The sequence below is a fragment of the Shewanella sp. 10N.286.48.B5 genome (assembly GCF_002874355.2).
GTDB lineage: Bacteria > Pseudomonadota > Gammaproteobacteria > Enterobacterales > Shewanellaceae > Shewanella.
Map to the genome: position 1 here is coordinate 1,384,116 of NZ_MCVG02000001.1, position 115,343 is coordinate 1,499,458.

Sequence of the window (115,343 nt, forward strand, 5' to 3'; positions counted from 1 at the left end):
AGATACGCCTTACTACCACTGTTGTTCGCGTGTGGTACGTAAGGCCTTTTTGTGTGGTTTTGATGCAAGCTCGGGTGATAACTATGAGCATCGCCGTGAGTGGGTTGATTCGCGGATTCTTAAATTGGCGACCATTTTTGCTATTGATATTTGTGCTTATGCAGTGATGAGCAATCATTTACATGTGGTGCTTAAAGTCGATGCTGATAAAGCGAAGCTTTGGACAGATAAAGAGGTACTGATTCAGTGGCATAAAGGCTTTAAAGGCACATTGCTGACGAATAAGTTTGTAAAAGGTGAAGCACTCAATGAATTTGAGTTACAGGCAGTGAATGACTGTATCATTCAATATCGCCAACGCTTGACTGATATCAGTTGGTTTATGCGTTCACTGTGTGAACCTATTGCCCGAATGGTCAATAAAGAAGATAACTGCACTGGTCGATTTTGGGAAGGGCGCTTTAAATCTCAAGCATTACTTGATGACGCAGCAGTTCTCGCTTGTATGGGCTATGTTGATTTGAATCCAATTCGCGCGCAAATGGCTGCAACCCCTGATAGCTCCGATTACACCAGCATTCAGCGCCGAATCAACTCAGCTATGCAAGGTGAACAACCCTCGGCGTTACTGCCTTTTGTGGGCAATGAACGTTTGGATATGCCTAATGGACTAATGTTTAACGTTAAAGATTACATCGTGCTGGTTGAAGATACAGGGCGGATTATTCGTGATGACAAACGCGGCGCCATAAGCGCGAGTAGTCAAGACATTCTCAATAGATTGAATATTCCTGCTGAAAACTGGTTAAAAATCACCACTGAGTTTGGCGCTTTATTCAAAGGCGCAGTAGGGGCTTTGCCTGCCTTAACAGAATATTGTGAGCATCTAGAGCGGAAACGGCGACAAGGTGCTTCAAACTGTCAACGTTGGTTGAGTGCTTAAACATTAAATATTCACATTCCTTTTCAGTCATCTACCTGATTAGTCATCAAGTTTTTGCGTGCCTGCATTTTGACAAATAGCGAGCAACAACGAGTAGTAACAGTAATTCACGCCATTTACGAGTTCATTCATTGGAATTAAAATAGCAAATAGCCATAAAAGGTTATCGCAATCCAACTAAAAGTCGTTAAGTTACTCTTTAATAATGGGTGGCAATATAAGTTCGCGGCATCATCTTACTGACTCCATTGGCCGATTCTCCTCAAGTGTTGGATTTCTTAGATAAATCAGAAACGCCCTATGTTCGAGTTGCACCGGATAAAGAGTTAGAACGCGCACCTTATATCGGCATTAATGAATACTGTGCGACATTTGAAATGACCACATCGCTCATTGAGTTGGGCCATAAACGAATTGGTTTTGTACGTGGTGATTCTCAGCAAAAGAGCAGTCAGCTGCGTTTTAAAGGCTATATGGACGCACTTAGATCCGCTCAAATTGACTTGGACTCGGCAATCATCCTTGATGGTGACTATACCTATGATTCGGGTTTGGCCGCTGCAGAGATCATGTTAGCTCTTAAAGATAAACCGACAGCTATTGTGGCTTCAAATGATGATATGGCTGCAGGTGTTATTGCCGTTGCTCAGCGAAGAGGCATCGACGTGCCCGAGCAGCTATCTGTTACCGGGTTTGATGACTCACTCATTGCGCGATTGGTTTACCCTAAACTTACCACTGTAAGACAGCCTCTTGCGGCAATTACCGAAAAAGCGATTACTATTTTGATTGAGCCACCCTTGGCGTATTCGAAACTCAAGAAGACTCATTCTCGTTATATTTTGGACTACGCTTTAATCGATAGAGACAGTGTGAAAGCCCCGAATGAAGACAACAAGAATTGGGCTGCTGGTTAGTCGTATTTAGATGAGTTGTATTGGTCACTCACAAATGGTTTATTTATTTGTGAGTGCCGAAGCGGATAACAAGCGTTTATTGTCTGGGCAGTTATCTTTGTGATTTTTTTCAGCTGTCAGTTTCAAGGCGTAGTTTTGTGACTGATCGAAAGTTGACACACATAACGGTGTGGCAATCGCGATAGAAAAAACCGAAGTGATACACAATAGTCCTCCCATCATACAAGTCACCCGATGCCATGACTTAAGACGGCAGCTAACCATTAGCCTTTGAATTCGTTGTACATTCAATTTTCTACTGTGTTTTATATTTAATAACGTTAGCCGGTGATCATTTTGAGTTTTCGCATGGTTAATTAAAATACCTGCTAAACCAATGACATAACTTCGGTCGGGTAATTCAAGATCACACTGTTCATCGCAGCTTAGTTCTAATTCAAGCTTACATTGTCGGATACAATATTGAACAATGGGATTCCACCAAAATATACGCTGCACGGCGGCAAGCCACCACATCCATAGATGGTCATTTTGTTGTATGTGTTGAAGTTCATGCAATAACACTAACTTCAGCTTATCAGGGCAGGTTATCGCACTATCTATCCAAATTTTTGGTTTAAAAAAGCCGGTAATAGCACCTGGAGAAGAAAAGTCACCTACACGAATTTCAACATTTTTAGGGTTGTTGTAAACAACATTTACGTCACTATCAATGGTCTTAGAATTAACAATTCGTGATTGGTGAAAACGGCGAGACTGGACAACATCTAATAAGAACCACAACGCGCCAACAATTGTAATCAAAGCGGTAGCAACAAGAGCGTCACTAAAAGTAAGAGACGTCAGCTTTTGTATGTAATATTCAAACGTGATTAACACATAATCTAAACTATACACTTCTATCGTTAATAGCCTGCTGTTTTCAATGTCGACATTCGTTAATGCGCTTTTAAACAGGCTATACAAAGCAGACCAAGGCACAAACCAACTCGTAAGCGAAATCATATATAAATAGAATTTCAGCCTAGCTGGTGCATTTACTAATATGGCAACGGTAAAAAAACAGCTCAAAAATATTACGATATTAGTAATTAAATAACTGGCCATATTAATCTCTTTTCTTTTTCTCAGACTCTATTTGAGAAAGTAATTGTTTAATATGTTCAATATCATCTGTTTCCAATTCTTCATCTACTAACAATTGGGTGATGAGATTCTTGGGGTTTCCTTTAAACAAATACCTAATGAGATCTGGTACTAGTTTTTGCGATACAGTGCTTTTTTCAATAGCAGGTTGGTACAGTATTGTTCTACCAACCTGTTTAAAGCGCAGCAGCGCGCCCTTAGCTTCTAACCGGTCAATAATGGTTTTAACTGTGCCATATGCGGCTGTGCGGTTTACTTGAACTAATTCATGGATCTCTGGTGCAGATCTCGGATCCGCATCCCAGAAATGTTGCATTACTTCTAATTCAAAATCGCTAAGTTTCATTACGCTTATCTAATTATACTTTTGCTAACATTTAACAATAAGAGTGGTTCTATGTCAACAAATGTAGAGATTGAGTTTACCTATTGAGGAGCGCTATATCTGATAATGATGTTATCAGTGTCTATACGAAAATAGCCCAACCTATAAATCATAGATTGAGCCATTACATCGTTCTTTATAATTAAGCTAAAGAGTCATCATTTAACGTTCTGCATCTTTTATGCGAGTTACTTTTTGGTCCAGTAATCTACGACTAATGCATCGGCTAAGAGTGGTCCTACTTTTCCGACCAAATCCATATGCGCTTTATGGAAAAGGTAGATTTCTCGACCATGTGCGTCATCAAACGTTAAGGTGAAGATGTAGTCTAAGCCCTTTGTATTACCTTCAGTACTGTCATTGACTCCCCATTCTAGCGTCGTAATTTCAGGTATTTCATTCTTAAGGTTTTCAAAGCTTGATAAAGCCTCATTAACTGCCTTTTGGCTCGTTCCATCTTTAAACTTAAGCGCGACGATATGTCTTAAAAGCTTACCTTTGGTATCGGCTAGTTCAGGTGCTACTTTGTAAGCAACAAGCTGCTTTAAACCAAACCTGAACGAGCCTGCAATAAGAAACGGTTGATCATCGATTTGATGTGCACGTAAACCATAATAAATATTAAACCCGGTTTCTAAATAGTTGCTTGGACTAATGATGCCATCTTTATTCAATTTAAGAAGTTGAATGCTTTTGTCATCTCTTGTACCCACTGCTAGCAACGCTTCGTCGTTTGTTACCGAAACAACTTCAATTCTCGTTTGGCCTTGCAGCTTGGTCGCAGCATCGCTTTTAAAAACCGAATGAGGCACCAAGGCACCTTGTTGATCTACCTTGAAAATACTTACCGCGTCACCGTGATAGAAAAAATCTTGGTTCTTGATAAAGTCTTTTCTCTTGTAATATTTGTGGTGCCTATGACCAACAATGACATAGTGGTTATCACCTAGCGTAACGCCCGTAACTGGGTAGGTACCTGTTAGGAATCTGTCAGTTCTGTTGTCGCCAATATTGTTAATATTTTCAAACGTACCATCTTCATTAATTAGAAAACTGCTTATACCGTTATCTTGAAAACCACCTGTGTACAAATAGGTTTTTCCATCGATTTGATGGGTGTACATACCAATGATGCCGTCTGTGAATATTTCACTATTGTCTTCAATTGATTGGACGTGACTTAGCTTGCCATCATTATGAATTTTGAAGCCACTTAAACCTGGTGTTTCTTCTAATCCACCTACGTATAAGTAGGATGCGTTGGTCATATGGACGACCTGCAAAGTAATCGCGGTGCCAAGGTACGTGTCATCGGTATCTTCAACTAAAGCAACTCGCTCAAGGGATCCATTATTTAGAATCTCAAAGGTTTCAATCGCGTTACCATGCTTGTTTGCAACAAATAGAAAGTCGGAACCATTAATGTTGTCAGCAACCATGCCTCTTGCAGGCCCTTCATTTTTATAAAGTTCATGGTTACTAATTGACGTTAGCTTGCCGTCTTTGTTTAAGCTATAAACATCGATATTTCCAAAACCACCAGCGTAGACGTAATGAGTACCGTTCTTTTCATAACTCGTTACTGTAACGGTATTTTTAGCTGTTACGCCCTTAAAGTCTGTCCTGTAAAGCGTGAGATCATCAGTCGCTTGTGCAGAACACATGTTCGATAAAAGCAAGCCTGCTACTGATAAAATGACCACACAGATTAAGGCGTAGTTCTTCATAAATTTCATAATATAAACCATGTCTATTGTTGTATTAATTAGCTATCGATTTAGCGCCAGCTGTCGCAATTTCTCGGTCTTGCTCAATGGTTCCACCACTTACCCCGATAGCACCAATGATCTTTCCATCTTTATTTTTAATGGGTAAGCCACCAGGAAAAGTGACGAGTCCGCCGTTAGAGTGTTCAATGTTGTAAATAATGCCACCTGGTTGGGTTAACTCGCCTAATTTGCCAGTATCAATATTAAAATATCTTGCCGTTTTCGCTTTCTTGATAGCGACATCGATACTCCCTAAGTAAGATTCATCCATACGGATAAACGCTTTCAAGTTAGCACCAGAATCCACCACAGCGATATTGACGAGTACATTTGATGCTTCTGCGTTCTTCTTTGCTGCGAGCACGGCACTTAAGGCTTCATCATGGCTAATGTCGTTATATTCTTCGGCATTCAATACATTCGATAACGACGCCAATGCCAGTGATATGGCAACTATTTTTACTTTCCTAACTACGTTCATAAATCCCTCTTTCAGTCTCTTAATAATAAATCGGAGCAAACAATCTTGTAAATATTTAACAATAACCAAAAGGGTATGTCAACAAATGTAGAGATACATAAACAAATGTGGTGATGAGAAATGCGAATTAGTGCTATTTGGGGCTATGTATTCGGGGGTTCGTTTTCTTCAGATTGGACTCATATTAATTCGGTTGATTACAATGCTGAAACTCAGCAGATATTAGTCAGTGTGCATAATTTCAATGAGTACTGGATTATTAATCATGACGAGTTAAATCAAGGAATCGTCTCTCGAGTCGGCAATCCTGCGGCTAATTAATATGGCCACCCAATCTATTTGGCTAAATATTCAACATTGAACTAGGCTTTAACTACCCCTTTAAAACAGTATTTGAAGATGGCCAGACCAAGACAAACCCTTGTGAGTTTAGAAGATACGCCTTACTACCACTGTTGTTCGCGTGTGGTACGTAAGGCCTTTTTGTGTGGTTTTGATGCAAGCTCGGGTGATAACTATGAGCATCGCCGTGAGTGGGTTGATTCGCGGATTCTTAAATTGGCGACCATTTTTGCTATTGATATTTGTGCTTATGCAGTGATGAGCAATCATTTACATGTGGTGCTTAAAGTCGATGCTGATAAAGCGAAGCTTTGGACAGATAAAGAGGTACTGATTCAGTGGCATAAAGGCTTTAAAGGCACATTGCTGACGAATAAGTTTGTAAAAGGTGAAGCACTCAATGAATTTGAGTTACAGGCAGTGAATGACTGTATCATTCAATATCGCCAACGCTTGACTGATATCAGTTGGTTTATGCGTTCACTGTGTGAACCTATTGCCCGAATGGTCAATAAAGAAGATAACTGCACTGGTCGATTTTGGGAAGGGCGCTTTAAATCCCAAGCATTATTAGATGAAGCTGCAGTACTTGCGTGTATGACCTATGTGGACTTAAACCCTATCCGCGCCAAGATGGCTACAACACCTGAAACATCAGATTACACCAGTATTCAACGACGCATAAATTCAGCTATGAAAGGTGAGCAACCAAAAGAGTTACTGCCATTTGTAGGAAATGAACGTTTAGACATGCCTAATGGACTGATGTTTAGTGTTAAAGATTACATCGTGCTGGTTGAAGATACAGGGCGGATTATTCGTGATGACAAACGCGGCGCCATAAGCGCGAGTAGTCAAGACATTCTCAATAGATTGAATATTCCTGCTGAAAACTGGTTAAAAATCACCACTGAGTTTGGCGCTTTATTCAAAGGCGCAGTAGGGGCTTTGCCTGCCTTAACAGAATATTGTGAGCATCTAGAGCGGAAACGGCGACAAGGTGCTTCAAACTGTCAACGTTGGTTGAGTGCTTAAACATTAAATATTCACATTCCTTTTCAGTCATCTACCTGATTAGTCATCAAGTTTTTGCGTGCCTGCATTTTGACAAATAGCGAGCAACAACGAGTAGTAACAGTAATTCACGCCATTTACGAGTTCATTCATTGGAATTAAAATAGCAAATAGCCATAAAAGGTTATCGCAATCCAACTAAAAGTCGTTAAGTTACTCTTTAATAATGGGTGGCAATATAAGTTTTTTTAAGACTGTTGTGACCGAGCAGGCTTTGCACTGAGCGCAAATCTAACCCTTGCTCTAACAAATGAGTGGCGTAGCTGTGGCGTAAATTATGTGGGCTAATGGATTTGTGAATATTACACTCACGAATAACCCGCTTGAGTGCTTTTTGAATGCCGCCTTTATCTATCAAGGAATCAGGCTGGCTATCTTTACCAGGAAATATCAGCCGTGGGTGGCGATGAGTTTGCCAGTAATATCGCAGCGCTAACAAGGTACGTTGTGGCAAGGGAACCAGTCTGTCCTTACCACCTTTAGCGTTACGAATGTGCACCTGCATCATCTGTGAATCGATATCGCCAACCTGTAGTGAAATGGCTTCACCGAGGCGCAACCCCATACTGTATAAGGCGAGAAAACACACTTGATATCGCAGCTTATGGGTAAGGCTAATGACGATTGAAACTTCTGCGGGCGTAAGAATGTCGGGCAGTCTATGGACTTGCGGCGGCTTAACGATATTAAGCCACTCCCAGTGTTGGTTGAGGACATGTCGATAGAAAAACTGCAGCCCATTACGGTCGAGTTTCACGGTGCTCCATGAGTGTGACGCTATCAAACTGGCAAAGTAGCGCTTCAAATCATCAGTTGAAAGGTTATCAGGACAAGCGTCGAAATAAGCACTAATACGCCTAACGGCGCGGCTGTAGGCGTCGATGGTCGCAGGCCGCTTGCCTTGCAGTGTTAAGTTGGTAAGATGTTGTTCATAAAGAAAATCAAAGCGTTGTTGCTCGAGAGTGTTCATAGTGATACTCCTAGATAACTGCCAAGGTAGGCAGGGTCTAGTAAGTATTTAAGATGGGAGAATAAAGGTGAGCTTTTATCTTTTCTGCCGCAGAGCGGCTTCGTTCAACAACCAGGTGCAAGCGTGGTTATCAAGAACAAGTTTTCCGCCTATAGCATCGACATTAAAGAAAAAAGCACAATCTCAAGGTAAATTTGAATTAGCAGGTGGCTTTGCTGACATACCGTTTGATGTTCGAAATATTCGTTGTGAACATATTGATGCGCCAGCATTTGTACGTATTGGTTGGCTACGTTCAGTGGCGAATATTCACCATGGTTTTGCACAAAGTAGTTTTGTTGATGAGTTAGCAGTCGCTGCGGGGGTAGATGCAAAAGACTTTTGGTTCAAGCTATTAGGCGACAATAAAAATGTTGCGTTAAACCGTAGTGGTTTCAAAAATGGTAATTATGGTGCCAGTGCAAAAGATCACCCAATTAATACCGACCGTTATAAAGAGGTCATTGAGTTAGCTTGTCAACGCGCGGGATGGGGTAAGGAAGTACCAAAAGGTGAAGGATTAGGGCTTGCAGTGCATAGGTCTTTTTTATCTTATGTTGCTGTTATTAGTCATGTGAAAGTGCACAATAATCATCTACAAGTAAAAAAAATGTATTGCGTAGCCGATGCGGGTCAGATTGTTAACCTTGACCGAGTAGAAGCACAAATGGAAGGTGCGATGATTTTTGGTATGAGCATTGCGTTAATGAATAACATCAGCATTAAAGATGGCCAAGTGCAACAATCAAATTTTCATGATTATCCTATGACACGAATGGCACAGGCGCCAGAAATTGAGGTCACTATAATAGAGAGTGATGGTTTACCTGGTGGTGTTGGAGAGCCTGGCGTTCCACCTGTCATGGCTAGCATTACCAATGCCGTTTACGCTGCAACAGGTAGGCGGATCAGAGACTTGCCATTAAATAAGCAGTTTAGCGTTTAATAGGGTAAAACTAGTTAGTGATGTACAAATCAGCCATCTATTTAACAATAAGTGGCTGATTTGTTGTTCTACTGGATGAATATGAATATGAATATGTATTTGATTAATCTCTTGCCGTTTTTGAAACCGCTCTGTCTATTTGCTGTTGATATTTTTTAACTAGATCGGGATAGGTATCAGCAAGGTTATTTTTCTCCTGTGGGTCATCTTTTAAGAAGTAAAGCTGAGGCTCTGAAGTAAAACCACCTTCAATATTTTTATTTTCTTTAATCCAACTATGGACATTTTTACTTGGCTTAATATATTTCCACTGCTTGTCTCTAAGTGACAAGGAGTAAGACTCTTCTATTAATGCCGTTCTGCCTTGTTCATTTGCATTAAACCAGGCATCTAGATGGTTTTCACTGTCTATGGCTTCATTGTCTGCTAATGGAGTATTTAATAGTGCAGCAAGCGAAGCATAAATATCTATTTGACTCATTAAACTGTCACTGCGACCAGTACTCACTTTATTGGGGTAATGAAGGATGGTAGGGACTCTTGTGCCGCCTTCGAATGCGCTGTACTTTCCGCCTCGGTATTGGCCTGCGGGCAGATGGTTACCTAATTTTTCAATGGCAAAGTCATCGTAACCATCAGTGAGTACGGGGCCGTTGTCGCTGGTGAAAATAATGATGGTATCATTGATGACACCAGATTTTTCTAGCTGAGCCACTACTTGACCAGTGATCCAATCCATTTGCACAATGGCATCACCTCGAACGCCCATTGTACTTTTACCCTTAAACATTTTGTTAGGTAAGCGTGGTACATGGATATCGTGAAAAGAGAAAAATAGGAAAAATGGCTTATCTTTATTGGTGGCTATAAAGTTGTTGGCTTTATTGGTAAACACCTTATAAAAATCTTCATCGCGCCATTCTGCACTCTTGCCACCAGCCATGTGGCCAATTCGGCTTATGCCATTAATGATGGTGTCATTATGTTGCTTATCTGCTGGTTGTCTACGTAACGAGGGATTGGCATAGCCAGTGGGTCGTTGTCCTATTTTTTCTTGGTAGCTAACGGAAAGTGGATCTTGGCTATCGAGATTAACAACATGATGATTCTCTAGGTATACAGCAGGAACACGATCACCAGTAGCGGGTAATAAATAGCTATAATCAAAGCCAATTTCTAACGGCCCTGGTTTGATTGCTTTATTCCAATCTAATGGCTGTTTACCATCACCTAAGCCTAAATGCCATTTACCTATTACAGCCGTTTCATAACCAGATTTTTTAAATAGCTTTGGTAATGTTGGCTGTTCAGGAGCAACCAGTAAAGCTGCATCGCCTTTCAACACTTTAATCTTTTTACGAAAGGCATGCTCGCCTGTTAATAATGAATACCTAGAGGGTGTGCATGTAGCTGAAGAGCTGTGAGCATCGGTAAAATTAATTCCGCCTTGTGCTAAAGCATCGATATTGGGAGTGTTGACTCCCGTAGCCCCGTTTACACCTATGTCGCCGTATCCTAAATCATCGACATAAAAAATGACTACGTTGGGTTTGGGCTTATCCGTTATTTCTTTATCTGATTTGGTGCATGCACTGAATGTCAATATCAGCGTTGTGGCAGAAATAAGTGGAATCAACTTTTTAAACTTATCTGTCTTCATTTTATTTTCTCTTTGGCAAAATGTTTCCGTGACCTAAAAAGAACCTCAAGCATCAAAACCAGCAGTTCTTCAATAGCGTGTTCGTTCCTTCTGTACTTGATATGTTCTAGTGATAAAAATACTTTGATTATGATTATCTCTCTCTTTGGCTGTATTTTTATATCTAGTTGCTGTATTTTTACATATTAAAATATATTTTCATATGCACATTGATGTTTTTTGCTTATCAATGTATTTATTCAATTAAGGGAACTGTTATGGATGGCCGTTTACGCTATTGCTTAGCGTTAGATTTAAAACAAAATCAAGATTTGATTGAGCAATATATAGCGCACCATAAGCCTGAAAATGCTTGGCCGCAAATCACTCAGAATATGCGTGAACTGGGGATTTTAGACATGGAAATTTACCGAGTAGATAATCGATTATTCATGATTATGGAAACTAAAATAGGTTTTGACCCCAATAAACCACCGTTAACAGCGTTAGGTAAACAGAAAAGTGATGAGTGGGAAGCGCTGATGTGGAAATACCAACAACCACTGAAGAGTGCTGCGCCGGGTGAGAAGTGGGTAAAAATGGATAAAATTTATGATTTAAAAAGTGCGCTAATCTGATTAAATCCAGTTAAAGCACAGAGCGAACTGAATAATTTATAAAGGCTATAACGAACAGGATTAATAAAAGGGAGTAAAAAATTGAATATAGTTAAGCAATTGGGGCTGCTTATGTTGTGCTTGTTAAACACAACAATTGTCATGGCGAGTGAGCACAGCCGATCCGTAGATTTTAACTTTAATTGGAGGTTTACCCTTGTTGAAAATACCGGTTTACCTAAGACAGTACCTTTGGAAGATACTGACTGGCGTGATGTAAGGCTACCCCATGATTGGAGTGTGGAAGCATCGTTTGATGAGTCTCTAGAGGGGGCTACAGGTTATTTACCCGGTGGTGTTGGGATTTATCAAAAGCATTTTAAAACACCTGCTGATCCAAAGCGTTCCAATAGCTATATTTTATTTGACGGCGTTTATAACAACGCGACATTTTGGCTTAATGGTCAGCGTTTAGGACAAAACCCTTATGGGTATTCACCCGTTCATTTCAACTTAACTGATCATCTTAAAACAGATGGTAGCAACAACGTCATTACTGTGCATGTTGATCATTCACGTTATGGTGACAGTCGTTGGTATACCGGCAGTGGTATTTATCGCAATGTGAAACTTATTACCGTTGATAAGTTACACATTCCTATTTGGGGAACATTCATCACCAGCCCCGAGGTGAGTGCACAGCAAGCGACAATTAATATTGAAGTGAATGTTGAAAACGATAACGAAGATAAAAAATCGTTTATGCTTCGTACTCACATTGTTGATAATGTAGGTAATGTCGTTGCGACTACTGTTGATAAGAGTCGTATTTCATCTCATAAAAGCAAGTTAATAGAACAAGAACTAACAGTGAGTAATCCCAAACTCTGGGATATCGACACGCCGAATATGTATCAGGCCATTACTACCATTTTGTTAGGCGAAGAGGTCATTGATAGCTATACCACCCCTTTTGGTATTCGTGAGCTGAAATTTGAACTCAATAAAGGCTTTTATTTAAACGGAAAAGCGACCTTGGTTAAAGGTGTGTCCATACACCATGATGCCGGTTTAGTTGGAGCTGCCGTACCAAAAGATGTTTGGCGACGACGTTTTCAAGCATTAAAAGAGGCTGGGGTAAATGCAGTTCGCACAGCGCATAATCCATTTTCACAGGAATTTTTAGACTTATGTGATGAAATGGGCTTGTTAGTTCAGAATGAGTTTTTTGATGAGTTTGATTATGCTAAAGACAAACGTTTAAACATGAACGAACGTCATGATGATTACATCACTCGTGGCTACGTTGAACATTTTCAAGATTCGGCAAAAAGTGATTTAACACGCACCATGTTGCGAGATAGAAATCATCCAAGTGTTTTTCAATGGAGTATAGGAAATGAAATTGAATGGGCCTATGTCAATTATCGTCACGTAACCGGCTTTTGGAAAGGCACAGAAGATCCAACTAAAATCGAACCTCGATTTTGGAAAGGGACACCGAAATATACTCCAGAGGAGTTGAAACAACGTTATGAAGATTCTGATGAAGGACAATATCGATTAGCTGAAACAGCGAAAAAATTGAATGCATGGGTTAAAGAGTTAGACACTACACGTCCGACGACAGCAAACTTTATCATGCCACAAATTAGCCATATTAGTGGTTATGCTGATGCAGTTGATATTGTTGGCTACAGCTACCGAAATAACATCATTCCTTGGGGACAAACCCATTTCCCAGACAAGCTAATTACTATCAATGAAAACCCTGGTACATGGGATGACTGGAAAAATGTACTAGAACAACCTGGTGTATTTAGTCAATTTATGTGGACCGGCATCGATTACATGGGTGAACGCCACCAAAAGTGGCCACATAAAAGCGGTTGGGGTGACATTTTAGACTTAGCTGGTTTTAAGTTACAAGGCTGGAATTATTTCAAAAGCATCTGGGTAAATGAGCCATTTATCTCTTTAGGTACACTGCCGCTGAAAGATTCTGGTTTTGATGTTGATAAACTATCAGGTTTGGCGACGCCAAGTGGTAACCGAAGCTATCGCTGGCGCGATTCTAATATGCATTGGAATTATCAAATAGACGCACCTATTTTAGTCGAAGTCGCCTCTAATCATTCGATTGTTGAGTTATTTTTAAATGGCGAATCATTGGGTTCTCGCAGTATGTCTGAAGCACCTGATAGGATTTTCCGTTGGGTTGTGCCATATCAGTCAGGCACCTTAACGGCTAAAACCGGATTTGAAGGTCAAGAAATTGAAGCCACAATGGAAACCACTGGTGAGGTTGTTGGTTTCAGCTTAACACCCGATCGCGTTGAATTAACTGCCAACGGTTACGATGTTAGTCATCTTGTAGTGCAATTACATGATAAACAAGGTAGAGCGGTTGTAACTGAAAATGCTCAAGTCACCTTTGAGTTGCAAGGTGATGCTAGATGGTTAGGGGTTGATAATGGTGCACCTGATAATGTTCAAGATTTTCAAAGCCAGTCTATTGTAACCGCTAAAGGACGTACTTTAGCGATGGTTCAAGCTAATATAAAGGCTAATCAGGTTATGATTACAGCTCGTATTAAAGGGCTAAAAGATCAATCAGTGATAATTAACATTACCGATTAATGTTTGCGGATCTGCGTTAAAGGTTTTCTAAATATATTGTTTAGTGAATATTGACTCGGGGCTATAAGTCTAATGGCTTATAGGCCCCTAATATTACCGATACACTGCAATACGGCTTATTTAAATTCAATGCAAAAGCAGTTATTAATGACATCAGTATATTAGTTGATAATATGAGTGAGATTTATAAACTGCAGCATTATTTATTGATTAGTGCATGAATAATAAAGTTAAGTTATTTAACACAAATAAATCGATATTTATTCAATTTTATTAAGCGTTATTAAGTGTTATTTAGCTTCCTCTTTTATGCCTGTTTAAGAAGGGGAATTAGCGTGGTACATTTTTATCTAATAAATAAAGTATCTGTTATATCAGTTTTTTATCAATGGAAATATCATGAATAAAACCACCTCAATTGTTACGCTAATGATGTGCGTGTCTTGTGCTAGTTCAAATGCGACAGCAAGTGCTATTACTGAGACAAATAAAAGTAAACTTAACGCGCTCATTCTTGATGGCCAAAATAATCATACTGTTTGGCCGAAATCTACTGTCATGATGAAACAGTATTTAGAAGACAGTGACCTGTTTACTGTGGATGTTTATCGAACTAAACCCACATGGAAAGGAGAATCAGAGTCGCAATACTACGACCTTCATAGTGATAATAGTCAATTTCATGTAAGCACCCCCGAAAAAGATTTGAGTTTTAATCCTAATTTTAGTAATTACGATGTCGTTATATCAAATTTAGGCTTCAAAGCCGCCTCCTGGAGCAAAGGCACCCAAGATGCATTTGAAACGTATATGGAAAACGGGGGAGGATTTGTCTCGGTTCATGCGGCCGATAACACCTTTCCGCAGTGGTTAGCCTTTAATAAAATGATTGGCCTAGGGGGCTGGGGCGGACGAGATGAATCAAATGGGCCTTATCTTTATTATGATGAAAAGGGAAAATTAATCCGTGAAACTCAAAAAGGCAGTGGTGGCACCCATGGTAAACAACATGAATTACAGATTACCACCCGAGCAGAGCACCCAATTGTAGAGGGTTTACCCGCTGTATGGATGCACACCAAAGACGAGTGTTATGGACGATTGCGAGGGCCTGCAGAAAACATAACCATATTAGCAACCGCTCACTGCACTAAAGACCAAAAAGGAACAGGAAAGCATGAACCTATGCTAATGACGGTTCATTATGGGCAAGGGCGTATTTTCCACACCACACTGGGTCATGGGAGTGCCGCCTTTGAAAGTGTTGGTTTTATAACCACTTTCTTGCGTGGTGTAGAGTGGTCAGCTACAGGTAAAGTAACTCAAACTATCCCCGATGATTTTCCATCGAAAAACCAATCGCAAAAGCGTGTATTCACCCTGAATCAAGACTGAATTCAAAGATGATAAACATCCCTCATTAGTGTAATCAATTTATCTAGGCATGGGGGAGTCACCACTGAGTTTGGTTATTATGTAATGAGTGGTCTTCTAACAGGTTTTAATCAAAATATTTAATCAATAAAAGTATGATATAAAAATAGGTAAGCAAATGAAAAAAATGAAGTTAAATGCCTTATTCGTCGCCATAGGATTTTCGGCTACAGGTTATGCATGGGCTGAGAGTAACGTAACAAAGGTTGAAACCATCAGTGTTTATGGACAATTTAATCCCATCGACAAAAACAGTATGCCTAGTTCAGTGTCTCTTATGAATAAAGCGGATATTGCTTCTATTGTGGGTAACTCCGCGTTAGACGTCTTAGCCCAAGTTCCAGGTATCACCATTAAAAAATCAGGTAATATCCAAGAGATATTCTTGCGGGGCGCCGAGTCAAACTTTGTCATTATTCAGATAGATGGCGTTCAAGTGAACAATCCTTTAGATGCTCGTGGTGGTAGCTTTGATTTATCAACCCTAGGTAAAGACACTATTGCACGTGTAGAAGTGATCAAAGGGGCGCAATCATCAATTTATGGTTCTGATGCCCTTGCTGGCGTCATCAACTTTATTACTTTTGATGAGCAACAAGAGGGTGGCAAGGTGTCTGTTGGTTACCTCAATGATGGGCAAAAATCGGCGACATTTAAAACGGGTTTTGGCGGCTGGAATCTCGCGTTAAACGGTATTGATACCGATGAGCAAGCCGCGGGTGACAGTCAAAGACTGGCAGAGGCTGCCTTACAAGGGAAATTAACATTAACTGATAGCAGTGCTACTCAGCTCAACATACGATTTTCCGACTATCAAAATAGTGCATTTCCAGATCAAAGTGGGGGAGCTGAATTTGCAGAAGATACCACCAAAGAGCGTAAAGAAGGCCAAACCTTGAGTGCGAGTCTTCGCCATCAAATTAACATCAATGAAGACTATCAAATGTCTTTGCAATTAGAACATCTCGCCACAGACGATAGTTTGACGTCGCCGGGTATTGCCCCCTATTTTATGGCGCCTCCAGCGTTTACTGAAAATGATTATACGGTGAGTAAATTCCGTTGGTTAAATGCGGTGTCGGTTGATAATGTGTCAGCAACTGTCGGGATGGATTATAAAGATGAAAACGGTGAAACGTCTGGTTATCTCGAAATGTTTGGGCAACAAGTACCAACCAATTATCGACTATCAAGAACTAATGTAGCCGGCTTTATCGACGCGAAAGTTGATATCGCTGAAGCGAGTCTTTTTCTGGGTGTCCGTTTAGATAAACCTGAAGACAGCGATAATGAAACGACCTGGAAGCTAGGGGTTAATTATCCTATGACTAACAACCTTAGGTTGTTTGCTAACACTGGTGAGTCGTTTAAATTGCCTAGCCTTTATGCTCTGGGTAATAACATGATAGGCAATACTGAACTGCTACCTGAAACGGCCACCAATGTTGACCTAGGTGCCGAGTGGGCAAGTGAGCAAGTCGATATTAGCTTAGCAGTATTTGATTACCACTATAAAAACCTGATTGATTTTGATAGCGAAACGTTTTCCTTAGTCAATCGCGCTTCAGTGAAAACCCAAGGTGCGGAGCTGATTTTATCATCGGATTTAACGTCAAACAGTACCTTAGGTGCGAATGCAACCTATGCCGATGTGCAAGCGGGAGAAGGTGAATTATTATCGGGCAGACCACAGTGGCAGGGCGGCGCTAGTTTACACTTACAATGGACTGATGATTTCTCAGCTTATATTTCAGCGAACTATATCGGTGAATCATCGGCCACCAGTTTACATGGCGGTGACTTCAGTACGGCAATATTATCTTCTTATTATAAAGTTGACCTCAGTGCTAACTGGCAAGTCAACGAAGGGTTTGATATTGATTTTTTCGTGACCAACGCTTTAGACAAAAAATACTATTATGCGATTGGTTTTGCAGGTCCTGAACAGGGTTTAGGCGTTAAGGTAAACTGGCTGGCGTGGTAATGGTAAGATGAATATAATCCCCTAGCTGAACGGCTTCTTGAGCAAGTACAGCTAGGGGAGGTGACAGAGTGTTATTAATGCTAAATCACTTCAATGACATACTCGGCAATGAAATATCAGAGTAACTCATTTAAGGTGTAATATACCTTAGTGACTGAAGGGGAGTCTTTCATACGATTAAGTAAATCATCAAACTCAACCACCACGACTTTGCCTTTGGTTAACGCTAAACTGATATCAACAGACTTATTATCTGGTGATAGTATGACGTTAGTTACTGGTAAGGTTTGAATGTTGTGCTTATCTGAACCGTATTTATTGGTGTATACATAATTATATTCATGCACTTTGAAATGTTCAGCAACCACCGTATTCGGGTCAAGAGGTTCGGTAAATGTTAATCGATAACCGGTATTGGTTAACTTCATATCAAGTAATTCAAATGGCATATCACCGTTCCAGACGACTTTCTCTAAACCAAAAGGTTTACCGCCTTTTGAGTGCCATCCTCTGGCTGTTTGACCTACCCATAATTGACCTAGAGGGTCAAACTTGAGTCGAATATTGCCACTTTGAAAGCCATCAATAAAGTTAATCACAGCGCCTTGATATTTCCCATTCACTTTATCAAGCATCACTCTAAAAATATTAGATTGAGTTTGATCGCCAATAAATATTTGGTCTTCAAACGGTCCAAACTTACCTTTTGTGACATCCCATTCGGGGTTGCCGGGAGAATTAGCCACTTCATTGTGGGGGATCCACACCACGGGTTTTTCTCTGAGTTTATCGAACATATTGAAATTGTTGCGATTATCACGGACTTTATCTAAACCAAAGTCAGGGTGGTCTCTTAGTGGAACGGGGTGGCCGTAAAATTTATCTTGTTCTAGTAAGTGTAATTTTGATGTCTCAACCCAATCGCCTTGGTTGTCGGTAAAAAATACCTCGTCATCCGGACTAATCCCGATCCCTGCTGGAGAGCGTAAACCAGAAGCGAAGGGTATAAATTTGCCTTCAGGGGTCACTTTATACGCCCAACCGCGATATCCTCCACCGCTGTCCATGGCTCCTAAGGCGAGCGCATCAGGTACGCCGTGGCCTAAGTTTAGGGTGCCATAATAATTACCTTTAGCATCTTTGACTGGACCAAAGTTAAATTCATGGTAATTGTCATGAAATTCCCAACCATCAGCTAAACGTATATATTCATCCGCAACGCCGTTATTATCGTAATCAACCAAACGGGTCAATTCAGGCTTATGCGCCACAATAATGCTGCCATCATCATCACACAACAGCCCTGTAGGTTCATGAAAGCCATCAGCGAATTTTGACCAAACATTGCCACTGTATTGCCAAACATCGCCAAATCGTGTCGCGACAAAGACATCTCCTTTAGCATTAATATCTAATCCCGTTGCATGAAATCGAACGTTATCCGGCGTGGCAATGGTTTCAATCGCATACCCTTTGGGTATATACGTTGTTTTAGCCATTGCAGTAACACTGACTAAACTTGTCAATAATAGTGCGCAGGAGATGATAGATTTTTTATGTGTCATTAGTTGTTCTCCGATGCGGATAAAAGCACTTGATAGGATTGTCCTACTTTTGCATTCACTGAAAATAGATTGTCGGTTATTTCACCTTGCTTAGTGCTAAGTTTAAATTTGTCTGATGTGGGTAAACTCATTTGAAGAATACCATTTTGGCCTGATAACAATGTGTAATTAAGCAATAGCGAAGAACGATCTTGAGCAATGGCTTCAACACGATATTGCTGATGGCCTAAGCGATAAGTAAAGGAGGTATTTCCTGAACGATTATATTGAATAAACTCACAGGGTGTTGTATCTGTCACAAGGGGTTTTATTTGTGCTGGCATGTGAAATAACCAGTCCCCACCAATCAAACTGCCGTCTCGACCTCTGCCTTCGATATTAGGACCGACATTTAAAAAATTGCCACTCCATACACCAACAATAGAGCAGGTCTTAGGATTAAAAGCGTAATTGATGTTTAATGGCGTGCCTACAGCTATTGAGGATGTGGGTAATTTGACGATTTTTTTACGTACCACTTCATCTTTAGTGTCTGGGGTAATGTTAAATGTTGCTTGATTTAAATACTGCTTTCCAGACACAGTGATGCCAAAGATTTTTTCTGTTAATTCCCCATTCATAACAAACATTTTGAATCGTTTATCACTGCGTTGTTTCGTGCCAATGGTTGTGTATCTAATCTTTATCTTTTGTTTACCTTGTTTTATAGGCCACGCCCAACGTAGCCAATCTGTCATCGACGGTTCTACGCGTTTCCCATCTATTTCAATCTCGAAAAACTCTTTATGAGTCATTGAAAATATTTGTCCAGCCTTATCCTTAGGGCCATACAAATCGGCTTCAAATTCAATAATATAATCTTTAACTTCAGGTAACGAAAAGTCCATTAGGTTAGTTGCTAAGCTGCCTGATTTTTTAATAGGTAAGTTATCTATGAGCTCAAACGATTGAGGTGAATTACTGTCGATATGGTAGGTTTTATAGGTCAAATTATCTAAACCCTCACGCTGGGAAAGGATGTATTCAACAATACTAGCCAATTGCTGGTCACTATAAATGGCAGCAAAAGCGGGCATGCCTGCTTGTGAAAAACCAGCCTTAATATTAGCCAATATCTGCTCTGGCTTACTGCCGTGTACCCACATTTCGTCTTTGAGGTTAAATCCAGCACCACCTGTTAATTTTTTACCATGGCATGATGCACAGGTTGTTTCAAATAAGGCTTTACCTTCTTGTGTATTTGCCGCTGCTGTGAAGCTCTGAAGCGGTGTCATGAGCAGGCATAAGGCTAAACTCATATTTTTAAATTTTTCGAACCTTAAAAGTGTCAATGCTAACTCCATTAGTCATCTATAGGATGAATATTCTTATTTTTTATTAATATTATGAACATATTACTGAATATCAATAAAACATATCTAAAGAACGCATTTTAGTAAAATTATGCTAGTTCTTTAAAATGACTTCTCTAGTGTGTATCAAAAGTTTGCATCAACCAGAAACTAAAGTGATGTTTTTGGTTGCGCTAGGAATCATGTCTAAGAAATGTTATTTTCTGGTTTATCTTGTCTTCAATCGGTGTTGATGAAGTGGCAAGCTTACTGCGCCTTATGTAAAAAAATAAGCAGGTAAACGCAACGATTAACATGAACGGGAAGATAGATAAGTTACTCAGCACGGTTTGCCCTGCAACTAGTTCAGTCATGTCAGCCCCCAGGTTTTGAGCTTGTGCATCTTGGCGGGCATTATCAATCCAGCGACCAATTACTGGGTTCCACATACTTACGGCAAACATACCGATACCGCCGATCATAGATAACCCTAGCGCGCCAGTTTTTGGCTGATACTCAGCGACACAACCGAGCATGGTTGGCCAAAAGTACATTACACCTAAGGCAAACAAAATAGCCGAAACGTAAACCATAGAACCTTCAGCTTGACTCATTAAATAAATACCAACGAATGAACAAACCGCTGAAGCCAACAAAATACCTGTTGGATTTATTCGGTGAACTAACGCGCCAGCAAAAAATCGACCTACTGCCATAATACCGGTCATCATTGCTAATATCAGCATTGGTGATGCGCCGCTTGCTCCTAAAATACGTTCTATCCACTGTTGAGTACCAAGCTCAACTGTTGCGGATAACGTCATACATAACACTAAAAAGATATACAGAGGTGACAGTAAACTTTTTAAGTTATCTAGGGTGGAGTGTGAACTGCGATCGAATTGTGGGAACTGACTTTTTAAAATCATGAAACCATAAATAACGGTTGGCACTAAAATGGCGCCTACTTGCAGTTGCCATCCCATGTCGGCTTGAGTCATTGTACTTGAAAGCAGTGCACCAATGAAAATACCGCCCGGGAACCACACATGAAAACGGTTAAGCATGGTGGTTTTATTGTCTGGATAGCTTTCGGCGATTAAGGGGTTGCAGCCTGCTTCAACGGAACCATTAGCAAAGCCAATTAAGAAGGTTGATATCAGTAATCCTAAAAAACCTTCAGCGGTAATGGTCAATATTAAACCGAGCAAATGGCAAATAAACGCCAATGCTATCAGCTTTTTAGCGCCCATTGAGTTATACAATACGCCACCTATCATAGTGGCGATGGGAAAACCCAGAAAGGCCATGGCGTTAACCCAGCCTAATTGCTCATCAGACAGGCCATAGCTACTGCCTAATTGGCCTAAAATGCCGGCGCGAATTGCAAAGGTCATTGAGGTGACCGTTAATGCAATACAGCAAAGCACAAATAGGCGATTGGCCTTGGGGACAGTTGGATTCATCATAGACCTCACTTAATCCCAAGAATTTGCTTGTTGAGCTCAACATCAGGCTCGCCGCCAGCAAAATCATCAAAGGCTTTTTCAGTCGGTCTAATCAAATGCTCCTTGATAAATTTAGCCCCTTCTGCTGCGCCATCCTCTGGGTGTTTGATACAGCATTCCCATTCCATAACCGCCCAGCCTTCGAAGCCATACTGGGTTAATTTAGTGAAGATAGACTTAAAATCAATTTGGCCATCGCCAAGTGATCTAAAACGCCCTGGTCTGTCAATCCAACCCTGGTAACCGCCATAAACACCGCTACGACCAGAAGGAACAAACTCTGCATCTTTAACATGAAAGGCTTTGATGCGTTCATGGTAGATATCGATAAAAGCAAGGTAGTCTAATTGCTGTAAAACAAAGTGGCTTGGGTCGTAAAGGATGTTAGCTCTTGGGTGATGGTCAGTTGCTTCAAGAAACAGATCGAAACTGGCTCCGTCATGTAAATCTTCACCTGGATGAAGTTCATAACAGATATCGACACCGACCTCGTCAAACTTATTCAGAATAGGTAACCAGCGTTTAGCCAATTCTTCAAAACCCTGCTCAACCAGCCCTTGAGGACGTTGTGGCCATGGGTAAACCGTTTGCCATAATAATGCACCTGAAAAACTGGCATGTGCCTTTAACCCAAGTTTGGCACTGGCATCTGCGGCAAACATCATTTGCTCAACCGCCCATTCGGTTCTTGCAGATGGGTTTTTGAGCACATTTTCTGGTGCAAAGCCATCGAACATATCATCGTATGCAGGATGTACAGCAACTAATTGCCCTTGTAAATGGGTTGAAAGCTCAGTGATAACTAGGCCAAATTCAGCCGCCTTCGCTGCCACTTCATCACAATATTGCTGACTTTGTGCCGCTTTGGCTAAATCAAAAATTCTTGCATCCCATGTTGGGATTTGAATGCCTTTGAATCCCAATTTTGCTGACCATTCACATATACTTTCAAAGCTATTAAATGGGGCTTCATCCCCAGCAAACTGAGCCAAAAATATGGCAGGTCCTTGTATTTGTTTCACAATGATTATTCCTTATTATTGTTTTTAATTGATAGCAATTTTGTGCCATTTTAGGTCTGATTGACTTGCTTGAACGACATTTTCAATAAATGCCATTCCGCGAACCGCTTCATCGATACCGGGAACATCTGACTTGGTATTTGATGATGAGTCCAGGTTTCTAATTTGTGAGGCAAAGCCTTGATATATATTGGCAAAGGCTTCGAGGTAACCTTCAGGGTGGCCTGCTGGAGTTCTCATGGTTGCAGCGACGGTATTGGAAAAGTTACCCACACCGGAACGAATGAGTTGACTAGGTTGATCGTTAAATTTAAGCCATAAACTATTAGGTTCTTGCTGTACCCATGAGACACTGGCTTTGTCACCATAGATCCGAATATTAAGGTTGTTTTCTTCACCAATTGATATTTGGCTTGCCAGCAATACACCATGAGCACCTTGATCAAATCTCAACAATACCGTGCCATCATCATCAAGTGTGCGTCCTTCAACTACAGAACTGAGTTCAGCGCAAATAGAATCAATATTCTGTCCGGTTATATATTCAGCTAGGTTGGCGGCATGGACGCCTATGTCACCCATACAGCAACTACTACCACTTTTAGCAGGGTCAAGTCGCCAGCTTGCTTGTTTACCGGCTTCGCTATCCTTGTCTGCTAACCAGCCTTGGCTGTATTCAATGACCACTTTAACCACTTTACCTATCTTGCCTTCAGCGATCATTTCCCTGGCCTGTTTGACCATAGGGTAGCCGTTATAAGTATGAGTTAGCCCATATAGTTGACCTGTTTTTTCGACGATTTCTTTGAGTGCTAACGCTTCATTTAGGTTAAGTGTTGCTGGCTTATCGGACAGAACATGAAATCCATGTTCAAGGGCGGCTTTCGCCACAGGAAAATGCATGTGATTTGGCGTAACAATAGCAACAAAGTCCATTCGTTCTGTTGCTGGTAAGGCTGATTCATGTGCTAGCATTTGTTGATAGTTGTCATAACAACGTGTAGCGGGTAAAAAAAGGGCTTGCCCTGATTCAATGCTACGTGCGGCATCCGAGCTAAACGCTCCGCAAACCAATTCTATCTGGCCATCAATTTGTGCAGCGATTCTGTGAACGGCACCAATGAAAGCGTCTTTACCACCACCCACCATGCCCATTTTTATTTTTCTATTATTACCTTGAGTCATGCTATTCGCCTTTTAACTTTGAGTTCACGTTGCTAGATAATTATTAACATCTAAAAAGCTAACACTAAGGCTTAGCTTTGCGATAGTATTTAATCGGTGCGTTATGCAACAAAATCGGCGTTGAGATATTTTTAAATGTGTTGATTTTATTGTGAGATTAATAATAAAAAAGGTTTTAAATGAATGGAATAGGGTTTCTTGAGGCGCTTGGTGTGTCACAAACTATTAGTATTTTTGAATTACTGCCAGATATTCGTTTTTGGATTAAAGACACCCAAAGCCAAATTATCTATGCCAATAAGGTTTACCTTGAGAGTACCCCATTTTTTCATTTAGAGCAGATTCAAGGAAAGACTGACTATGATTTTTTTCCTCATTACTTAGCAAATCAATATATCGTTGATGATATGAAAGTGATGAAGGGGGAGGTGGTCATTGACAGGTTGGAAATGAATATATTAAAAAATGGTGATTTAGCCTGGTTTTCCACCACTAAACGTCCCTTGTTTGATGAAAATAAAATGATTATTGGATCAATGGGTTTTACGCGCAATTTAGCTCATCAATCTCAATTAGATTATGAAGTGCAGCACATCAAAGTACCTGTGGAATATATGCAACAGCATTTCAAATCAGCCATATCCATTCAATCATTAGCGGAGCTGTCACATATCTCGGTAAGTGCTTTGGAACGTCGATTTAAAAAATACTTAGGTAAAACACCTAAACAGTTTTTAAATGAGTTACGCCTTGAAAGGGCAAGACGATACTTGATTGAAACAGACCTGCCTATTGCAGATATTGCACATGAATGTGGCTTCGCTGAACCGAGTTATTTTACAAAGCAATTTAAGGCTTTATTTGGAGAATTACCTTCAACAACTCGTACCATGATTCTGGCCAAGCTATAAGTTTTTTTAGAATTAATAAAACGAGCACTGATAAAATAACGACAAAGGTTTTGATGACTTATAAGAACTCATAAAGATAACGTTTTGCGTGCTCAATCGTTACTTTACCAAAGAGCAATATGTTTTCTTTAAACCATAACGTAATGATTTATTTTACTGATTTAATCATGGTTCTTGAGGGGGCTTTATACATTTTTTAGCGTATTTGAACTGATAAGTAATCATTTATTAAGATGAACACCACTAAAACAATGGCATTGGAATTAAGTCTTAGTTGAAAAATGGTGTTAACCTAGAAGCTGATTATTTAAGCACTTTTTGTAATCAAGAAGCTGTGTAAAATATACCTATACTATTAATTACCTGAATATTCATAGTTCAACGGAATATGGACATTAAAAGAATGCTCTCTGTCGACATCTGCAGCGCAAAATAATACCGCGGGCTTACCGTCTTTTAACCACACTTGAGGCCGTTCTAAATGGTTAACTTTTTGGCGACCAGATTGCCAATTAATGACTAATGGAGATACCAATGGATGTTCAGCTTGTTGCCAATTAAAGCCATCTTCTGAGCGAAATAGTGCTAAAGACTTGCCACTTTGAGTAAAAATTCCTTTCATATCTTTGACGATAGCCAATGGCATTCAGTCACTATTCCGTATGATTGGTCTATAGAAGGACCATTTGACACTAAATACAATGCGCGAAATGGCGGTTTACCCGTATTTGGGGATGGTTGGTACCGTAAAGAGTTTACTTTGCCTAAAAACACGCAAGGTAAGCATGTATCAGTCACTTTCGATGCTGCGATGAACAATTCAAATGTATACATTAATGGCCATTTAGTAGGGCATCGTCCTTTTGGTTACATTGCTTTTGAATATGATTTAACGCCTTATTTAAATTATGACGATAAACCTAATGTCATAACCGTAAGTTTATCTCCGGAAAATTTCTCAGCTCGTTGGTATGCCGGTTCAGGGTTATATCGAAATAGCTGGCTGGATATTAATGATGATATTCATGTGGCCAAATGGGGAACTTTCGTTAGCACGCCTAAAGTCACTCCTACCTATGCGCAAGTTAAACTTGAAACGAAAATTAATAATAAAGGTGAGGCCGCTTCAACTCATGTTCGTCATGTGGTACGAAATTTAGCGGGTGACACCGTGATTGAAACCCCCAATATTATTCACAAGCTAGCAGCTAATTCTCAAAAAACAGTTACACAGCTTTTTGACTTAGCTAATCCAATTTTATGGGATACTGAAAACCCGCATTTATATGAAATTGAGACATTAATTAGCACAAACAATGTCATTGTTGATCGCTATAAAACACCGCTTGGTGTTCGTCATATTGAATTTAAAGCCAACGATGGTTTTTGGTTAAATTGGCGTAGAGTTCAAATTCAAGGCGTATGTCTACACCATGATAATGGTCCATTAGGCGCAGTGGCTAATCACCGAGCGATAGAACGTAAACTACAAATCATGAAAGAACTCAATTCGAACATCACATAACCCTCCATCACCTGAACTTGTCAAACTTGCAGATGAAATGGGGATTTTGCTTCAAGTCGAATCTTTTGATGTTTGGGAAATTGAAAAACGAACAGTAGTTAATGGATATCAAAAAGATTTTGCAGAGTAGCATGAGCAAGATTTACGCGACATGATCCGCCAAAATCGTAATAGCCCATCTATCATCATGTGGAGTACGGGCAATGAAATTATGGAACAAGGTGTTGAAGATGGTTGGAAGGTTGCTAAGACACTCACTGATATTGCTCATGACGAAGATCCTATTAGATTAGCCGCAGCAGGCTTTAATAATCCTAATGGTGCAATTAAGAATAAACTTGCCGATGAGGTTGATATTGTAGGCTTAAATTACAAGCCAACACTCTACGCTAATATTCATAAAGCACATCCTAACTGGATTAAATTAGCGAGCGAAACTTCTTCAGTGACCGATTGTGGAATTAGATCTTCAAATAGCCCGCATTGTAAAAGCGCTTAAAGCCAAGGGAATGTATGACAATACGTTATTGATGATTACATCTGATAACGGGGGGGTATTGTTTAGTCAAGCGAGCGGACACAGAGCTTCGGGTGAGTATAGAGATGGCAAAAAATCAGCTTATGAAGGCGGTCATAGAGTACCATTTATTATTCATTGGCCTGAGATGATTTCTAAAGGCGAGATCGTAAATGAACCGATAATGGCACACGATGTAGTCGCGACCATTGCTGCTGTTACTGGTTTTGAAGCAAATGAAAATCAAATGATGGATTCTATGAATCTTTTACCGCTTTTTGATGGTAAAACTGAGTTAGCCAGCAGAGAGTTTATGCTGCAACAAGGTGGCACTGATTTTCAAGTAGTATTGAGAAAAGAACAATGGAAATTAATTATCAAAACTAACCGAAATCTAACTGATTGGAAGCCTGTTGCACTGTTTGATCTTGATGCTAATAAAGAAGAAAATGAACAAAAAAACTTGATAAATAATAAAGAGTTTAAGATGCTAGCGGAAAACATGTTAGCTCAATATCTCAATATAAGGTCTTCAGGTATTAGAACTACACCTTTGCTTTAACTGAAAGAAGATGACGTCGATGTAGCCCTAAAGCTTGATGTAAAATGTGGTTTTCGTCATTTTTTAAAAAACCTAGCATTATGCTAGTTTTTTTTGTTTACTGATAAGATTCAATATCTGTGCTAAATATGAATACTTAGTTCTCCTATTTAATTCTACTATTTAGTTTGCATTTTCAATGTAGCGTTCAGTCTTTAAGGATTATTCTATGTCAAAAAATGTTGTTATTACCGGTGCAAACCGCGGTATTGGTTTAGCACTAGCAAAACTATTCAAGCAGCAAGGTTATAAAGTGTTTGGATTATGCCGTCATACTTCTGATGAGCTCGACGATTTGGGTATTAACGTGATAACTCAAATTGATGTGGCTACCGATGAGGGGATTCATAATATGAAAACCTCACTTGCTGGTGTGTTAATTGACGTACTGGTGTGCAATGCGGGTATTTTACGTGATGAGCAGTTAGCTCATCTGAACATAGATACGATTCGCCAGCAGTTTGAAGTAAACGCACTGGCTCCGTTGCGTATTGTTGCTGCGCTACAATCACAACTAAATGTTGGTGGTAAAGTTGCGATGATAACCTCAAGAATGGGCTCTATCGAAGATAATACCTCAGGTGGTCGTTATGGTTACCGTATGTCAAAGGCTGCTTTAAATGCTGCATCAATGTCGTTAAGTCATGACTTAGCATCAAAAGAGGTTGCGGTCGGTATATATCACCCAGGTTATGTACAAACAGATATGGTAAATCATGGCGGTGATATATCAGCAACTGAATCAGCTGCGCGTATTGTAGGTTTAATAACGCAACTTGATATGAGTCAAACTGGCGTATTTAAACATTCAAACGGTCAAGTGTTGCCTTGGTAAGATTAAAGGCAAAACGTCAAAACTGATTATTAAAAAGCCCATTGCTGATCACAAGCGATATAAAATATAGCTTGTGAATGCATTATGTGGAAGCTATTAGAAATTCAGCAATGTTGATTAAAATGGCCACACCCATAGCAGCATAGGTATGCTCACTGACACCACAATAAGTTCAAGTAATAAACCCAGTCGCCAATAATCCCCAAAGCGAAACCCACCAGGACCGAGGATCAGGGTATTGTTTTGATGACCTATTGGCGTTAAAAACGCGCATGATGCCCCAATCGCTATGGCCATTAAGAATGTATCAGGGTTAACCCCAAGTTGGGCTGCAGTACTGATCCCGATCGGGCACATGACTGCTGCAGTGGCGACATTATTCATCAAATCAGATAAAAACATGGTCACAATTAACACCAATAATAATGCGCCAATGGCATGGCTCTGGGCAATATTATCCAGTAAAAACTGGGCAATTAAATCTGCGGTGCCAGTTGTGTACATAGCATTAGCAACAGGCAGTAAAGCCGCAAGTAAAACAATCACAGGCCAGTCGATTGAAGTATAAATAGAGCGGATTGGTACTAAGCCAAATAAAGTAAAGGCAAGGGCGCCTGCTACAAATGCTACCGCTGCTGGCAGTATTCCGAACGCTACAGTAATGAGGGTAATTATCATGATCAGTGACGCAGTTAGTGCATGTCCTTTTTTGGGGACGCGAATATCACGCGCCGCCAAAGGTAAGCAGCCGTACTGAGATGCAAAACCTGATACAGATTCAGGATCACCTTGAAGTAATAATACGTCACCGGCTTTTATCGGGGTAGATCGTAAACGTTTTACTGAGCGGTGGCCTTGGCGAGAGATGGCGAGTAAATTGATACCATAGCGGTTACGTAATTCAATATCGGATACCGAGCGATTAACTATTGTGGTGCCTGGCATTACGACTAGCTCCTGCATGATAATTTCTGCAGGCTTACTTGTGTCATTATCATCATCTTTAGAAGATTCTGGTGTTGATTCGTCGCCTTTTTTTTGCAGTTTAGTTTCAACCACTGCTACAGTTTGCGCTTCTTCTGTAATAGCGCTTTCTGGTTCAAGTTCTAGCCCTAGGCTAGAAAGTGCTTTAGGGATAGATTCCGGTTCGACTTCTATGATCAGGATATCACCAGTTTGTAGCACTCTATTTGGATTTGGGGCCGTGAGGTGTACCTCGCGACGGATCATGCTGATAATTTGAGCATCGGCCTCATCAAGCAATTTATCTACTTCTCGCAGATTCATTTTTTCAGCAATACTGCCAGCCACAATATTAACTTCACAGAAGTAATTACCGGTATCAAAACTGCCAGATGAAGATTGTTTGCGACTGGGTACGATATGCCAGCCAAATAAACCGACAAACACGATTCCAGCCAGAGCAATACAAACACCTACTGGCGAAAAGTCAAACATGGTAAAACTACCTAATCCGCTGGATTCACGAAATCCAGAAACGACGATATTTGTTGGCGTACCAATTAAAGTTGTCATCCCGCCTAAAATTGAACCAAATGCCAGTGGCATTAATACTTTCCCTGCAGGTAAGTCATATTTAGCAGCCATTTGAATCGCAATAGGCATTAGTAATGCAAGGGCGCCTACATTATTCATAAACCCTGATAGCAAGGCCGCCAAACTGATCAGCGCCAGTATACTCAAGGTTGGTCCCGCTTGAGCTGGTAATAAGTACTTTGCCAATATATCGACAGCACCGGAGCGTTGCAGGCCATAGCCTAATACCAGCACACCGGCCACAGTGATGACTGCTGGGTGACTGAAACTTGTAAAAGCTTCACTGCTTGGGACTAGACCTGTGAATACACAAACAAGCAAGGCAGACATAGCGACTAAGTCATGACGCCAGCGCCCCCATAAAAAAAGCGCCATAGTAACGAATAAGATTATAACAATGATAATTTGATTTGGTGACATGGTATTTGGTCTTTAGAGGATGGTTGTTGAAATGATTATTTAGACCTATCGGCTATTGAAGTCACACCACCTCGTCAATAGATTTAAATTGCGGTAAACGTGGGTCTCGCTGTTTTCTGCGGTCATAACGAACGATAGCCGATTTGTTTTTGCGGCGCTCAACATAAGATCGTTGCTCAACTATGTAATGACCATCAACTAAAACAGTATCGGCAACCTTGGGGATGCTTTTTCTCACAGTCATGTACAACCTACAGATTTATATTCAGATTATCTAAAGCATAGGTGACACATTGTAGTTCTGCTAAGTAAGTCGCTAATTATTTAATGTTTAAAGGAGGGGTACCAATGTATAGATTGCTAATCTTGCTGAGGTTTGCCAATATTTTTTGACCACTAGAGCTTTGAAAATTCACATCTAATTAGGTGACCGCATTAAGCATAACACTCCAGTCTAAATACATTAGTTTAAGGCAATAAAGAGTAGATTTTTCAATGGTTAAATCTTGGGTGATAAAGTTGTTAATAAAAAGTTGTTGAACATCGTATCGTTAAGACGTTATGGTAATGGTCAGTATAACCATAACTGTTGATGGGTTGATATTTTGACAGTCAATTTGTTCACTAAAAAAACAGCTAGCATAACTTTATTCTTTCTAGCTGTACCTGCTGTTTAAGTTCGCTAAGAGTCGAAAAATCAATGCTTTTGATAGAAAAAAATAACTTAATGTTTGTCTAAACATAATAAATAACCATGAGGCTCTACATGAAATACATAACTCAATCTCTCTTGTTCATCATTGCGCTATTTTTATCATTTAATGGCGCTGCCACGGAACAAAAGTTCGACATAGACAAAGACTTACTACTTTTAAACTTTGATCTTAAAACGGATGTTGATGATGTTCATACCATTGCAGCATTCGATTTATTACTGCAATCAAAGGAATATGAAAACTTGAATTACTACGCTATTAGCGGCACTTACGGCATACAAGCAGGCGCCTATGTACCGGCAAATAACCTATTCGATATGGTGTTCAAGCAAAACTGGACAGATGCACATAACGACAGACAAAACTCTATCTATAGAAGCATCAAAAAGATAAACAAAACATTATCTTTAGGTGGCAATGTTTGGTTGGTAGAGGCAGGGCAAAGTGATTTTACTCAAGAAATATTAGTAGCACTTAGTGAATTCAATATCTCATTTTCCAAAGATCAAATGATCGTAGTGCAACACGCCGATTGGAATGAACAAGAAACTAGCGTGGATGCATTAAATTACGTTAAGCAAAACACCACTTACATAAGAATTGCTGACGGTAACAAAGAAGGAAACGGTACCCCAGGATTTAACAATCAATCCTACTCAAGTAAAAATCTTGAAGATACCAAGCTTTTGTCAGCAAAAGTTTGGAAACAGGCCAATGAAATATGTACAAAATATAATGGTATTAATGGGCGCTACGATAACAAGGCGATTTCAGCTGGCGGTACTGACTTTTCTGATTTAGTTGAAGTCACTTATATATTAGATATTCAAGACACACCAACGGTAGCGGCGTTTTTTACTAAGTATAACAAAACGCTTTCAGAGAAATAGCCATGAAAATTACCCATTCCACCCTTTCTTTGGTGGCCTTGTTTGTTTCACTATTTGTTGTACTTAACGCAACAGCCACAACCACTTGGCAGCAAATAGCAACGTCGAACTCTTTCTCTGCACGCCACGAAGCGGGCTTTATCAAATTTGAAGATAAGGGTTATTTAATTGGTGGCAGAGGAATAAAAGCCGTTGATGAGTTTGACCCTAATTTGTTAATGTGGCGCCCTTTACAAGAATCCCCCATAGAGCTACATCACTTTCAACCAAGTGTATGGAAAAACAAAATTGTTATTGCAGGGGCGTTAACTGGAGCTTATCCCGCTGAGACGCCAGTTGAAAATATTTATTATTTTTACCCCAATGAAAACAAATGGGAAAAAGGTCCTGCTATTCCACCAGCAAGGTTAAGAGGTAGTGCCGTTGCTGTTGTTAAAAACGATTCCCTTTACCTTATTGGCGGTATTACTAATGGTCACCTAGATGGCAATGTTAACTGGGTTGATCGCTATGACTTTATGACCAATACCTGGACTATTCTAAATGATGCCCCACACGCGCGAGACCATGCTCAAGCTGCGCTAATAAATAATCATATTTATGTTGCAGGGGGACGAAGAACTCTAGGCAAGCACAATCAAGTCTTTGAGTTAGTTGAAGGCAAACTTGATGTATTTAATATCGAGACTAATCAATGGCAAGTAGTGCGAAACGAATTACCAATCCCACGAGCTGGCATTGCAATATTCGCTCATCAAAATAAATTGATAGTAGTCGGGGGAGAAAGTGCCGATCCCAATAAAGCTCATGAAGAAGTTCACTTATTTGATAGCCAATCAAAACAATGGCTTAAAAAGCCTTCTTTAATTCAAGGAAGACACGGGAGTGGTGTTATCGAAGCAAATGGCTACCTATGGATTGCCTCAGGTTCTGGTATGCAGGGTGGATCACCCGAATTAAATTCAGTTGAACGTATTAAGCTCGATGCTATTTTTAATAATGATAAATAGCTTAATAATGACAATGCAATATACCTAAAATTGATAAGTTAATCTGAATCACAGATAAGAATATATGTGTCTCTGGTTATATTAATACCTGAAAATTTAACAAGTTGGTGAAGGGGCTATTGGATCAGATAAATAGGTAGCCGGCTGAGTACTTTTTTATGAAAGTGCTTAAGTTAAAGTTGGCAATTTATTTACGATAAGGAACAAGCTATGAAAAATAATCTGTCAAAAATGGCAAAAGTATCGGGATTTTACTTAATTATTTCGATATCTATAACTTTTCTGACGTCGTGTGCCTTTGTAAAAAATACAGATTCGAATGAAACTAACGCTATAAATAATGAATCAAATAGTCATATTCAATCTAGTATTGTTAACTTTGAAAACACCCATAAGACAGCTTACGATGGTAGTGATTTCTACACCTATTTTTACGGCGAAACAATAGGCACCAAGGATACAATTGTGGGTTTGGCAATTATAGAACCTAACAACGAAATTCATCCGCCTCACCAACATGCTGAAGAGGAGTATTTATACATTGTAGAAGGCTCGGGTATTTGGACGTTAAACGGCGTAGAAACACCTGCAAAAACTGGCGATGTATTGTATGTTTCCCCCTGGGACTTACACGGCATATTTAATACTGGCGATGTATCAATGAAGTTTTTTATTACTCGAGCAAGTAGTAAAGGCGTTAATGTCGAAAAACCTTAACCGGTGAAATAATAGTCAGCTTTAATGCTAAAAAAACCAGCAAATCTATTTTTAATAGTATTTTGCTGGTTTTATATTCTACTTAATGGAATTTTAATTAGAACTACAATTATTACTTAGCGTAGTTTTTCTGGTTAATATCCATTTCCGATTTCAAACCCATTGTTAAGCTTACACACATTGTCAGTAAGATAATGGTGAAAGGGAGTCCTGTGGATATAGCGCCCGCTTGAAGGGCTTGTATCGCTTCTGTACCACCAACATACAATAATACCGCTGCAATAGCGCCTTCTGTGGTTGCCCAAAAGATACGTTGTGGCACTGGTGCATCAATCTTACCACCGGATGTAATACTGTCTATGACCAGTGAAGCCGAGTCAGATGAAGTAATAAAGAACACCATGATCAATATGATTGAAAGAATCGAAATTATCGAAGTCATTGGCATTACGTCAAAAGCCTGAAATAACGCTAGCGTGATATCTGTTAGCCCATTGGCACCTAATTCACCGACTTGATTGATGATTTGATCAATAGCATTGCCGCCAAATGTTGCCATCCAAAAAATAGTAATCGCTGTTGGTATCAATAGTACGCCAAGTAGGAATTCTTTTACTGTTCTACCGCGAGAAATACGTGCAATAAACATCCCCACACATGGTGACCAAGATATCCACCACGCCCAGTAAAATACTGTCCAGCCATGCATCCAAGCTTCGTCTTCTCGACCATGTGGATTGCTTAATGGAATAATATTTTCAATATAGCCCATGATAGTAATCGGTAAATAGGTCAGAGTGACGGAAAAAGTCATTATTATGATAAATAACAATAAAGCAAAAGCTGCCAGTAAATTAATATTGCTGAGAACTTTAACGCCGCCGTGCATACCGCGAATCACTGAAAATATGGCTAATGAAGTAACAAATGCAACAATAATAAGTTGAGTTGAAATGCCATTACTGATCCCAAATACATGACTTATACCACTGGCAGCTTGTTGAGCGCCCAAGCCTAGTGATGTTGCTAAACCAAACAGAGTGGCAAGCACTGCCAATATATCAATGATATGACCAAACCAACCCCAAGTTCTATCACCTAAAATAGGGTAGAACGCAGAGCGCATAGACAGGGGTAAGCCTTTATTGAATGTGAAGAAGGCCATTGATAATGCTACTACCGCATATATTGCCCATGGGTGTAGACCCCAATGGAACATGGTAGCACCTAGAGAAGCTTTAATGGCTTCATCAGTAAATGGCTCGACACCACCGGGCGTTTCAAACCAACCAGTATAATGAGCTGCAGGTTCTGCTAAGCCCCAAAACATCAGCCCAATGCCCATTCCTGCTGCAAATAGCATCGCCATCCATGAAAATATAGAATATTCGGGTACTGCGTCATTGCCACCAAGGCGGATTTTTCTAAAGGGAGAAATAATTAAGGCGATACAAAATAGTAAGAAAAAGTTTGCAGACCACATGAAAAGCACATCAAAATTATTGATTATTTTCCATTTAACGCCATCGAGTGCTGCTTTTGCAGTGCTTGCATCGACTGAAAGTAATGCAATTAGAAAAACAGCGATTAAGCCTGCACTGATACCAAAAACAGGATTGTGGATATCAAAACCCCATTTCTGGATATTATCTTGTCCCACTTCGTAGTCAGTATTATTAATACTGTATTTGTCTTTTGATTGACTCATGTGCCCTCAACAACTCATTTTATAGTAACTATTTTTATTAAAGGTTAACAGATTTAGACCCTGAGTGATGAGTGTTTTTATAATAAAAAATACCGCAAGTTACTGATGTTAATTGGTTGTTTGTTATGTTGCCACCTTGGGTTTGTCTGTTTTTTTTTAGTAGTGCTGTAATTGTCAATATCTAAACTGCGGAATAAAGTTCTGAATATTGTGTTTGATGCTTTTTTTATAAGCATTGTGGCTCTTTTTTTAAGTTTGCTTAAAGGTTGGTTTAATAAACTGAAAAATACAAAAATTCAAAAATAGATATAACCTCTATCCACTAGCGATAAATGTTGATGGCATTTATGCTTTGCTAATGGATTAAGGTATCAATGAAGGTAGGGCTAAAATGACAACTACAAGTGAGTCTTCAGAAAAAGCACCCGGCTTTTTAGGAAGAGCATTAGATGGTATTGAGCGAGTGGGTAATAAATTACCAGATCCTGCAATGCTATTCTTAATTTTGATGTTTGCAGTATGGGGAATTTCAGCTTTATTGTCTGGGGTAAGTTTTGAGGCAATTGATCCAAGAACCGATAGTCCAATCGTGGTTAATAATTTGCTTAGCGCTGAAGCATTAACGCACTTTTTAACCTCTATGGTGTCTACCTTTACCGCGTTTGCCCCATTAGGGGTGGTCCTTGTTGCCATGTTAGGTGTCGGCGTTGCAGAGCAATCAGGCTTTATTAATACAGCACTTAAACAAATGCTTAAAATCACTCCCGCTAAATTTTTAACGCCAGCGGTCGTGTTAGTGGGCATTATTTCACATACTGCAACAGATGCAGGTTACGTGGTGGTTATCCCACTTGCTGGGGTAATATTTTATACCGTAGGTCGTCATCCACTAGCGGGTATTGCCGCGGCATTTGCCGGTGTATCAGGTGGTTTCTGCGCCAACTTTATTCCTTCTGGTATCGACCCATTACTACAAAGCTTTACGCAGTCGGCGGCTCAAATTGTTGATCCTGATATTCAGGTCAATCCACTTAACAATTGGTTTTTTGCTGCTTCGTCGTGTATTCCTATCACCTTAACAATCTGGTATTTAACCGATAAAATACTTGAGCCAAGACTGAATCGTAGCCACAAAGTAAAGTGTGAAGATGTTGATTTACCTGCAATGGAAGAGGTCACTTCAAAAGAGTTAAACGCATTTAGAGTGGCTTCTGCAGTGATGTTGGCAGCGATTGTCGGCTTTTTCTCGTTAACTATTCCAGAAACATCAACCTTACGCGATGCTAGTGGTTCGTTAACCAGTTTTAGTGCGCCATTGATGCAATCAATTGTGCCGTTAATCTTTATCTTCTTTGTATTGCCAGGTTTGGTTTATGGCTTTATGACTGGCACCTTTAAAAGTTCAGCCGATGTGGTGCAGGCGATGTCAAAATCAATGAGTGGCATGGCGCACTATATTGTAATGGCGTTTTTCTGTGCCCAGTTTGTCGCGGCATTTTCTGCATCTAATTTAGGCGCATTAATTGCTGTTGAAGGCGCAGGTGGCCTTAAGGCGATGAACTTACCGGCAGAAGTCACTGTTATTGGCATGGTCATTTTGGTGGGTTTTGTGAATCTATTTGTAGGGTCATCATCTGCTAAATGGGCATTAATTGGTCCGGTACTGGTTCCTATGTTGATGCAACTTAATATTAGTCCTGATTTATCGCAAGCGGCTTACCGTATCGGAGATTCAAGTTCTAATATCATTACGCCGCTTATGCCATATTTCCCACTAGTGGTAGTCTATTGTCAGCGCTATGTGAAGGGGATTGGTATCGGCACATTGATATCAATGATGCTGCCATTTAGCTTGGCATTGTTGTCTATTTGGAGCGCTTGGTTATTGATCTATTGGTCAATTGGTTTCCCATTAGGCCTTGGTGCAAGTTACACCTACGGTTAAGCCCTTAATGATTTAGGCCTACAGTCTACAATCGAATAAACTAAAAAGGACTGCATTTGCAGTCCTTTTGTATATTTGCACAGCGCTTACGCGTGCACACTCGTTGTTTGGGGACTTTGGTGTACTACCGCTACAGGCTGGTGTTGTTCGTCGATCTTTTTAATGCGTTTTAGTTCATTAAATACCATCGGCATCAGTAAAAGACATAAGCTTATATTGGAAAGTGGCACAGCCAGCCAAATACCATTGACCCCAATCATCAACGGCAAAAGCATCAAAAATGGAAGTTGGATCAGCATATTACTTATCGAAATGGTTAAGGATTTACGGCCTTGATTAACGGCCATAAAATACACTGTGGCCACAAAGATAATACCGTCCAAGATTAACGCAAACAGATGTAATCGAATTCCGATTAAAGCTTCAGCCATTAATGCGCCATCGCCATGACTGAACAGCTGCAGCACATTGCTAGGAAACAAGTTTAATACTACAACCAATAACAGTGCGAAAATACAAACGACTTTTGTCGCAAGAATCACCGTTGTTTTGATGTTGGCTATTTGTTTTTTGCCGTAATAATAACTTACCGGTGGCTGCATACCCCCAGCAATCCCTTCTGCTATGAGATAAAACATTGTGGCGATATAGCCGATAATCGCGAAGGCGGCGACATGCACAGCCGAGCCGTAAACCATGAATGAGTAGTTATGTAAGGCAATAATAAAGCTAAAATACATGAACATAAACAAACTGGATAAGCCCAATGCCATTATAGAACCCATAGTCTTAACGTTAATGACATTCAAAGAAAATTGTAATTTAGTATTCGATTTACTCGACATAAAATAACAGCCGCCTAATATCACGACTAAGGTTTGAGAAATCATGGTAGCCAACGCAGCACCATGCAAGCCCATTGGGTAAAGGACAATCAGCAGGTAATCCAATATGATATTTACACAGGCACCTAGCACCATAAGTTGTGTCGCGATAGCCGGGTTTTCATCATTACGAATTAACAGTGGTATTGCAGTAGCCGCGGTTGTAAAAAATGCGCCATAAACAAAAACGTCTATATAGGCCATTGCCATAGATAAGTTCTCACCTTCAGCTTTTTGTAATAACAATAAGTCTTTAGCAAAAAATTGAATGAACAGCGCAGCCATTATGCTAAAGCCAATGAGCAGGGCGATGGCATTATTTAAAATGCGTTTTGATTTTATAGGGTTATTCTCGCCACGGCTGATCGATAATAAGCTGCCTGCACCCATGCCTATCATCATGCCAACACCAATAATACCGCTGATAATTGGCCAAGCGAGGTTGATCCCAGCAAGCCCCTCGAAACCAATGTAATGGCCAACGAAGATACCGTCGATGATTTGATATAAGCCACTGACTAGCATTGCGCTAATCGATGGAATTGCATATTTCCAATAATGTTGCTTCACATTATTAGGGTTAACTTTTTGAGATATGATTAACGACATTTTTTTAAGGCTTGTTGAGAATGAAGCATCATTATCGCACCATATAAGATAGAGTAAAGCTGGTTACTATCCGCTAAACGGATAGATTGTTAATGATTCAATTAAGAGTATGAATATGAATTGGTCTATAGAGCAATTACAAGCATTTGTTACTGCCGTGAATTTAGGTTCATTTTCTGCTGCTGCCCGTTCTTTAGGAAAAGCGCAGTCAAGGATAAGCAGTGCTATAGCTAACTTGGAAATTGATTTAGGTTTTAAATTATTTGATAGATCTGGGCGTTTACCTGTGCTGACAGAGCAGGGCGAACAAATGTATATTGAAGCCAATGCCGTTATAGCACAATGTGAGCGTTTAAATGCTAGAGCTATGTCGGTAATGACTGATGATGAATTGTCGCTAACAATCGCTATTGACGAAGCTGTACCTATCTCTATTTTCGAAGATTTCTTTGATAAAACCGCTCACCAATTTCCATTATTAAAACTGACTATCTTAAATGGAACCCGAGACGATATTGCACAGTGGGTTGAAATAGGAAAGGCTGATTTAGGTATTTTGTTCTTGGGTGAACAACTGAGTGACAGTTTAGAGTTCTTTACCATTGATAGTTTTCATCAATCTCTAATTGTTGCACCGAAACATCCGTTAGCGTCAATACCAGTGCCAAATATTTCACAATTAAACATGTATAAACAATTTGTTATTTGTGACTTAGAAACCACAGGTAAACCTATTTCAGCTAATTGTTGGCACGTGGACAGCTATTATTATATTACTTCTCTCGTTGCCCGTGGTTTAGGTTGGGCCTTAGTACCGGAGCATATTGCCCATTCAGATTGGTATACAGGCGAGATAATTGAGTTAAGCTGTTATCACATATCGGATTCACTCACCATTGAAATGGGATTAGTGAAGCGACGGGATAAAGGTGCGGGACACATAATGAACTGGATGTTTGGTGAGGTGGAAAAAATGTTCATCGCAGCTAAAAAAGAAAGAATATAATTCAATTTTTATGTCTATCAAAGATGCTATTACTAAAAGTCAGGTCATGACTTAGCGTTAATTAGTGATATTACTCAGTCACTAATAGATGTCTGCGTTGTTGAACGTAAATATTACTGGGTTCATCTGTGGTGAGATCTAAATCAATATTGCTATCGGGTACGCAGCAACATGGCAGGCATTCATCAGCTTCTAACTCAACAAGTGGCTCATTGATATAGCTCACCTTACCACTAATGATTTTGGTTTTACAGGCACCACAAAAACCACGTCGACATTCAGAGAAGACGTTGACTTTTTTTATTTCTAATACTTCTAAAAGCGTGTGTTGCTGTTGATTAAACAGCAACACAGGTTCCCCATTTAAGCTAACAATGGGGGCTTTTTTTAAATGTCTATTATAGGTCAAAATCTAAAAACTCATCGCTATCAACAGCTGAATCAATTTGTCCTACTAAGTAAGAAGAGACTTCTACTTCTTGTGGGGCAACTTGTACCGCATCACTTTCAAGCCAGTTTTTCATCCAAGGAAGTGGATTAGTTTGCTCAGCATAAGGCTGTTTTAAATTAACCGCTTTCATGCGCTGGTTAGTAATATATTCAACGTACTGACATAAAATCTGTTCATTTAAGCCAATCATTGAACCGTCTTTAAATAAGTACTGTGCCCACTGCTTTTCTTGTTCTGCAGCTTTATAAAAGATGTCATAGGCTTCTTGCTCACATTCAGCCGCAATTTCACCCATTTCAGGATCGTCTTTTCCACCTTGCATAATATTTAAAATATGCTGAGTACTATTAAGGTGTAATGCTTCATCACGGGCAATCAAACGAATAATTTTTGCATTGCCTTCCATTAAGTTACGTTCAGCAAAAGCAAATGAACATGCAAAGCTAACATAAAAACGAATTGCTTCTAATGCGTTGACTGACATCATGCATAAATACAATGATTTTTTAAGAATACGGCTATTAACGGTAATTTCTTTACCGTTGATGAGGTGCGTGCCTTGTCCGTGTAGATTCATCACTTGGGTTAATTCAATCAAGTCATCATAATATTGAGCGATATCACCGGCCCGTTTTAAGATTTCTTGGTTGACGACGATGTCATCAAAAACTACTGAAGGATCATTAACAATATTACGAATAATATGGGTATATGAACGAGAGTGAATAGTTTCAGAGAAAGACCAAGTTTCAATCCAAGTTTCAAGCTCAGGTAACGACACTAATGGCAATAATGCTACGTTTGGTGAGCGGCCTTGAATTGAATCAAGTAAGGTTTGGTATTTGAGGTTTGAGATAAAAATATGCTTTTCATGCTCAGGTAAACTTTGATAATCGATTTTATCTTTACTTACATCTACTTCTTCCGGACGCCAGAAAAAGGATAATTGTTTTTCAATTAACTTTTCGAACACTTCATATTTTTGTTGATCGTAACGTGCAACGTTAACGGGTTGTCCCATGAACATAGGTTCATACATTGGGTTGTTCGGAGTTTGACAGAAAGTAGAGTAAGCCATTTTTATATCCCAAAAAAGCGGGGAAAACTCCCCGCGTATATATGCTAATTAGTGATTAAATCTTACAAGCGCCGCTTGCACAACCATCGTCTTCTTTTTCAACGACAGTGATGTCATCAAACTGATCCGATGCACCATCACGGGTGTTGTGATAGTAAAGGGTCTTAACCCCAAGCTTATAAGCGGTGAGCAAATCTTTCAGTAAGGTTTGCATAGGCACTTTTTGATTATCAAATCGTGTCGGGTCGTAATTGGTATTTGATGAGATTGCTTGGTCCACAAACTTCTGCATCAAAGCGACTAACTGTAAGTAACCCTCATTATTTGGCATATTCCAAAGTAATTCATACTTATCTTTAAGTTCATCAAAGTCAGGTACAACTTGCTTTAATTGACCATCTTTACTGGCTTTAACACTGATCAGGCCACGTGGTGGTTCAATGCCATTGGTTGCATTAGAAATTTGCGATGATGTTTCAGACGGCATTAATGCCGAAAGAGTGGAGTTACGCAGGCCGTGCTGTTTAATATCGGCACGTAAACCTTCCCAATCCATGTGTAATGGCTCGTCACAAATTTTATCCAAGTCACGTTTATAGGTATCAATGGGTAAAATACCTTGAGCGTACGTTGTTTCATTGAACAAAGGACATGCGCCTTGCTCTTTTGCTAAATTGTTTGATGCTTTCAATAAGTAAAATTGAATTGCTTCAAAGGTTTTATGGGTCAAGTTATTACCTGAGCCATCAGAATATTTCATGCCATTCTTAGCAAGGTAATTAGCGAAGTTAATCACACCTATGCCTAGAGTACGACGATTCATAGAACCAAGTTGCGCTGAAATGATTGGGTAATCTTGATAATCAAGCAAGTTATCTAATGCACGTACTGCTAAGTCAGCTAATGGTTCTAGCTCTGATAAATCTTTGATAGCACCAAGGTTTAATGCTGATAATGTACAAAGGGCAATTTCACCATTTGGATCATCAATATTCTTCAACGGTTTAGTTGGCAAGGCGATTTCTAAACAAAGGTTTGATTGCTTAATTGGCGCAACTTGCGGATCAAATGGGCTGTGAGTATTGCAGTGATCAACATTTTGAATGTAGATTCGGCCTGTTGATGCACGCTCTTGCATCATCAATGAAAATAATTCAACTGCTTTAATCTCTTTACGACGAATGCTTAAGTCAGCTTCATACTGAAGGTATAGACGTTCAAATTCGTCTTGATCAGCGAAGAAAGCGTCGTATAAACCTGGCACATCAGATGGGCTGAATAGGCTGATGTTTTGACCTTTGATTAAACGTTGGTACATCAATTTGTTTAGCTGTACACCGTAATCAAGATGGCGAACACGGTTGTCTTCAACACCACGGTTATTTTTAAGTACCAGTAACGATTCAACTTCTAAATGCCATAACGGGTAGAATAGGGTAGCTGCACCACCACGTACGCCGCCTTGAGAGCACGATTTAACCGCTGTTTGAAAGTACTTGTAAAATGGTAAGCAACCGGTATGGAATGCTTCACCACCGCGAATAGGGCTACCTAATGCACGGATACGACCGGCATTGATCCCAATACCTGCGCGTTGACTAACGTATTTTACAATTGAAGATGCGGTCGCATTGATAGAGTCAAGGCTGTCGTCACATTCAATTAATACACATGAGCTAAATTGACGTGTCGGAGTACGTACACCTGCCATAATTGGGGTTGGTAAAGAAATCTTAAATGTTGAAGCCGCGTCATAAAAACGTTTGATGTAATCTAAACGGGTGTCTTTTGGGTAACGCGCAAATAAACAAGCTGCCACTAAAATATACAGGAACTGAGCACTTTCATAAATTTCGTTAGTGACGCGGTTTTGAACTAGGTATTTGCCTTCAAGCTGTTTAACTGCAGCATAAGAAAAGTTCATATCGCGCCAGTGGTCAATATAACCATCTAAAATGGATAATTCTTCTGACGTGTAATCTTCTAAAATATGCTTATCGTATTTGCCAAGTTCAACCAAGCGAGTGACTTGATCAACTAACTTCGGTGGCTCAAATTGGCCAAAAGCTTTTTTACGTAAATGAAAAACAGCAAGTCTTGCAGCGAGGAATTGATAATCAGGCGCTTCTGGTGAGATTAAGTCTGCTGCTGCTTTAATAATGGTTTCGTGGATTGCTTCAGTTGGAATACCGTCAAAGAATTGTAGATGAGAACGTAATTCAACTTCTGAGACTGAAACGTTTTTCAATCCTTTAGCTGCCCACTCGATAACGCGATGAATTTTGTCTAAATCGATTGTTTCGCGTTCGCCACTGCGTTTTGTGACTGTCATATTGCTGTTCATTAAAAAAGCCTTGATTGTAAAATAGTTTGCGTGATTTAAATTTTGGATCTTTTTTAATCGTCTCGTTTACGATCGCCATTAAATCACAATACGTTCCCTTGTAAGTTGATCATCCATAAGCACTAACAACGTAATATATCCAAGAAATACGAGTGTTATTTGAAGACCCAAAGCAGAAAAAGCCTTGTGTCTTGTTCTGATGTCACACACAAGATATGGTGTTTAATTAAAACTTACATACAAGATAGTGAGGTTTGGGGCGATTTGCAAGCAGCAATTTAGTGAATAAGTTGTGGATATCTTATGTATAGTGGCCAATGTTAGTGAAGGCTAACCTGCTAGGTCAAAATACACGATATTTTGTTGGTTAAGATTAATATTTAGTCGAAAAAAAACGTGAGCTCGATCGCTACAATATTCGGCGATCGATTGTTTTGTTAACAAAATTATTTGCTATTTATATTTAAGATTTGTTAAGGAAAGCCTGATGTAAGTCGGCAACCTTGCTGAACTGAAAATCACTCGGCCATTCATTGGGTTTATCTTGCTCTGACAAGTAACCCCATAATGCGATAGCGCCTTTCATCCCAGCATTACGGGCGGCAATTAAATCCCTTTCAGCATCACCTATATATAGGATGTCCTGTGGCAGGCAATTAATTTGCTGGGCAGCAAGTAACATTGGCGCGGTATGTGGTTTGGAGTGCTGGGTGGAGTCACCACTGATAATCGCAGTGAGTTTGTGCTCGATGTTTAAGGCCTTAACCAATGGCCGAGTAAAACGGGCTTGTTTATTAGTAACAACACCATAAGGGATGTCACGTTGCTCTAATAACAACAGAAAATCATCAAAACCGCTAAATAATGATGCTTTTTCACCATTGACCCGTTGGTAATGCACTAACAAAGCTTGCTGAACTTCGATTTGTAACTCATGGGAAAGCTCAGGTATACCGGCTTTTACAAGCGCCAAACTACCATGGGAGGCAGCATAGCGTAAGTTATCAATACTTTTACTAGCGATACCGCGCTCTTGCAAACTTAAATTTAATGCATGGACAAGATCTGGGGCTGTATCAGCTAATGTACCGTCTAAATCAAAGAGTACACCTTTAATCTTGTTCATAGTTATCCTAAGCGTGCTGAAGTTATTAGCGATTACTTAATCCGATTATGAATTAAGTGAAGGATTAAAGTAGTAATGTCACTGATTCACTGCAGTATTACTACTTTAATATTGTTCTACTATTTATGGCTGGCTATTAAAGATGACGATGTGATACTAATCAGCTTTTTGGGTGGCGATCATATAATTAACGTCAACTTTATTCGTGTACTTATATACACCCGTTAAAGGATTAAAGCTTATCCCAAGAGCATCACGGCAATGAAGCTCTGTTTGGTCAACCAAATTGATTAACTCAGACGGTTTAATGAACTTACTGTGGTCATGCGTGCCAACTGGCAGCATCTTTAAAACATATTCAGCGCCAACAATTGCTTGAATATATGACATCAGGTTACGGTTAATGGTTGAAAAGAACACATAACCGTTAGGTTTAATCATATCGCAGCATGCTTTAATCACTGATAATGGGTCAGGGACGTGCTCTAACATCTCCATGCATGTGACCACATCATAATAGCCTTGATGTTGCTGTGCATGTTCTTCTGCGGTCATGGTTTGATATTGGATATCGATGCCAGTTTCTAATGCATGCAGTTTAGCCACTTCAATTTGCGCTTCACCCATGTCTAAACCTGTTACATTGGCACCAATTTTAGCCATGCTTTCTGACAAAATACCACCACCACAACCGATATCTAATACTTGCTTACCAAAAATACCACCACTGGTTTGATCGATATAATTAAGGCGTAATGGGTTAAGTTGATGCAAAGGCTTGAAACTGCCATTAGGATCCCACCAAGACTGGGCCATTTGGGCAAATTTTTCTATTTCTTGATGATCTACATTTTGCGGCGTGGTTTGTTCTTGGTTAGACATGTCGAGAACCCATTAATTATTAGTATTTATTGCAGGTATTATAACCATTGGATTGAATAAACATAGTGAGATGAAGCAAGATTTCACTTTGGTTGACGGAATATTGCTCAATGTCTGCCCATAAAAACGACATCAGTTTTTTATGGGGCAATTTATCAAAATGAAATACGCAAATAATGTAATAGAGATTGTTGAATTTAAAGATTTTTTGACAGCTTTTATCCTCGCGTTAATATTTCCTTGTTCTAGGGTCTAGCCTCTTTAAATATCTGTGTTAGAATGCCAAATCACGTTTTTGAGCTACACAATAAAATGGAATAATTATTGTGCGCTAATTTTAGGGGAACGAGCAGTTTATGACTGATCTGGCATCATCAATTTCGCCAATTAACATCGAAGACGAACTAAAGAATTCATATTTAGATTATGCAATGAGTGTAATCGTAGGTCGTGCATTACCTGACGTTCGTGATGGGTTAAAACCTGTTCACCGTCGTGTGTTATTTGCCATGAACGAGTTGAAAAACGACTTCAATAAGCCTTATAAAAAATCAGCTCGTGTTGTTGGTGACGTAATTGGTAAATATCACCCACATGGTGACACGGCCGTGTACGATACGATTGTTCGTATGGCACAACCATTCTCAATGCGTTACACGCTCGTTGACGGCCAAGGTAACTTTGGTTCTGTTGATGGCGATTCAGCAGCGGCGATGCGTTATACCGAAATTCGTATGCGTAAGTTGGCACATTCTTTATTAGCTGACTTAGAAAAAGAAACCGTAGATTTTGTACCTAACTATGATGGTACTGAATTTATCCCAGCGGTTTTACCTACTCGTGTACCAACATTATTAATTAATGGTTCGTCTGGTATTGCGGTTGGTATGGCAACAAATATCCCGCCACATAACATTTCAGAAGTGATTAAAGGCTGTTTAGCATTAATTGAAGAACCTGAGTTATCTATTGAGCAATTAATGGATTACATCCCAGGTCCTGATTTCCCGACAGCAGCCAGCATTAATGGTCGTAAAGGGATCATTGACGCGTATAAGACCGGTCGTGGCCGTGCGATTATGCGCTCAAAAGCTGAAATTGAAGACAATAATGGCCGTGAGCGTATTATTGTTACTGAAATCCCATATCAGGTTAACAAAGCCCGCTTGATCGAAAAGATTGCTGAGCTTGTTAAAGATAAAAAGATTGAAGGTATTACTGGTCTACGTGATGAATCTGATAAAGACGGTATGCGCATCGTTATCGAGATCAAACGTGGCGAAGTCGGTGAAGTTGTTTTAAACAACTTATATGCGCAAACTCAAATGCAATGTTCTTTTGGTATTAACATGGTGGCATTGACCAATGGTCAGCCTAAACTGTTTAACCTGAAAGAAATGCTAGAGTGCTTCATTCTTCACCGTCGTGAAGTGGTGACGCGCCGTACTGTATTTGAATTACGTAAAGCCCGTGAACGTGCTCATATTCTTGAAGCATTGGCTATTGCATTAGCTAACATCGATCCAATCATTGCACTAATTAAAGAATCGCCAACCCCTGCGGAAGCGAAAGTAAAATTAGTGGCACAAGGTTGGGATCTTGGTAACGTTCAAGGCATGCTTGAAAAAGCCGGTGATGATGCTGCTCGACCTGAATGGTTAGAGCCAGAGTATGGTATCCGTGAAGGCAAGTACTTCCTGACTGAGCAACAAGCACAAGCTATTCTTGAGCTACGTTTACATCGCCTAACAGGTTTAGAGCACGAGAAGATTCTTTCAGAATACGAAGAGTTACTTGAGTTCATTGCAAGCTTATTATTCATTCTTCGTAGTCCTGAGCGCTTGATGGAAGTGATCAAAGAAGAATTAGAAGAAATGCTTGAGCAATACGGCGACCCACGTCGTACTGTTATTAACCAAAACGAAGTTGATATGAGTCTAGAAGACTTAATCAATGAAGAAGATGTAGTCGTAACACTTTCTCATATGGGTTACGCCAAGTACCAACCGTTAACTGACTATCAAGCTCAGCGCCGCGGTGGTAAAGGTAAAGCTGCTACTAAAGTAAAAGATGAAGATTTCGTCGAAAAACTATTAGTTGCCAATACCCATGATACGATTTTATGTTTCTCTGATTTTGGTAAAATGTATTGGTTGAAAGTTTATCAACTACCACTGGCAAGCCGTACCGCTCGTGGTCGCCCAATCATTAACTTATTACCATTGTCAGATGGTGAGCGTATTACTGCAATTCTACCTGTTCGTGAATATGCAGATGACAAATATATTGTTATGGCTACCGCTCACGGCACCGTGAAGAAAACCGCATTAACGGCTTACAGTAACCCACGTGCGAACGGTATTATTGCCGTTAACCTTAAAGACGACGATCAACTAATTGGTGTTGATATTACTGACGGTAGCAACGACATCATGTTGTTCTCAAACGAAGGTAAAGTGGTTCGCTTTAACGAAAAAGTACGTGATTCAGAAACCGGTGAAGTGAAGAAAGATCCTGAAACTGGTGAAGACATGATTGCGATTCGTCCAATGGGCCGTACAGCAACAGGTGTTCGTGGTATCAAACTTGAAGATGGTCAGAAAGTTGTTTCGATGATCATTCCGAAAGTAGAAGGTGATATTCTAACTGTCACTGAAAACGGTTATGGTAAACGTACTGATTTAGCTGAATATCCAGCTAAGAGCCGTGGCACTAAAGGTGTGGTTTCAATCAAAGTAAGTGAACGTAATGGTGCTGTAGTAGGCGCAGTTCAAGTTACTGAAACTGACGAAATTATGCTAATTAGTGATAAAGGCACCTTGGTTCGTACACCATCTGCTGGCGTGTCGTTGATTGGTCGTAACACCCAAGGCGTAACGATTATCCGCACTGCAGAAGATGAGAAAGTCGTTGGCTTGCAGCGTATCGAAGAAATTCAAATGGATGAATCTGAACTTGATGCTGAAGCAGAAGGTCAAACAGTAGAAGGCGAAGTAGTTGCAACTACTTCTGATGCTGAAAACCCTGCAACAGATACACCTGCACAAGATGACGAATAAGTTATTCTAGTGACAAAAAAGGATGCCAATTGGCATCCTTTTTTATTGCTTGTCATTTATAGATGATAATGACGTCCGAATTAGTTTTGCTGTTTAAATACATCATGCCAAAAAGCAGAACTCAATTTAGCAATAACTCTCGACTCACCATTCAATAGCATTACCATGCCGATATTCAGCTCGGGAGAATAGGAAATTTCAGCAACATAACCCGCTACCCAACCAGCGTGATAAATTAATGGCCGGCCTTCAAACTCATATACCCGCCATCCTTTGCCGTAATAAGCATTATCAAGGTAGGTACGCCAATCTCGGCGGCGAAGCTCCTTGGTTGTTTTAACGCCTGGCGTCGTCACATCATTAATCACAGCGCTTGAAAGTACAGCAGGTTTCTCGCCTAAGTTGGCGATTAACCACTTGGACATATCAGTAATGCTCGCATTGACGCCTGCCGCTGGAGCCAGTTCATAGTAGTTTGGTTTTACTGATACTTTTTTAAAGCCTGATTTAGTCTTAATGTGTGGCTCTGCGCGATTTTTTTCCGCCATAAATGCTGTATAGCCTGTTGAGGCGTTATTCATCTCTAGTGGCTTAAAGATGCGCTTTTCAATGTAGTTCTCGTAGCTTAGGCCACTTTTTTGCTCAATGGCAGATTCGATAAATGAAAAGGCTACATTCTGGTAGCTATAGCAAACGCCAGGTCTGCACATTGGGGTTATTTCTGAAAACTTATTTAGAATTTTATCCTTGCTTACATTGGCATTGACTAAGTTATCGTAGCTATTTGGCATTAAGCCTGTGCTTTGACCGATAATATGGCCTAGGTTAATTTTCTGACTGGCTTTAGGATCAGCTAATACAAAGCTTGGAAGATAAGCATTTATCGGTTGTTGCCAGTCAAGTTTATTTTCCTGGACTAACATACTGGCCAGAGTACCTGCAAAGGTTTTAGATACAGATGCAAGTCGAAACACCGTATTGGCATTTACATTTAAAGCGCTACCTTTGCTGCGTTTACCGTAATAACTGAGCTTTAGAATCTTGTCGCCTTCGACAATAACAAACGCACCGCCCGGGACTTTGTTATTTTTAAGTTGCTGATGAAATTTTTGCTTAAATTTATCAGATACGCCGTTATAAATTGAAGCATGTGTTGGCTTACTGACAAGGACAGTGCTTATTGCTAAAGAAAGCGTGCCTACGATAAAAGCCGATTTTGAAAACATGTAAATATCCATGACCGCGTTACGGTATTTATTATTCTAGTTAACACTGACACAAGGCCAATCTCCAAAGAGACTATAACCTAATGCTTTAGTATGACTATTGTTGTGTAATTTTTCTCACTTTACTAGTGATAAATAGCACTTAGTTTTTAAAATAGCGTTGTCGTTTATTGTCATTAACTAGCAATAAAGCTCGACAGAATCAGCATTGATGATTAATTTTCATTTTAGCTGCCAAACAGTTGCGATATACTGCTGAGAATTCGATACATTATGAATGTGTTAACTAAAAACGATATAAGGACAATGCTGTGAGCGCTATTTATAATTTCTGTGCTGGACCTGCCATGTTACCTCAAGCTGTGATGCAAAAAGCGCAGCAAGAATTAATTAACTGGAATGGCTTGGGTGTGTCCGTAATGGAAATTAGTCATCGTAGTAAAGAGTTTATGGCGTTAACCCAACATGCCGAGAAAACCTTACGTACCTTGATGGATATTCCAAAAAACTATCACGTTTTGTTTATGCATGGCGGCGGACGAGGTCAATTTACCAATGTTGTTAATAATTTCTTAGGTGACAACGGTAAAGCCTTGTATTTAGTTAATGGCCAATGGTCAACGGCTGCGGTAAAAGAAGCGATAAAACTGGTTGGTGAAAACAACATTGATCAAGTCAATATCATTGAAAATATCGATGGTTTAAATCAGGTGGTGCTGCCTGACTTTAGCGCGCATAGTGACGATTATCGTTATTTGCACTTTTGCGCCAATGAAACCGTTGATGGCATCGAAATTTTTGATGAAATTGAGTGTCCTTGGCCAGTCGTGGTTGATTTGTCTTCAACCATTATGTCGCGAAAAATCGATGTCAGTAAGTATGGTTTGATTTACGCTGGCGCTCAAAAAAATATCGGCCCTTCAGGCTTGTCTATCGTGATTGTCAGAGATGATATGTTGCAGCTACCCAGTTTGCCGCAGTCATCGATTATGGATTACCGTATCGCACAAGCCAATGACTCGATGTTCAATACGCCACCCACGTTCGCCTGGTACTTAGCTGCCGAAGTGTTTGACTGGTTAACATCAGTAGGCGGCGTAGCTGCAATGGAAGCATTAAATCAGCAAAAAGCGCAAATGCTGTATGACTGTATTGATAACAACCCGTTTTATACCAACGGTGTTTGTAAGCAAAACCGTTCACGGATGAATGTGACATTCCAATTAAGCGATAGTAGCTTAGATAGTGAGTTTTTAGCCCAAGCTGAGCAAGCAGGCTTGGTCGCCTTAAAAGGTCATAGAGTAGTAGGCGGCATGCGTGCCAGTATTTACAATGCTATGCCGTTAGCGGGTGTGCAGGCGCTGGTTGACTTTATGCAAGCTTTTGCTAAGCAGCATAGCTAAAGCGATACCAAGTTACATTGTTGAGCTTTAGTTCTACAGAATAAAAAGCGAATAATGAGCAGTCATTATTCGCTTTTTTAAACGCAATTATTGGCTTACAACCAGATAGTTAAAGAATTATTGCGATTGATTTTGCAAGGTAATCAACATTTGTTTCGCTTATACCCGCAATACTCATACGGCTTGAGCCGACCATATAAATGCTATGTTCTTTTTTAAGGGTTTCAACTTGCTCAGCATTAATCCCTAAGAAAGAGAACATGCCTTTTTGGTTAGCAATAAAGCTGAAATCTTGTTTAACCCCTTGTTCTATTAATTTGTTGACCAACATTTGTCGATTGCCATTAATGCGGTTGCGCATAACGGTTAACTCATCTAACCATTGCTGCTTTAATTGTGCGTCACCTAAAATGGTTTCAACAAGGGCAGCGCCATGAGCTGGCGGCATTGAGTAAATACAACGCACTACATACAAGAGTACAGAAAAAGCAATATTCGCCTTAGTACTATCTTTAGCCATAATGCTACAAGCACCAATTCGTTCACGGTATAAACCAAAGTTTTTAGAACATGAACTACATAAGATCATTTCTTCAACTTGAGCGGCCATTTGACGAACGCCGTAAGCATCTTCATCAACGCCATCACCAAACCCTTGATATGCCATATCAATTAATGGGGTAAAACCTTGCTTAGCGGTAATGCTGATGACTTCATCCCACTGGGCATTGGTTAAATCCATGCCGCTTGGGTTATGACAACATGCATGTAGTAGTACCACATCGTTACTACCGATCTTATTTAATGCCGCTTTCATTTCATCAAATTTTAGAGTTTTCGCATCGTAATCATAATATGGGTAAGTTTTTACAGTGATGCCAGCGGCTTCAAATAAGCCAGTATGGTTAGCCCAGGTTGGATCGCTCACCCATAACATGGCATTAGGATTACAGCTTTTAATAAATTCAGCAGCAACGCGCAGGGCACCTGTGCCACCAGGCGTTGATACCGTTCGGATACGGTCAGCAATTAATGCACTGTGAGCTTCGCCAAATGCTAGTTCTGTCATCAAAGTATTAAACTGAGGAGAACCAGTAGGGCCAATATAAACCTTAGTCGTTTCAGACTCAGTGCGCAGTCGCTCTGCTGTCTTTACACAATCAAGAATAGGCGTATTGCCGATTGGGTCTTTGTAAACACCAACCCCGAGGTCAATCTTCTGTGGGTGAGTGTCTTGGCGGTACTGAGTAAGTAAACCAAGAATGGGATCTGCAGGCATTGCAGTTAACGCGTTAAACATGGCCATTGACCTTATAGTATTAAAAATAAAAGTAGGGTTTTGTTTAGCATAACGTGGTTTAAATACTGATTGAAATGGCTATTTCTAGAAACTACCTAAAATAAAGATTTTACTTAGTTTAAAGTTTACACTTTTACCAAAAAAGTCATTTATTTGCTTAATGAAGTTGGCTGTTTGGGTCATATAAATGGCCGAGTTGCGCTTTTTTTACGCAAATAATTCAAGTTCAGCGTAAAACTGTCATTTAATTTCAGTTATCCCTTGAATCATTGGCTGCAATCAGTAAATTTGTATTCAAGAATAATTTATTAAGTTTATACCATCTAATTCGTATAGATAAATTGACAAAGACGTCATTTTCTCTTTAGCCCATACACATTTATTCTTCCGTAGCAGGGAGAAGACATTTAAGAAGAACTTGTAATGAAACAATTGCGTCTTGATCCGATCCAAAAAGTAAATGGCGTTGTCAATATTCCTGGCTCTAAGAGTATTTCGAATAGAGCGCTGTTATTAGCAACCTTAGCCGAAGGCAGAACCACGCTAACAAATCTGCTTGATTCAGATGATATTCGCTATATGTTGGCATCATTAAAGCAATTAGGCGTTGATTACCAATTATCTGAAAATAACACCGTATGTGAGCTACAAGGCTTAGGTAAGCCTATTACGGCGGAACAAGCGCAAAGCTTATTTTTAGGTAATGCGGGGACAGCAATGCGGCCTTTATGCGCGGCATTGACACTGGGCAGTGGCGAGTTCACCTTAACGGGCGAACCACGTATGGAAGAGCGTCCTATTGGCGATCTTGTTGATGCACTACGTCAACTCGGTGCTGAAGTGAGCTATCTTAAAAATGATGGTTTTCCACCGCTGACGATTAATGCCAATGGTTTAAATGGCGGTGATGTTGAGATAGCGGGGGATTTATCCAGTCAGTTCCTCACAGCTTTGTTAATGGTAGCGCCATTAACCAAAGACACGGTTAATATCACCATTAAAGGTGAGTTAGTGTCTAAACCATATATTGATATCACTATAGCACTAATGGCCCGTTTTGGTGTTGAAGTGATCAATCATGACTACCGCCGTTTTGAAATACCTACAGGTCAGAAATATGTTTCCCCAGGTAAAGTGCTAGTTGAAGGCGATGCATCCTCTGCTTCATACTTTCTTGCTGCTGGCGCAATTCAAGGCGGTGAAGTCAAAGTGACCGGTGTCGGTAAACTCAGTATTCAAGGCGATGTTAAATTTGCTGATGTACTCGAAAAAATGGGCGCAGACATCGAGTGGGGCGACGATTTTATTATCGCGCGCCAAGCAAAATTAACCGCGGTTGATTTAGACATGAATCACATTCCAGATGCGGCAATGACCATTGCAACTGCGGCATTATTTGCCGAAGGCACCACACGTATCACAAACATTTACAACTGGCGCATTAAAGAAACCGATCGTCTTGCAGCAATGGCCACTGAATTACGTAAAGTCGGTGCAACCGTTGACGAGGGTCATGACTATATTACCGTTACGCCACCAGCTGTTTTGAATACAGCAGCAATTGACACTTACAACGATCACCGAATGGCGATGTGTTTTTCAATGCTGGCTTTTGCTGATTGCGGTATTACCATTAATGATCCAGATTGCACCTCTAAAACCTTCCCAGCCTATTTTACTGAATTTGCACGTATCGGTGAGTAAAGCGCTTGGTTTAAGTCTTAAATATGACGGCAGTCAATATACTGCCGTCATTTGATCTTGATTGAATATCGTAAATTTTCTCCAGTATTTTGCTGTAAATTGTTGTACAATGCCGCCCGCTCATTTTGATGAACCTTTTTATATTCATGGAAGATTGTTTTTTTCGGAGGAATTTATGTCTGAACGTGCTCCAGTAGTCACAATCGACGGACCAAGCGGTGCAGGAAAAGGGACCATATGCCAACTCGTCGCTGAGCGACTTGAATGGCACTTACTAGATAGCGGCGCTATCTATCGTGTTTTAGCCCTTGCAGCCATTCATCACGATGTTGAATTAGAAAATGAAGAGGCGATCACCTTACTTGCTTCTCATTTAGACGTGCAGTTCTTAGCGGGCAGTGACCTTGTAAAAGTCATTTTAGAAGGTGAAGACGTTTCAACCAGTATTCGTACTCAAGAATGTGGTAATGCAGCATCTAAAATCGCTGCTTTACCTCGCGTAAGAGAAGCATTACTGAGACGACAACGCGCTTTTTGTACTGAACCGGGTTTAGTCGCCGATGGGCGTGACATGGGAACAGTGGTTTTTCCTAACGCACCCGCAAAAATATTCCTAACTGCATCCGCAGAGGAAAGGGCGCAGCGACGCTATAAACAGTTGCAGGACAAAGGCTTCGATGTTAATATCGATCGCCTTTTATCTGAAATCATTGAGCGTGATGAGCGCGATATTAATCGCTCTGTCTCACCTTTAGTGCCTGCAGATGACGCGCTAGTTATTGATACTAGTGGCATAGGTATTAATGAAGTGCTTGAGCTTGTGCTTGAACACATCAATAAAAACTTAAGGTAATTTCTTAATTCTGAGAATTTATCAAACAACATTTATATCACGGAAGATGTAAATCAATTAATTGACTCCACATCTAGGATGGATGGTGGTTTATAAAAGAAAGTAATCATAAAATGACTGAATCTTTTGCTGATCTATTTGAACAATCCCTAAATGAACTTGAGTTCCGTCCTGGTTCTATCGTACGTGGCGTAGTAGTACGCATCGAAAACGGTACTGTACTTGTTGACGCTGGTCTTAAGTCTGAAAGCCCTATCTCTGCAGACGAATTCAAAAACGCTCAAGGTGTTTTAGAAATCGCTGTTGGCGATGAAGTTGATGTTGCACTTGACTCTGTTGAAGACGGTTTCGGTGAAACTCAATTATCTCGTGAAAAAGCTAAGCGTCACGAAGCTTGGATTGTTCTAGAAAAAGCGTATGAAGATGCTGAAACTGTAATCGGTATCATCAATGGTAAAGTTAAAGGTGGTTTCACTGTTGAATTAAACGGTATCCGTGCCTTCTTACCAGGTTCTCTAGTAGACGTTCGCCCAGTTCGCGATACTGCTCACCTAGAGTACAAAGAATTAGAATTCAAAGTTATCAAACTTGACCAGAAGCGTAACAACGTTGTTGTTTCACGTCGTGCTGTTATCGAATCAGAAAGCAGTGCCGAGCGTGATGCTCTTCTTGAGAACCTTCAAGAAGGTCAAGCAGTTAAAGGTATCGTTAAGAACCTTACTGACTACGGTGCATTCGTAGACTTAGGTGGCGTTGACGGTCTTCTACATATCACTGATATGGCTTGGAAGCGCGTTAAGCACCCATCTGAAATCGTTAATGTTGGTGACGAAATCAACGTTAAAGTTCTTAAGTATGACCGTGAGCGTACACGCGTATCACTAGGTCTTAAGCAACTTGGCGAAGATCCATGGTTAGAAATCAGCAAGCGCTACCCAGAAAGCACACGCTTAACTGGTCGCGTAACTAACCTAACTGACTACGGTTGTTTCGTTGAAATCGAAGAAGGCGTTGAAGGTCTTGTTCACGTTTCTGAAATGGATTGGACTAATAAGAACATTCACCCATCTAAAGTTGTTAACTTAGGTGATGAAGTTGAAGTTCTAGTATTAGACATCGATGAAGAACGTCGTCGTATTTCTCTAGGTCTTAAGCAATGTAAGACTAATCCATGGGATGATTTCGCTACTCGTTTCAACAAGGGCGATAAAGTTTCTGGTAAGATCAAGTCTATCACTGACTTCGGTATCTTCATTGGTCTTGACGGTGGCATCGATGGTCTTGTTCACCTTTCTGACATTTCTTGGAACGGAACTGGCGAAGACGCTGTTTCTGAGTACAAGAAAGGCGACGAAATCCATGCAGTAGTACTTTCAGTTGACCCTGAGCGCGAGCGTATCAGCTTAGGCGTTAAGCAAACTGAAGACGATCCTTTCAATGCCTACTTGGCAGATAAGAAGAAAGGTACTATTGTAAATGGTGTAGTTACTGCTGTTGACGCTAAAGGCGTTACAATTGAACTAGCTGAAACTGTTGAAGGTTACCTTCGCGTTGCAGATATCTCTCGCGAGCGTATCGAAGACGCATCTACAGTATTCGCTGTAGGTGACAAAGTTGAATCTAAGTTCATGGGCGTAGATCGCAAGAATCGTTCTATCAGCTTATCTATCAAAGCGAAAGATGAAGCAGATGAGAAAGAAGCTATGGCAACTATTAACAAGCAAGAAGATGCTGTTATTAGTAATGCAATGGCTGAAGCGTTCAAGGCAGCTCGTAAGTAATATATCGCCTGTTGTTTGGGGAGTTCGCTCCCCATTAGGCGACTGTTTTGGCTTGATTATAGAGGGTAAAGGATGACTAAATCCGAACTGATCGAAAAGCTTGCCACTGGGCAGTCGCAGTTGTCGGCTAAAGAAGTGGAAAGTGCTATTAAAGAAATGTTGGAGCAAATGGCAACAACATTAGAAGGCGGGGATCGTATTGAAATCCGTGGCTTTGGTAGTTTTTCTCTTCATTATCGTGCACCACGTGTTGGTCGTAATCCAAAAACTGGAACCTCAGTTGACTTGGAAGGCAAATATGTACCGCACTTTAAGCCAGGCAAAGAACTGCGTGAACGTGTCGATGCGGTTAATGTTTAATTAACGCTTGATTAAAAAGCCTCCTTTTGGAGGCTTTTTTGTATCTATTGCACTGCAAAGCTGGTTACTTTAGCAAATATCTTGGATAATCAATTATATTGCGACGTTGAATGGAGACTCACGTGAAATCATTTATTGCCATTGTTATTGTTGGTTTATTCTTTGTCCTAGCTTTACTTTTTGGTGCTAAGAATGAACAAATTGTCACTGTAAGTTATTTTATTGCAGAAGGTCAGTATCGTTTACCCGTCGTACTCGCTGTTGTTTTTTTCAGTGGTTTTGTCATAAGCTGGTTATTTGCTGCTTATTATATTTTAAAATTCAAAATCATATTAAGAAAAAACAAAAAGCAAATTGCCCAATTAACAGAGCAACTGTTAGAACAACAATCTCAACCAATGTCACAGGATACTGTAGCGTAATATGCTTGAAATCCTCTTTCTGTTATTACCTATCGCGGCCGGCTATGGCTGGTATATGGGTCGAAGAAGTATAAGACAGAATCAAAAACAACAAAGTAAAAAACTAAGCCGTGATTATTTTACAGGGCTTAATTTTTTGTTGTCTAATGAATCAGATAAAGCGGTTGATTTGTTCATTACCATGCTAGATGTTGACGATGAAACCATAGATACCCATTTATCTTTAGGTTCATTATTTAGAAAGCGCGGTGAAGTAGACCGCTCCATTAGAATACATCAAAACCTCATCGCTAGACCAAGCCTGACCACAGAGCAACGCGATATTGCCATGATGGAGTTAGGTAAAGACTATTTAGCCGCCGGCTTTTACGATAGAGCTGAAGAAATCTTTATTAATCTTGTTAGTCAAGATTATCACAGCGAAGAAGCTGAAACTGCATTAATATCAATTTATCAAGTCACTAAAGAATGGCAAAACGCCATTAATATTACTAAACGCCTAAGTCGCAAACGCCAGCAAGTTTTAAAACATGTAACCGCTCATTTTTATTGTCAACTCGCTGATGAAGAATCTGGAAACGCTGAAAAAATCAAATATCTCCAACAAGCCATTAAATTAGATGATAAATGTGGCCGTGCTTGGTTAACGCTAGCGAAGATATATCTTGATGCTAACCAAGTAAGCCTATGTAAAAAAAGCTTAGTCGAGTTAAAACTTGCCGATATAGAGTTATTTGCTGATGCCATTGGTATTGCTAAGCAAGTCTACCGCGACAGTAACGATCTTGAAGGTTACCAAACCTTGCTTCAGCAAGCTTTACAAGAAGGCGCTAGCGCGTCAGTAATTATTGCGTTAGCTCAGCATAAAATTCAGCAAGGCTTTAGTGAAAATGCCGAAAAAATGGTGCTCGATCATTTGTATCGACATCCAACAATGAAAGGTTTCCAACATTTAATGCAATTGCATATCAAGCAAGCTGAAGATGGCCAAGCGAAACAAAGTCTTTCAATGCTTGAAAAGTTAGTAGAACAACAAATTAAATTTCGTCCTAGTTATCGTTGTAGCTCATGCGGTTTCCCTGCACACAGCCTTTACTGGCATTGTCCATCATGTAAAGAGTGGGGAAGTATAAAACGCGTAAAAGGGCTAGATGGCGAATAACTGATTTTTTATATTACTGGAGTGAACATGGCAGATAAACCGATTGTAGTGGCCTTAGATTATGACAATAAAAATGAGGCGCTTGCTTTAATCGATAAACTTGATCCTACTATGTGTCGTTTAAAAGTAGGCAAAGAGATGTTTACTTTATTCGGCCCACAACTGGTTAAAGATATCCATGACCGTGATTTTGATTTATTTCTTGATTTAAAATTCCATGATATCCCTAACACTGTGGCTAAAGCGGTATCAGCAGCTGCCGATCTCGGTGTTTGGATGACCAATGTCCATGCAAGCGGCGGTTTAGCCATGATGCAAGCTGCTAAAACGGCATTAGGGAATTATGGTAAAGATGCGCCATTATTAATCGCCGTGACAGTGCTGACTTCTATGAGTGATGAAGACCTCGCGCTATTAGGGATCAATGTGCCAGCTTCAGAACATGTTAAACGCCTAGCAGCGTTAACACAGCAAGCAGGCCTAGATGGTGTAGTGTGCTCAGCTCAAGAAGCAACTATGCTAAAACAAACATTTGGCGGAGACTTTAATTTAGTCACTCCCGGCATTCGCCCCGTTGGCGCTGATGTTGGTGATCAGCACCGTGTTATGACGCCACCAAAAGCAATTGCGGCTGGTTCAGATTATTTAGTAATCGGTAGACCCATTACTAAAGCGACAGATCCATTAGCGTCGTTACAGGCAATCGTTAACTCGCTTAAATAGCAGTTAATAGCGAACATTTTCGCCAGCACTAGCCTATAGCAGCGCAACTTTTAAACTGATTAATAACACACATGCAGGAGCATAAAATGTTTAATTATCAAGGAAAGAATGTCGTTGTTGTAGGTGGCACCAGTGGTATCAATTTAGGTATAGCGTGTGCTTTTGCTAAAGTGGGGGCCAATGTGGCTGTTGCCAGTCGTAACATGGATAAAGTAAATACTGCGCTAGCTTTACTGCAACAAACCAATCCCAAAGGTAAGCATATTGGGGTCAGTTTTGATGTCAGAGATTCAGACGCAGTTGCATCTGGTTTCAATAGCATCGCTGATCAATATAACACTATTGATATACTCATCAGCGGCGCTGCGGGTAATTTCCCTTCAAGGGCAAAAGATCTCTCCGTTAATGGTTTTAAATCAGTGATGGATATTGATTTATTAGGTAGCTTTCAAGTCATTAAGCAAGCTTACCCTTTGTTGACTAAAGGCAATGCGAGCGTGATACAAATCTCTGCACCTCAGGCTTACGTGCCAATGGCTTTGCAAGTGCACGTATGCGCTGCTAAAGCCGGCGTTGATATGTTAACTCGCACTTTAGCAATGGAGTGGGGCGTTGAAGGGATACGGGTAAACTCGATTGTACCTGGCCCAATCGAAGAGACAGAAGGTTTTGATCGCTTAGCGCCCAGTAAAGCTTTAAAATCAATGATAGCAGACAGTGTGCCATTAAAGCGCAATGGTCAAAAACAAGATATTGCCAATGCAGCGTTATTTTTAGCTTCTGACATGGCCAGCTACATCACAGGCACCATTTTGCCCGTCGATGGCGGTTGGTCTTTAGGTGGCGCAGGCGCTGCAATGGATGCATTAGCAAAACATTTACCACAGTAATATGAACAATTTTTATAGGTGATTTAAATGGCAAACGCATTACAAGAGCAGCTGCTAAAAGCAGGACTTGCCAGTAAGCAAAAAGCGCGCGATGTGAAAACACAAAAGCGTAAACAAAAGAAAGCGAAAATAGATGATGGCAGTGCAGCGTTAAAGCAACAAATTGCCCAGCAAAAACTTGAACAAGCAGCGAAGGACAAAGCCTTAAACGAGCAGCGCTTTGCTGAAGCGTCAGAAAAAGGTCAGGTACGTGGTTTAATCACTGAATTTACTAAGTTTGCGATTAAAGCACCTGCAGGCGGCGAGATAAAATTTAACTTTACAGTTGAGAATAAAATTTTATCTGTTTATGTGGATGAAAAACTACAAGGCCAATTACAAACGGGTGTTGTTGGTATCGTGCGTTTTGAAGACAAAAGTTATATTGTGCCCCATAAACTTGCTGAACGAGTTAACTTGTTGGTACCTGAGTGGTGTGGGTATTTATGGCAAGAATCTGCTGATAATCAAGTTGAACAGGCCAGTGAAGAAAACGATCCTTATGCTGATTACGCTATTCCTGATGATTTAATGTGGTAAGGTTTTTTAACCCAAGCTAATGCTTGGGATAAAACAGAAATAAATGCCTCATGAAGAGGCATTTTTTATTGCAGATATTTACATAGCTGTAGAATAAATTTTGAGGTGATGTTTGTTAAAAACAGCCCGCTATTTTCGAAATGGAGCCGATTACCGCTCTGGTGAACAAGCTAATTTTATTGATATCAAACAGTGTTTTGGCCTCAATCATATCAGTGTGGGTAAATGGGTAACCAAAGAAGAATCTGATCTTGCCGCTAATTTAGTATTTGATTCAATGGCAGATTTATCGCAAATACTGCAAGTACCCACAGAGCTTATTGGCCTTCGTAAAACGCTAAATTTGTTATTCGGTCGTGGTGGTCAAAAAGGTGTGCAGGCCCATTATTCTCCGCTAACTCGCGAGTTAGCTCTTGCTAAAAATGCGGGCGCGGGGGCTTTAGCCCATGAGTTTTGGCATGCATTTGATCATTATATTGTCGATAAGGCTTTTGATGTATCACCCCGGTTTTCATTTAAAAAATATCAATGCGCCAGTGACTTGTGGCTAAATGATTCACTATTAAAGTCTCATAAGCTTAATGACAATTTATCTGCTTTGTTTAAAGTGGTGTTGTTGTCTGATGATGGCGAACAGCCCAGTGAGTATGTCACTAATGCAATCAAACTTGATAAGCAGCAAGGCTATTATTATTTTTCTAAGCCCACAGAACTGATGGCACGGGCATTTGAATCGGCGATTGAAGCTTGTAGTGATATACAAAACAATTACTTAGTCTCTGGTACATTAAAAAAGGATTTGGCGACACAATTGATGTATCCAGCAGCGCAGCACAGATCGCAAATATTCTCAGCGATGATCGATTATTTTGCTTTATTAGGCGCAGCCTTTGAGCGCAAGCTTAATAATTAAATCGCTTATTTATAAGACCCAAATCTTTGCCTATAAATTGTACTCTTTGTAGGCGTTCTTTATACTAAGTTACTTATTTATCAGTATTTAATATGCTTTTATGTTTGTTCTATCACTAGAAATTAATCAATAACAATACTAGATTCATCTTGTATTTAGTGCGGTTTTTGTATAAATTGAAACAACTGTTTTAATTATCTGTTTAAGAGCATTCTATGAACCCTTACCAAGCCCCTTTAAAGGACATGCAGTTTTTGTTAGAAAACGTATTCGATGCGACGAATACTTGGCAGTCGATGCCAAATATCGCTGAGATGGTTGATATGGACACTGCTGTTGCTATTTTAGATGAAGCAAGCAAGATTAGTCGTGATTTGATTCATCCTATAAATAGAAGTGGTGATGAGCAAGGGGTTAGGCACCAAGATGATAAGGTCATCACACCAGATGGCTTTAAAGAAGTTTACCAGCAGTTTTCAGAAGGCGGTTGGGTAGGTTTATGTGGCGAACCTGATTTTGGTGGCATGGGAATGCCAAAAATGTTAGGTGTTTTGGTTGATGAAATGAATTACAGCGCATGTAACTCATTTACCCTGTATAGCTCATTAACTGCTGGTGCTGCGCTGTGTATTAATGCACACGCGACAGATGAATTAAAAGCTAAATATTTACCTAACTTGTATTCAGGTCAGTGGTCTGGTGCCATGGACATGACAGAGCCGCAAGCAGGTTCTGATTTACGCAATATTCGCACCAAAGCCGAACCACAAGATGATGGTAGTTACTCGATTACTGGTAGCAAAATTTTCATCACAGGTGGTGACCATGATCTTACTGAAAACGTTATCCACTTAGTGTTAGCGAAACTTCCTAACTCTAAAGGTATTTCATTATTTCTAGTACCAAAAATCACGGTTAACGATGATGGTAGCTTAGGTGGGGCTAATGGTGTGACGGTCGGCTCTATTGAACACAAAATGGGCTTAAAAGCATCAGCGACGTGTGTAATGAACTATGATGGTGCCAAAGGCTTCCTCGTTGGACGTCCTGATCGCGGCCTGGTTTGCATGTTTACCATGATGAACTACGAACGTTTAGCTATTGGTATCCAAGGCCTTGGTAGTGCTCAAGGCGCTTATCAGATGGCTGCTGATTATGCTAAAGAACGTGTGCAAGGTATTGCAGCAGGTGGTTCGCCAACAGGCAGTGCGGCTGACCCCATTATTGTTCATGGCGATGTGCGCCGCATGTTATTAACCATCAAGTCGGTTACCGATGCTGGCCGTGCGTTATCAGTATTTACCGGTAAACAATTGGATTTAGCAAAGCATGCTGAAGGTGATGTTCAGGCAAAAGCAGCCAAGTATGTGGGCTTACTGACACCGGTTTCAAAAGCATTTCTAACTGACCGCGGATTAGACGCCACTATCATGGCGCAACAAGTATTTGGTGGGCATGGTTATATTCGTGAAACTGGTATTGAGCAGTTTGTGCGTGATACCCGTATTGCACAAATTTATGAAGGTACGAACGGTATCCAAGCAATTGATTTCTTAGGCCGTAAAGTCACTGGTGATAACCTTGCTACTTTGAATGCGTTTGTGGCAGATATCAATGCTGATTTAGCGGGCTTTGAGCATGTTTCTGAAGCTGACAGAAAAGCTATCAGATCACGCTTTGATAATTTGCTGACATTAGCAAACTACATCAATGACAACAAGCTTACTCAAGCAGCATTAATCAACGCCAGTGCGGTAGATTTCTTAGATGCCTTTGGTTATATCCTATATGGCTATTACTCATTACTCATGGCAGAGCGTGCAGTTGGTCATGATGACAGCAGCTTTAGTGAGCAAAAGCGTTATGTGGCTAAATTCTATATGGATAAAATTTTGCCAAAAGCAGATTTTCATATTGCTCAAGTCAGTCAAGGTGATGATGCAATAATGGCTATGCCAGCAGAGTTATTTTAAACACCAATTGGTTCAATTTTCAGCTTGAGAAAGAGAGTTAAAGCGCATAGTTTACAATGCGCTTTTTTATGGCTGTAAATCATATAATCTTCGCAGTAATAGCGCGCTAAAAGGGGCTAGTCTTGTTTGTTTTGCATCAGGAGTGAGTCCATTTTCTATAATCACAAAGGCATAGTGTTTACCATTTTTTGCCTGAATAAATCCCGCTAAGTTTTCAACCCCTAGCATGGTGCCTGTTTTTGCTGATATTGCCGCTTTCAAAGGCGGTTTATTGAAATGTTGTTGGTACTTTAAGGTGCCGCTTTTACCAGATATAGGTAAAAACTCAGTTAGGTATTGAAAACGTGTATCGCTGTCGATGAGTTGCAGCACAGATAACATTTGTGCTGAAGTCAGTAAGTTATAACGAGACAAGCCTGAGCCATCAACGAGATTGGCATCATTAAATGGTAAGTTCAATTCGATTAAAATCGATTGTAATGCTTTAGCGCCCATAGTAAAGCCGTTAATATCAAGACCCTCTATGTTATCGCTGTTAAACGTTTGCCGGTAAAAATCTTGGCCAATTTTTTTTAATAAGCTATCGGCAATTAAATTATCTGACTTTTCCAGCATGATCTTTAATAATTTGGGTAACTTTTCAGACTGATGCGTGGCTAACAACTGCGCGCTAGGCGGGATGCTTTGCTTACTTATGATCAAATTAGCGTAATTGACTTGCTTGTCATTGAGTATGGCTTTGATCACATCTTTGGCATAGCGAGACGGATCATTAACAGCAACGGCTAAACTTATAGTTTGATTGCCTGGGTAACAACCTGAAATTCGATAGTGATTGCCGTCAAAGCGTTGCATGTGTAACTCGCAAAATTGCGCCTTAGCTTGAGTAACGTCTATATTAGGTTTAAAAACCGCCTTGGTGCTGATTTCAACTGGGTATTGTGCATCTATTATGATTTCAGATGCGTTATCTGCTAGTGGACTTAGGCTTGCTCTGACACAGTTTTTATCAATAATAAAATCGGACACTGGCGCTGCGTAACAAATACCGAGGTCATCCCATACCCAGCCAGGTGCTCTAAGACTTTCACTGGTCGGTGATACTAAGATCACATTGCCATTTATATGTTGTATATCATTAGTTTTAAGTGTGGTGAGTAGTTGTTTTAGTTGTTCACGAGTAAAGCTAGGATCACCACTAAATTTAATATACACATCACCATTGAGTTGCTGCTGTACTACAACTCCATCAATATATACTTGGGTTTCATAATAAAAATCAGTACCTAATTGCTTTGTAGCTGCAACGGCAGTAAGTAGCTTTTGGATGCTCGCGGGTTGCATTAATGTCTGCTCATTAATGCTGTAAACACTGCTTTTTTTTTCAATATCCCATATGTTTATAGCCAGTTGTGATTGAGGAGGCGCAATATGTTGCATCACATTGGCTAAGTATTCATCGGCCCACACAGGTAAGCTAAATAAAGAAACAATTAATATACGTATTAGTAAATACATAACTAGCCAGTAGTAAAAGTTTGAGTCTCTCTAAAATACGTGATCTAACGGATTATTACAGTGATGAAGCGATAAAAATTGATGTTAGACCTTAGCGTCAGTTTTTGTGTTTGTTTTTTGCTCAACATAATTGATTTTTATTTATTCAAACAAGATAGCGTAGGTTGTTTTTTCTACAGGCCTTAACAATCACTTTAAAAGTTTGATCCAAAATCGTTCACTTGAGCCTCATAAACCCATCAAATAGGGCTATAACATCAGAAAAGCCTTGCTCATAAGCCGCTAAGTCGGTAATTTCTATCTCCTAATATTTTTTGTTATTCAGTTAAAACGATGACAAAGTATAAATTTTAAGTGACAGTATTTATTATTCAAAATTAGAAACAAACGATAAATACTTACCTAGTCAATTTATATCGACGTTAATAGCATTTAACTGTTTAAGTTCAAGGAGGTTGCCTTGCTGGATAAGCTTGGTGGTATCGCATTACAAAATGAATCGTTAAAGTGGTTATTAACCCCGGTTCAATTTAAACAAGAATTGTTAACTCGCATCGCGAATGCTACGAATGCGATATATATTGCTGCGCTTTATTTAGAAGATGATGAAGCGGGCCGAGAAGTTCTTGAGGCGTTACTTGCAGCTAAAGCTGCTAACCCAGAGTTAAAAATAGTTGTCCTAGTGGACTACCATAGAGCTAGGCGTGGCCTAATTGGCCATAAAGGTGATAGTGGTAATTACATCATGTACCGCAAAGCCATGGCTGCTGCGAAGGCACCTTTTGACATCTTAGGTGTACCAGTTAAGTCTCGCGAGTTTTTAGGGGTATTACACCTTAAAGGCTTCATCATTGATGATGCAGTAATATTCAGCGGCGCTAGCATTAATAACATTTACTTTAAACAAAACGATAAGTACCGTTTTGATCGTTATCATGTACTGGAATCTGCTGAGCTTGCTCGCAGTATGGGTGAGTTCATTGAGCAACATCTAATTAGCGATCCGGCTGTTTGTCCGTTGACTCAAGACAGCAGCGACGAAAAATGCCCTGATAAAAATGACATGCGCACCTTTAAAACTCGCTTATCACGTTCAGATTATCAGTTTGAAAGTACCCGTATTGGCAATCGTGTTACGCCGCTTGTAGGCTTAGGCCGCAAGAAGAATAAGTTAAACGAAGTGGTGATAAAATTGGTTGATGAATCAACCGAGTCACTGTTTATCTGTACGCCGTATTTTAACCCACCAAACTCTTTAGTGAGAGCGTTGACGCGTCATTTACGTAATGGAAAGAGTATTGATATCGTGGTGGGTGATAAAACCGCCAATGATTTTTATATCCCACCAGAGAAAGATTTTTCTACCATTGGTGCATTGCCTTACATGTACGAACAAACCTTACGTAAGTTTGTAAAACGTCAGCAATGGGCGATTGAAAACGGTCAGTTACGGATCCACTTATGGAAAGACGGTATCAATAGTTATCATTTAAAAGGGATTAGTGCTGATGGCAAAAAGCATCTCATCACTGGTTCTAATTTAAACCCAAGAGCGTGGGCGTTGGATTTAGAAAATGGTTTGTTATTGCATGATGACAGTGGTGTGTGGAAGCAAAGTTTTGAGGCGGAACAAGAATTTATTCTGCAGCATACCGAAAAACTGTTCCATTATAGTCAAATTGAAACCGTGCAAAAGTATCCGGCTCCTGTGAAAAAGATTATGACCAGGATAAAGCGCTTAAAAGCTGACCTTTTACTAAAAAGAATTCTATAGTAACTTCATCACCCAATTGGGTGATGAATTTTTTTGAACGTTATAAACTATAACGTGTAACCGAGAATAATCCCATGTTGGCGTTACCTCCTGAGCAGCAACACGCAGTTCATCGTTTGTATCAATACCGAAAATCTATTTCAACTAAACCATTTGCTGCCAGAGGGAAAAAACTCATTCGCTGCCAGTGGTGTTTATTAGGAGAAATTTTCTGTACCTGTCAACATAGACAATATATCAATACTGAAGCCCACTTCATGCTAGTCATGTATGATGATGAAGTGCTAAAGCCAACCAACAGTGGCCGTTTAATTGCTGATTTAGTCCCTAATACTAGCGCTTATTTATGGTCTCGTACTGAGCCCAATAAACAAATGATTGAAGCGATCAACGACCCCAAATATCAGCCAATGCTGATATTTCCTGAGCAGTATGCCCAAGAAGGGCAAATGGTGGTTAGTCATCCTAGTCAATGTGACAATGCCGCCACTGGTAAAATACCGCTGTTAATTTTATTAGATGGTAGCTGGCGTCAAGCGATCAAAATGTTTCGTAAAAGCCCTTATTTACATAGATTGCCATTGTTTTCTTTTAGTCCTGAAACCTTAGCTAATTACGAATTAAGAAAAGGCAGCCATGATTTTCAGCTATCAACTGCTGAAGTGGCAGCTCTGGCTCTTGAAGCCATCGACGAGCCATTAAACTCCAAAGCATTGAGCTCGTGGTTTAATTTATTTGTTGAGTCGTCGTTACTGGGTAGAAATCGTCGTTTAAAAGAAGATATCATTCCGATTGAAAGTTATATTCAGCAGTTTGAACAAGCAATGCTAAACGCAGCGGCTAAATAGCGTTTAAATACCATCATAAAAGCAGCGGATGCGAGTGTTACTCTATGTTAGAAAGTAAGTTGATTGTGTTATATCGTCTAGAGCCCGGTTGTTTGGGCCCCGATGGTATGGAGCACATACAAATATTTTGTGATTTAGCACAGCAAATGCTGGCAAGCCTTGATACTGCAACATGCCAATGGTTTTTAGAGCCACGTTACAACAAACAACTCGATGAAATGGCGTACTGTCTAGCCAATAACATGTTATCTCGTGAGCAAGCCACTAAATTTATGGTTCGCTTTGGCGATGATTTAGAGCAAGCTCAAGAAACCTTCGAAGACAAATTAACCTTGTTAATCAATCAATACCTATCACGTAAAGGCTAACCGACCTTGTTTATTTCAACTTTATGCTCCGATATTTCTGTTTATTCTTTTGATGAATAAAGCCGTGTTCACCTCGGGTAAGTATTTTATAAGTTATTGTTTTATAAGCTTCAGAGTTTCAATTTTATTCGTGTTAGCGTATAATTGCCTTCGCTTTAATCATCAATCTAGGCTCCAGTATGCAAACTCCATCGTTTGATAGTCCTTCGCCATTACTACATGACAACGCCGATTTAATTCAAAAGCTCGAGCAGCAATTTGGATTTAATCAGTTTAGAGAAGGGCAAATTGATGTAATTAAACATATTTTGTCAGGAGCATCTTCTTTAGCCATTTTTCCTACAGGCTCAGGTAAATCACTGTGCTATCAATTTAGCGCCTTACAACTGGCTAATGTCACCTTAGTGGTATCGCCATTGCTTGCGTTAATGAAAGATCAAATCGCTTTTTTAAATGCTAAGGGAATAAATGCCGCCAGCATAGATTCAAGCTTAACCTTTGAGCAAACACAGCAGGTTATGCGTGATGTTCGCCGCGGGCATACAAAAATTTTAATGGTGTCAGTTGAGCGTTTTAAAAATGAACGTTTTAGGCAGTTTCTTAGCAGTATTGATATTTCATTATTAGTCGTTGATGAAGCTCATTGTATCTCTGAATGGGGCCATAACTTCAGGCCTGATTATTTAAAAATCCCATCTTATGTGCAGCAATTTAGTATTGCCCAAGTGTTGTTATTAACCGCCACAGCCACTGAAAAGGTAAAGCTGGATATGGCCAACCGTTTTGCTATTTTGCCTGAGCAAGTGGTACAAACGGGTTTTTATCGCAGTAATTTAGATATCAGTATCAAACCTGTTGTTGAAGCCGCTAAGCAATCGGAATTAGTCAACACAGTATCGCAATGCACAGGTGCTGGGATTATCTACGTGACCTTGCAAAAAACGGCAGAAGATATCGCGGCTTTTTTAAGTGCTAACAATATTCAAGCCACCGCTTATCATGCAGGACTTGATTCAGAGCTCAGAAATCGCATCCAACAGCAATTTATGGACGGCCAAATCAACGTAATTGTTGCCACAATTGCCTTTGGTATGGGAATAGATAAAAGCAATATCCGTTTTGTGGTTCATTACGATTTACCGAAATCTATCGAAAACTACAGCCAAGAAATCGGCCGTGCAGGCCGAGATGGGCAATTGTCTCATTGTATTACGCTAGCTAACAAAGATGGCTTAAATACCATTGAAAACTTTGTTTATGGCGATACGCCAGAACCCTCAGCGATTACCAACTTAATAGAACATATTAGCGCTGAAGTTGAACATGGCCGCTGGGAAATGCAAGAGTATGCGATTTCAACTAGCTGTAACATTAAACAGTTGCCGTTAAAAACCCTGTTAGTTCAACTTGAATTAGCCAACGTGGTGCAACCAAGCTTTGCTTATTTTGCTGAGTTTAAGTATCAATTTTTGATTGATAAACAGCAGTTGCTGGCCAGTTTTGATCCCCAGCGCCAAGCGTTTCTGCAGCAAATATTTGAGCATACTCGTTTTAAGAAAATATGGGGTCAACTAGATTTCGATAGCTTATATCAGCAATATGGTGCAGACAGGCAACGGGTAGTTTCGGCGTTAGACTACCTAGCAGACAAACAATATATCCAGTTAGAAACCAAAAAAATAACCCAAGTGTTTAATGTTGATATCAATGCTTTAAGTAATCCAAACCTTATTGTAAGTTTGTCTGATTACTTCCAAAGTAACGAAGTCAAAGAGATAAAACGTTTAAATCAGCTTATTAGTTTTTTTGAATCAACTGAGTGTATTACTGCTAAATTGGCGCGTTATTTTGATGATCAGCAAGCACCTAGTCATTGTGGTCATTGTAGTGTCTGTCGTGGGCAGATAGCATTGTTGCCGCAACAGGCATTAGCGCCAATCACTCAATTAGCGTCATTGCAGCAGTATCTTAATAAGTTTTGCACTCATATGAACGCAAAAGGCATTATGCCGATATCTGTAGCGGTTCAAACTAAATTTTTAGCAGGTATTAGTGTGCCGATTTTTACCCGCAACAAAGTAAAGCAACTGTCAGGTTTTGGTTATTGCAGTCAGTATCGATATCAAGACATCGTTGATTATATCAATCACATAAACGGTAATAACTCAGATATGGAACCAGGTTAATATGAAGAAGAAAGCCGTAGATGCACTACTTAAAAAGCATGAAAAACTTAACCATATTGAAGGGGTTAAAGTTGTTTCCCATACTCAGCGTGAAAAAGAAGAGTGGGTTTACCATACCTTGATGTTAGCGGGTTACGATGTAGCATTTAAATTTAAGCGTACTAAAAAATATAAGAGCTTGCAGGATCAACTTGTGAGTTTAGTGTATTACCCTGAAGAGCATACTGTGGCTGGATTTAGCGTAGAGATTATGCAGGTTGTTCGGGTTAAACGTTGTTAAATTATTACCTTGGATCCAGTTAAATATTAAACAGCGTTAGCAGATGCACCATGGTTATTTGGGTTATCTGCTGACGCTTTGTTATAACGCTGTTTAGCCATGGTCCCACACATTAATTTGAATAGTGGTAATCACCTTTAGCTTGCCAAATACGGTATCTTAACGTTGCATCTTCAGGTAGGTAAAATATTTTTGGTAAACGGCTATCATAATTGATGCTCAAGCTTTGTCCCATTGGCACAAATTTAGCCGTTTTAGGTTCATTACACATCATCATCGTACTTGGCCCTACCGTTATACTATCGACGCTATAAAACGGATATCCCCAGCCTGATAAATTCTGCTCGACCAATTTGCCACTTAGTCTATGGTGATTACAATCTACCAGCTTATTTTGGCCAATTTGAATTTCAATTTTATAACTCGCCTCATCATCACGCTGTGCTAATTCAAGTATATGTTGCACTTGCTTAGTCGCTGGCTTTGGAAACATCTTTATATTGTCAATTAGCTGATAATTTTCATGAGTATTTTTATGCATGGTTATCATTGCGGGTTGACTAAATTGGTTAGGCACAGGGCTAGTGGCATAAGCGGGTACTATTACTGTCGCCGATACGCTTAATAACGTTGCCATAGGTAGTTTATTTAATTGGTTTTTTAGTAAAATTTTCATATGGTTTCTCTTATGTAAAATGTTATTGTTATGCTTGTTATTGTTTTAAACGTATCAAATGCGTAAAAGGGTTATATTTTTTTAAATTTAATTTTTTAGCATTTAAGTATAGCGTTACCTTTGCTGGGCTTACATTGACTTATATAAATCATAGGACGTGAAATTGAAGACGAGTTTAGAAAATTCTGCACAAATACTAAGAATGGCAGTGCCGCAAATGTCCGCGCTGCATATACCGGTTACCCCAGAAAATTATGCCATTTGGTATCAGTATTATGCGGAAACAAATTTAGACTTAAAACGTGCGATCGATGGTTTAATTGCCAATAAAGTTGAGTTTACCGCCGCGGTCAATCAAGGCCTTTATAACAACTTTATTCATGAGCAGTCTCCAGAAGTCATTGATAATGTTCAAATTGAAACCAAATTACTCATCAATAGCTTATACAGTAAGATCAGTCAGCTTTCTTCTGGTACTAGTGACTTTTCATCGAGCTTACATTCTTTAAACGAGGAACTGCAGTCAAATCCAAGTCCACAATTACTTAACGAGTTAATCGTCAATATTAGTTTTGAAGTGGACAAGGTGCTATTAAACAACGATTTAATGAAAGCCGACATAGACTCTCTGGGTAATGAATTAACGACTTTAAAAGATGAAATGACCAGTTTAAGTAAAGTGGCAATGACCGATGAATTAACCTCGTTAAATAATCGCCGTGCCTATGAGGTGTTTGCTTTAGAGCAAGTCAGTTTGTTTAGCCATAGCAATATACCTTGTTGCCTATTAATGATAGATATCGATTTCTTTAAAAAATTCAATGATACTTATGGTCATCTAGTTGGCGATAAAGTGCTGGCATTTGTGGCTTTTGCATTAAAACAAACGGTAAAAGGTAATGATTTCGTTGCCCGCTATGGCGGTGAAGAGTTTGTGATTTTATTGCCTAATACTGAGCTACAAGATGCCTTAACGGTGGCTGAGCAAATTAAAAATCGTATTGCAGATAAGCAGCTCACCATTGGTAAAGAAAAAAAGCAGCATTTAGGCAATATCACAGTATCGATAGGGGCTGCTGAAATCCACCCTGGAGATGATAGTGATACCTGGTTAAGTCGCGCTGATGAAATGCTGTATCAAGCGAAATCATCAGGTCGCAACTGTGTTAAAGGCTAATGTTTATCGGCAGAGTCTATACCCGCTTTAGCTTGCGGGTTAGCTTCACATTGGGGCAAGTCCATATGCATCTTAATCAGGTGCTCATCCATATCAAAAGATACCGTAAAGCCAAGCCCTTTGGCGAGGTTTGCCATACTGCGGTTTTCAAACATGGTAAAGCCCGCTAACACAGGAGTATTAGTGGTTTTATAATAGTTAATCAGTTTTTCTAATAGCATTTTACCTAAACCAATTCCTTGATAGTCGCCGCGCACCGCCATAGCAAATTCTGCTTCTGTATTATCAGGATCAGTCGATGCTCGCACCGCACCTAAGGTGATTGCCTCACCATTTTCATCTTCTGCAGTGGCGATAAATGCCATTTCTCTGGCGTAATCTATTTGTGTTAAAACCGCCATTTCCTCATGGGTCATTTTCGAACGAACGCCAAAGTAGCGTTTATAGCGATCTTCATCACTGAGTGAGTTATCAAAGGCTAAATGCTTTGGCTCATCCTCAGGAAGAATGGGCCTGAGCATGACCTTCAAGCCATTTTTCAAGGTGGCCTTTTGTTCTAACTCTTTTGGGTATGGCATGATCGCTAAGCGCGCTTTGGGATCAATATCTGTACAATTGAGCTTCATGTTAACGTCAAGCAGGGTAATGGTTTCACCTGCGGCGAGCACTGGGTTAAGGTCTAAAGAAGCGATTTCAGGGCAATCGATAATCAGGTGCGATATTTGGGTTAGCATCACACACAGTGCGTTCATGTCTAAACCAAGGGGTAAATGTCTGTCTCTAAGTTTGTGAGTTTTCAACGCCTGAATGACCATATAGCGCGCCAGTGCCATATTAAGTGGCGGTAGGGCAACTGCAGCATCACGTGTTGGGTCCCATTCTGAGCCGCCTTCACCAAGGCAAATTGCAGGGCCAAAAACAGGATCATTAATCACAGAGACCCGCACTTCTTGAGCGCCAGCGGTTAATGCCATTTTTTGCACTATCATGCCATTGATTTCAGCGTCAGGGTTGGTGTCCTTAACTCTGGAAGTAATGGATAGCGCTGCCTGATACACTTCTTCAGCATTATTGAGGTTTAGTACCACACCGTGCACATCAGATTTGTACATCAAGTCAGGGGATTGGACTTTTAGTGCCACAGGAAAGCCCAACTTGGTGGCGATATTAACGGCTTGCTCTGCGCTACTGGCAAACTCTGTATCTATGGTATTTAAACCGTAAGCTTTTAAAATGTCACTGGCTTCATGGGTTTCGAGAATAAAACGATTATTGGCTTGGGCTTTTTGTAATAAATTCCGCGCTGTATTAGTGTCAGTGGGAATATTATCTGGAATAGATTGCGGCACTTCTTGCAATAGTTTTTGATTACGGCGGTATTCGACCATATGCATAAAGGCTTTTACTGCGCCTTCAGGGGTTCGATAAGTCGGAATCCCGGCTTTACTAAATCGCTTTCTTGCGGTGTAGGCTGAATCCTCACCACTCCAATTGGTTAAAATATTTAACTTGTTTCGATTTGGATGGCCCTTGATGACATCAATTAAACTCTGGGCGATTTGGTCACTTTCTTCTAATGCTGATGGTGAATGCAGCACTAAAATAGCGTCCATTTCTTGGCTATCCATCAATATAGTTAGTGCTTGGCTATAACGTTTACTGTCAGCATCACCGACAATATCTATTGGATTTTGACCAGACCAGGTTGTTGGCAATATGCGATTTAATTGAGTGATGGTGTCATCTGACAACTGTGCCAGTTTACCGCCTTTAATAATGAGTTCATCAGCGGCCAATACTGCAGGGCCGCCGCCATTACTGATTATGGCGACTCGCTCACCTTTTAATGGCGTGGAGTGGGCCAAACTTTCAACTGCGGCAAACAGTTCAATTAAGTCATGCACCCGCAACATACCACCACGCTTAAAGGCTGCATCGTAGACGGCATCATTGCCGCCTTTACCGCCTGTGTGCAACATAGCGGCCTTAACGCCTTCAGCACTGCGACCCGATTTAATCACAAATATGGGTTTATTACGGGCTGCTGCGCGCGCTGCGGATAAAAAATGACGCTTTTCACTAATAGAATCAATATAAAGCATAATGGCGCTGGTGCGGCTATCACGACCTAAATAATCGAGCAATTCATCAAAATTTATATCAGATGCATCACCTAAAGATATAAACGATGAAAAGCCGATGTCTTTATTATTAGCCCAATCCAGCACCGTAGTACAAATGGCGGCAGATTGTGACACAAACGCAATTTTGCCTTTTTTAGCGCCGGTATGCGCTAGGCTCGCATTAAGACCAATGGTGGGAATAATCATCCCTAAACTATTTGATCCCAATATTCGCATGCCGTAACGTTTTGCATTTTGCAGCGTTTGAGTTAACAGGCTAACACCATGTTCATCAAACTCATCAGCCATGCCTGAGGCCATAATTATCGCGATTTTACAGCCAAACTGCGCCAATGTTTCGACGATATCAGGTACGCGACTGGCGCGAGTACATATCACGGCTAAATCGGGTTTAATGGGCAGCGATTCAATATTGGGATAAGCCAATACGCCCATAACGGCGGAATATTTAGGGGTTACGGGCATAATGGGCCCTGAAAAGCCGCTGGCCAATAAGTTTTTCATCAACACGCGCCCCGCGCGCTTTTCACTATTTGAGGCACCAATAACGGCGATGGAAGTGGGTTTAAATAATGTGTGAATACTTCTTTGGCTCATAATACCCTCAGCATAATCATTAACGCGTGGTAATTGCTTGTAATAAGACGTTTTTACATATCTCTGATAGCCATACTATTTTAGCTTCATGGCGCCGCGATGAACTACAAATAATCGCCATGTCTATGGCGACTTCTTTTTTGTGCAATTCAGCATCGATTTTAAAATTATAGGAGTAATGATCGGCCAGTAATTGGCGATGTAAACTATAGTTGTCGGTAATGATTGTCGGATTATGGTTTTCATTTAATTCACGAAAATATTCAACATGTTCATTTAAATCATCAACTAATAGCTTTACAAATTCCCCTTGCTCATTGCCCACTTTAGTAACATAACCAGAAGCCACTTTTTTCTGATACAGCTGCTGCGGTCTGTCTCGCAATGATTGCACGCCGATATCAATGGAGCCATCGATCAAGCCATCATTACTGGATTTTCGCCATTGTCTTAACTCTATGGTGGCATTGGTTTGTTTGCGTAATTCATTGATTAGGCTTTTACCCATTAATACCATCAAGGGTTCGCCTAAGTGCACCGAAATGAACTGCAGGTTTTTAGGGTCAAAGTATTCTGGTTCTAGGGCTAAGCTAATTTGCTCGATAGAACTTTGGATTTGCGGGGCGATTTTATCGGCATAACTGGTGGGTTGTAGGCCATTAGCGGTGCGAATAAATAACGGGTCGCTTAGTTCTTCACGTAATTGAGCCAATACTTTTGAGACAAATGATTGTGAGCGGCCCAGTTGCTTGGCGGCTTTTTGGGTCGAGCCTGATCTATACAGGGTGACAAACACATTCAGTGCATTCAAATCCATGAGATACCGATAAATAAGTGCAATTTAACAATATATTACACTATAAATTCGAAGCGTACATTGGGACTAAAGTAAATAGTTCATTTGGAATATCGGTTATTCCGTTATCACAGTGAGTTATTGCTAGTATTCAGCTCATATACAGCGAGACATTGTTACTCTCCCTGTTAAATATCTCATGTTTTTAGGATCTTTATGACTGAATTACCTGATATCGACACGGTTCAACCATCATTGAGCAATAAGTTATCTTTCTATGTGCGAAAAATGACCACATTTATTTTATCGTTATCGGTTATCGGACTTTTAAGTTATGGCTTCTCATTACTCACTCAAATACACGGTAAGCAATTACCTGAAGGCTACTTTGTTAATGGCTACCCCAGCATTTTAACCCTATTAGATTCTGAATTTTTTATGGGCTTTGTGTTTGTGGTCACCATTTTGATCATTTGCTATGTACTGCTGTTATTTTGGAAATTACATGAAGTTGCAGTTCATAAGGCAGAAGCCATGTCGAGTGCCCATACCCAAATTGTGTTTGCTTTATCTTTATGTGGTTTGTTTATTGATAAGACCTGGTGGGTACTGGCGATAATCATTGCTTTTGGGCGCTGGGATGTCCTATCTAAACGGTTATCAAGCATCATTAGTAATGGCATCAAAGGAGTTAAATCATGAAAGAGATCATGTTGCCTTATGTGTTAATTATATGGCTCTTAGTTAAATTAGGGGTAATTCAATGGAACCTTACTAATGCGGTACGCACCATTGGTTTAGGAATGTTTATTGCTTTTTCATTGTTTACTGGCCATCGCTTTTGGTCACCCGCTGATTTAACCGATAGCTCAACCATTAAAGCGCCTCATGCAGTGCTAAGTCCACTCATTGGTCAGGAAGTTGAAAACGTCTATGTGACTCATAACCAAATCGTTAAAAAAGGGGACTTGATTTACACCTTAGTATCAGTGGATAGCACGGAACAAATCAAAGCCCTTGAAGCCAGTAAAAATGCAGTACAAGCGCAGCACGCTGCCGCAATCCAACAAATTAACGCTTTAAATGTCAGTATCAATAATGATGAGCGTAATTTAGCGCGTCTAACGGCCTTAAAAGAGCATGCAAGTCAGGTGGACCGCGATAATTTACAGGCGCAGATTGATGCCAATCGTGCCCAAGTGGCTGCCAATATTGCCCAGTTGGGCGCGCAAACAGCGCAAATGCAAGCTATTGAGGCTGATATTGAATCGGCTAAATGGACAGATTCACGTCGTGAAATACGGGCTCAATATGATGGGCAGCTTGCCATTACCAATGTAACTGAAGGCACCCGCTTGGGTAATATGCACTTGTTTGATACCAGTAAGAAATTTTTAGAAATGCGCATTGCCGATCAATCATATCGCTATATAAAACCTGGGCAGTTTGCCGAGTTCTATGTGGATGCTTATCCGGGAGAAATCTTTAGAGGCAGAGTGCACAGCATTACTTCAGGTACGGGCGAAGCCATGATTAACCCCATGAGTGGCAGTCAACATGTGCGCCAGCATGTGGGTAACAATGGCGGCTCTCATGGTCGTACAGTCGTTATTGAGTTTGAAGAACCTGAAGGTTATTCATTACCGATTGGGGCAACCGGCTCAGCTTGGATTTCTGCTGAGAAACCCCATCCAGCATTGGGCTTTATGGATATCATTGGCGCGGCGACTGTTAGGCTTAAAGCGTTAAAGTCGTACCTGAATGCGCTTTAGCAATTTGCCTTCGTTGCGAGTCATTGGTATTAGCATTAGCAGAGTGAGTAATATGACTCGCTCTTAATTGCTTATTACCACAGGGTTTACTCATCCTAACTGAATTGATTCAAGCTAATTACTTTAACCTTTAGACAGTGCCACTTGTGTTTCATTACAGCTTTCAAGGGCACTATTTTGCTCAAAGTTTTGGTTGAGCTGGTCGTTATAGTAGTCGCTAAATTCGCGCATAAGCCCTAGTGCCAATATTGCTATTGTCATTACTTGGTAGAGTATTCCTGACCATGACATCAAATATATTGAAAGCATCAGGTTTAATCCATTACTGGCAACCATAGCTAACCTTAGTTGACTGCCCGCTAAGAAGAATAAACTAAAGCTCATTACGACTGCAGCGATAACCGCACACCATTCACTCCAATGCTCAGCCCATAGAAAACCCTGCGTCATGGCAATAATACTAAAGCTGAGTGACATGGCTAAAGGTGATGTTAACCAGGCAGTCGATGCAAGATTTTGCTGGTTATTGCTATTCAAACTTTGACATAAACGAAAGCGAATAACATTAACTAGTTGGTTGGCCATGCCGAGAAAGCTGCCTAATAAGCCTAAATGGATTGCGGTAAGTACTGACGCTATCATATTGCCATGAATAAATTTGCAGTCTTGTTGTTGGCTATTTGCCCACCAGCCAATGGCCATTGAGACAAAGCCAATAAGCTGAAAGTAAAATAGGGGCTCGGCAATAAACTGAAAATCAAATGCGGAAAAATCTAACACAGGCAAGCACAATCCAAGAAAATTAAGGATGCGTATTGTCGTTTTTTTCAGCAATAACACAATGGCTAAAATCGCATAATAGCCTCGCTCATGTGATTAGATATAAAACTGTGAACTGGAGAGTGTTTTTTGAACAGCTAGAGTTGGCTAAGTTGTATTTTTGTTGAGCTTAAGATCGATTAATGTACTGTTTGGGTTTGATATTAGTTGTCCATTTTACGCTAATTTAAAACCACAACTAAACCTGAACCAAGTCAGAATAAAAACCAGCACACGCAAATCAATTTATCACCAATTTAGCCACAGTGGATTTGCGGAATATCTTGCCAACAGCTGGTGTATTGCGGGGTTAATAGCTCACGGCGCATATGCCATTTACCTCCAATACCTTGGGCGGCGACAAATATTGCATCACTACCGTAGCGTTGATTTAACTTATCAAAAACCTGCATCAAGGCAGGATCTTTTACTGGGGCAAATAAGTCTGTTTGCAAATGCTTGACCGGTGATAAATCTAACAATCCAATCCCGATTTTATAGTAGCGAGTATTGGGGTTATAAAGCTTACGGGCAATTTCTGCTGCGTAACTGATGATTTCACGGTTGTCATTAGTTGGATATGCACAGCGGTAATGATATTTAAAGCCATTAGGCTGTTCATCATAAGGGGAGTTACTGGCAAAGATCAGTATGGTGCTAGCCACAGAGCCTTGCTTTCTGGCTTTGGCTGCCGCGATACCAGCATGCTTACTGAGCGCCTGTAATAATGAGTCTATATCGCTAATACGTTCACCGACACTACGAGTTGAAAAGATCTGCTGTTTATCTGCTCTGGCGCTATCCCAGCCTTTACAAGCCTCGCCATTGAGCTCTCTGACTGTACGCTCGATTTCAATACTAAATTGGCTACGAGCAATGCCTGGTTGTAATTTAGCCAGATCCAGTGCGGTGGTGATCCCCATGGCATGTAATTTGTTACCGATCCGCGAACCGATGCCCCACACATCGGTGACTTTCATTGTCGCTAAAATGGCATTTCTTTGCTCAATGGATTGGATATAACATACCCCGTTATAGCCCTGGAGCTTTTTAGCGGCATGATTGGCCACTTTGGCAAGGGTTAAGGTGGCAGCAATACCGACACACACAGGTAAGCGGGTTTCTTTCCAAACAGCTCGGCGGATCATAGCGGCATGGCTTAATAAACACGGGATCGCAGGGTAACAATGTTTAAATGACAGAAATGACTCATCAATAGAGTAAATATGTTGCTCAGGTGCAAAGCGGCCAATCACTTCCATCATAGAGTGAGACAAAGAGGCATAAAGCTCATAATTGGAGGAAAGCGCAATCACGCCTGCTTTTTCACAAAAATCGCGCACTTCAAAGTAAGGACCAAATTTACCCACTCCTAATGCTTTTGCCTGGCGGTTAGCCGCCACAATGCAACCATCGTTATTGGACAGCACCACGATAGGACGGCCACGCCACTCTGGGCGAAACACTTGCTCGGCGCTGCAATAAAAGGAGTTGGCATCAACTAATGCATACATAGTTTAACTGTCCGTTAGTCGTTAGTTAATCAGCTAATATTAGTCATTAACTAATATAGGGCTTTGGCGATGACAACGGATCGAACGGATCACCACGCCTTCAACACTGAAGTTGTCATACTCTTGTATCGTGACACTCTGGTGAAGATCATTTGCCGATAATAATAATCGCCGCTGGGTATCAATGAGCTTACAGACAAAGTTGCCATTATAGTTCGCCACGATCACATCATGGTTTTCGACACTGACATGGCGATCCACAATGAGAATGTCTTTATCAAAAATGCCGATTTTCTCCATAGAGTCGCCGCTAGCTTGGCCAATAAAAGTGGCACTGGGATGTTCAATCAATAGCTCATCTAAACTTAATGGCAGTTGCCGATATTCAGCAGCAGGACTTTCAAAACCAGTAATACCGGCACAAGCAAAAATAGGAATAACCTTCATAACAATCGACACTTAACAGCACTGTATGTTTATACAGTATTATAGCTGTCCCCGTAAAATTGGCAATAAATTCCGTAAGGTTGTCGAATAAGTGTGCGAATTGTTGGTTATTCAATCTGTTATGGGTCATTGAGGGAATGCTTTGCTGAGTGAGCTGAACTAAACAGCATTGCTAAGTACTAAATTATGAGCAAGGTAAGCGTGAGTGTTTAAGATTGAGTGGCGACTATTATCGAGCTGCTGTCGAACCATTAGCCGAAAATAACCTAATAAGCATTCTTTAAGGAAAAACGTTAAAAGTTAATTGTTTGTTCAGCTTACGTTTAGCTTACGTAGGTAAAATAGAGGCAAGTTTAAAGCTTATTATCAGTATCAGAATTCAGTTGTTCATCAACGGGAGTAAACATAATGAAAAAAGTATTTATCATTTCAATGTTAGCAATATTATCTTTTGGCGCGAGCGCTAGCCCATCGACTCAAAAGCCCGTTGTCATTCAAATTCAGGATTCATTCACGCAAATCAATAGTGCTTTAAGCTGCTCAATTGTATATGCCAACGCTCCGATGACTTCACAGGCCGATTATTATAAAGGAGTAGTCTACGAACGCTATTCAGATCTTGTTGAACAACTCGTGTTATCAGGCCAGTCAGAAGAGGGCGCAAGACAAACAGCGATTGAAAAAATTGTCATGCAAACACAAACCATTGAACAACAAATCAATGATACTAAAAGCGGTGGAAAAACAGAGTTAAAACAACTGCTGCAACAAACGGCTAAAAAGAATGATTGTGTCCATTACGTAAATAATTAAGATGTACGGTCATAATTAATATTCATAGAGCTATTAATATAATCGTTAGCACCATTCTCAATACAATCCTATTGCCAATAAAAATGCAGAATGTCATAAACATTCTGCATTTTTTAGTTTCTAAACTGCAAATCAATATTGCTTTACATCGAAGCTATGACTAAAGCGATTACCACCAAGTGTAATATAGGGCGGTAAGGATGATGATGATACCAACTGCCGCAATGTTAAAGCTGCTCGAAGTTTTAAAGCTTACATCATCTAAACTCACACAGGTATTTTGCTGATTGTTCGGTGTTAATAGTGACACCACAATACACAAGGCTAAACATAGTAAGAAGATCAGCCCGATACGGTCCATGAAAGGTAGCTCAGGCCAGAATATTTTAAATACTAGCGAGAATACCGCAGCACCTATCGCAGCAGAAATCGCGCCAGTTGAACTGGTTTTAGACCAGAACATACCCATAACAAATATCACGACAATGCCTGGTGTGAAGAAGCCGGTGAACTCTTGAATATATTGAAAGGCTTGATCAAATTGTCCTAATAATGGTTCAGCAATGAATAGGGCAATGATAAGCGATACTAATGATGCAATACGGCCAACTTGTACGTAATGGTGTTGAGATTTCCCTTGCTTCCACTTGCTATATAAATCCATGGTGAAAATGGTAGAAATACTATTGGTCATCGAAGCCAGTGAAGACACAATAGCCGCAATTAAGGCAGCAAAGACTAAGCCTTTAATGCCAACAGGCATTAAAGTCATCATTGATGGATAAGCTTGATCTGCTGAGGTTAAATCAGGATATAAGATAACGGCGGCAATACCTGGTACCACTACAATGAGCGGCATTAACATTTTCAGGTAAGCGGCAAACATAATCCCTTTTTGTGCTTCTTGCTCATTTTTAGCAGCAAGGGCACGTTGAATGATGTACTGGTTAAATCCCCAATAACTGAAGTTCATAACCCAGAGGCCACCAAAGAGTACCGAGACACCTGGAAGATCTTTATAAAAAGGATTATCAGGACTTAAAATCATATCAAAATGACCAGGCAAACGATCGGTTAGAATACTAAAGCCTGCAATTGCCCCTTCACCAGCGCTCACTTCAACTAAGGCTAAATAGCTTAACAATAATCCACCAAAAATCAGTAGTACAACTTGTAAAATATCAGTGTAAGCTACGGCTTTAAGCCCACCGTAGAGTGAGTAGACCACAGAGAAAGCTGCTAAGAAACACATACCCGTCATCCAATCGACGCCGGCTACCGTTTCGATTGCAAGACCACCTAGCCATAATACCGCGGTTAAATTCACGAAAATATAAACAGCTAACCAGAACAAGGCAATAATGGTCTTAACTCGAGTGTCAAAACGTTGCTCCATGTATTGAGGCATGGTGAAAATGTTGTTCTTTAAGAAAATGGGTAGCATGTATTTACCAACCAAGATCAGAGTAAGCGCGGCCATCCATTCATATGAAGCGATTGCCAAACCCAGAGCATAGCCAGAGCCTGACATTCCAATAATCTGTTCTGCTGAAATATTAGCAGCAATAAGTGATGCACCAATGGCCCACCAAGGTAATGATTTACCAGCTAAAAAGTAATCTTCAGTATCAGCGCCATCTTTTTTTGAGCTACGTGAGATCCATAATGCAAGGCAGATGAGTCCTATCACGTAAACTGCAAATACAGTGATGTCTATTGAACTTAGCTTAATGTCCACAGGATTTTCCTTTCCAATTTTATTGTTATTAATGAGTATAAAAACGCTGTCACTTCAAAAGACAATAGTTGTCTGAAAGTCATGGCTTTTAACTCAAAGTATGAAGTGAAACGTAAAAAACCGCACAGAAAACTCTGTGCGGTTTGGGATTATTGAGTGATTTTTAGTACTTGAGCATATTCACTAGGGTAACTCTGAGGTAGAACAACTGTTAGTCCGTCAGCATCTTGAGAGAACTTGAGCTCACCAGCTTGACCAATAAGTGAAATTTTAGCGATTTTATCTGGATAGTTTTTAGCATTGATTGAGCGGATCGTAATGCTATTACCATTACCCGGCCATGCTAATAGCGTTGCGTAAAGGGTGTCTTCATTACGGGTAAAGCGCACATCGCTGCTGTTAAAATCTTTACGGTTCTTCTCTGCATTATTTGAATGCTTACCGTCAACGACTTCAGTTTCACCTTCTCCGTAGGTTACCCAAGGACGGGTAGAGTAGATTGCTTCGCCATTTATCGCTAACCAATCACCAATCTCTTTCAATAACGTGACTTCAGCCTCTGGTATGGTGCCATCGGCTTTAGGGCCAATATTAAGTAGTAGAGAACCGTTCTTACTGACGATATCAATCATGTCATCAACCAATGAGTTTGCATCACGGTATTGATGATTGGTTACGTAACCCCAAGAGGTTTTAGACACTGAAGTATCAGTTTGCCAAAAATGCTCATGGATATCAGTCATACCACCACGTTCAATATCAAGTACTGCTGAACCTGGCACAAAAGATCTAAAATCTTTGTGTTCTTTATAATTAAGCGCTGGCATGCGATCCCAACTCAGCCCTTTATTATAATAATAAGCGGTAAATGCTTCTACATGATCATGGAAAGCGGGTGATGCAATCCACCAATCAAACCAAATAAGTTCAGGCTCATATTTATCAACAATTTCAACGGTACGTAATAACCAATCATCCATGAATTCTTTCGTTGGTGGTGTTTCACCAGCCTCTGAAGTATCACGATTTACCGCAGGGCCATATAAGTCACGGTTAGCCTCATCTTGGACATCTGATGGCATTTCTCGGCCGCCATCAAAAAACCACCAGTTTTCAGCACGATGACTTGATAAACCAAAATGAATATCCACTTTTTCAGTAGCGGCTTTTAATTCAGCAATAATGTCGCGTTTAGGTCCCATTTCAACAGAATCCCAGCGGCTATAACTATTATCATACATAGAGAAACCATCGTGGTGCTCTGCTACAGGGACAATATACTTAGCGCCTGATGCTTTAATAATATTGAGCCATTCATCAGCATTAAACTTTTCTGCCGTGAACATAGGCACGAAATCTTTATATCCAAATTCTGTTTGTGCCCCCCATGTTTCAGCGTGATGTTCTTTTTCATCACTCATAGGCTCATCGCGATACATTTTACGAGGGTACCATTCACCATTATATGCAGGGACAGAATACACGCCCCAGTGAATGAAAATGCCGAACTTGGCATCTTGATACCATGCAGGGATCTCATACTGGCTGAATGAGGTAAAGTCAGCTTTATAAGGACCTTGGTTAGCAACTTGGTGAATGCTCGCCAGTTTTTGTTCAAGGTTTACAGCTGATGCTTGTTCAATTACTTCTGCAGATTTTGTAGGTGTTTGACTATCAACAGATACTGGAGCTTGGGAACAAGAAAATAAGCTTGCGGTAACAGCAAGAGCAACGGCGCTTTTTAAGTTGAGCTTTCTCATAGTGTTCATAAATATCGACTTTATATTAAGTGCATTGAATATGAAAACTACTATAAAGTTAAATGTTAAAAGATTGCAAGAAAATTCACATGTAAACATAAATATTTATATTTAAACTAAATACGTTTGCCCATAACAATGTATTTTATTGGTGTTAAGTTATTGTAATTAATGCGTTTAAATTGAAAGGTTACAGAGTTAGATCCGATACTTACATTTATTGTTGTGTTAACAAATGATCATTATGATGCAGTCAAATAAACTCATAACACTGGTAACAACTAAAAATATACCTTAAATAAGCGCTGGAAAATATGGTTAAGAAAATAGTTGATATCACGGGAAATGATATTTAGGTAACGAATAGCTTAGTCACTGATCAATCGGCAGGTGAATGAAACAGTGTTCAAAAAACTAATTTTTCTCAAAAATGCATCCAAAAATCATTATCTCTCTCTGCCATTATTTGACGAATTTTATAAATTAATCATTGATATTATTAGTTAAATATTATTTAAGCCTATACAGCAAGGTAACTTTTAAGTGAAACGATTACTTTGAGTTTAGTATCTCAACAATTATATACTTTGATCATTTAACTTGCGTTTTTGTATACAAAAATTAAAATGCAAATATAAACGCAGTCATTAGTTTGATTATCATTTCCTTCTTACATTCACTTGGCTTAACGATAAAAGGTTAAGCCGAATGAGGTTTGTGGCACATTTTTCAACCTTGACTGTTCTTTTGATTTACTGCTCCTATGTGAGCTTGATAGATGTCACTCATAGAGTGTGCCTATTATCAATATAAGGAACGACGTTGTGAATTCATTAAGCCTTAAAAGCCTGGATAAGCTGGCGCAAGCAGAGCAATCTGTACCCAATTACCGCATGGGAGATAAACAACCAAAGATTGGTATTGTGCATATTGGACCCGGTGCATTTTTTAGAGGTCATCAAGCTTGGTATACCCATCAAGCAATGAAACTTGCTGGTGGAAATTGGGGAATAAGCTGCGTTTCAATGCGTTCAGCAGGTGTAGCTGAAGCACTTAATCCACAAAATGGTTTATTTACACTGGCGGTATTAGATGCAGAGCCAAGCTATGAAGTTGTAGGGTCTATTCAAGAGGTCATTGTCGCAACGCAACAATATCAACGCGTTATGGATAGGCTAAGTCATGAAGATACTCAATTCGTTACAATGACGATAACGGAGAAAGGCTACTGCTTAGACAGCGAAGGTTTGCTTGCACGTGAACATGTAGACATTCAACAAGATCTAACAACGCAAGCTAATGCGATTTCAGCAGTAGGCTTACTTTCACAAGCGTTAATGTTGAGGTTTGATAAAGGCTTAGCACCATTAACCATATTGAGCTGCGATAACCTCACAGATAACGGCAAAAAATTGCGTCAAGCCATTATCAGTTTTTCTACAATAAAGTACCCACAAATGGTTCAGTGGTTGTCGACACAATTGATATGTCCATGTTCAATGGTAGACAGCATTACACCAGCGACTGATAACAGTTTAAAAAGCCAAGTGAAGCAGGCTCTAAATGTGACAGACAGTTGGCCTATAAAACGTGAAGCCTTTATTCAATGGGTAATAGAAGACTGTTTACCCAGTAAAAGACCGGCTTGGGAATTAGCGGGAGCCACATTTACTAAAGATGTTCGTGGTTTTGAACATGCCAAATTACGTTTACTCAATTGTCCGCATTCAACACTCGCTTATTTAGGCGTCTTACTGGATGTTGAAACCGTATTTGATGGTATGCAAATCCCTAAGGTTGTTGAGTTACTTGAAGATTTAGTCAAAGAAGAAGTGATTCCTTCATTTACCGCACCGGAAGAAATGGATGTAGTAGCTTATAAAAATGATATTTTTGATCGGTTTAGAAATCCTGCTATTAGACACCTTGTGGCACAGATTGCATGGGATGGTTCACAAAAACTGCCAATGCGAATATTGCCTATTATTGAAAAAAACATAGTAGAAAACCGCAGTATTAAAAATTTAACAATGGCAGTTGTTGCTTGGTTTATGTTTGTAAGAAAACGTTATCAACAACAAGTAGAACTGGTTGACCCTCTAGCTGATAAGTTGCTGACAGTGGCTTCACAGTGCAATAACCAAGCTCAACATGATATTACTTTACTCATGTCCATTTCAGAGGTGTTTTCTGCAGAGCTGAGTCAACATCCGGTGTTTATTGAAAATTTACAAAATAGTTATCAACAATTACTGCCACTGTTAACTGGCGATAAAACGGTTTGGGCATAACTTAGTTATCGTAACATATTGGCGAACAAAGGAGTGATGGGTGTCTTTATTAGTAATTGGCGAATGCATGGTTGAGCTACGTGAAGTAGATGAGACTATGCTGGTTAAATCATTTGCGGGTGATACTTACAATACCGCGGTATATGCAAAACGATGTAACCCTGAATTGGAAGTACATTATTTATCAGCTTATGGCGGAGATGCCTTTAGCCTCGCGATGAATAAGCAATGGCAGCAACAGCAACTTAATACCGACCTATGTGTTTATTTACCAGAGCGAAATACCGGTATTTATAACATCTCGTTAGATGCGTATGGAGAACGGAGTTTCAGTTATTGGCGGAAAGGGTCTGCTGCGAGTGAATTAATGCTGCACCTAGATACAAAGATGGTGATTGAAAAAAGTAGTCAGTTTAAAATTGTATTTTTTACGGGCATTACTTTGGCCATTATGTCAGATAAAGGTAGGCAAATCTTGCTTGATCTTATTTCTTTATTGAAACAGAAGGGCTGTAAGATTGCATTTGACCCAAACTATCGAGCGTTATTGTGGTATAAACAAGATGCTCGGAACTGGATTCAAAAAGCCTATGATATCAGTGATATTATTTTACCAGGCTTAGATGACCATCAAAGCTTATTCGGTCATTAAACATTAGCTGACATCTTGGGGTACTTTTCTCGTTTCAACACCAGTGAACTCGTCATTAAATGTGGTGAGGATGGCGTTTATGGTTACACACAAGGTGCGCTTACTCCCCCTGCTTTTGTGCCATTTATGGCTGCGGAAATTCAAGTCGATACCACTGCTGCTGGTGATTCGTTTGCTGGCGCTTTTCTCAATGGCACAATTAAAGGTATGTCTATGATTAACAAACTAAGCATTGCCTGTGATGTCTCAAGAGTCGTTGTACAGTATCCTGGGGCAATTATCGATAAAACTATTGATTTCGCGTAAGAATGAATCTTTTATATGTAAAGTTTTTCCTTTATATTTAAAGGTTGGTAACGGTGTACTTGTTGCTGATGATAATATTGTTTTTATTCAAGTTGATGTAATTAAATAATAAATTAGTTTTTTGTAAGATAATTATATACATCTGTAGTTATATTAACTTATTTATCATCAAATATACGATGAAATAATTGTCGACTTTTATCATTAAAGATCTACAATATTATTGTTTTTGTATATGAAATAAACCCTAAGTGAATGGCATGAAAAGGAATCAATAGTGACGACACAAGTAGCTAAAAAATACTCTGCTCCAGCTCTGGAAAAAGGCTTAGATATTTTAGAATTACTTTCTAAAGATCTGACACCATTAAGCGTCACTACTATTGCTGAAAAGCTCAGTCGTTCAAATGCTGAAATTTATCGGATGATTTTAGTTTTAGAACAGCGTAATTACATTGAAAAAGATATTGAAAGTGAAGGGTACAAAGTAACGCGTAAATTGCTTCAGTTAGGCACAGAACAAGAGCCTATTAAAGATATTCTAGAGTTTTCTCAGCCTATAATGCGTCAGCTCGCGGAAAAAACAGCAATGTCTTGTCATATTGCGGTGCAATCACAAGAACAAATTGTAGTAATTTCTCGTGTTGAAACCCCAAGTAACCTTTCCTATTCGGTGAGAGTGGGTTATAGACGTCCAATCGTATATGCAGCATCTGGACGGATTTTGTTTACATATCAAAATGCCTCAAAGAAAGAGCAAATGCTAACGATGCTTCGTCAACATCATGAAGAAAAAGATATAAACAGCTTCTTAACCGAATGTAAGAAAGTGGCTAAACAAGGGTGTCTTAGTGCGCCTAGTGCCTTTGTAACTGGCGTGACCGACTTATCTTGCCCAATTTTAGATGGTGAAAATGCGGTAGCTTCTTTGTCCGTGCCATTTATTAATCGTATACCTGAAGAAGTGGGTATTGATGATGTGTTGAAAGAACTAAAAAAAGCGGCCGCAGAAATATCAGAAGCGGTGACTTATGGTTTTGTTCGTAAATTATAATTTACAAGCCGTTACAGTGAGTGTGAACTCGAAAAATTAACCTCAAATTATTTACAGGCTCTCAAAAGAGCCGATTAAGTTCGGCTTTTTGTCTGTTATATTTAAGGCTGTTAACTAAACAGCCGAAACATTATTAAAGGATTACTTTACACAACCTAAATCACCAGTAGCCATTGCTACCAAACCTATGTTCGCCAGATCAATATCTAACTTACCTTGTGTCGCCACACTCAAAATACTGGTGATGTTACTGTAATCAAATTCCCCGTCATTACTAAAACAATCTAAAGGAATAAACATCTGTGTCCATTCATCTTCAGGTAAATTGAGCAATCCACACTTTAACTGAAAGGCGCCTTTACACTTGTTATCATAATTGCACTGCATTGAAATAGTGACTTTGTCGTTAGGCTGTTTATTGATTTTAATTTCGAAGCCTAGAGCTGCCACGTCTTTAACACTCTCAAGGTTAATCTGGTGATGACCTACTGAAAAAAATGTGTCATATAAAATATTTCCGCCCCATTCATTTTTTACTTTTTTGCCTTTCCATTTCAGATTAATAGCATCATTTTTATTTTCTTTAGTTATCGGACTTACTGTAAGGTTTTTTCGCGTCGTAGTGGCATGTTGATCGATAACTGCAATAGAATAATTCAGACCATTGCCTACAGAATATTTCCAAGGTTCAATTGGCTGGCCATTTTTCATGTAATTAGAATTTGGGTCTATTTCTATAGCATGAATATGGGTTAGCGCACCAGAAAAAAAGCATGCTAAACCAATCATTAATGTCCTTCTAGCTTTAGGGATACTCGTTAGTTTCATACTAGACACCTTTGTTTTGTTAGTTAACCTTTAAAGTAATCATTTATATATAAAAATCAATTATTACTTACAACTTGACTGGTAATTGGCTTTCATTATTATACTGAAAATCTTGATCGATTTTTAGTACGTAATTTTGCCATGTATTGAGATGCACATATTATTAAGTGTATGTTTATGCTAGTTTTAAATTGGTAAAATCTGTTTCTGTCTCTTTTGTCTATCGCCTTATAAAGAGAAAAATATAATTAAAACCTATAATTAAATATGAATTTAGTTATTCATATTCAAAAAAAGTGGGTGGTATTTTGTAAACATGATGATAATATAAATGAAAGATGCTTTTAGCCAGTAAACTGTTCGGAGATGAACGTTAAATGAATACTATTGTTTGTACTAAGCCTGGATTACTTGAATATGCTTTAAAAGATAAACCTTCCCCGTTAGAGGGAGAGGTTTTAGTTAAAATTAAGGCTATAGGTGTTTGTGGAACTGATATTCATGCTTATGGCGGTAACCAACCGTATTTTCAATACCCAAGAGTGCTTGGGCATGAATTATCGGGAGTGATTGAAAGTGTAGGCAAAGACACATCAATCGAAGTCGGTTCACCTGTTTACATCATTCCTTATTTACATTGTGGAAAATGTATTGCTTGTCGAAACGGTAAGACAAATTGTTGTACTGATATAGAAGTACTGGGTGTGCATCGAGATGGTGGCATGTGTGAGTATTTATCTGTACCTGAATCGGCAGTGGTTTGTACTGAAGGACTCGAATTTAATGATATGGCGGTAATTGAATGTTTAGCTATTGGCGCACATTCAGTGAATAGAGCAAAAATTACCAGTGAAGATACTGTGCTGATTCTTGGCGCAGGCCCAATCGGCATGGGGGCCTTACAGTTTGCAAAGGTTGAAGGCGCTAAAATAATTGTCAGCGATGTAAGACAAGATAAACTCGATTTTTGTAAAGCACATTACAATGTATTTGGTACCGTGAATGCCGCTGAAGATGTCAATGCACAACTCGCAATACTGACCGAAGGTGAGTTTCCAACCGTCATTATTGATTGCACAGGTAATGCTAAAGCAATGGAGTCATCTTTTTATAATTTGGCACATGGCGGTCGCATCGTGTTCGTGAGTGTCATTAAAGCCGATATTACATTTTCAGATCCTGAATTCCATAAACGTGAGACAACATTACTTGGTAGTCGTAATGCAACTCTTGATGATTTTCAACACGTTGTGAAATGTTTAAGAGATGGTACAGTGAAGTGCGATAGCTTTGTTACACACACCGCTAAATTTGAAAACTTGATAAATAGCTTTAAAGAGTGGGTAAAACCTGACTCTGGCGTGATCAAGGCAGTCATTGAGATGGATTAATTAGAATGAATATTGACGCTCATCAGCATTTTTGGTTATTTAACGAAGAAGACTATGGCTGGATTGGTGAGCACCAATCCGTTATTAGACGTGACTTTTTACCTGAAACGCTGTTGCCTATTTACAAGCAGAATAACATTGATGCCTGTGTTGCAGTTCAAGCAAGGCAATCAGAAAAAGAAACACGATGGCTAATTAAATTAGCACAGCAACATCAATTCATAAAAGCCGTTGTCGGTTGGATTGATCTGAAGGCTGTAGATTTGGCCGAGCAATTAACACATTACCAAGCGTTTCCAATGTTAAAAGGCTTTAGACATGTTCTTCAAGATGAAGCCGATAGCCAATTCATGCTTGATAAGGACTTTATCCAAGGGCTAAAAATGCTGGCTGAATTTGGTTACCGCTATGATTTATTGATACTTGCGAAACAATTGCCACAAGCAAATGAATTGTTACAGCATTTGCCTCAATTACCGATAGTACTTGATCATATCGGCAAGCCAAGTATAGAAACCGGTGAAGATTTTGACCAATGGCAGAGGGGCATTAACACGTTAGCGAGTTATCAAAATGCCTATTGCAAAGTATCAGGTATGGTAACTGAAACCGATGTAAATAATTGGCAAGAACAAGACTTCAATCAATATTTAGACGTTATTTTTAACGCATTTGGCCCTGAACGAATTATGTATGGTTCAGATTGGCCGGTTTGCTTACTCGGTGGTAAATACGAAGCCATTAAAGCCATTATTGAAAATTTCGTTGAAAAAAACTATCCACAATACAAACAAGCTGTTTTTGGCGGGAATGCTAAAACGTTTTACCAAATATAATAAGGTGATATATGGAATATCAAGCACTAGGTAATACCGGTCTTAAATTATCTAAGTTGAGTTATGGTGCATCACCATTAGGTAGTGTATTTCGCAATATTAGTGAAGCAGAAGGCATTCGCACTGTTCATACAGCACTGGATTTAGGTATTAACCATATTGATGTATCACCTTATTATGGAGCTACGGTCGCTGAAACTGTTTTAGGTAAAGCATTAAAAGGGGTTAGCCGAGACAAATATATATTGTCTACTAAAGCGGGACGTTATGGTGCTGACTTTGCCGATTTTGATTTTTCTGAAAAACGTATTAGACAGAGTTTAGATGAAAGCCTAAATCGACTCGGTGTTGATGCCGTCGATATTTTGTATTTACATGATATTGAGTTTGGTGATTTTAATCAGATATTTAACGAATCGTTACCTTGTCTAGCAGCGCTAAAAAGTGAAGGAAAAATAGGGCACATTGGTGTTACTGGCTATCCTGTTAAGGTATTTTCGGAAACGATTAAGCAATTTGAGATCGACTGTATTTTGACGTATTGCCGCTACGCATTACATGACACTGGATTATCAGCAGTGATCCCAGATCTTGACGCTAAAGGTGTCGGCATTATTAATGCTTCACCAACCGCAATGGGCATATTGACTCAAAGAGGCGCTGCTGATTGGCACCCCGCTTCTGCAGAGTTACAAGCGGCGGGCAAAAAGGCAATTGCATTGTGTAATGAAAGAGGCGTTGATATTACAGAAGTAGCACTGCAATATGCGATCGATCATCCATCAATTGTGTCGACCTTGGTCGGTACCGCAAACCCGCTAAATATTGAAAAAAATGTACGCTGGGCTGAAAGTAAACCTGACAAAGATTTAGTTACAGCTTTGCTGGATATTTTTGCTGGAGTTGATAATACTTGGGCTTCAGGTCATAAAGCTAATCAAGATTAAGTAAATTGATTTCGATAAAAAGCCGGCTTAAGCCGGCTTTTTTGTTTTTATAATTAGGCATTTATCATGAAGGAATCGTTATCGAGATTAGCGTGTCATGACAATCCCGATAAACAGTGATTACTAAGATAAACTGTACTTACTTTGATAAAACAGTGATCACTATAAAGTGACCCCGTTTTTCCAAATAGCAATTTCGCGGTTATCATTCAATTCGTTGTTGGTACATTTACCGGAGGCAACTTCAATGATGTAATCAAATAAGGATTGTGCGCATTGATCAATGCTGACGTTGGCGTCCAGTATTTGGCCTGCGTTAAAATCAATCCAATGCTTTTTACGAATGGCTAGCTCAGAGTTTGATGAGATTTTAATGGTCGGGACGGGAAAACCAAGAGGGGTTCCTCTTCCTGTAGTAAATAAAACAATATTAGCACCTGCAGCGGCTAAAGCCGTTGAAGAAACAGCATCATTACCAGGGCTTTGAAGCAGGGTAAGCCCCGGTGTTTGCGATGCAACTTCGCCATAACCTATAACTTCATTGATCACTGCTTGTCCGCCTTTTTGAATGGCACCTAATGACTTTTCTTCTAAGGTCGTTAAGCCTCCAGCTTTATTACCTGGTGAAGGATTCTCATAAATAGGTTGGTTGTTAGTGATGAAGTACTGTTTGAACTCGTCAACTAAATCTACTATTTGATCAAAAATATTGTTGTTTAAAGCGCGATCCATTAATACTTGCTCTGCGCCAAACATTTCAGGCGTCTCAGTGAGAATGACTCGGCCACCAAATTGAGTCAACATATCAGTAATCCTGCCTACAACAGGGTTTGCAGTTAGCCCACTAAATCCATCAGAACCACCGCATTTCATGCCTAGAGTCAGTTTGCTGACAGGCTGTGGAGATCGTTTATCAGTTGCTAATTCATTAAGTAATTCTTTTGCATAATCTAACCCTTGCTCAACTTCATCATCAACTTCTTGGGAGTTAAAAAACTTAATACGTTGTTTATCAAGACCGGTAGCATCACCGATGAGCTGCATTAATTGATTGTTTTCACAACCTAATCCAATAACAAGAACTGCACCTGCATTAGCATGCCCCAGTAAACTTCGAAGAATTTTTTGAGTATTAACCAAATCATCACCTAACTGAGAACAACCATAAGGGTGAGTGATGGCGATAAAATTATCAGCAGCTTCAGTGAACTGTTTTTTACATAAATCAGCGATTCTTTTCGCTGTTTGGTTTACACAACCAACAGTATTCACTATCCATAATTCATTTCGAATACCGACTAAACCGTTATGGCGTAAGTAACCATCAAAACTTGGGATATCTTTCAAACTCGGTTGTGATACAGGCTCTGATGAATAGTGATATGTCTCTGTACCATCAAGTTTGGTTTTACTGTTGTGGCTATGAATATGTTCGCCAGCTTGTATCGCGCTAGTTGTAATACCAATGGTGAAGCCATACTTTCTGATATCCGCAGCTATACCTAGCGCAGATAAAGCAAATTTATGCCCCTTAGGTATGTCATTAAATAATTTAACTTGTTTATTATTGAAAGTGAATAACTCCCCTTGCTTAAGAGGTTCAATGGCAACGGCAACATTGTCTTCTGGGTGAACTTGAATATACCGTCTCAATGCTTTGTTGCGACTTGGAATAATTAAATCTTGCACGTTAACCCCTTTGAGTTTATTGTTAGTAAAGTATACAGTTTATATATAAAAATGTAACAAGTATTAAGTAAAGGTGTAACTGAATTTTGTGGTACATTTTTAGCGTTGCTTATTCAAGACTTCTGGGGAGAGATCATGAAGCGATAGCCAACAAGCTTAATACCAAGGAAAGACTCATTTAAGCAATAAGTTAATACAAAAATAATATTGGAGTTCAGATGACTATAAGTGCAACGGAAGTTTCTGAGTCAGCGGCAACGGCCTCAGCTACAGCATCTAGTAAAGTAAAGATTTTAGAAAAGCAGTTTTGGGTACCTTTTCTATTAGTGGCAATGTTGTTTCCTTTATGGGGCTTTGCTAATGATATTACTAATCCACTTGTTAAATCATTTAAAGATATTTTCTTAATATCGAATACGCAAAGTTCATTAGTGCAGTTTGCCTTTTATTTCGGTTATGGCATTATGGCTATCCCAGCAGCAATCTTTATTCGTAAATATTCTTATAAATCAGGGATTTTATTAGGTTTAGGTTTGTATGCCGTTGGCGCATGTTTATTTATTCCTGCGTCTCTTTATATGGAATTTGGTTTTTTCTTGATTGCATTATGGGTATTAACATGTGGCCTCGCTTTATTAGAAACAACAGCTAATCCCTATGTGCTTTCAATGGGGCATCCAGATACATCAACCCAACGGTTAAACCTCGCTCAAGCGTTTAATCCTATTGGCTCGTTAGCCGGAATGTTCGTTGCTTCTAATTTTATTTTAAGTGAATTAAAAGTTGAAGAGTTTCGGTTAAAAGAAAGAGCAGCGAACCCTGAATTTGTAGATATGCTACCTTCACAAGTTGATGGGAGGCTTACTGACGCTTTGATCCAATACGCTCAAACAAACCCTATTGAACACCAAGCTATGCAAGCTGCAGATTTAGTCACCGTAAGAGGTCCTTACGTGGTGATTGCAGTGGTTGTAGCGATATTATTCATGATGTTTGTGGTAACAAAGTTACCTAAGACAATCAGTAATGACAAACCATTCACTACCGCTGAACTCAAAGCGACCTTTAAACGTTTACTTGCTAATCGTTGTTATATAGAAGGGGTTATTGCACAAGCTTTTTATGTTGGCGCGCAAATTATGAGTTGGACCTTCATTATTCATTATGGGATGACATCCGTAGGTTTAACCGCTTCAGAAGCTCAAGATTATAATATGATAGCGATGGGTATTTTCTTAGTAAGCCGTTTTGTGTGTACTTTCTTACTCGGTTTTATTCGTCCAGGACACTTACTGATGGTGTTAGCGAGTACTGCAGCTGTACTTACCTTAGGAGTGGTGTTTTTAGGCGGTTACGATGGCTTGTATTGTTTGATTGCCATATCTGGTTGTATGTCATTAATGTTCCCGACGATTTATGGTATCGCTTTGAAAGGTTTAGGTGATGATGCAAGTCTGGCGTCTGCTGGTTTGGTAATGGCTATTGTCGGTGGAGCGTTAATGCCGCCATTGCAAGCTGCAATGATCGATGCAGATTCTCTTATAGGCAGTATTCCATCGGTTCAAACATCGTTCATATTGCCACTAGTTTGTTTTGTCGTTATTTGTATCTTTGGTTACCGGGCCCATAATAAATATCAAGTGTAATGTGCTGTAAAACTTCCCTCCCAAGAATGCTGGCTTGGCTCAATGGTTATCAAATTTTGCAATCACCATGAGTTTCCCAATGATGTTGGGCTCCATCGGGCTCGCGGGTGCATATGGTTTCTACGCTATTTGCGCTTTGTTATCGGTATTCTTTGTACTAAAAATGGTATTAGAAACCAAAGGTTTAGAACTAGAGCAAATGCAGGGTTAATTATGAAATGTAGTATGAGTTATAAATTCACTAAAAGAAGAAAAACAATGACAAAAACATTAACATCTATTGCGCTAATTAGCGCAATGTTCTCAACTACAGCGGTAGCGAATAATCCATTAGTTACGCATATGTATACTGCTGATCTTACTACTAGAGTGATTAATGGCAAAATGTATGTGTTTCCGTCTTCAGATGTCCAATGTAAAGAAGGCTTTGGCAGTAATGATTTTTGTATGCCGAGTTAGAACGTTTTCTCGTCAGAAAATTTAGTCGATTGCGAAGATCACGGTACCGTCATTGATCAAAAAGGTGTGCCATGGGGTCAGGAAGATGGTTATGGTATGTGGGCGCCCGACGTTATAGAGAAAAATGGTAAATTTTACTTCTACTTTCCTGATATCCCAAAAGATAAATCTGTATTTCGACGTTTAGGGGTCGCCATTGCTGATAAACCCGAAGGGTCATATACCGTTCAAACGCAACCTATTAAGGGCATAGACGGTATCGATCCCAACGCATTTGTCGACGAAGATGGTCAAGCTTATCTGTACTGGGGAGGGGGAGAAAAACTGTATGTTGCAAAGCTGAAAGACAATATGACAGAAATTGTTGGTAAGCCTCAAGTGATTGAGGGTTTACCTTCATCTTATAAAGAAGGGCCGTTTATGTTTAAACGCGACGGGCAGTATTATTTTACTTTCCCACATGCTCCACAAGGCTCAGAAGAGCTTGCATATGCTATCGGTGATAACCCAATGGGACCTTTTGAGTACAAGGGTTTATTTATGGAACGCTGGCGTGATAGCCAATGGACTAATCATCATTCTGTTGTTGAGTATCAAGGGCAATGGTATGTCTTTTATCACCATCAAAAACTAAGTGGGCAAAAGAATTTACGTTCAATGGAAGCTGAATACTTGAATTTCAACACTGATGGTTCTATTCAGAAAGTGATTCCGACATTACAAGATCATGGTTCACTTGTCAGCTATCGCAATATTTGGTTAAGAGAGCTGTAACCCTCCTTAAAAAATATTACTTAAATAATCATAAAAACAATGGCTTAAGCCATTTGAAACTTATAACCTTAACTAAAGGTCTTGATAAATGGCCAAGAAGGGAATCAATATGAAGAAAAGGTTTAAAGGTAAATATCTGAGCTTACTATGGTTAGTCGCTCCGTTAACAATGCAAGCTTGTGGTAACACAGTTAATGATTCAGCAACTCAAGCCTCACTTGAAAGAGGAGTTAAGCTCGATATCATAGAGAAAGCTGATATACAGAATAAAAATACTGTTAAATTGTCTACGAGTTTTAATGGGATTAATTTTAAACCGACAACTCAGTGGCATCAAGTCAGTAATGTAAGTCTGGCTGCAGACACAATGCAATTGTTGATAGAACCAGGTAAAACATCGTTAATTAACCGTTCAACTGAAAACTTACTTGATGGCGGAAACCTGCTCATTACCGAAAGTAATTATCAAGATGTCCACATCAAATTTGATTTCATGCTTACTAAAGACACCCATACAGCAGTCATTTTAATGGGTCGTTATCGCTTAAATATCAATGATATTTTTGCTCAAAAGAAGTGGTGGGCAATCTGGATGGGGGGATTGCAACCTCGTTTTGATGAACGTGAATGGAAAAATTATGATGGTGTGATCGCTAAAGCGAATCCAGCTAAACCTTTGGGTGAATGGCAGCAACTGGAAATTAACTTTAAAGCACCGAGATTTAACGAGCTAGGTTATAAAACTGAATATGCACAACTGGTCTCAGTAAAATTCAATGATATTGAAATACATAAAAACCAGGTTGTTACTGGACCGACAGGCAATGTTCCATTTGTTAACGAAGCCAAAATAGCACCAGTCTATTTTGTGGGAAATACAGCGCAATTTGCGATTAAAAATTTAAATATAGAAAGCCGCGATTACAGCCAAGTAGCTGCGGCAAAAGAGTTATCAATACAAGACTCAATACCTTTAGGCGCTAAACAAGGTAAGCCTATGTTCAATGTCGTTAATATGGGCGAAAAAGCGTTTAAAAATAAAGGTTGTAAAGAATGTCACGAAGTTAATCCATCAGCTAAATCGGTTAAAACCGGTCCAGGTTTATATGGCATTTTTAGCCCTAAAGTAAAACAATTAACTGTGTTTGATCCTGCCGAAAATCATAAATCAACGGTAAACGCAGATAAAGAATACTTCATGAGTTCAATACGAAAATCGTCTAGGCATATAGCGGTAAGAAAACAGCGAGATGGTATTGAAAAAGTTTTTTTGCCTATTATGCCGTCGTTTAATGGTGAAATTATTAAAGAAAGTGAAGCAGAAGCCTTGTATGCATACTTACTCTCGCTTAACCCTTTGAATAATCAAGGACCAACAGTTATATGGCAGGAATCACCGCAAAAGCCTTATATACTTGCAGATGATTTAACTGCAGAACTGGTGAGCGATAAAGTCCGTATCGGTCGAGTTAATATTGGTGATAATGTTTCAGGCAGAGCTTATCACGTTGGTTTACCCAATCAAATGAACTACAGTTTTGACACTCAAACCTTGGCCGTAAAACAAGTATGGGCAGGTCGATTTCTTGACTTGAAGAGTGAAAAAAAAGGGCGTGCTGATGCTGTTAGTAAGATAGGAAAAAATGCCAAGCTTTGGCCAAAAAAACAGTTATATAATTTCTTACAACCAATAACTAAAGAGGGTCACAAGGTTGATTTTTCATTCAAAGAGAGCAGTAAGCTATCAGCTCAAATATCTTCAGATTATCTGCAGGATACAACTGACTTTAATCAACAACTGAAGTCGGTTGACGCAAATTTTATAGGCGTTGAAACGCCTTTAATAGGGTTACCTGGTTTCAATTATCGAGTTAATAATAACTACATCACTGTGAATTTTGACATAAGTGTAAAAGGGCAATTGACAGCAACAATGACACTGGATAACCCAGAACCACAATCTTTTTATATTGGGCTAAATGATGGTGAAATTACGGTATCAAATGGCACTATTACTGATGGAATACTTGTTATTGATGCAGGTGTAAATCAGCAAGTTACTTTGACTGGAAATCTGGTGGATGTTCCATTACCCGCTAAAAATGACGACAATATAGTTGCTCAGTCCAATAAGCCTCAAGCGTTAATCTGGACAACTTCCAATAGTAAAAAAGCAACATTGCCACAAGGCTATGAATTACAGGATGCGCTTGCACCTAATGATAAATTTGGACGACAAGTGTTGTTTGAGCCACTAGGAATTGCATTTAGTGACCAAGGTAATGCGTTTATCAGCACGCGCACATCAGGTGTTTGGAAAGTAACTGACAATCAGTGGCAACAATTTGCTGAGGGTGTATTTGATTCTTTAGGTGTAGTCTCTGAATCAGATACCAGCATTGTGATTGGCGAAAAGCCTGGTTTAACACGATTACTTGACGAAAATGATGATGGCATCTCTGATCGTCGGGAGTCCTTATCAGCTGACTTTAGATTTAACAGTAACTACCATGAATACCTCCATGGGCCAGCGCGCTTTTCAGATGGTAGCTTGTTATATACGTTAAACTTGGGGCACAGTTTACCTGGTGGTTATGGCGGTGAAGGCTCAATGACGACAACTGGAGGTTATCGTGGTTGGGCTTTATCTGTTTCACCTGAAGGTAACACGACCCCTTTTGCATTTGGTTTAAGAAGCCCTGCTGGTCTAGCTATTGATAAAGCAGATAACGTATTTTATACCGATAATCAGGGAGACTTTCATGGGACATCTAAATTGTATCGTCTTAACAAAGATAAATATTATGGCCATCCTGCAGGCTTAGTTGATTTACCCAATATGATCTCGACAAGTCCTGAAATTAAATGGACTAATTATGCCGCCAAGCGTGAACTGCCAATCGGTTTGTTGCCTCATGGTCGTGCAATGAATTCACCAGGTAGTCCTATATGGGATGAATCAGATGGTGGTTTTGGTCCCTATGACGGACAAATGTTTATTGGCGATCAATCTCAATCTACTATATTTAGGGTCAATATTGATACAGTTAATGGGGTAGAGCAATCTGCGTTATTGCCTTTTATGGCTAATACCGCCTCAGGGGCAATGAGACTGACTTTTTCACCTAACGACAATAGTTTGTGGATAGGACAAACGGGCCGTGGTTGGTGGGCAAAAGGTGGTAATTTAGCCTCATTACAGCGCATTGTTTGGGATAGTACATCTTTACCGCAATCGATTCATGAAATTCATGCGACACCGCATGGTTATCAATTACAGTTTACTAAAGCAGTAGCCAAACAAGATCGTAATTCATTCAAGCAATTAACAATGTCATCTTGGTATTATGTTGAAGATTATAATTATGGTTCTGAAGAATATGATGTACGAGATGAAGAGTTAACGAGTCAAACTTGGTCAGATGACGGGAAGTCGCTTTTTATCGTGTTAGCTAACTTTGAAATTGCCGATAAAACGGTTATTGGCCAAACATCACGGGTTTATGAATTTGATTTAACAGCAACAGCTTTTGGACAGACTGTTAATTCATTTCATGCAAAAGCTTGGTATACCTTACATCAAATTCCTAATGAATAATGTAGTCAGCTTAGATAATTAGATATTGACATATCTGGCATTATACAAACTCATTTACGAGTTATTTATAATGCCAGTTAGGCTAATCTATGTCTGTAATAAGAAGTCATGGTAATTAATTCACGGAGGAAGTCATGCAATTAGCGCAATTAAATATCGCATTAGCTAAATATCCATTAGATGGACCAGAGCTTAAAGACTTTATGGATAATCTTGATAGCGTTAATGCAATAGCAGAAGGTAGCGCAAGTCCGTTAATCATTAAGGGATTGGTTTATCTGATCCCTATTATTTTTCACAACGATTAAGAAAAGGTTAATTATGTTTGTTAGGCACTTATCTACCTTATTATCTGTAATCAGTTTAATTTTCGTTATCATTTTGCCAGTCATTTATTCATCTAAAATTGAAGCCAATTTAGAAGGCATTGATCATAGGCTATTGATAATGGTGTTTTAAAAAACCAATTCGTTCCGTCATGAATCAATAACTTCTGGCATTGTCATGCTAAAAAATATAGCACAGTCAAAGCACTGGAGTATCTACTTCACGGAGGACAGTGATGAATTCAATGAGAAAATGTTATCGAAAGTATCCTCAGTTATATGGTTAAGCACTACTGGTAATTTGCTAAATGATGAGCAAAAGAATGCATTTAAAAACTATGTCGAACAAGGAGGCGGTTTTGTTGGTATACATGGTGCTGTCGATACTGAGCATCATTGGCCTTGGTATGGAAATGTAGTCGGGGCATACTTTAAATCACATCCAAAAGTTCAAACAGCACAGCTTGTTGTTGAGGATAAGCAACATCCACAGCATTTACCTGATATCTGGGATCACACTGATGAGTGGTACAACTTCGACAAGAATCCACGTACCAATGTTAAAGTCTTACTTTCAATAGATGAAACAACTTATCACGCTGGTGTAGATGCAATGGGAGATCATCCTATAGCTTGGCAACAGAATATAGGTAAAGACCGCGCTTTTTATACTGCACTTGGTCATACCCACGCCGCATATAAAAATTCAAAATTTATAAAACATATTGAAGGTGCTGTGACATGGGCAGGTAGGCTTTAATCATTAAAAACTATTTAGGCTGAATTAGGTTTATCTAAAAAATAAGTTAAGCTATTGATATTATTGTTTTTATATTTATTTTTATATTTGTAATTTTTATATTTATCAATTTAGATTGAATTATTATCATGTAAAGTTTAACTTCTGGAATATTCTAATTTCTCTTAATCTTTACGGTATTAAAGCTGGATCACAAACTCCATTCTCTTGGCACCGGTAAAACACTCAAATAGACACAAAACCGATCAATGTCACTGTCACTATGATTGATATTTCTAATGTCAGGATAAGAACTAAGATATCCTCTTAATTCTTGCGCCAAAGCAAGAAGAACGCTTTAGTGGAAGATGGAGACACCTTCAGTAAATCATCTCTATTTTATTTGGAATAAAGCTAGATATTCTTAATCGATTCTTATATGGTTAATTTATATATGAACCTTGCGGAGTAAATGTGAATGTTGATGGTTATTTTTATATGAATTATGTCAAAATGAGTATTAGAGGGATTGTAACATTACTGTGTATTGTCATTATAACGAGCAAGGCTCACAGTGCTGTTTCCATGGAAGAACATGACACAGAAAAGCAATTAAATATCCTTTATATTATGACAGACGATCATGCCGCTCACACGATAGGAGCTTATAACGGTCGCTTTGCAAAGCTTAACCCTACACCAAATATCGACAAGTTAGCGCAAGAAGGCATCATCTACACCAACACGTTTGTCACTAATTCAATTTGTACTCCTAGCAGGGCTAGCATTTTAACAGGCCAATATAGCCAAACTAATGGTGTTTTAAATCTAAAGGGCTCATTGTCAAAAGACCGACAATATCTACCATCATTAATAGGGGATGCAGGCTATCAAACCGCTATTATAGGAAAATGGCATTTAAAGAAGGAACCAGCGGCGTTCGATTACTATGAAGTGTTAAAGATGCAGGGTAGTTATTTTGATCCCACATTTAGAACTCGAGGTAAAAAAGATTGGCCGAATAATGTAAATCAATATGAAGGTCATTCATCTGATATTGTTACTAATTTAAGTATAGATTGGCTTAAAAATCGCAATAAAGACAAGCCTTTTATGTTAATGCATCAGTTTAAAGCGCCCCATGATATGTTTAAATATGCGCCACGTTATGAGTCTTATTTGGCAGATAAAACTATTCCTGAGCCATTAGATTTGTATGAATTAGATGATCGATTTGGCTCAGATGCTACCCGCGGGAGAAATGACGTGTTACGAAGTGTCATTGGTACTTCGGTTTCAAAGCGTAACCCACGAAGAAATATGGGCGTTGACCTTGGTATTGACCCAAACACCCCAGAACCTGAGTTTACTCGGTTATCCTATCAGAAATATATGAAAGCCTATTTACGTTGTGTAAAAGGCGTAGACGATAACATCGCGCGATTGATTGAAACGTTAAAAGAGATTGGTGAATACGATAATACGGTAATAATATACACATCAGATCAAGGAATGATGCTTGGGGAGCATGACTTACAAGATAAACGTTGGATATTTGATGAGTCGATTAGGATGCCACTTATTGTGAAACACCCACACAGTGTTGAACGCGGGGTTAAAAACGACATTTTATTAAATAATACCGACTTTGCCCCATTTATATTAGATCTCGCATCCCTAAAGACACCTGATTATATGCAAGGTCGCAGCTTTGCAGTGACGTTAATGGGTGATAAGCCTCAAAATTGGCGCAGCGCAACCTATTACCGATATTGGACGCACAGGGCTTATCATGATGTACCATCTCATGTTGGGTTGCGAACTAAACAGCATAAACTTATCTTTTACTATGGCGAAAACTATCTGACTAAACCTTATCCATATTACGATAAAGCTTGGTTAGATAAAACGGGTCTTGCTAACAATGCGATTAGCACACCAGCTGGTTGGGAATTATATGATTTGACTAATGACCCAAATGAACTCGTTAACGTCTATAAAAATAAGAATTACGCTACAGTCATTAAAACAATGAAGTCTGAACTTCATAGGCAAAAAATCAAATTTGGTGAAACTGATAATGACTACCCACATTTAAAACAAATTATTGATATGCATTGGAACGACTAAGAGTTTACCTTCAAAGTTAAAACATGGCAGGTTCATTTACTAAGACTAAACTGTTAGTCATATTTATCCGTTACATTAGTTATGCTACTCAGAAAAAAAGCCATTAATTCAGATTTTTTAATTCATGCTGACAATGCTTTGTAGGTCGCTAAATTTGGTGGTCGTAATCAATCACATTTAAGTGAAAATACATATCCTTTTTACTTGTGCTGATTTGTTGTTAGCAAACTCTATGGTTGTGGCCAATGTGTGTTGACCACTCCAATTAGAAATAATTGTTACAACTTATAATTTTGTATTAAGGATGGCTGAGCGGTTAGTCTAAACCTAACAATTTGTTATTAAATCCTGCATCTATGCCACTAGCGGCAAAATCATCAAAGGCTTTATCGGTGACATTGATAATGTGCTTTGTAATAAATGGGGCTCCTTCAGTAGCACCAGCCACAGGGTGCTTAATGCAACATTCCCATTCAAGTACCGCCCAGCCATCAAAATTATACTTAGCCATTCGGGGAAAAAATACCATTGAAGTCAACCTGACCATCGCCTAGTGATCATGGCATAAAAGCTTGCCATAGTGCGATTCAAGCCTTGGTCTTGATAAGGCTGAATATATTCCTCTGGGGCGCGATATGGACCGTGGGGTGCATTGAAAGAAATATATGAAAAATAAGGTGTGTCGAGTGCTTGTTGGTCAATAAATTCAATGGCGTTATCAAACCAGACTTTAGTGGCGTAGCCTTGAGTTTTCGGGGTTCACCATTTCGATAATAGGTATCATCAAACTGTGTATTACCCCAATAATCAGGTGTTTGGCCCACGCCGCCAATACTTCATTAAACCCCTAGTCTTGTGGACGGTAAGGGTAGTTATCACCTAAATGCCACTTGCCAAATATACCAGTGTTATAGCCATTTTGTTGCAATGTTTCAGCAAGAGTAATGTGTTCTGGGCCAAGCATGTAGCGGCCCAAAACCGTGTGCCATACACCTGCTTTAAGAGAATGCTTACCCGTGAGCAAAGAAGAGCGGGTCGGTGAACAAGTAGGGTCGACATGGAAATTAGTTAATTGCGCACTTTGTTGAGCTAGCTGGTCAATGTTTGGTGTTTTAATGATGGGGTTTTGATTGGTGCCTAAGTCGCCATAACCTTGATCGTCAGTCATGATCAACACAATATTCGGTTTTTGTTTGGGTTGATTATTGGCTTGTTGATTTAGTGGTTGTTTGTATTGAAGTGTGTTGAGTTCACTGACCTCTATTGTTAAGGGACTGAGTGTTTTGGGCTTTGTCTGAGGTTTTATTACAACCGGTGAATAAAATTCACATCGTCAACACAATGGCTGAAAAACCATTAAGATGATGGAGAACCGCCACTGGTTTTGTTTGTTTTCTTATTAACGTGTTGATTGTTATTATGCGGCTTACATCATTAGGGTTGTTCATCTTTAGCCTTTTTTATATCGGTATTAACGCCTAAAAAATGATTTAAACCTTAACTATCGCTCACATAACGCAAATGTAATGTATAGCCCTAACTAAGCGGCGTAGATGTGCTGGCATATAGGCCAGCTCATCAGCGGTTTAAGTGTTACTTAATTTATTGGCCTGAAAGGGTAAATTGATACTCATACTTACCTGCTTTTACCTGGTATTTGTCCATTGGGGCAGCGCGCCAACTCCATGAATCATCACCACCAATACCCGATTGAATTAAATCGATGTTAACGGTATATCCGTCTAGCTCAACTAATTCATAGGTGTGAACGCTTTGCTCAAGATTATCTAAACTCCATGGCCAAACTGAAATACTCAATGGCTGCAAACCGGTGACTTTTAAGCCGTGTCCCTTATCATTTGAAAGCGATAGCCAATCGACATCAGTACGGTTACTGCTTTCTTGAGGTCGTACATAAGTGTATGTAAAGTCATTCACTTTACCTTGATACAAGTTAATGTCAGCGGCCTGATTACGATCTTGATAGTTTTCAAAAGGTCCACGTCCAAAGTAGGCCATGTTCTCTAATGATTTACTGACGACTGAACTCATACCAATTCGCGGTAAGGTGGGCAGGGATTCGTCGGCATCCAATTTCATAGTGACTTGAATATCACCATTGCCGATAATGTGATATTCAAGCTCAAGACTGACATAGCTATCTAATTGATATTTTGTCGTAATTATTAGTTTTTTATCACTGGCATCGACATCAAAATCGACTAGCTGTAGTTTGCTTGCTGCAGTCTTCCAAATTGCGAGATTTTTAGCTGTTTGCCAACCGATACGGTCGTTATCCGTTTCTGCACGCCAGAAATTAGGGGCTAATCTATCGGTGAGTAGCGCCTGACCATTGACACTGTATTGTGTTAAATAGCCACTTTGTTTATCAAACTTCGCGCTAAACGCTTCGTTAAATACCGTTATGTTAGTATCACTGTCTTTAGACGTTATAGACTTGTCTGAGGTCACTTTATTAGCCACTTTTGTAAAAGGTAATGCAAATTGTTGCTTGGCAACTTCAAAACCTTTTTTAGCCCAATTAGTGTCTATTTTCAGTTGCATACTAAGCTGCAGATGATATTTTGCGCCTACTTTGACTTTAGGTTTACTATAAGGCACTTTTACCTTGCCTGAATCATACGGTGCAATATCAAGTGGCTTGAGTGTGCCTTGTTCAATGATTTGACCATTTTCAGTGACTGACCATTTAATATCGTATTGATTTAGATTCGTAAAGTTGTGTCGATTTTCTACCAATAACTTTCCACGCTTAATACTTGTTGTGCTGAATTTTACAGGTTGGAACACATACTTTGCTTGCCAAAGCTTAGGGGTCGGCTGGCGATAAGAGTCAACCAAACCATTGAGGTTAAAGTTTGATGAATTAGGTTTGTCACCAAAATCGCCACCATAAGCAAGGTAAGTTTCACCTTGATTATTTTGAGTTTCTAACCCTTGGTCAATCCAGTCCCAAATGTAGCCACCAATCACATTATCGCGCTGGTAAATTTCGTCCCAGTAATCATGTAAATTACCCACTGAATTCCCCATAGCATGTGCATATTCACACATAAGAATAGGGCGTTTTATATACGGGCTTTCAGCTAATTCAATAAGCTCTTCTAGCGTTGGGTACATGCGTGAGATAACATCAACATACGGTTCATCCGTTGGGTTGGCCTGAGAGGCATGTAACTGTGCGGTTTGCTCTGCAGTGATATAGGGTTCTGTTAGCCCAACATTATCAGGGTGGTTTGGATCGCCTTGAGCCCCTTCTGAGTGAATAAAACGAGTGCTATCAAAGTCTTTCATCCAACCTGCCATAGCAGCATGGTTAGGACCTTTACCTGATTCATTGCCTAAAGACCATGAAATGATTGATGGGTGATTCTTGTCACGCTCAACCATACGCATACCGCGCTGCATCATGGCGTTGCCCCATTCAGGTAAGTTTGCGACTAAACCTCCGACACCGTGACTTTCGATATTGGCTTCATCCATAACATAAAGGCCATATTCGTCAGCCAGATCGTAAAAGTAAGGGTCATTAGGGTAATGTGCGGTGCGTACTGAGTTAAAGTTAAAGCGTTTCAGTAATAGTACATCATCTAAAATGTCCTGACGTGATAGGGCTTTACCTTTAGTAGCATGATGGTCATGGCGATTAGCGCCGATAATTTTAATACTTTTACCGTTAATCAGCAGCTGTGCTTTGTCATTAATTTTTACATCACGAAAACCTACACGGCTACTGCGAGTTTCGATAACATTATTACTTTTATCTTTTAGTGATAGTACTAACGTATATAAGTACGGGTTTTCAGACGACCATAATTGTGGTTTATCGACTTTGGCGCTCATTAAGTCGAATTTGTAATTGTCACGTTGAGGATAAATCATCCGAGAGGCCGTATAAGCATCGACTGACATAACCTTATCAAGAACGGGTTTATTGTTGGCGTTAAATAGCTGGCCTTCAACTTTCCAACCTTCAATATCTTTGCGGTTGTTATACATTAACTCTGGACGTACTTGTAAATGCGCTGAGGTATAAGTGTCATTGAGTTTAGTTTTTACATGGAAGTCGTTAATGGCGATTTGTGGTTGTGCCATTAACATCACATCTCGGTGAATGCCACTTAAACGCCAATGGTCTTGATCTTCTAAGTAGCTACCGTCACTCCAACGAAACACCTGCACAGCGAGCGTGTTGTTACCTGAACTAACATAGTCCGTGACATCAAATTCAGAAGGTAAACGACTTCCCTGAGAATAACCTACTTTTTTACCATTGACCCATACATAAAACGCCGATGAAACGCCGCCAAAGTGCAAAATAATACGTTCTTTATTCCATTTCTGGGGTACGATAAATTCAGTTAAATAAGAGCCCACTGGATTTTCGCGGGTTATAAAGGGCGGAGTAATGGAATTTTCATCAGTCGCACCATCTTTAAAAAAGGGGTACAAAGAGTTGGTGTAAATTGGCATTCCATAGCCGTGTAACTCCCAGTTAGACGGTACCGGAATCGTTTTCCAACCCTGGCTATTAAAGTCTTTCTTAAAAAAATCTAATGATCGGTTCTCATCGTCATCAGCAAACTGGAATTTCCAGTCTCCATTGAGCATTTTAATACTAGCAGTGTTTCGATCACGCTTAAGCGCCGTTTCTTCACTCTTAAAAGAGTATGAAGTGGCTCTAGCGGGTAATTTATTGACCTGCACAACATCTGGGTTTTCCCAATCATTGGCTGCAAGGACGGTGCTTGAGTAGCCCATTAAACCAACGGCGAATAGGGACCCTGCAAATAAAGCGCTGAGGGGAGCGATCATTTTTAGTTTCATATGATTTACTTCTTCTATTTGTTGTAAAATACAGTGTGAGTAATATTGCCATTATGTATTGGCGCTGAATTGGCTTTGGGTGTCACAATGGGTAAAGGCTGGACACCATCATCGCCTCCGCTTCCGCAGGCACCCAGTGCAACAATAGAGGTAAGGGTAATGATGTTTAATTTATTATTATTATTATGCATAGCAATCTTGTTTCCGCCCGAAAGACATATTATTAATAAGGGAATGCACCTTTCAAATTTGAAACTGTATATTTGCATATGATACTTTAAATGTAAAATACTCTATAACGAAAGGGGGTAAAATGTTATCAATGCCAGTGCACAGCCTTAGTGTTCTTGCATTATTCGTTGCGTCTAGTTTATGTCTTGTCGCTAGTGCCGATGATAATGCGCCCAATAGTGCAAAAGTAGTGACTAGCAGTTATCAAAAAAATTGGCAGTCTCTAAAACAACATCAAACTCCAGAATGGTTTTTTGATGCGAAATGCAGCAGGACTTTCAAAACCAGTAATACCGGCACAGGCAAAAATAGGAATAACCTTCATAACAATCGACACTCAACAGTACTGTATATTTAAACAGTTTTATAACCAGCCCCGTAAAATTGGCAATAAATTCCGTAAAAGCACTGAATAAAACGTCTTTTAGGTGGTTATTAGTACAGTTTGGCGACTCAAACGAACAAACTGTGCCACTGCCATAACGCCTATTGCGCTCACAACAGTTTATGACTGACTAAAAACAGTCGATAAGCAGTGTCATTATTAGTTGAAAACAGTAGAAGTACATTGGTTAAGATAAATATTAAAAGTTAAATGTTTGTTCAGCTTAGGTTTGGCTTGGGTAGGTAAAATGAGGGTTAAGTTTACAGCGGTTATAGCACCATTAACGATTTAGCTTGATAGCAGTAGAGCTGATTTATTCAAAGGCCATTGCTCAAAAAGAGCATGATAAGCGCCACGTTTGAGTGCTTACTTACTTACTTACTTACTTACGAATAGGAGTCAATGTGATGAGAAAAGGGTTTATCATTTTAATGTTGGGGATGTTTTCTCTTGCAGCTAATGCGAGTCAATCAACTCAAAAGCCTGTGGTTATTCAAATTGAGGAATCATTCACGCAAATGAATAGCGCATTGAGTTGCTCAATTATCTACTCTCATACGCCGATGGCTTCAGAGGCGGATTACTACAAAGGCGTAGTCTACGAACGTTATTCTGATCTGGTAGAGCAACTGGTGTTATCAGGCCAATCCGAAGAGGGCGCAAGGCAAACTGCAATTGATAAGGTCGTTATGCAGGCACAGTCCATAGAGCGGGAAATTGATAACAGTAAAGCGGGCGGTCAAATTCAATTGAAGCAATTACTGCAACAAACCGCACTGAAAAATGAGTGTGTTCACTATGCTAGCAACTAATCCCAATAACTCATGTTAATAACGAAACCACACATAACAAGTTTACCTTTAAGGTGAACGGGAATCATTAATAAACCCGGTCACCTTATTCATTGGCAGGCCTTAGTTTATGAATGCGGCTTCTGCTACACTGCTGTTGTTATTTCTAACCTAAGATTAATTTTTTTATGCAAAGTAAGCCACTTCGTCAAGCCAAAACAATCGAGAATGTATTCAATAGTGCTTATTGGCATCTTGGCCAACAAGATTTCACTATCAATGAAATTCGGACGAAACTTGCACGCAAAACAGATAATCTTGAATGGATTGACACAGTTCTCGCTAGACTCATTGAAAGTGGCTATTTGAAAAATGATTTTGATTTTGCCGTTCGCTATTGCGAACTGGCCTTTAGTCATGAGACGGGTAAAGGCGCTATCAAACGTAAATTACAATTAAGAGGCGTATCAGTTGCTGAAATTGATACCGCAATTGAACAAGTCATGCATGAGCAAAACGTCGATTCATTTGAGATGGCGACAGCGCGATTGCAAAACAAATTTGAAAACTTTTATGGCACCAATAAAGAAAAAATTTATTCACAGATGACCACCAAAGGTTTTACTCGCGCTGAAATTGACCATGCATTATCACTCCACCCTCAAGTTGACACATTACGCAGTAAACTTGTCATAAAAGCTGAAAAAACAGATTTGAAAACCGAAATAATCAAGCTGTTTAATAAAGGCAAAGGTAAAACCCTTATCATGCAAGAGTTAAAACAACGGTTGATCGATGTCAGTGACTTTGAAGACGTCGTGTATCAATTGACCTTAACCGAGGATGTCGACTTTTATCTCAGTTGTAAAACCCAATTAGCTAAAAAGCGTTATGACTTATCCGACTATAAAGAAAAATCTAAAGCCTACGCTTATTTATCTCGAAAAGGTTTTGATAGTGATGAGATTAAAGAAGCCATGACCCCAGATGTTGAGTGACGCAGTCTGCTACCAGACTTTCTCATAAAGACTGACTAAGTTTGTTCCCAGTACTTTTTCAATAACGGCAGATGAATGGCCGCGCTTTTCCATGTAATAGCCAATGAGCTCCATTCTACGAATGGTATTTAATTGTGGAATGAAGGGTGGTCTGTTGGCTGACTCTCCAGGGGCTGAAATACCCGCAGCTTTTCTTCTAATCACGTCTTGGCGGATCATTTCACGATATTCAGGTCCATCATTGACCGGTAATACACCTTGATCGCTTCCAATAGCCACATGATCTTCACCACAGAGGTTAATGGCATAATCAATATGCTTCATTAATGACTCGGCTGTAATCTCACCATCACCCCCTTCAAGAAACGGCATGAGATACAGACCGACCACGCCCCCTTTATCTGCAATAGCTTTAAGCTCTGCATCGTCGTTGTTTCGGGGATGTTGATAAACGCCATTACAGCCAGTGTGAGATAAGGTCAATGGTCTGGTCGAGTGTGAGATAGCAGTGGCAACGGTTTGCTTGCCTGAATGAGATAAGTCAACCAACACGCGGTTGGATTCCATTTCAGCCAGTGCTTCAATGCCTAATGGTGTTAGGCCATGGTCTTGTTTTACTAAGCCACCAGAGCCGTATTGAGATGGCCCATTATAGCTTAGCTGCATGTAGCGAGCGCCGAGCTTAGCAAAGTGTCCAATATTTGCTAAGTCGTTACCGAACATTTCGGTTGATTGAAATCCGATAATCACCCCAATCTGCTGATGCCGTTTTGCTTCGACTAAATCAACCACACGGGTAATCAACTTAAGGTGCGTCGGGTGATGAGCAATTAACGTTAATACCGTTGCTATTTTGTCATTGGCAGCCTCATAATCGTCACCAGGATAAGGAACGGTCGCATTAATTGCGGTAATACCCGATTGCCTTAGTAACGCTAAGTGCTCTTTTGAAAAAACACTGACATCGTAATCAAAAATGGCACTTAGACCATCGATGATAATGGATTGATCGTACGGCTGCCATATGTGCTTGTTATCAATCGTGGTCACTGCAGAATCGATGATTGAAGCTGCAAACGATAAAGGAGCAATGCTGCTTAATGCGGTTATGCCTGACAGCTTTAGTATGTTTCGTCGGGTCGGATTAATTAGTTTACTCATGCTTGTTTACTCATGTTGATTTACTGGTATCGATTTACTGCTGCTAATTACTTACATTGCCTACTGTGCTTACATGGCGTAGTAAATCTTTGTCTAAATGGAAAAGGAGGCTCGCGGTTAGCGAGCCTTAAAAATGCTGCTTATCATTACAGCGTCGCGACACACTCTACTTCTACTTTTGCACCCAGTGCCAGTCCAGAGGTGCCATAAGCACTTCGTGTCGGGTAGCTATCAAAGAAAGTAATATACGCTTCGTTTGCTTGTTCCCAATCATCAATATCATCAAGCATAAGGGTACATTTAGCGATATCGGAGTAAGTTAAGTCATATTGCTGTAACACATAGCCGATGTTTTTCATCGCTTGAGTCATCTGGCCTTTAATGTCTTTGCTCGCCAGTACTTTGGTACTGGGATAATTACCTAATTGCCCCGATAACCACAGTAAGCCGCCGGCTTTTTTGGCATCAACAAAGGGTAAATCGGGATTACTGCCGCGATAAACAAACTGACCATTTTTAATGACATGGGCAATATCCGTCATATTATCGATGCTTTCACTTGGATCTGAATGAGTAATTAATAAATTAGCCGTTTTCCCTTCAGCCACCACACCAATGGATGCTTGCTGACCGATCACCTTAGCGCCGATTAACGTCGCTGACTGAATGGCTTCAAGAGGAGACATCCCAACATGATTAACTAATAACCCCATTTCATTTTGAACCAAGGGCACGTCATGTCCATAATAATCACTGGCAGAATCGGTACCGGTCGCAATGGCAATATTATTGTCGTAAGCAAGCTTGGTAAACATCTTGCCCCATTTATCCATTAAAGCGCCACGTTTGCCTCTGTTATCGGCATTTTGTTCAAATACGGTGAGCGTCGAATCAAGGATAGTATCGTTTTGTTGCATGGCCTTTATTAAGTCATCATAACGATTTAATTCAAAAGAAGCCTGTTGTTGCTCGTCGGTAATATGTTCACCTTTACGCCTTAAATCATAAAAGTTATCGATCACATGGGCTGACATATCCGGCGCATGAGAAATCGTTTCAACACCAGCATTAACCAGCTCTATTGGACGAGCAGGACCAACAAAAGCATGTGACCACACTTTAAGACCATATTTCTTTGCAGACTTTTCTAATAAGGTGATGACTTTCGCTGGCACTTGGGCATATATCTTTATACCTGTGGCGCCAGTGCCTAATGCTCGCAGCATGATTTCATCCATGTTGCTGTTTTCATCTACCGCTCTCATCCAATCAACATGACCCGGTGTTCGGCCTAATGCTGACTCAACGGTACGGGGATCGGAAAAGAACGCTTGGCCGCCAATAATGACTGAGAAATAAATATCTGGGGATTGAATAATGTCTATTTCAGCGCGGCGTTTTAATGAACTTAATGCACGTACATCACCGCCCATATCTCTAATGGATGTAACACCACCTTGCAGTAATTTCCGTAAACGCATCCGAGTAATGTTATCGGCATCACTCGTATCGGGCACTGTAGCGTGATGAACATGGGTATCCACTAGGCCAGGCATGACGAATTTGTCAGTCATATCAATAACGCGGACGTCGCTTTTATAACGCTGCTTTTTACTGCTGATGGACGTAATTTGATTATCTGTAATAACAATATGCTGATTATTGATGATTTGTAGGTTTTCAACATCGACGATATTAATGTTTTGCAATACGAAAGAGTCAGCAAAGGCGTGGGTACTTAACATGACGGATAATGCAATGGCAGATAAGGAATGGAGCACTCCCTTGGCTATGGGCATTGTGCCTCGCTGGCAAAGATTATTGTTATTGGCTTTTTTGAAATTAGCTTTTTTGATATTGGTTCTATCGCTATTAGTGCGTTGAATCATGTTCGTTAGCGTGACTTTTGCTGGGTTTACCGACATACACACTCATCCTTCGTTGATTTCAGTAAATAATGACAAAACTGTAGCGTAAGTATAACAAACTAAAAACCTTCAATAAGTTTATAGAGTATGT

92 protein-coding genes and 6 pseudogenes (1 of these 98 only partly in view) are annotated in these 115,343 nt (G+C 39.8%); 58 read left to right on the forward strand and 40 right to left on the reverse strand.

From position 1 onward, the window contains the following. Together BCU57_RS05990 and BCU57_RS05995 are read left to right on the forward strand one after the other, a co-directional pair. Positions 1–943: the 3' portion of a transposase gene (locus BCU57_RS05990; RefSeq protein WP_413211407.1), read on the forward strand. 35 nt of this gene lie to the left of the window's left edge; 943 of the gene's 978 nt are visible here — the last part of the coding sequence; the start codon falls outside the window, past its left edge; the stop codon is at positions 941–943. A gap of 239 nt (positions 944–1,182) precedes the next feature. Then, a complete protein-coding gene (locus BCU57_RS05995; protein ID WP_413211449.1) occupies positions 1,183–1,860 on the forward strand; it encodes a substrate-binding domain-containing protein in 678 nt (225 codons plus the stop codon). Positions 1,861–1,899: 39 nt separating this feature from the next. Here the strand turns inward: BCU57_RS05995 and BCU57_RS06000 are convergent, their stop codons facing one another. The 4 genes from BCU57_RS06000 to BCU57_RS06015 form a co-directional block, all read right to left on the reverse strand. Next, positions 1,900–2,967: a M56 family metallopeptidase gene (locus tag BCU57_RS06000; RefSeq protein WP_102440361.1), complete on the reverse strand. Its 1,068-nt coding sequence runs from the start codon at positions 2,965–2,967 to the stop codon at positions 1,900–1,902. Position 2,968: 1 nt separating this feature from the next. Continuing rightward, on the reverse strand, positions 2,969–3,352 hold the full coding sequence (locus BCU57_RS06005; RefSeq protein ID WP_102440360.1) for a BlaI/MecI/CopY family transcriptional regulator: 384 nt from the start codon (positions 3,350–3,352) through the stop codon (positions 2,969–2,971). Positions 3,353–3,579: 227 nt separating this feature from the next. Then, positions 3,580–5,127, reverse strand: a complete 1,548-nt coding sequence (locus BCU57_RS06010) for a Dabb family protein (RefSeq protein ID WP_102440359.1) — start codon at positions 5,125–5,127, stop codon at positions 3,580–3,582. A gap of 25 nt (positions 5,128–5,152) precedes the next feature. Continuing rightward, positions 5,153–5,641 carry a GlcG/HbpS family heme-binding protein gene (locus BCU57_RS06015; protein WP_102440358.1) on the reverse strand — a complete coding sequence of 163 codons (489 nt, stop codon included), beginning with the start codon at positions 5,639–5,641 and terminating at the stop codon, positions 5,153–5,155. A 120-nt stretch (positions 5,642–5,761) separates the two neighbouring features. On the opposite strand from BCU57_RS06015, the gene BCU57_RS06020 reads away from it, so the two are divergent. Both BCU57_RS06020 and BCU57_RS06025 read left to right on the forward strand, forming a co-directional pair. Further along, positions 5,762–5,962: an aryl-sulfate sulfotransferase gene (locus BCU57_RS06020; RefSeq protein ID WP_102440357.1), complete on the forward strand. Its 201-nt coding sequence runs from the start codon at positions 5,762–5,764 to the stop codon at positions 5,960–5,962. A gap of 78 nt (positions 5,963–6,040) precedes the next feature. Beyond that, complete coding sequence (locus BCU57_RS06025) at positions 6,041–7,018, forward strand: transposase (protein ID WP_413211408.1); 978 nt, start codon at positions 6,041–6,043, stop codon at positions 7,016–7,018. A gap of 199 nt (positions 7,019–7,217) precedes the next feature. Here the strand turns inward: BCU57_RS06025 and BCU57_RS06030 are convergent, their stop codons facing one another. Next, a complete protein-coding gene (locus BCU57_RS06030; RefSeq protein WP_413211409.1) occupies positions 7,218–8,027 on the reverse strand; it encodes a tyrosine-type recombinase/integrase in 810 nt (269 codons plus the stop codon). A gap of 67 nt (positions 8,028–8,094) precedes the next feature. Here BCU57_RS06030 and BCU57_RS06035 point away from each other — a divergent pair, with 67 nt between their 5' ends. Further along, a complete protein-coding gene (locus BCU57_RS06035) occupies positions 8,095–9,012 on the forward strand; it encodes a molybdopterin cofactor-binding domain-containing protein (protein WP_157936471.1) in 918 nt (305 codons plus the stop codon). A 103-nt stretch (positions 9,013–9,115) separates the two neighbouring features. Here the strand turns inward: BCU57_RS06035 and BCU57_RS06040 are convergent, their stop codons facing one another. Further along, entirely contained in the window at positions 9,116–10,672 is a 1,557-nt protein-coding gene (locus BCU57_RS06040; RefSeq protein ID WP_102440690.1) for a sulfatase family protein, read from the reverse strand. Positions 10,673–10,929: 257 nt separating this feature from the next. Here BCU57_RS06040 and BCU57_RS06045 point away from each other — a divergent pair, with 257 nt between their 5' ends. From BCU57_RS06045 to BCU57_RS06060, 4 genes are all read left to right on the forward strand, one after another. Next, positions 10,930–11,289, forward strand: a complete 360-nt coding sequence (locus tag BCU57_RS06045; RefSeq protein WP_102440689.1) for an L-rhamnose mutarotase — start codon at positions 10,930–10,932, stop codon at positions 11,287–11,289. 81 nt (positions 11,290–11,370) lie between these two features. Continuing rightward, complete coding sequence (locus tag BCU57_RS06050; RefSeq protein ID WP_413211410.1) at positions 11,371–13,908, forward strand: glycoside hydrolase family 2 TIM barrel-domain containing protein; 2,538 nt, start codon at positions 11,371–11,373, stop codon at positions 13,906–13,908. A gap of 399 nt (positions 13,909–14,307) precedes the next feature. Then, positions 14,308–15,303 (forward strand): ThuA domain-containing protein, encoded by a 996-nt coding sequence (locus tag BCU57_RS06055; protein WP_102440687.1) that lies wholly within the window; start codon positions 14,308–14,310, stop codon positions 15,301–15,303. A gap of 157 nt (positions 15,304–15,460) precedes the next feature. Beyond that, the gene (locus BCU57_RS06060) at positions 15,461–17,326 is read left to right on the forward strand and encodes a TonB-dependent receptor plug domain-containing protein (RefSeq protein WP_102440686.1); all 1,866 of its coding nucleotides are present in this window, start codon (positions 15,461–15,463) and stop codon (positions 17,324–17,326) included. A gap of 116 nt (positions 17,327–17,442) precedes the next feature. Here BCU57_RS06060 and BCU57_RS06065 read toward each other — a convergent pair whose 3' ends face one another. The 5 genes from BCU57_RS06065 to BCU57_RS06085 form a co-directional block, all read right to left on the reverse strand. After that, entirely contained in the window at positions 17,443–18,891 is a 1,449-nt protein-coding gene (locus BCU57_RS06065; protein WP_102440685.1) for a hypothetical protein, read from the reverse strand. After that, positions 18,891–20,165 carry a c-type cytochrome gene (locus tag BCU57_RS06070; protein WP_157936470.1) on the reverse strand — a complete coding sequence of 425 codons (1,275 nt, stop codon included), beginning with the start codon at positions 20,163–20,165 and terminating at the stop codon, positions 18,891–18,893. The genes BCU57_RS06065 and BCU57_RS06070 overlap by 1 nt, the downstream gene beginning before the upstream one ends. 251 nt (positions 20,166–20,416) lie before the next feature. Then, positions 20,417–21,688 carry an MFS transporter gene (locus BCU57_RS06075; protein ID WP_102439845.1) on the reverse strand — a complete coding sequence of 424 codons (1,272 nt, stop codon included), beginning with the start codon at positions 21,686–21,688 and terminating at the stop codon, positions 20,417–20,419. Positions 21,689–21,696: 8 nt separating this feature from the next. Then, positions 21,697–22,752, reverse strand: a complete 1,056-nt coding sequence (locus BCU57_RS06080) for a sugar phosphate isomerase/epimerase family protein (protein WP_102439797.1) — start codon at positions 22,750–22,752, stop codon at positions 21,697–21,699. Between the two features lie 24 nt (positions 22,753–22,776). Next, positions 22,777–23,937: a Gfo/Idh/MocA family protein gene (locus BCU57_RS06085; RefSeq protein ID WP_241903567.1), complete on the reverse strand. Its 1,161-nt coding sequence runs from the start codon at positions 23,935–23,937 to the stop codon at positions 22,777–22,779. Between the two features lie 179 nt (positions 23,938–24,116). Here BCU57_RS06085 and BCU57_RS06090 point away from each other — a divergent pair, with 179 nt between their 5' ends. Further along, the gene (locus BCU57_RS06090; protein ID WP_102439798.1) at positions 24,117–24,848 is read left to right on the forward strand and encodes a helix-turn-helix domain-containing protein; all 732 of its coding nucleotides are present in this window, start codon (positions 24,117–24,119) and stop codon (positions 24,846–24,848) included. A gap of 355 nt (positions 24,849–25,203) precedes the next feature. Here the strand turns inward: BCU57_RS06090 and BCU57_RS06095 are convergent, their stop codons facing one another. Beyond that, positions 25,204–25,470, reverse strand: coding sequence for a hypothetical protein (locus tag BCU57_RS06095; RefSeq protein WP_102439799.1), 267 nt, complete (start codon positions 25,468–25,470; stop codon positions 25,204–25,206). On the opposite strand from BCU57_RS06095, the gene BCU57_RS06100 reads away from it, so the two are divergent. The 4 genes and pseudogenes from BCU57_RS06100 (at position 25,450) to BCU57_RS06115 (ending at position 28,326) form a co-directional block, all read left to right on the forward strand. Next, complete coding sequence (locus BCU57_RS06100; RefSeq protein WP_102439800.1) at positions 25,450–26,373, forward strand: sugar-binding domain-containing protein; 924 nt, start codon at positions 25,450–25,452, stop codon at positions 26,371–26,373. The genes BCU57_RS06095 and BCU57_RS06100 overlap by 21 nt on opposite strands. A 148-nt stretch (positions 26,374–26,521) precedes the next feature. Next, a pseudogene (locus tag BCU57_RS06105) lies at positions 26,522–26,872 on the forward strand (glycoside hydrolase family 2 TIM barrel-domain containing protein); the annotation flags it as partial. Further along, positions 26,829–27,452 carry a sulfatase-like hydrolase/transferase gene (locus BCU57_RS06110; RefSeq protein ID WP_157936450.1) on the forward strand — a complete coding sequence of 208 codons (624 nt, stop codon included), beginning with the start codon at positions 26,829–26,831 and terminating at the stop codon, positions 27,450–27,452. The pseudogene BCU57_RS06105 and the gene BCU57_RS06110, both read left to right, overlap by 44 nt. A gap of 208 nt (positions 27,453–27,660) precedes the next feature. After that, positions 27,661–28,326 (forward strand): SDR family oxidoreductase, encoded by a 666-nt coding sequence (locus tag BCU57_RS06115; protein WP_102439803.1) that lies wholly within the window; start codon positions 27,661–27,663, stop codon positions 28,324–28,326. Positions 28,327–28,443: 117 nt separating this feature from the next. On the opposite strand, the gene BCU57_RS06120 is transcribed toward BCU57_RS06115, so the two are convergent. Together BCU57_RS06120 and BCU57_RS06125 are read right to left on the reverse strand one after the other, a co-directional pair. Beyond that, positions 28,444–30,303 carry an SLC13 family permease gene (locus BCU57_RS06120; RefSeq protein WP_102439804.1) on the reverse strand — a complete coding sequence of 620 codons (1,860 nt, stop codon included), beginning with the start codon at positions 30,301–30,303 and terminating at the stop codon, positions 28,444–28,446. 61 nt (positions 30,304–30,364) lie between these two features. Next, positions 30,365–30,547, reverse strand: coding sequence for a hypothetical protein (locus BCU57_RS06125; RefSeq protein WP_102439805.1), 183 nt, complete (start codon positions 30,545–30,547; stop codon positions 30,365–30,367). Positions 30,548–31,069: 522 nt separating this feature from the next. Here BCU57_RS06125 and BCU57_RS06130 point away from each other — a divergent pair. From BCU57_RS06130 to BCU57_RS06140, 3 genes are all read left to right on the forward strand, one after another. Beyond that, the gene (locus tag BCU57_RS06130; RefSeq protein WP_102439806.1) at positions 31,070–31,909 is read left to right on the forward strand and encodes a hypothetical protein; all 840 of its coding nucleotides are present in this window, start codon (positions 31,070–31,072) and stop codon (positions 31,907–31,909) included. Positions 31,910–31,911: 2 nt separating this feature from the next. Beyond that, positions 31,912–32,919, forward strand: a complete 1,008-nt coding sequence (locus BCU57_RS06135) for a Kelch repeat-containing protein (RefSeq protein WP_102439807.1) — start codon at positions 31,912–31,914, stop codon at positions 32,917–32,919. 210 nt (positions 32,920–33,129) lie between these two features. Then, positions 33,130–33,636: a cupin domain-containing protein gene (locus tag BCU57_RS06140; protein ID WP_102439808.1), complete on the forward strand. Its 507-nt coding sequence runs from the start codon at positions 33,130–33,132 to the stop codon at positions 33,634–33,636. 112 nt (positions 33,637–33,748) lie between these two features. On the opposite strand, the gene BCU57_RS06145 is transcribed toward BCU57_RS06140, so the two are convergent. After that, positions 33,749–35,344, reverse strand: coding sequence for a BCCT family transporter (locus BCU57_RS06145; RefSeq protein ID WP_102439809.1), 1,596 nt, complete (start codon positions 35,342–35,344; stop codon positions 33,749–33,751). Positions 35,345–35,735: 391 nt separating this feature from the next. Between BCU57_RS06145 and BCU57_RS06150 the strand changes: the two genes are divergently transcribed. After that, a complete protein-coding gene (locus BCU57_RS06150) occupies positions 35,736–37,289 on the forward strand; it encodes an AbgT family transporter (RefSeq protein ID WP_102439810.1) in 1,554 nt (517 codons plus the stop codon). 86 nt (positions 37,290–37,375) lie between these two features. On the opposite strand, the gene BCU57_RS06155 is transcribed toward BCU57_RS06150, so the two are convergent. Continuing rightward, complete coding sequence (locus BCU57_RS06155; protein ID WP_102439811.1) at positions 37,376–38,782, reverse strand: MATE family efflux transporter; 1,407 nt, start codon at positions 38,780–38,782, stop codon at positions 37,376–37,378. Positions 38,783–38,897: 115 nt separating this feature from the next. On the opposite strand from BCU57_RS06155, the gene BCU57_RS06160 reads away from it, so the two are divergent. Next, a complete protein-coding gene (locus BCU57_RS06160) occupies positions 38,898–39,788 on the forward strand; it encodes a LysR family transcriptional regulator (RefSeq protein WP_102439812.1) in 891 nt (296 codons plus the stop codon). Between the two features lie 70 nt (positions 39,789–39,858). On the opposite strand, the gene yfaE is transcribed toward BCU57_RS06160, so the two are convergent. The 5 genes from yfaE to ubiG all read right to left on the reverse strand — a co-directional run bounded on the left by yfaE (position 39,859) and on the right by ubiG (position 45,669). After that, entirely contained in the window at positions 39,859–40,197 is a 339-nt protein-coding gene (yfaE, locus tag BCU57_RS06165; RefSeq protein ID WP_102439813.1) for a class I ribonucleotide reductase maintenance protein YfaE, read from the reverse strand. Beyond that, positions 40,187–41,317 (reverse strand): class Ia ribonucleoside-diphosphate reductase subunit beta, encoded by a 1,131-nt coding sequence (gene nrdB / locus BCU57_RS06170; RefSeq protein ID WP_102439814.1) that lies wholly within the window; start codon positions 41,315–41,317, stop codon positions 40,187–40,189. Before nrdB ends, yfaE begins: the two co-directional genes overlap by 11 nt. Before the next feature lie 55 nt (positions 41,318–41,372). Next, entirely contained in the window at positions 41,373–43,661 is a 2,289-nt protein-coding gene (gene nrdA, locus BCU57_RS06175) for a class 1a ribonucleoside-diphosphate reductase subunit alpha (RefSeq protein WP_102439815.1), read from the reverse strand. 463 nt (positions 43,662–44,124) lie between these two features. After that, positions 44,125–44,793, reverse strand: a complete 669-nt coding sequence (locus BCU57_RS06180) for an HAD family hydrolase (RefSeq protein WP_102439816.1) — start codon at positions 44,791–44,793, stop codon at positions 44,125–44,127. A 150-nt stretch (positions 44,794–44,943) separates the two neighbouring features. Beyond that, on the reverse strand, positions 44,944–45,669 hold the full coding sequence (gene ubiG / locus BCU57_RS06185; protein WP_102439817.1) for a bifunctional 2-polyprenyl-6-hydroxyphenol methylase/3-demethylubiquinol 3-O-methyltransferase UbiG: 726 nt from the start codon (positions 45,667–45,669) through the stop codon (positions 44,944–44,946). Positions 45,670–46,025: 356 nt separating this feature from the next. On the opposite strand from ubiG, the gene gyrA reads away from it, so the two are divergent. Continuing rightward, on the forward strand, positions 46,026–48,728 hold the full coding sequence (gene gyrA / locus BCU57_RS06190; protein ID WP_102439818.1) for a DNA gyrase subunit A: 2,703 nt from the start codon (positions 46,026–46,028) through the stop codon (positions 48,726–48,728). An 80-nt stretch (positions 48,729–48,808) separates the two neighbouring features. Here gyrA and BCU57_RS06195 read toward each other — a convergent pair whose 3' ends face one another. Continuing rightward, positions 48,809–49,954, reverse strand: coding sequence for a serine hydrolase domain-containing protein (locus BCU57_RS06195; RefSeq protein ID WP_102439819.1), 1,146 nt, complete (start codon positions 49,952–49,954; stop codon positions 48,809–48,811). Between the two features lie 311 nt (positions 49,955–50,265). Here BCU57_RS06195 and serC point away from each other — a divergent pair, with 311 nt between their 5' ends. Further along, positions 50,266–51,357, forward strand: coding sequence for a 3-phosphoserine/phosphohydroxythreonine transaminase (serC, locus tag BCU57_RS06200; RefSeq protein ID WP_102439820.1), 1,092 nt, complete (start codon positions 50,266–50,268; stop codon positions 51,355–51,357). A gap of 109 nt (positions 51,358–51,466) precedes the next feature. Here serC and BCU57_RS06205 read toward each other — a convergent pair whose 3' ends face one another. Continuing rightward, positions 51,467–52,657 (reverse strand): amino acid aminotransferase, encoded by a 1,191-nt coding sequence (locus BCU57_RS06205; RefSeq protein WP_102439821.1) that lies wholly within the window; start codon positions 52,655–52,657, stop codon positions 51,467–51,469. Between the two features lie 423 nt (positions 52,658–53,080). Between BCU57_RS06205 and aroA the strand changes: the two genes are divergently transcribed. The 11 genes from aroA (at position 53,081) to BCU57_RS06260 (ending at position 64,017) form a co-directional block, all read left to right on the forward strand. Further along, positions 53,081–54,361 carry a 3-phosphoshikimate 1-carboxyvinyltransferase gene (gene aroA / locus BCU57_RS06210; protein ID WP_102439822.1) on the forward strand — a complete coding sequence of 427 codons (1,281 nt, stop codon included), beginning with the start codon at positions 53,081–53,083 and terminating at the stop codon, positions 54,359–54,361. 175 nt (positions 54,362–54,536) lie between these two features. Then, positions 54,537–55,214: a (d)CMP kinase gene (cmk, locus tag BCU57_RS06215; RefSeq protein WP_102439823.1), complete on the forward strand. Its 678-nt coding sequence runs from the start codon at positions 54,537–54,539 to the stop codon at positions 55,212–55,214. A 92-nt stretch (positions 55,215–55,306) separates the two neighbouring features. After that, positions 55,307–56,995 carry a 30S ribosomal protein S1 gene (gene rpsA, locus BCU57_RS06220; RefSeq protein ID WP_277869102.1) on the forward strand — a complete coding sequence of 563 codons (1,689 nt, stop codon included), beginning with the start codon at positions 55,307–55,309 and terminating at the stop codon, positions 56,993–56,995. A gap of 72 nt (positions 56,996–57,067) precedes the next feature. After that, entirely contained in the window at positions 57,068–57,355 is a 288-nt protein-coding gene (gene ihfB, locus BCU57_RS06225; RefSeq protein WP_076536501.1) for an integration host factor subunit beta, read from the forward strand. A 122-nt stretch (positions 57,356–57,477) separates the two neighbouring features. After that, the gene (locus tag BCU57_RS06230) at positions 57,478–57,777 is read left to right on the forward strand and encodes a LapA family protein (protein ID WP_102439825.1); all 300 of its coding nucleotides are present in this window, start codon (positions 57,478–57,480) and stop codon (positions 57,775–57,777) included. Position 57,778: 1 nt separating this feature from the next. Beyond that, positions 57,779–58,939, forward strand: coding sequence for a lipopolysaccharide assembly protein LapB (gene lapB, locus BCU57_RS06235; protein ID WP_102439826.1), 1,161 nt, complete (start codon positions 57,779–57,781; stop codon positions 58,937–58,939). 27 nt (positions 58,940–58,966) lie between these two features. Continuing rightward, positions 58,967–59,662: an orotidine-5'-phosphate decarboxylase gene (gene pyrF / locus BCU57_RS06240; protein ID WP_102439827.1), complete on the forward strand. Its 696-nt coding sequence runs from the start codon at positions 58,967–58,969 to the stop codon at positions 59,660–59,662. 86 nt (positions 59,663–59,748) lie between these two features. Continuing rightward, positions 59,749–60,552, forward strand: coding sequence for an SDR family oxidoreductase (locus tag BCU57_RS06245; protein ID WP_102439828.1), 804 nt, complete (start codon positions 59,749–59,751; stop codon positions 60,550–60,552). Between the two features lie 27 nt (positions 60,553–60,579). Beyond that, positions 60,580–61,131, forward strand: coding sequence for a DUF2058 domain-containing protein (locus BCU57_RS06250; RefSeq protein ID WP_102439829.1), 552 nt, complete (start codon positions 60,580–60,582; stop codon positions 61,129–61,131). A gap of 112 nt (positions 61,132–61,243) precedes the next feature. Beyond that, a complete protein-coding gene (locus BCU57_RS06255) occupies positions 61,244–62,044 on the forward strand; it encodes a CLCA_X family protein (RefSeq protein ID WP_102439830.1) in 801 nt (266 codons plus the stop codon). A gap of 215 nt (positions 62,045–62,259) precedes the next feature. Continuing rightward, positions 62,260–64,017 (forward strand): acyl-CoA dehydrogenase C-terminal domain-containing protein, encoded by a 1,758-nt coding sequence (locus tag BCU57_RS06260; RefSeq protein ID WP_102439831.1) that lies wholly within the window; start codon positions 62,260–62,262, stop codon positions 64,015–64,017. 66 nt (positions 64,018–64,083) lie between these two features. Here BCU57_RS06260 and dacB read toward each other — a convergent pair whose 3' ends face one another. After that, entirely contained in the window at positions 64,084–65,535 is a 1,452-nt protein-coding gene (gene dacB, locus BCU57_RS06265) for a D-alanyl-D-alanine carboxypeptidase/D-alanyl-D-alanine-endopeptidase (protein WP_102439832.1), read from the reverse strand. Positions 65,536–65,995: 460 nt separating this feature from the next. Between dacB and pssA the strand changes: the two genes are divergently transcribed. The 5 genes from pssA to BCU57_RS06290 all read left to right on the forward strand — a co-directional run bounded on the left by pssA (position 65,996) and on the right by BCU57_RS06290 (position 70,991). Then, positions 65,996–67,309 (forward strand): CDP-diacylglycerol--serine O-phosphatidyltransferase, encoded by a 1,314-nt coding sequence (pssA, locus tag BCU57_RS06270; RefSeq protein ID WP_102439833.1) that lies wholly within the window; start codon positions 65,996–65,998, stop codon positions 67,307–67,309. 77 nt (positions 67,310–67,386) lie between these two features. After that, entirely contained in the window at positions 67,387–68,157 is a 771-nt protein-coding gene (locus BCU57_RS06275) for a tRNA-uridine aminocarboxypropyltransferase (protein ID WP_102439847.1), read from the forward strand. A 44-nt stretch (positions 68,158–68,201) separates the two neighbouring features. Then, entirely contained in the window at positions 68,202–68,525 is a 324-nt protein-coding gene (locus BCU57_RS06280; RefSeq protein WP_102439834.1) for a hypothetical protein, read from the forward strand. Positions 68,526–68,704: 179 nt separating this feature from the next. Then, positions 68,705–70,711 carry an ATP-dependent DNA helicase RecQ gene (locus tag BCU57_RS06285; protein ID WP_102439835.1) on the forward strand — a complete coding sequence of 669 codons (2,007 nt, stop codon included), beginning with the start codon at positions 68,705–68,707 and terminating at the stop codon, positions 70,709–70,711. Position 70,712: 1 nt separating this feature from the next. Beyond that, positions 70,713–70,991, forward strand: coding sequence for a hypothetical protein (locus tag BCU57_RS06290; protein ID WP_102439836.1), 279 nt, complete (start codon positions 70,713–70,715; stop codon positions 70,989–70,991). Positions 70,992–71,103: 112 nt separating this feature from the next. Here BCU57_RS06290 and eco read toward each other — a convergent pair whose 3' ends face one another. Next, a complete protein-coding gene (eco, locus tag BCU57_RS06295; RefSeq protein WP_102439837.1) occupies positions 71,104–71,667 on the reverse strand; it encodes a serine protease inhibitor ecotin in 564 nt (187 codons plus the stop codon). Between the two features lie 202 nt (positions 71,668–71,869). Between eco and BCU57_RS06300 the strand changes: the two genes are divergently transcribed. Then, positions 71,870–72,844 carry a GGDEF domain-containing protein gene (locus tag BCU57_RS06300; RefSeq protein WP_102439848.1) on the forward strand — a complete coding sequence of 325 codons (975 nt, stop codon included), beginning with the start codon at positions 71,870–71,872 and terminating at the stop codon, positions 72,842–72,844. On the opposite strand, the gene BCU57_RS06305 is transcribed toward BCU57_RS06300, so the two are convergent. Both BCU57_RS06305 and BCU57_RS06310 read right to left on the reverse strand, forming a co-directional pair. After that, positions 72,841–75,585 (reverse strand): bifunctional acetate--CoA ligase family protein/GNAT family N-acetyltransferase, encoded by a 2,745-nt coding sequence (locus tag BCU57_RS06305; protein ID WP_102439838.1) that lies wholly within the window; start codon positions 75,583–75,585, stop codon positions 72,841–72,843. The two genes, BCU57_RS06300 and BCU57_RS06305, sit on opposite strands and share 4 nt — an antisense overlap. Positions 75,586–75,604: 19 nt before the next feature. Further along, positions 75,605–76,402, reverse strand: a complete 798-nt coding sequence (locus BCU57_RS06310; RefSeq protein WP_102439839.1) for a LysR family transcriptional regulator — start codon at positions 76,400–76,402, stop codon at positions 75,605–75,607. Between the two features lie 195 nt (positions 76,403–76,597). Between BCU57_RS06310 and BCU57_RS06315 the strand changes: the two genes are divergently transcribed. After that, positions 76,598–77,083, forward strand: a complete 486-nt coding sequence (locus BCU57_RS06315; protein WP_102439840.1) for a magnesium transporter — start codon at positions 76,598–76,600, stop codon at positions 77,081–77,083. Then, positions 77,080–78,153: an HlyD family secretion protein gene (locus tag BCU57_RS06320; protein WP_102439841.1), complete on the forward strand. Its 1,074-nt coding sequence runs from the start codon at positions 77,080–77,082 to the stop codon at positions 78,151–78,153. The genes BCU57_RS06315 and BCU57_RS06320 overlap by 4 nt, the downstream gene beginning before the upstream one ends. Positions 78,154–78,276: 123 nt before the next feature. Here the strand turns inward: BCU57_RS06320 and BCU57_RS06325 are convergent, their stop codons facing one another. The 3 genes from BCU57_RS06325 to BCU57_RS06335 form a co-directional block, all read right to left on the reverse strand. Continuing rightward, positions 78,277–78,933: a YgjV family protein gene (locus BCU57_RS06325; protein WP_241901023.1), complete on the reverse strand. Its 657-nt coding sequence runs from the start codon at positions 78,931–78,933 to the stop codon at positions 78,277–78,279. A gap of 296 nt (positions 78,934–79,229) precedes the next feature. Next, entirely contained in the window at positions 79,230–80,486 is a 1,257-nt protein-coding gene (locus BCU57_RS06330; protein ID WP_102439842.1) for a Y-family DNA polymerase, read from the reverse strand. A 39-nt stretch (positions 80,487–80,525) separates the two neighbouring features. Beyond that, the gene (locus BCU57_RS06335) at positions 80,526–80,933 is read right to left on the reverse strand and encodes a LexA family protein (protein ID WP_102439843.1); all 408 of its coding nucleotides are present in this window, start codon (positions 80,931–80,933) and stop codon (positions 80,526–80,528) included. A gap of 408 nt (positions 80,934–81,341) precedes the next feature. Here BCU57_RS06335 and BCU57_RS06340 point away from each other — a divergent pair, with 408 nt between their 5' ends. Next, a complete protein-coding gene (locus tag BCU57_RS06340; protein WP_102439844.1) occupies positions 81,342–81,746 on the forward strand; it encodes a hypothetical protein in 405 nt (134 codons plus the stop codon). A gap of 169 nt (positions 81,747–81,915) precedes the next feature. Here the strand turns inward: BCU57_RS06340 and BCU57_RS06345 are convergent, their stop codons facing one another. After that, positions 81,916–83,478 (reverse strand): sodium/sugar symporter, encoded by a 1,563-nt coding sequence (locus BCU57_RS06345; protein WP_102439850.1) that lies wholly within the window; start codon positions 83,476–83,478, stop codon positions 81,916–81,918. Positions 83,479–83,633: 155 nt separating this feature from the next. Then, positions 83,634–85,253 (reverse strand): alpha-L-fucosidase, encoded by a 1,620-nt coding sequence (locus tag BCU57_RS06350; RefSeq protein WP_241903568.1) that lies wholly within the window; start codon positions 85,251–85,253, stop codon positions 83,634–83,636. Positions 85,254–86,068: 815 nt separating this feature from the next. On the opposite strand from BCU57_RS06350, the gene BCU57_RS06355 reads away from it, so the two are divergent. The 3 genes and pseudogenes from BCU57_RS06355 (at position 86,069) to BCU57_RS06365 (ending at position 89,547) form a co-directional block, all read left to right on the forward strand. After that, the gene (locus BCU57_RS06355) at positions 86,069–87,535 is read left to right on the forward strand and encodes a mannitol dehydrogenase family protein (RefSeq protein ID WP_241903594.1); all 1,467 of its coding nucleotides are present in this window, start codon (positions 86,069–86,071) and stop codon (positions 87,533–87,535) included. Between the two features lie 40 nt (positions 87,536–87,575). Further along, positions 87,576–88,493 (forward strand): annotated as a pseudogene (locus BCU57_RS06360) (sugar kinase). A gap of 277 nt (positions 88,494–88,770) precedes the next feature. Further along, the gene (locus tag BCU57_RS06365) at positions 88,771–89,547 is read left to right on the forward strand and encodes an IclR family transcriptional regulator (RefSeq protein WP_102437779.1); all 777 of its coding nucleotides are present in this window, start codon (positions 88,771–88,773) and stop codon (positions 89,545–89,547) included. A 141-nt stretch (positions 89,548–89,688) separates the two neighbouring features. On the opposite strand, the gene BCU57_RS06370 is transcribed toward BCU57_RS06365, so the two are convergent. Beyond that, on the reverse strand, positions 89,689–90,375 hold the full coding sequence (locus BCU57_RS06370) for a putative glycoside hydrolase (protein ID WP_133149363.1): 687 nt from the start codon (positions 90,373–90,375) through the stop codon (positions 89,689–89,691). 377 nt (positions 90,376–90,752) lie between these two features. Here BCU57_RS06370 and BCU57_RS06375 point away from each other — a divergent pair, with 377 nt between their 5' ends. Genes BCU57_RS06375 through BCU57_RS06385 form a run of 3 tightly spaced genes read left to right on the forward strand, consistent with a single transcriptional unit; the run spans position 90,753 to position 93,549 of the window. Further along, complete coding sequence (locus BCU57_RS06375; protein ID WP_102437775.1) at positions 90,753–91,766, forward strand: zinc-binding alcohol dehydrogenase family protein; 1,014 nt, start codon at positions 90,753–90,755, stop codon at positions 91,764–91,766. A gap of 5 nt (positions 91,767–91,771) precedes the next feature. Then, on the forward strand, positions 91,772–92,602 hold the full coding sequence (locus BCU57_RS06380) for an amidohydrolase family protein (RefSeq protein ID WP_102437773.1): 831 nt from the start codon (positions 91,772–91,774) through the stop codon (positions 92,600–92,602). An 11-nt stretch (positions 92,603–92,613) separates the two neighbouring features. Then, positions 92,614–93,549, forward strand: coding sequence for an aldo/keto reductase (locus tag BCU57_RS06385; protein ID WP_102437771.1), 936 nt, complete (start codon positions 92,614–92,616; stop codon positions 93,547–93,549). A gap of 162 nt (positions 93,550–93,711) precedes the next feature. Here the strand turns inward: BCU57_RS06385 and BCU57_RS06390 are convergent, their stop codons facing one another. Further along, on the reverse strand, positions 93,712–95,238 hold the full coding sequence (locus BCU57_RS06390) for a UxaA family hydrolase (RefSeq protein WP_102437769.1): 1,527 nt from the start codon (positions 95,236–95,238) through the stop codon (positions 93,712–93,714). A 218-nt stretch (positions 95,239–95,456) separates the two neighbouring features. On the opposite strand from BCU57_RS06390, the gene fucP reads away from it, so the two are divergent. The 8 genes and pseudogenes from fucP (at position 95,457) to BCU57_RS06430 (ending at position 104,910) form a co-directional block, all read left to right on the forward strand. Next, positions 95,457–96,884: an L-fucose:H+ symporter permease gene (gene fucP / locus BCU57_RS06395; protein WP_102437767.1), complete on the forward strand. Its 1,428-nt coding sequence runs from the start codon at positions 95,457–95,459 to the stop codon at positions 96,882–96,884. Between the two features lie 28 nt (positions 96,885–96,912). Beyond that, positions 96,913–97,095 (forward strand): annotated as a pseudogene (locus BCU57_RS06400) (MFS transporter); the annotation flags it as partial. Positions 97,096–97,142: 47 nt separating this feature from the next. After that, positions 97,143–97,343: a hypothetical protein gene (locus BCU57_RS06405; protein WP_241903502.1), complete on the forward strand. Its 201-nt coding sequence runs from the start codon at positions 97,143–97,145 to the stop codon at positions 97,341–97,343. Between the two features lie 15 nt (positions 97,344–97,358). After that, a pseudogene (locus BCU57_RS06410) lies at positions 97,359–98,117 on the forward strand (family 43 glycosylhydrolase); the annotation flags it as partial. Between the two features lie 109 nt (positions 98,118–98,226). Continuing rightward, positions 98,227–101,715, forward strand: coding sequence for a family 16 glycoside hydrolase (locus BCU57_RS06415; protein ID WP_198589919.1), 3,489 nt, complete (start codon positions 98,227–98,229; stop codon positions 101,713–101,715). 134 nt (positions 101,716–101,849) lie between these two features. Then, on the forward strand, positions 101,850–102,023 hold the full coding sequence (locus BCU57_RS06420) for a DUF3291 domain-containing protein (RefSeq protein ID WP_347231996.1): 174 nt from the start codon (positions 101,850–101,852) through the stop codon (positions 102,021–102,023). Positions 102,024–102,189: 166 nt separating this feature from the next. Then, positions 102,190–102,801 (forward strand): annotated as a pseudogene (locus BCU57_RS06425) (ThuA domain-containing protein); the annotation flags it as partial. Positions 102,802–103,365: 564 nt separating this feature from the next. Then, positions 103,366–104,910 carry a sulfatase gene (locus BCU57_RS06430; RefSeq protein WP_241903590.1) on the forward strand — a complete coding sequence of 515 codons (1,545 nt, stop codon included), beginning with the start codon at positions 103,366–103,368 and terminating at the stop codon, positions 104,908–104,910. A gap of 316 nt (positions 104,911–105,226) precedes the next feature. On the opposite strand, the pseudogene BCU57_RS06435 reads toward BCU57_RS06430, so the two are convergent. The 4 genes and pseudogenes from BCU57_RS06435 to BCU57_RS06450 form a co-directional block, all read right to left on the reverse strand. Beyond that, positions 105,227–105,467, reverse strand: a pseudogene (locus tag BCU57_RS06435) (sugar phosphate isomerase/epimerase); the annotation flags it as partial. Next, the gene (locus BCU57_RS06440) at positions 105,445–105,621 is read right to left on the reverse strand and encodes a hypothetical protein (protein ID WP_413211450.1); all 177 of its coding nucleotides are present in this window, start codon (positions 105,619–105,621) and stop codon (positions 105,445–105,447) included. The pseudogene BCU57_RS06435 and the gene BCU57_RS06440, both read right to left, overlap by 23 nt. Positions 105,622–105,757: 136 nt before the next feature. After that, a complete protein-coding gene (locus BCU57_RS06445; RefSeq protein ID WP_277869110.1) occupies positions 105,758–106,078 on the reverse strand; it encodes a sulfatase-like hydrolase/transferase in 321 nt (106 codons plus the stop codon). A 434-nt stretch (positions 106,079–106,512) separates the two neighbouring features. Continuing rightward, on the reverse strand, positions 106,513–109,758 hold the full coding sequence (locus BCU57_RS06450; protein WP_241903589.1) for a glycoside hydrolase family 2 TIM barrel-domain containing protein: 3,246 nt from the start codon (positions 109,756–109,758) through the stop codon (positions 106,513–106,515). A gap of 313 nt (positions 109,759–110,071) precedes the next feature. On the opposite strand from BCU57_RS06450, the gene BCU57_RS06455 reads away from it, so the two are divergent. The 3 genes from BCU57_RS06455 to BCU57_RS06465 all read left to right on the forward strand — a co-directional run bounded on the left by BCU57_RS06455 (position 110,072) and on the right by BCU57_RS06465 (position 112,163). Beyond that, positions 110,072–110,347 (forward strand): hypothetical protein, encoded by a 276-nt coding sequence (locus tag BCU57_RS06455; protein WP_102440369.1) that lies wholly within the window; start codon positions 110,072–110,074, stop codon positions 110,345–110,347. Between the two features lie 434 nt (positions 110,348–110,781). Continuing rightward, on the forward strand, positions 110,782–111,186 hold the full coding sequence (locus BCU57_RS06460) for a hypothetical protein (RefSeq protein WP_102440368.1): 405 nt from the start codon (positions 110,782–110,784) through the stop codon (positions 111,184–111,186). A 167-nt stretch (positions 111,187–111,353) separates the two neighbouring features. Further along, on the forward strand, positions 111,354–112,163 hold the full coding sequence (locus tag BCU57_RS06465) for a RecX family transcriptional regulator (RefSeq protein WP_102440367.1): 810 nt from the start codon (positions 111,354–111,356) through the stop codon (positions 112,161–112,163). Positions 112,164–112,172: 9 nt separating this feature from the next. On the opposite strand, the gene BCU57_RS06470 is transcribed toward BCU57_RS06465, so the two are convergent. Then, a complete protein-coding gene (locus BCU57_RS06470; RefSeq protein ID WP_102440366.1) occupies positions 112,173–113,324 on the reverse strand; it encodes a dipeptidase in 1,152 nt (383 codons plus the stop codon). A gap of 146 nt (positions 113,325–113,470) precedes the next feature. Next, positions 113,471–115,249 (reverse strand): Rid family hydrolase, encoded by a 1,779-nt coding sequence (locus BCU57_RS06475; RefSeq protein ID WP_102440365.1) that lies wholly within the window; start codon positions 115,247–115,249, stop codon positions 113,471–113,473. Positions 115,250–115,343 lie beyond the last annotated feature (94 nt).

What these genes read in the sequence shown, in the direction of transcription:
- BCU57_RS06000 (WP_102440361.1), bottom strand. Translation starts at nt 2,967, where the DNA reads ATGGCCAGTTATTTAATTACTAATATCGTAATATTTTTGAGCTGTTTT.
- BCU57_RS06005 (WP_102440360.1), bottom strand. Translation starts at nt 3,352, where the DNA reads ATGAAACTTAGCGATTTTGAATTAGAAGTAATGCAACATTTCTGGGAT.
- BCU57_RS06010 (WP_102440359.1), bottom strand. Translation starts at nt 5,127, where the DNA reads ATGAAATTTATGAAGAACTACGCCTTAATCTGTGTGGTCATTTTATCA.
- BCU57_RS06015 (WP_102440358.1), bottom strand. Translation starts at nt 5,641, where the DNA reads ATGAACGTAGTTAGGAAAGTAAAAATAGTTGCCATATCACTGGCATTG.
- BCU57_RS06020 (WP_102440357.1), top strand. Translation starts at nt 5,762, where the DNA reads ATGCGAATTAGTGCTATTTGGGGCTATGTATTCGGGGGTTCGTTTTCT.
- BCU57_RS06025 (WP_413211408.1), top strand. Translation starts at nt 6,041, where the DNA reads ATGGCCAGACCAAGACAAACCCTTGTGAGTTTAGAAGATACGCCTTAC.
- BCU57_RS06030 (WP_413211409.1), bottom strand. Translation starts at nt 8,027, where the DNA reads ATGAACACTCTCGAGCAACAACGCTTTGATTTTCTTTATGAACAACAT.
- BCU57_RS06040 (WP_102440690.1), bottom strand. Translation starts at nt 10,672, where the DNA reads ATGAAGACAGATAAGTTTAAAAAGTTGATTCCACTTATTTCTGCCACA.
- BCU57_RS06045 (WP_102440689.1), top strand. Translation starts at nt 10,930, where the DNA reads ATGGATGGCCGTTTACGCTATTGCTTAGCGTTAGATTTAAAACAAAAT.
- BCU57_RS06055 (WP_102440687.1), top strand. Translation starts at nt 14,308, where the DNA reads ATGAATAAAACCACCTCAATTGTTACGCTAATGATGTGCGTGTCTTGT.
- BCU57_RS06060 (WP_102440686.1), top strand. Translation starts at nt 15,461, where the DNA reads ATGAAAAAAATGAAGTTAAATGCCTTATTCGTCGCCATAGGATTTTCG.
- BCU57_RS06065 (WP_102440685.1), bottom strand. Translation starts at nt 18,891, where the DNA reads ATGACACATAAAAAATCTATCATCTCCTGCGCACTATTATTGACAAGT.
- BCU57_RS06070 (WP_157936470.1), bottom strand. Translation starts at nt 20,165, where the DNA reads ATGACACCGCTTCAGAGCTTCACAGCAGCGGCAAATACACAAGAAGGT.
- BCU57_RS06075 (WP_102439845.1), bottom strand. Translation starts at nt 21,688, where the DNA reads ATGAATCCAACTGTCCCCAAGGCCAATCGCCTATTTGTGCTTTGCTGT.
- BCU57_RS06085 (WP_241903567.1), bottom strand. Translation starts at nt 23,937, where the DNA reads ATGACTCAAGGTAATAATAGAAAAATAAAAATGGGCATGGTGGGTGGT.
- BCU57_RS06090 (WP_102439798.1), top strand. Translation starts at nt 24,117, where the DNA reads ATGAATGGAATAGGGTTTCTTGAGGCGCTTGGTGTGTCACAAACTATT.
- BCU57_RS06095 (WP_102439799.1), bottom strand. Translation starts at nt 25,470, where the DNA reads ATGAAAGGAATTTTTACTCAAAGTGGCAAGTCTTTAGCACTATTTCGC.
- BCU57_RS06115 (WP_102439803.1), top strand. Translation starts at nt 27,661, where the DNA reads ATGTCAAAAAATGTTGTTATTACCGGTGCAAACCGCGGTATTGGTTTA.
- BCU57_RS06120 (WP_102439804.1), bottom strand. Translation starts at nt 30,303, where the DNA reads ATGTCACCAAATCAAATTATCATTGTTATAATCTTATTCGTTACTATG.
- BCU57_RS06125 (WP_102439805.1), bottom strand. Translation starts at nt 30,547, where the DNA reads ATGACTGTGAGAAAAAGCATCCCCAAGGTTGCCGATACTGTTTTAGTT.
- BCU57_RS06130 (WP_102439806.1), top strand. Translation starts at nt 31,070, where the DNA reads ATGAAATACATAACTCAATCTCTCTTGTTCATCATTGCGCTATTTTTA.
- BCU57_RS06135 (WP_102439807.1), top strand. Translation starts at nt 31,912, where the DNA reads ATGAAAATTACCCATTCCACCCTTTCTTTGGTGGCCTTGTTTGTTTCA.
- BCU57_RS06140 (WP_102439808.1), top strand. Translation starts at nt 33,130, where the DNA reads ATGAAAAATAATCTGTCAAAAATGGCAAAAGTATCGGGATTTTACTTA.
- BCU57_RS06145 (WP_102439809.1), bottom strand. Translation starts at nt 35,344, where the DNA reads ATGAGTCAATCAAAAGACAAATACAGTATTAATAATACTGACTACGAA.
- BCU57_RS06150 (WP_102439810.1), top strand. Translation starts at nt 35,736, where the DNA reads ATGACAACTACAAGTGAGTCTTCAGAAAAAGCACCCGGCTTTTTAGGA.
- BCU57_RS06155 (WP_102439811.1), bottom strand. Translation starts at nt 38,782, where the DNA reads ATGTCGTTAATCATATCTCAAAAAGTTAACCCTAATAATGTGAAGCAA.
- BCU57_RS06160 (WP_102439812.1), top strand. Translation starts at nt 38,898, where the DNA reads ATGAATTGGTCTATAGAGCAATTACAAGCATTTGTTACTGCCGTGAAT.
- nrdB (WP_102439814.1), bottom strand. Translation starts at nt 41,317, where the DNA reads ATGGCTTACTCTACTTTCTGTCAAACTCCGAACAACCCAATGTATGAA.
- nrdA (WP_102439815.1), bottom strand. Translation starts at nt 43,661, where the DNA reads ATGAACAGCAATATGACAGTCACAAAACGCAGTGGCGAACGCGAAACA.
- ubiG (WP_102439817.1), bottom strand. Translation starts at nt 45,669, where the DNA reads ATGTCTAACCAAGAACAAACCACGCCGCAAAATGTAGATCATCAAGAA.
- gyrA (WP_102439818.1), top strand. Translation starts at nt 46,026, where the DNA reads ATGACTGATCTGGCATCATCAATTTCGCCAATTAACATCGAAGACGAA.
- BCU57_RS06195 (WP_102439819.1), bottom strand. Translation starts at nt 49,954, where the DNA reads ATGTTTTCAAAATCGGCTTTTATCGTAGGCACGCTTTCTTTAGCAATA.
- BCU57_RS06205 (WP_102439821.1), bottom strand. Translation starts at nt 52,657, where the DNA reads ATGTTTAACGCGTTAACTGCAATGCCTGCAGATCCCATTCTTGGTTTA.
- aroA (WP_102439822.1), top strand. Translation starts at nt 53,081, where the DNA reads ATGAAACAATTGCGTCTTGATCCGATCCAAAAAGTAAATGGCGTTGTC.
- cmk (WP_102439823.1), top strand. Translation starts at nt 54,537, where the DNA reads ATGTCTGAACGTGCTCCAGTAGTCACAATCGACGGACCAAGCGGTGCA.
- ihfB (WP_076536501.1), top strand. Translation starts at nt 57,068, where the DNA reads ATGACTAAATCCGAACTGATCGAAAAGCTTGCCACTGGGCAGTCGCAG.
- lapB (WP_102439826.1), top strand. Translation starts at nt 57,779, where the DNA reads ATGCTTGAAATCCTCTTTCTGTTATTACCTATCGCGGCCGGCTATGGC.
- pyrF (WP_102439827.1), top strand. Translation starts at nt 58,967, where the DNA reads ATGGCAGATAAACCGATTGTAGTGGCCTTAGATTATGACAATAAAAAT.
- BCU57_RS06245 (WP_102439828.1), top strand. Translation starts at nt 59,749, where the DNA reads ATGTTTAATTATCAAGGAAAGAATGTCGTTGTTGTAGGTGGCACCAGT.
- BCU57_RS06250 (WP_102439829.1), top strand. Translation starts at nt 60,580, where the DNA reads ATGGCAAACGCATTACAAGAGCAGCTGCTAAAAGCAGGACTTGCCAGT.
- BCU57_RS06260 (WP_102439831.1), top strand. Translation starts at nt 62,260, where the DNA reads ATGAACCCTTACCAAGCCCCTTTAAAGGACATGCAGTTTTTGTTAGAA.
- dacB (WP_102439832.1), bottom strand. Translation starts at nt 65,535, where the DNA reads ATGTATTTACTAATACGTATATTAATTGTTTCTTTATTTAGCTTACCT.
- BCU57_RS06280 (WP_102439834.1), top strand. Translation starts at nt 68,202, where the DNA reads ATGTTAGAAAGTAAGTTGATTGTGTTATATCGTCTAGAGCCCGGTTGT.
- BCU57_RS06285 (WP_102439835.1), top strand. Translation starts at nt 68,705, where the DNA reads ATGCAAACTCCATCGTTTGATAGTCCTTCGCCATTACTACATGACAAC.
- BCU57_RS06290 (WP_102439836.1), top strand. Translation starts at nt 70,713, where the DNA reads ATGAAGAAGAAAGCCGTAGATGCACTACTTAAAAAGCATGAAAAACTT.
- eco (WP_102439837.1), bottom strand. Translation starts at nt 71,667, where the DNA reads ATGAAAATTTTACTAAAAAACCAATTAAATAAACTACCTATGGCAACG.
- BCU57_RS06300 (WP_102439848.1), top strand. Translation starts at nt 71,870, where the DNA reads ATGGCAGTGCCGCAAATGTCCGCGCTGCATATACCGGTTACCCCAGAA.
- BCU57_RS06305 (WP_102439838.1), bottom strand. Translation starts at nt 75,585, where the DNA reads ATGAGCCAAAGAAGTATTCACACATTATTTAAACCCACTTCCATCGCC.
- BCU57_RS06310 (WP_102439839.1), bottom strand. Translation starts at nt 76,402, where the DNA reads ATGGATTTGAATGCACTGAATGTGTTTGTCACCCTGTATAGATCAGGC.
- BCU57_RS06315 (WP_102439840.1), top strand. Translation starts at nt 76,598, where the DNA reads ATGACTGAATTACCTGATATCGACACGGTTCAACCATCATTGAGCAAT.
- BCU57_RS06320 (WP_102439841.1), top strand. Translation starts at nt 77,080, where the DNA reads ATGAAAGAGATCATGTTGCCTTATGTGTTAATTATATGGCTCTTAGTT.
- BCU57_RS06330 (WP_102439842.1), bottom strand. Translation starts at nt 80,486, where the DNA reads ATGTATGCATTAGTTGATGCCAACTCCTTTTATTGCAGCGCCGAGCAA.
- BCU57_RS06335 (WP_102439843.1), bottom strand. Translation starts at nt 80,933, where the DNA reads ATGAAGGTTATTCCTATTTTTGCTTGTGCCGGTATTACTGGTTTTGAA.
- BCU57_RS06340 (WP_102439844.1), top strand. Translation starts at nt 81,342, where the DNA reads ATGAAAAAAGTATTTATCATTTCAATGTTAGCAATATTATCTTTTGGC.
- BCU57_RS06350 (WP_241903568.1), bottom strand. Translation starts at nt 85,253, where the DNA reads ATGAACACTATGAGAAAGCTCAACTTAAAAAGCGCCGTTGCTCTTGCT.
- BCU57_RS06370 (WP_133149363.1), bottom strand. Translation starts at nt 90,375, where the DNA reads ATGAAACTAACGAGTATCCCTAAAGCTAGAAGGACATTAATGATTGGT.
- BCU57_RS06375 (WP_102437775.1), top strand. Translation starts at nt 90,753, where the DNA reads ATGAATACTATTGTTTGTACTAAGCCTGGATTACTTGAATATGCTTTA.
- BCU57_RS06380 (WP_102437773.1), top strand. Translation starts at nt 91,772, where the DNA reads ATGAATATTGACGCTCATCAGCATTTTTGGTTATTTAACGAAGAAGAC.
- BCU57_RS06385 (WP_102437771.1), top strand. Translation starts at nt 92,614, where the DNA reads ATGGAATATCAAGCACTAGGTAATACCGGTCTTAAATTATCTAAGTTG.
- fucP (WP_102437767.1), top strand. Translation starts at nt 95,457, where the DNA reads ATGACTATAAGTGCAACGGAAGTTTCTGAGTCAGCGGCAACGGCCTCA.
- BCU57_RS06405 (WP_241903502.1), top strand. Translation starts at nt 97,143, where the DNA reads ATGACAAAAACATTAACATCTATTGCGCTAATTAGCGCAATGTTCTCA.
- BCU57_RS06415 (WP_198589919.1), top strand. Translation starts at nt 98,227, where the DNA reads ATGAAGAAAAGGTTTAAAGGTAAATATCTGAGCTTACTATGGTTAGTC.
- BCU57_RS06420 (WP_347231996.1), top strand. Translation starts at nt 101,850, where the DNA reads ATGCAATTAGCGCAATTAAATATCGCATTAGCTAAATATCCATTAGAT.
- BCU57_RS06430 (WP_241903590.1), top strand. Translation starts at nt 103,366, where the DNA reads ATGGAAGAACATGACACAGAAAAGCAATTAAATATCCTTTATATTATG.
- BCU57_RS06445 (WP_277869110.1), bottom strand. Translation starts at nt 106,078, where the DNA reads ATGACTGACGATCAAGGTTATGGCGACTTAGGCACCAATCAAAACCCC.
- BCU57_RS06450 (WP_241903589.1), bottom strand. Translation starts at nt 109,758, where the DNA reads ATGAAACTAAAAATGATCGCTCCCCTCAGCGCTTTATTTGCAGGGTCC.
- BCU57_RS06455 (WP_102440369.1), top strand. Translation starts at nt 110,072, where the DNA reads ATGTTATCAATGCCAGTGCACAGCCTTAGTGTTCTTGCATTATTCGTT.
- BCU57_RS06460 (WP_102440368.1), top strand. Translation starts at nt 110,782, where the DNA reads ATGAGAAAAGGGTTTATCATTTTAATGTTGGGGATGTTTTCTCTTGCA.
- BCU57_RS06465 (WP_102440367.1), top strand. Translation starts at nt 111,354, where the DNA reads ATGCAAAGTAAGCCACTTCGTCAAGCCAAAACAATCGAGAATGTATTC.
- BCU57_RS06470 (WP_102440366.1), bottom strand. Translation starts at nt 113,324, where the DNA reads ATGAGTAAACTAATTAATCCGACCCGACGAAACATACTAAAGCTGTCA.
- BCU57_RS06475 (WP_102440365.1), bottom strand. Translation starts at nt 115,249, where the DNA reads ATGTCGGTAAACCCAGCAAAAGTCACGCTAACGAACATGATTCAACGC.